The sequence below is a fragment of the uncultured Actinomyces sp. genome, from assembly GCF_963542285.1.
Lineage (GTDB): Bacteria > Actinomycetota > Actinomycetes > Actinomycetales > Actinomycetaceae > Pauljensenia.
On record NZ_CAUTWQ010000008.1, the window covers coordinates 1 to 89155 of the forward strand.

At 53.8% G+C, this 89155-nt stretch carries 79 protein-coding genes and 3 tRNA genes; 34 read left to right on the forward strand and 48 right to left on the reverse strand.

Translation table 11 applies throughout. The features are described 5' to 3' along the window. Positions 1-103: 103 nt before the first annotated feature. A tRNA-Val gene (locus tag RW023_RS04735) sits at positions 104-175 on the reverse strand. A 1-nt stretch (position 176) separates the two neighbouring features. Next, positions 177-249, reverse strand: a tRNA-Gly gene (locus RW023_RS04740). Between the two features lie 165 nt (positions 250-414). Between RW023_RS04740 and RW023_RS04745 the strand changes: the two genes are divergently transcribed. Further along, positions 415-960, forward strand: a complete 546-nt coding sequence (locus RW023_RS04745) for a DUF3000 domain-containing protein (protein WP_399499383.1) — start codon at positions 415-417, stop codon at positions 958-960. A gap of 3 nt (positions 961-963) precedes the next feature. Then, the gene (locus tag RW023_RS04750; protein ID WP_315580116.1) at positions 964-2202 is read left to right on the forward strand and encodes an HRDC domain-containing protein; all 1239 of its coding nucleotides are present in this window, start codon (positions 964-966) and stop codon (positions 2200-2202) included. Here RW023_RS04750 and dxs read toward each other — a convergent pair. Beyond that, positions 2188-4095, reverse strand: a complete 1908-nt coding sequence (dxs, locus tag RW023_RS04755) for a 1-deoxy-D-xylulose-5-phosphate synthase (protein ID WP_315580117.1) — start codon at positions 4093-4095, stop codon at positions 2188-2190. The two genes, RW023_RS04750 and dxs, sit on opposite strands and share 15 nt — an antisense overlap. Positions 4096-4246: 151 nt before the next feature. Between dxs and RW023_RS04760 the strand changes: the two genes are divergently transcribed. Continuing rightward, complete coding sequence (locus RW023_RS04760; protein WP_315580118.1) at positions 4247-6244, forward strand: prolyl oligopeptidase family serine peptidase; 1998 nt, start codon at positions 4247-4249, stop codon at positions 6242-6244. A gap of 107 nt (positions 6245-6351) precedes the next feature. Here RW023_RS04760 and RW023_RS04765 read toward each other — a convergent pair whose 3' ends face one another. Together RW023_RS04765 and RW023_RS04770 are read right to left on the reverse strand one after the other, a co-directional pair. Continuing rightward, positions 6352-7614, reverse strand: coding sequence for a TRAM domain-containing protein (locus RW023_RS04765; RefSeq protein ID WP_315580119.1), 1263 nt, complete (start codon positions 7612-7614; stop codon positions 6352-6354). A 14-nt stretch (positions 7615-7628) separates the two neighbouring features. Then, positions 7629-9617 (reverse strand): APC family permease, encoded by a 1989-nt coding sequence (locus tag RW023_RS04770; RefSeq protein ID WP_315580120.1) that lies wholly within the window; start codon positions 9615-9617, stop codon positions 7629-7631. Between the two features lie 122 nt (positions 9618-9739). On the opposite strand from RW023_RS04770, the gene RW023_RS04775 reads away from it, so the two are divergent. Both RW023_RS04775 and RW023_RS04780 read left to right on the forward strand, forming a co-directional pair. Continuing rightward, positions 9740-10390: a TrkA family potassium uptake protein gene (locus RW023_RS04775; protein WP_315580188.1), complete on the forward strand. Its 651-nt coding sequence runs from the start codon at positions 9740-9742 to the stop codon at positions 10388-10390. 3 nt (positions 10391-10393) lie between these two features. Next, a complete protein-coding gene (locus RW023_RS04780) occupies positions 10394-11077 on the forward strand; it encodes a TrkA family potassium uptake protein (RefSeq protein ID WP_315580121.1) in 684 nt (227 codons plus the stop codon). 7 nt (positions 11078-11084) lie between these two features. On the opposite strand, the gene RW023_RS04785 is transcribed toward RW023_RS04780, so the two are convergent. From RW023_RS04785 to RW023_RS04800, 4 genes are read right to left on the reverse strand one after another with little or no spacing between them, the layout of a single operon-like run. Continuing rightward, on the reverse strand, positions 11085-11756 hold the full coding sequence (locus tag RW023_RS04785) for a DUF3159 domain-containing protein (protein WP_315580122.1): 672 nt from the start codon (positions 11754-11756) through the stop codon (positions 11085-11087). Then, positions 11746-12123 carry a DNA-binding protein gene (locus tag RW023_RS04790; RefSeq protein WP_315580123.1) on the reverse strand — a complete coding sequence of 126 codons (378 nt, stop codon included), beginning with the start codon at positions 12121-12123 and terminating at the stop codon, positions 11746-11748. Before RW023_RS04790 ends, RW023_RS04785 begins: the two co-directional genes overlap by 11 nt. Continuing rightward, positions 12116-12760, reverse strand: coding sequence for a DUF3710 domain-containing protein (locus RW023_RS04795; protein ID WP_315580124.1), 645 nt, complete (start codon positions 12758-12760; stop codon positions 12116-12118). The genes RW023_RS04790 and RW023_RS04795 overlap by 8 nt, the downstream gene beginning before the upstream one ends. Before the next feature lie 18 nt (positions 12761-12778). Further along, positions 12779-13081 (reverse strand): DUF4193 domain-containing protein, encoded by a 303-nt coding sequence (locus RW023_RS04800; RefSeq protein ID WP_019126066.1) that lies wholly within the window; start codon positions 13079-13081, stop codon positions 12779-12781. 173 nt (positions 13082-13254) lie between these two features. Here RW023_RS04800 and sepH point away from each other — a divergent pair, with 173 nt between their 5' ends. After that, positions 13255-14220, forward strand: coding sequence for a septation protein SepH (sepH, locus tag RW023_RS04805; RefSeq protein ID WP_315580125.1), 966 nt, complete (start codon positions 13255-13257; stop codon positions 14218-14220). On the opposite strand, the gene RW023_RS04810 is transcribed toward sepH, so the two are convergent. After that, positions 14217-15359: an alkaline phosphatase family protein gene (locus tag RW023_RS04810; protein WP_315580126.1), complete on the reverse strand. Its 1143-nt coding sequence runs from the start codon at positions 15357-15359 to the stop codon at positions 14217-14219. The two genes, sepH and RW023_RS04810, sit on opposite strands and share 4 nt — an antisense overlap. Then, positions 15349-15882, reverse strand: coding sequence for a DUF5998 family protein (locus RW023_RS04815; RefSeq protein ID WP_315580127.1), 534 nt, complete (start codon positions 15880-15882; stop codon positions 15349-15351). The genes RW023_RS04810 and RW023_RS04815 overlap by 11 nt, the downstream gene beginning before the upstream one ends. 66 nt (positions 15883-15948) lie before the next feature. On the opposite strand from RW023_RS04815, the gene RW023_RS04820 reads away from it, so the two are divergent. Beyond that, a complete protein-coding gene (locus RW023_RS04820) occupies positions 15949-18414 on the forward strand; it encodes a DNA topoisomerase IV subunit A (RefSeq protein WP_315580128.1) in 2466 nt (821 codons plus the stop codon). A 29-nt stretch (positions 18415-18443) separates the two neighbouring features. Here RW023_RS04820 and RW023_RS04825 read toward each other — a convergent pair whose 3' ends face one another. Beyond that, a complete protein-coding gene (locus RW023_RS04825; protein ID WP_315580129.1) occupies positions 18444-20054 on the reverse strand; it encodes an ABC-F family ATP-binding cassette domain-containing protein in 1611 nt (536 codons plus the stop codon). Between the two features lie 93 nt (positions 20055-20147). On the opposite strand from RW023_RS04825, the gene RW023_RS04830 reads away from it, so the two are divergent. Genes RW023_RS04830 through RW023_RS04845 form a run of 4 tightly spaced genes read left to right on the forward strand, consistent with a single transcriptional unit; the run spans position 20148 to position 25264 of the window. Continuing rightward, positions 20148-20825 (forward strand): queuosine precursor transporter, encoded by a 678-nt coding sequence (locus tag RW023_RS04830; protein ID WP_315580130.1) that lies wholly within the window; start codon positions 20148-20150, stop codon positions 20823-20825. Further along, positions 20822-22141, forward strand: a complete 1320-nt coding sequence (tgt, locus tag RW023_RS04835; RefSeq protein ID WP_315580131.1) for a tRNA guanosine(34) transglycosylase Tgt — start codon at positions 20822-20824, stop codon at positions 22139-22141. The genes RW023_RS04830 and tgt overlap by 4 nt, the downstream gene beginning before the upstream one ends. Positions 22142-22173: 32 nt before the next feature. Next, positions 22174-23976 (forward strand): AMP-binding protein, encoded by a 1803-nt coding sequence (locus RW023_RS04840; protein WP_315580132.1) that lies wholly within the window; start codon positions 22174-22176, stop codon positions 23974-23976. Next, on the forward strand, positions 23969-25264 hold the full coding sequence (locus RW023_RS04845; RefSeq protein ID WP_315580133.1) for an AI-2E family transporter: 1296 nt from the start codon (positions 23969-23971) through the stop codon (positions 25262-25264). Before RW023_RS04840 ends, RW023_RS04845 begins: the two co-directional genes overlap by 8 nt. 9 nt (positions 25265-25273) lie before the next feature. On the opposite strand, the gene RW023_RS04850 is transcribed toward RW023_RS04845, so the two are convergent. The 4 genes from RW023_RS04850 to RW023_RS04865 form a co-directional block, all read right to left on the reverse strand. Then, positions 25274-28531 (reverse strand): error-prone DNA polymerase, encoded by a 3258-nt coding sequence (locus tag RW023_RS04850; RefSeq protein ID WP_315580134.1) that lies wholly within the window; start codon positions 28529-28531, stop codon positions 25274-25276. A gap of 62 nt (positions 28532-28593) precedes the next feature. After that, the gene (locus RW023_RS04855; protein WP_315580135.1) at positions 28594-31788 is read right to left on the reverse strand and encodes a DEAD/DEAH box helicase; all 3195 of its coding nucleotides are present in this window, start codon (positions 31786-31788) and stop codon (positions 28594-28596) included. An 8-nt stretch (positions 31789-31796) separates the two neighbouring features. Continuing rightward, positions 31797-33371, reverse strand: a complete 1575-nt coding sequence (locus RW023_RS04860) for a hypothetical protein (RefSeq protein WP_315580136.1) — start codon at positions 33369-33371, stop codon at positions 31797-31799. A 1-nt stretch (position 33372) separates the two neighbouring features. Further along, positions 33373-33843 (reverse strand): hypothetical protein, encoded by a 471-nt coding sequence (locus RW023_RS04865; protein WP_315580137.1) that lies wholly within the window; start codon positions 33841-33843, stop codon positions 33373-33375. A 98-nt stretch (positions 33844-33941) separates the two neighbouring features. On the opposite strand from RW023_RS04865, the gene RW023_RS04870 reads away from it, so the two are divergent. Beyond that, positions 33942-34481, forward strand: a complete 540-nt coding sequence (locus tag RW023_RS04870) for a YbhB/YbcL family Raf kinase inhibitor-like protein (protein ID WP_315580138.1) — start codon at positions 33942-33944, stop codon at positions 34479-34481. A 1-nt stretch (position 34482) separates the two neighbouring features. Then, positions 34483-34944 carry a tRNA (cytidine(34)-2'-O)-methyltransferase gene (locus RW023_RS04875; protein ID WP_315580139.1) on the forward strand — a complete coding sequence of 154 codons (462 nt, stop codon included), beginning with the start codon at positions 34483-34485 and terminating at the stop codon, positions 34942-34944. On the opposite strand, the gene RW023_RS04880 is transcribed toward RW023_RS04875, so the two are convergent. Beyond that, a complete protein-coding gene (locus RW023_RS04880) occupies positions 34941-35462 on the reverse strand; it encodes a hypothetical protein (RefSeq protein WP_315580140.1) in 522 nt (173 codons plus the stop codon). The genes RW023_RS04875 and RW023_RS04880 overlap by 4 nt on opposite strands. 191 nt (positions 35463-35653) lie before the next feature. On the opposite strand from RW023_RS04880, the gene lpdA reads away from it, so the two are divergent. The 7 genes from lpdA to RW023_RS04915 all read left to right on the forward strand — a co-directional run bounded on the left by lpdA (position 35654) and on the right by RW023_RS04915 (position 43160). Beyond that, entirely contained in the window at positions 35654-37027 is a 1374-nt protein-coding gene (gene lpdA, locus RW023_RS04885; RefSeq protein ID WP_315580141.1) for a dihydrolipoyl dehydrogenase, read from the forward strand. A gap of 25 nt (positions 37028-37052) precedes the next feature. Beyond that, the gene (gene sucB / locus RW023_RS04890) at positions 37053-38828 is read left to right on the forward strand and encodes a 2-oxoglutarate dehydrogenase, E2 component, dihydrolipoamide succinyltransferase (RefSeq protein WP_315580142.1); all 1776 of its coding nucleotides are present in this window, start codon (positions 37053-37055) and stop codon (positions 38826-38828) included. 194 nt (positions 38829-39022) lie between these two features. Next, positions 39023-39601 (forward strand): YagU family protein, encoded by a 579-nt coding sequence (locus RW023_RS04895; protein ID WP_315580143.1) that lies wholly within the window; start codon positions 39023-39025, stop codon positions 39599-39601. 95 nt (positions 39602-39696) lie between these two features. Next, positions 39697-40392: a DUF4191 domain-containing protein gene (locus tag RW023_RS04900; RefSeq protein WP_315580144.1), complete on the forward strand. Its 696-nt coding sequence runs from the start codon at positions 39697-39699 to the stop codon at positions 40390-40392. A gap of 133 nt (positions 40393-40525) precedes the next feature. Further along, positions 40526-41455: an ABC transporter substrate-binding protein gene (locus RW023_RS04905; RefSeq protein ID WP_315580145.1), complete on the forward strand. Its 930-nt coding sequence runs from the start codon at positions 40526-40528 to the stop codon at positions 41453-41455. Between the two features lie 35 nt (positions 41456-41490). Further along, a complete protein-coding gene (locus RW023_RS04910) occupies positions 41491-42387 on the forward strand; it encodes an amino acid ABC transporter permease (protein ID WP_315580146.1) in 897 nt (298 codons plus the stop codon). Continuing rightward, positions 42384-43160, forward strand: coding sequence for an amino acid ABC transporter ATP-binding protein (locus tag RW023_RS04915; protein ID WP_315580147.1), 777 nt, complete (start codon positions 42384-42386; stop codon positions 43158-43160). Before RW023_RS04910 ends, RW023_RS04915 begins: the two co-directional genes overlap by 4 nt. A gap of 37 nt (positions 43161-43197) precedes the next feature. Here RW023_RS04915 and RW023_RS04920 read toward each other — a convergent pair whose 3' ends face one another. Genes RW023_RS04920 through RW023_RS04930 form a run of 3 tightly spaced genes read right to left on the reverse strand, consistent with a single transcriptional unit; the run spans position 43198 to position 47431 of the window. Further along, positions 43198-44232, reverse strand: coding sequence for a GNAT family N-acetyltransferase (locus tag RW023_RS04920; protein WP_315580148.1), 1035 nt, complete (start codon positions 44230-44232; stop codon positions 43198-43200). Positions 44233-44247: 15 nt separating this feature from the next. Continuing rightward, positions 44248-45267, reverse strand: a complete 1020-nt coding sequence (locus tag RW023_RS04925) for a GNAT family N-acetyltransferase (protein WP_315580149.1) — start codon at positions 45265-45267, stop codon at positions 44248-44250. 55 nt (positions 45268-45322) lie between these two features. Continuing rightward, positions 45323-47431 (reverse strand): DNA topoisomerase IV subunit B, encoded by a 2109-nt coding sequence (locus tag RW023_RS04930; RefSeq protein ID WP_315580150.1) that lies wholly within the window; start codon positions 47429-47431, stop codon positions 45323-45325. A 150-nt stretch (positions 47432-47581) separates the two neighbouring features. Between RW023_RS04930 and RW023_RS04935 the strand changes: the two genes are divergently transcribed. From RW023_RS04935 to RW023_RS04945, 3 genes are read left to right on the forward strand one after another with little or no spacing between them, the layout of a single operon-like run. Beyond that, on the forward strand, positions 47582-47803 hold the full coding sequence (locus RW023_RS04935; RefSeq protein WP_315580151.1) for a hypothetical protein: 222 nt from the start codon (positions 47582-47584) through the stop codon (positions 47801-47803). A gap of 60 nt (positions 47804-47863) precedes the next feature. After that, positions 47864-48319 carry a YbjN domain-containing protein gene (locus RW023_RS04940; protein ID WP_009409333.1) on the forward strand — a complete coding sequence of 152 codons (456 nt, stop codon included), beginning with the start codon at positions 47864-47866 and terminating at the stop codon, positions 48317-48319. 16 nt (positions 48320-48335) lie between these two features. Further along, complete coding sequence (locus RW023_RS04945; protein WP_315580152.1) at positions 48336-48803, forward strand: YbjN domain-containing protein; 468 nt, start codon at positions 48336-48338, stop codon at positions 48801-48803. Positions 48804-48882: 79 nt separating this feature from the next. Here the strand turns inward: RW023_RS04945 and RW023_RS04950 are convergent, their stop codons facing one another. Next, positions 48883-50511, reverse strand: a complete 1629-nt coding sequence (locus RW023_RS04950; RefSeq protein ID WP_315580153.1) for an RNA polymerase sigma factor — start codon at positions 50509-50511, stop codon at positions 48883-48885. Positions 50512-50618: 107 nt separating this feature from the next. After that, a complete protein-coding gene (locus tag RW023_RS04955; RefSeq protein WP_315580154.1) occupies positions 50619-51020 on the reverse strand; it encodes a universal stress protein in 402 nt (133 codons plus the stop codon). Positions 51021-51094: 74 nt separating this feature from the next. Between RW023_RS04955 and RW023_RS04960 the strand changes: the two genes are divergently transcribed. Next, positions 51095-52186, forward strand: coding sequence for a polyprenyl synthetase family protein (locus RW023_RS04960; protein ID WP_315580155.1), 1092 nt, complete (start codon positions 51095-51097; stop codon positions 52184-52186). Between the two features lie 54 nt (positions 52187-52240). On the opposite strand, the gene RW023_RS04965 is transcribed toward RW023_RS04960, so the two are convergent. Beyond that, positions 52241-52591 (reverse strand): Rv2175c family DNA-binding protein, encoded by a 351-nt coding sequence (locus RW023_RS04965; protein ID WP_315580156.1) that lies wholly within the window; start codon positions 52589-52591, stop codon positions 52241-52243. Positions 52592-52687: 96 nt separating this feature from the next. Between RW023_RS04965 and pknB the strand changes: the two genes are divergently transcribed. Further along, entirely contained in the window at positions 52688-54670 is a 1983-nt protein-coding gene (pknB, locus tag RW023_RS04970) for a Stk1 family PASTA domain-containing Ser/Thr kinase (RefSeq protein ID WP_315580157.1), read from the forward strand. 127 nt (positions 54671-54797) lie between these two features. On the opposite strand, the gene RW023_RS04975 is transcribed toward pknB, so the two are convergent. The 3 genes from RW023_RS04975 to RW023_RS04985 all read right to left on the reverse strand — a co-directional run bounded on the left by RW023_RS04975 (position 54798) and on the right by RW023_RS04985 (position 58374). Further along, entirely contained in the window at positions 54798-56213 is a 1416-nt protein-coding gene (locus RW023_RS04975) for a class II 3-deoxy-7-phosphoheptulonate synthase (protein WP_315580158.1), read from the reverse strand. Between the two features lie 2 nt (positions 56214-56215). Next, the gene (locus RW023_RS04980) at positions 56216-57430 is read right to left on the reverse strand and encodes a pyrophosphate--fructose-6-phosphate 1-phosphotransferase (protein WP_315580159.1); all 1215 of its coding nucleotides are present in this window, start codon (positions 57428-57430) and stop codon (positions 56216-56218) included. A gap of 119 nt (positions 57431-57549) precedes the next feature. Next, positions 57550-58374, reverse strand: coding sequence for a lysophospholipid acyltransferase family protein (locus RW023_RS04985; RefSeq protein ID WP_315580160.1), 825 nt, complete (start codon positions 58372-58374; stop codon positions 57550-57552). A 37-nt stretch (positions 58375-58411) separates the two neighbouring features. Between RW023_RS04985 and RW023_RS04990 the strand changes: the two genes are divergently transcribed. Then, the gene (locus tag RW023_RS04990; RefSeq protein ID WP_315580161.1) at positions 58412-59053 is read left to right on the forward strand and encodes a 3'-5' exonuclease; all 642 of its coding nucleotides are present in this window, start codon (positions 58412-58414) and stop codon (positions 59051-59053) included. Positions 59054-59094: 41 nt separating this feature from the next. Here the strand turns inward: RW023_RS04990 and RW023_RS04995 are convergent, their stop codons facing one another. From RW023_RS04995 to RW023_RS05015, 5 genes are all read right to left on the reverse strand, one after another. Further along, positions 59095-59490, reverse strand: coding sequence for a hypothetical protein (locus RW023_RS04995; RefSeq protein ID WP_315580162.1), 396 nt, complete (start codon positions 59488-59490; stop codon positions 59095-59097). Positions 59491-59622: 132 nt separating this feature from the next. Continuing rightward, the gene (locus RW023_RS05000; protein WP_315580163.1) at positions 59623-60594 is read right to left on the reverse strand and encodes an FKBP-type peptidyl-prolyl cis-trans isomerase; all 972 of its coding nucleotides are present in this window, start codon (positions 60592-60594) and stop codon (positions 59623-59625) included. Positions 60595-60604: 10 nt separating this feature from the next. Further along, positions 60605-60958, reverse strand: coding sequence for an iron-sulfur cluster insertion protein ErpA (gene erpA, locus RW023_RS05005; RefSeq protein WP_009409320.1), 354 nt, complete (start codon positions 60956-60958; stop codon positions 60605-60607). 90 nt (positions 60959-61048) lie between these two features. Then, on the reverse strand, positions 61049-62005 hold the full coding sequence (locus tag RW023_RS05010) for a glycerate kinase (RefSeq protein WP_315580164.1): 957 nt from the start codon (positions 62003-62005) through the stop codon (positions 61049-61051). Continuing rightward, positions 62006-63358, reverse strand: a complete 1353-nt coding sequence (locus RW023_RS05015) for a M20/M25/M40 family metallo-hydrolase (protein WP_315580165.1) — start codon at positions 63356-63358, stop codon at positions 62006-62008. 100 nt (positions 63359-63458) lie between these two features. Here RW023_RS05015 and RW023_RS05020 point away from each other — a divergent pair, with 100 nt between their 5' ends. The 3 genes from RW023_RS05020 (at position 63459) to RW023_RS05030 (ending at position 65647) form a co-directional block, all read left to right on the forward strand. Further along, positions 63459-64076, forward strand: coding sequence for a DUF3043 domain-containing protein (locus tag RW023_RS05020; protein ID WP_315580166.1), 618 nt, complete (start codon positions 63459-63461; stop codon positions 64074-64076). 166 nt (positions 64077-64242) lie between these two features. Then, the gene (locus RW023_RS05025; RefSeq protein ID WP_315580167.1) at positions 64243-64755 is read left to right on the forward strand and encodes a hypothetical protein; all 513 of its coding nucleotides are present in this window, start codon (positions 64243-64245) and stop codon (positions 64753-64755) included. Positions 64756-64786: 31 nt separating this feature from the next. Further along, positions 64787-65647, forward strand: coding sequence for an RNA methyltransferase (locus RW023_RS05030; protein WP_315580168.1), 861 nt, complete (start codon positions 64787-64789; stop codon positions 65645-65647). On the opposite strand, the gene RW023_RS05035 is transcribed toward RW023_RS05030, so the two are convergent. From RW023_RS05035 to RW023_RS05075, 9 genes are all read right to left on the reverse strand, one after another. Further along, positions 65633-66391 carry an HAD-IIB family hydrolase gene (locus tag RW023_RS05035; protein ID WP_315580169.1) on the reverse strand — a complete coding sequence of 253 codons (759 nt, stop codon included), beginning with the start codon at positions 66389-66391 and terminating at the stop codon, positions 65633-65635. The two genes, RW023_RS05030 and RW023_RS05035, sit on opposite strands and share 15 nt — an antisense overlap. 8 nt (positions 66392-66399) lie before the next feature. After that, positions 66400-66558 carry a methionine/alanine import family NSS transporter small subunit gene (locus RW023_RS05040; protein ID WP_315580170.1) on the reverse strand — a complete coding sequence of 53 codons (159 nt, stop codon included), beginning with the start codon at positions 66556-66558 and terminating at the stop codon, positions 66400-66402. Next, positions 66555-68099: a sodium-dependent transporter gene (locus RW023_RS05045; RefSeq protein ID WP_315580171.1), complete on the reverse strand. Its 1545-nt coding sequence runs from the start codon at positions 68097-68099 to the stop codon at positions 66555-66557. Before RW023_RS05045 ends, RW023_RS05040 begins: the two co-directional genes overlap by 4 nt. Positions 68100-68168: 69 nt before the next feature. Next, the gene (locus tag RW023_RS05050) at positions 68169-69008 is read right to left on the reverse strand and encodes an anchored repeat-type ABC transporter permease subunit (RefSeq protein WP_315580172.1); all 840 of its coding nucleotides are present in this window, start codon (positions 69006-69008) and stop codon (positions 68169-68171) included. After that, positions 69009-69764: an anchored repeat-type ABC transporter ATP-binding subunit gene (locus tag RW023_RS05055; protein ID WP_315580173.1), complete on the reverse strand. Its 756-nt coding sequence runs from the start codon at positions 69762-69764 to the stop codon at positions 69009-69011. Further along, positions 69764-70732, reverse strand: a complete 969-nt coding sequence (locus tag RW023_RS05060) for a choice-of-anchor M domain-containing protein (protein ID WP_315580174.1) — start codon at positions 70730-70732, stop codon at positions 69764-69766. The genes RW023_RS05055 and RW023_RS05060 overlap by 1 nt, the downstream gene beginning before the upstream one ends. Then, entirely contained in the window at positions 70729-72354 is a 1626-nt protein-coding gene (locus RW023_RS05065) for an anchored repeat ABC transporter, substrate-binding protein (RefSeq protein WP_315580175.1), read from the reverse strand. Before RW023_RS05065 ends, RW023_RS05060 begins: the two co-directional genes overlap by 4 nt. Further along, on the reverse strand, positions 72351-74750 hold the full coding sequence (locus tag RW023_RS05070) for a TIGR03773 family transporter-associated surface protein (RefSeq protein WP_315580176.1): 2400 nt from the start codon (positions 74748-74750) through the stop codon (positions 72351-72353). The genes RW023_RS05065 and RW023_RS05070 overlap by 4 nt, the downstream gene beginning before the upstream one ends. 81 nt (positions 74751-74831) lie before the next feature. Continuing rightward, on the reverse strand, positions 74832-75839 hold the full coding sequence (locus RW023_RS05075) for a glycosyltransferase (RefSeq protein ID WP_315580177.1): 1008 nt from the start codon (positions 75837-75839) through the stop codon (positions 74832-74834). Between the two features lie 125 nt (positions 75840-75964). Here RW023_RS05075 and RW023_RS05080 point away from each other — a divergent pair, with 125 nt between their 5' ends. Then, positions 75965-76195, forward strand: a complete 231-nt coding sequence (locus RW023_RS05080) for a PTS transporter subunit EIIB (RefSeq protein WP_026066556.1) — start codon at positions 75965-75967, stop codon at positions 76193-76195. After that, positions 76192-76668 (forward strand): PTS glucose transporter subunit IIA, encoded by a 477-nt coding sequence (locus RW023_RS05085; protein ID WP_315580178.1) that lies wholly within the window; start codon positions 76192-76194, stop codon positions 76666-76668. Before RW023_RS05080 ends, RW023_RS05085 begins: the two co-directional genes overlap by 4 nt. A 3-nt stretch (positions 76669-76671) precedes the next feature. On the opposite strand, the gene malQ is transcribed toward RW023_RS05085, so the two are convergent. Continuing rightward, the gene (gene malQ / locus RW023_RS05090) at positions 76672-78795 is read right to left on the reverse strand and encodes a 4-alpha-glucanotransferase (protein ID WP_315580179.1); all 2124 of its coding nucleotides are present in this window, start codon (positions 78793-78795) and stop codon (positions 76672-76674) included. A 43-nt stretch (positions 78796-78838) separates the two neighbouring features. After that, a complete protein-coding gene (locus RW023_RS05095; protein WP_315580180.1) occupies positions 78839-79123 on the reverse strand; it encodes a PTS transporter subunit EIIB in 285 nt (94 codons plus the stop codon). 141 nt (positions 79124-79264) lie between these two features. Here RW023_RS05095 and RW023_RS05100 point away from each other — a divergent pair, with 141 nt between their 5' ends. Next, positions 79265-80221, forward strand: coding sequence for an acyl-CoA thioesterase domain-containing protein (locus RW023_RS05100; protein WP_315580181.1), 957 nt, complete (start codon positions 79265-79267; stop codon positions 80219-80221). Positions 80222-80362: 141 nt separating this feature from the next. Here RW023_RS05100 and ettA read toward each other — a convergent pair whose 3' ends face one another. The 3 genes from ettA to orn all read right to left on the reverse strand — a co-directional run bounded on the left by ettA (position 80363) and on the right by orn (position 83425). Then, positions 80363-82045 carry an energy-dependent translational throttle protein EttA gene (ettA, locus tag RW023_RS05105; protein WP_315580182.1) on the reverse strand — a complete coding sequence of 561 codons (1683 nt, stop codon included), beginning with the start codon at positions 82043-82045 and terminating at the stop codon, positions 80363-80365. A 94-nt stretch (positions 82046-82139) separates the two neighbouring features. Then, positions 82140-82679 carry a single-stranded DNA-binding protein gene (locus RW023_RS05110; RefSeq protein ID WP_315580183.1) on the reverse strand — a complete coding sequence of 180 codons (540 nt, stop codon included), beginning with the start codon at positions 82677-82679 and terminating at the stop codon, positions 82140-82142. Positions 82680-82813: 134 nt separating this feature from the next. Further along, positions 82814-83425 carry an oligoribonuclease gene (gene orn / locus RW023_RS05115; RefSeq protein ID WP_315580189.1) on the reverse strand — a complete coding sequence of 204 codons (612 nt, stop codon included), beginning with the start codon at positions 83423-83425 and terminating at the stop codon, positions 82814-82816. A 126-nt stretch (positions 83426-83551) separates the two neighbouring features. Between orn and ilvA the strand changes: the two genes are divergently transcribed. Further along, a complete protein-coding gene (gene ilvA / locus RW023_RS05120) occupies positions 83552-84838 on the forward strand; it encodes a threonine ammonia-lyase IlvA (protein ID WP_315580184.1) in 1287 nt (428 codons plus the stop codon). A gap of 59 nt (positions 84839-84897) precedes the next feature. Here ilvA and RW023_RS05125 read toward each other — a convergent pair whose 3' ends face one another. From RW023_RS05125 to RW023_RS05135, 3 genes are all read right to left on the reverse strand, one after another. Then, the gene (locus RW023_RS05125) at positions 84898-85317 is read right to left on the reverse strand and encodes a winged helix-turn-helix domain-containing protein (protein ID WP_315580185.1); all 420 of its coding nucleotides are present in this window, start codon (positions 85315-85317) and stop codon (positions 84898-84900) included. Positions 85318-85577: 260 nt separating this feature from the next. Then, positions 85578-87887: a 5-methyltetrahydropteroyltriglutamate--homocysteine S-methyltransferase gene (metE, locus tag RW023_RS05130; RefSeq protein ID WP_315580186.1), complete on the reverse strand. Its 2310-nt coding sequence runs from the start codon at positions 87885-87887 to the stop codon at positions 85578-85580. Between the two features lie 33 nt (positions 87888-87920). After that, complete coding sequence (locus tag RW023_RS05135) at positions 87921-88853, reverse strand: methylenetetrahydrofolate reductase (RefSeq protein ID WP_315580187.1); 933 nt, start codon at positions 88851-88853, stop codon at positions 87921-87923. 230 nt (positions 88854-89083) lie between these two features. Between RW023_RS05135 and RW023_RS05140 the strand changes: the two genes are divergently transcribed. Then, positions 89084-89155: transfer RNA gene (locus RW023_RS05140), tRNA-Arg, on the forward strand.

Consider the following 89155-nt stretch of genomic DNA (forward strand, 5'->3'; position numbering starts at 1 on the left):
ACCCGCGACCCTCACCTTGGCAAGGTGATGCTCTACCAACTGAGCCACATCCGCACTCAGTCCCTATCGGACTGGGGCCTTGTCCGTCGTTAGATAACGACAGTGGGCGATACTGGGTTCGAACCAGTGACCTCTTCCGTGTCAGGGAAGCGCGCTACCACTGCGCCAATCGCCCGAGCGGATGACGGGACTCGAACCCGCGACCCTCACCTTGGCAAGGTGATGCTCTACCAACTGAGCCACATCCGCGTTATCAAACCGCCAGAACGGTTTCGCAACGGATGAAAGGCTAACAGGGTTTGCACCTAGAACACAAATCAAGACGGCGTGTCCCCGCTCACACCTAATTTATTCAGCGCACGGCGGCGCGCCTTCCACTGCCATATCAGAGGGACTCATAAAGTCGAGGGCGTGATCGAAGTGGCACCACCCGAGGATTTTCGAACAGCACTCATGTCATTACGCAGTGCTGTTCATCCTCACGTCGAAATTGAGGAAGTTCCCGCACCGCGCGCACTTGCTCCTTTCACTGCTGCACTTGCACTTCGCACGACACAAACCGCCCACGACGAAGCCCTTGCGTTCGGCCGTTTTGTCATCCTTCATGATCCCAATGGACAAATGGGCTGGAATGGGCCATTCCGTCTTGTCGCACAGCTCCGTGCACAAATTGATGCTGATATGAGTTCGGATCCCCTTCTTTCTGAAGCACTGTGGAACTGGACTCACGACTGTCTTGAAGAGCGCGGCGCGGGCTTCCATGACCTTACGGGCACTGTGAGCAAAGAAGTGAGCGAATCTTTTGGAGGCCTGATCCTCATGGGGTCGACACTCGCTGTTGAGATTCGTGTTTCGCTCACACCAAATACCCCCTGGATTGGTGAGCACCTTCTGGCGTGGCAAGATCTCATGTGTCGCATCGCCGGTGTTGAAAATCAACGATTCCTTGAGAGGGCATAGAACGTGCTCATTGAAAATCCCTACGGCATCGCCGTGGGAGACAGCGAGGACCCCGAGCTCATCGCTTTCCCTCGCGACGGAATCCCAGAAATTATTGACACTCATAGTGCTTTGGAACGGGCTGCAAAAGACCTCTCGGCTTCTTCCCTTCCGCTTGCAGTGGACGTTGAGCGGGCTCAAGGCTTTCGCTATGGTTCTTCGCCCTATCTCCTCCAGCTGCGACGCGAGGACGTCGGCTCCTTCCTGATTGACACTGAGGCTCTCCCCCACCTTGAGTGCCTTCAAGTAAGTATGAACTCGACATGGATTCTGCACGACGCTTCTCAAGATCTCCCGAATCTACGTGAGCTCGGCCTGGAAATTCCGGCACTGTTTGATACGCAAGTCGCCTCACGCTTACTGGGGATGACTCACTTCGGGCTCTCTGCAGTTTGTGAGCAAGTCTTGGGACTGACACTTGTCAAAGACCACCAAGCCTCGAATTGGTCGGTACGACCCCTTCCAAAGGATTGGCTGCGATATGCGGTTCTTGATGTTGAGCTACTGACTGCTCTTAAAGATTCCCTTGAAAAGCGCTTGGACCACCTTGGCCGCCTCTCGTGGGCAGAGCAGGAGTTTTCGCACATTGCCGAGGCCGCCCCTCCTTCACCGAAAAAAGATCGTTGGCGCTCAATCTCCGGCATTGGCAAGTTGACCTCCAAACGAGCTCTAGCAATCGCACGTGAGCTTTGGATCGAACGTGATGCGATTGCGCGCGAGATCGACCTTGCTCCGGGACGCTTGGTACGAAGCAGCGGAATTATCCACGCCGCTCAACGTCCACCAAGGACACGCCACAATCTTCTTTCGATTGCCGAATTTCGTTCGCCTCAGGCACGACGTTACGCGCAGCGCTTCCTCGACGCCGTCAGTCGTGCACTAGCACTTCCAGAAAACCAACTTCCACCGCGGCATCGGACGGAAGACGACGGGCATACTCCCAGTGTCAGGCATTGGCAGCGTATCCATGCCGAAGCACATGAGCTTCTTCTTGAGGTGCGCGAGGCCGTTGCGAAGCAAGCAGAAACCTTAGAAATTAGTCCGGAAATCGTTCTTGAACCACGGGTTCAACGCGCATTGGCTTGGGAGCACACCCAACAGGGATTGGGAATGCCTGTCGATGACTTCCTTGCCGCGCAGGGTGCACGCCCCTGGCAGATCTCGTTGATGGCCATTCCCCTGACCGACCTACTCTCCCGCTAAAGCGTGACGAATCCTTTCGCTGAGGCCCTGAGCATTAAGACCAAGGGCCGTCACAATGCTGGCGCGGCTTGCCTGCTGAAGAAATTCCTTTGGGATACCGGCGGTGACGACTGGGATCGAACGCGTTGATGCATTCGAAGAAAGCAGATCACGCAGCGACCACCCAAATCCGCCATCAACTAATCCATCCTCAACGCTGAGCACAAGCTCAGCTTCTTCGACCAAGCCAACCAAGGCCTCGGGAACTGGAAGAGCCCAGCGGGGATCGATCACGCGTACGCTAGCCAAGCCATCATTCTCAAGAAGAGCGGCTGCTTCCATGGCAGCTGGGACCATCGAGCCTAAGGCAACGATGCAGACCTTTGAGGCTTCAGTGCCCTCATCCCAGTCTTTGAGGACATCACAGCCTCCCACACGATGAAGCTCAACAATGGGATCAGTCAAGGCCCCCTTCGGATAACGAAGGACTGTAGGCGCATCATCTACTGCTACGGCTTCGCGCAATTCTTCACGTAGCGTCGCCTCATCACGCGGGGCAGCAAGGCGTAATCCAGGAACGGAATTCAGCATCGAGATATCCCACATTCCGTTATGGGATGCTCCATCATCACCAGTAATTCCAGCTCGGTCAAGAACAAAAGTTACGCCGCAGTGGTGAAGCCCAACATCCATAAGGATTTGATCAAATGCTCGATTCAGGAAGGTTGCGTACACCGCAAAAACCGGGTGTGCTCCAGCGAAGGCCATCCCAGCGGCGGCAGCAACCGCATGCTGTTCTGCGATCCCCACATCAACCACCCGCGAAGGAAAATCATCCTTGAAGGGACCGAGGCCAACAGGCAGCATCATCGCAGCAGTTAGGCCGACAATATCTTCGCGTTCATGTGCGATCTGACGAATCTCGTCAGCAAACACACTGGTCCAGGCAAAACGTGCCGGCGCGATAGGAAGTCCGGTTTCCGGATGGATCTTCCCCACCGCGTGGAATCGATCTGCAATGTCTTCTTCCGCGGGGGTGTAGCCACGTCCCTTCTGCGTCATGACATGGATCAGGACGGGCTCATGCAAGGCTCGTGCACGATTAAAAATCTCTTCCATGGCGGCAATATCGTGACCGTTAACAGGTCCGAGGTACTTCAATCCGAGGTCCTCAAACATCGCCTGTGGGATGAGCGCGTCTTTAATACCGCTTTTGAGTCCGTGAAGAGCCCCGTAAGTTGCGCGTCCAGGTTCCCCAAAATTCATCAGAGTACGTTTACCCCATGACAGCGCCTTTTCGTAATTTCGCGAAGAACGTAGAAGATCAAGATGGCGAGCTACAGCACCAATAGTTGGTGCATAGGAGCGCCCGTTGTCGTTGACAATGATGATTGCACGTCGCGTGTGATCGGACGCGATATTGTTTAATGCTTCCCAAGCCATCCCGCCTGTCAGTGCACCATCACCAATGATGCCAATCGTCCATGTCGGATCACCGCGTCGAGATTTTTCGCGGGAAATACCATCAACCCACGATAGGGATGAAGATGCGTGTGAGCTTTCAAGAACATCGTGGACGGATTCTTCTCGACTGGGATATCCCGATAGACCGCCTTCTTGTCGAAGCTTCGAAAAGTCTTGGCGTCCTGTCAGCAATTTGTGAACGTAAGTCTGATGACCAGTATCAAAGACGATCGTATCTGCAGGTGAACGGAAAACGCGATGAAGAGCGATAGTCAATTCAACAACGCCCAAATTTGGCCCAAGGTGTCCGCCTGTCTTCGAGACATCTTCGATGAGCTTTGCGCGGATCTGCGCCGCCAAATCGTCCAATTCTGCCGCTGGGACACGCCTGAGGTCACTGGGCGAAGAAATCGTACTCAATAAAGAGGCCTGATTTTGGGCATGGGTCATGAGAGAGATTCTAGTGTGATGGTGACTCATGAGCCGAATGATGCGCGCTAAGAGGACGAGTGCGCAGTGTGCAATCGGACTTCAAAGCACGTTGTCAATGCAGGAATTAGAATGAAGGTACGACGACTTGACGTATAGAGAAGGAGGCACGATGAGCGTGCAACGTCCGTATGGACAGTGGGACTCTCCGGTCGAAGCCGATTCCTACACTCAGACATCAGTGCAGCTGTCACAGGTTCGCGTCGACAAAACCGATACCTACTGGGTTGAAGGCAACCCCCGCGATAACGGTCGAAATACTCTTCTGCGCGCGGATTCAATGGGGCAAATCTCCGAAGTTCTTCCGCTCATTGAGGGTATCCGTCTGCCTGACGTCCGCACTCGTGTCCATGAATACGGCGGACGAGCGTACGCAGTTTCTGATGGTTTCATCGTCTTTTCTGATGGCTTCGACGGTCGTGTCTATGCCTTTAACACCCACGATCCACGGCGTCAGTTGGTTCCGCTCACTCCTTTGAGCAAAGTCCGCTACGGTGACTTCGAAATCGCCGACGTTCGCGGTTTGGTTTATGCGGTAGCAGAGGATCATTCGAATCCCGGCGAACCAGTCAACTCCCTTGTCGCGGTTCCCCTCGATGGACGCGCAGCGCGCAATGCTTTCGAAATCATTCCGATTTTTGGTGGATCTGACTTTGTCTCATCCCCGACCTTGAGTCCCGATGGAACCAAGCTAGCTTGGCTTTCATGGAACCATCCCAACATGGCATGGACACGCTCCGCACTTCACGTTGGTTCACTGGATTTCGAGGGGAAGATCGCAGCCTCGTTGATTTTGGTTGATAAGCCAGATGTCTGCGTTTATGAACCACGTTGGACTCTGAACGGCGACCTGATCCATGTCGATGATTCCTCCGGTTGGGCGAACCTCTATCGCACAGAGGGGTTCCAGTGGAATGATGACGAAGATCAATTCGCCTGGATGACGCGTCTTCGTACACGCCCCTTGCACCCCAGTGCGCGTGCATTCTCGCATCCTCACTGGCAGCTTGGCCTTCATTCCTACGATAACTTCGACTACGAAAATCTCATTTGCTCATGGGCCGAGAACGGGACGTGGCATCTGGGCACTGTTCGTCTGGATAACGGTATGTGCGAGGAATGGCGTACGCCGTGGTGGCCGACTGGAAATGTTGCCTGCTACGAAGGCCGTGTTGTGACGCTCGCGGATTCTGCAACCCACGAGCCCGCAATCGTTGAGGTTTCTGGTGGAGCATCTCGACTGCTCCGTTCTTCCTCTCAAGAGCACCTGAGCGATGATCTGATTTCAGTTGCACAAGCGGTTTCATGGACCAGCAGCGACGGAGAGACTGTCCACGGTTTCTACTACGCGCCAAAGAACCCCGAGTTCGCGGCTCCTGAGGGTTCCCTTCCCCCGCTTCTCGTTAATGTGCATGGAGGGCCAACTTCCTCTGCTCGTCCAGGCTTGTCAATTGCCGTCCAATACTGGACCTCTCGTGGTTTTGCCTTCCTTGATGTCAATTACCGCGGGTCGACTGGCTACGGTCGGAAGTACCGTCAGCGCCTTAACGGGCACTGGGGTGTCCTTGATGTGCAAGATTGCGCCGAAGGAGCACAGTACTTGGTTTCCCAAGGACTCGCCGATCCTGAGCGCATCGCGATCAGGGGACGTTCCTCGGGTGGTTATACGGTTTTGTCAGCCCTTGCTGACAGCGATGTTTTCACCGCTGGTACCTCGCTCTTCGGTATTGGTGACCTGAAGCTGCTCGATGCAACGACCCATAAGTTCGAGTCGCACTACGACCAATGCCTCATTGGTTCGAATGATCTTTCAGATCCCGTGTGGGCCGAACGCTCGCCGATCAACAAGGTCGATCAGATCCATGCACCGCTGCTATTGCTGCAGGGCAGCGAGGATAAGGTCGTTCCCCCTTCTCAAGCAGAGTCCATGTTCGAGGCCCTTCGTGACAGCGGCCGTCCAGTGGCTTTACGTCTCTACCCAGGTGAAGGCCACGGATTCCGTTCAGCAGCAAACATTAAGGATTCCTGGGAAAGCGAACTCAGCTTCTACTCGCAGGTCTGGAAGCTTGACGCAAAGGTACCCGTGAGTCTTGATATCGAAAACCTCTAAAGCTCGTCCTAGACGAGATTGATGCAGTTGGGGGCAGGCACCGAGCCTGCCCCCAACTGCATTGAACTAATAGGTATATGTCCTCAGCCTAAGTTCAGCGAAGAACTCTAGATCTTCTCCAGTACCGTCATCACTTCGAAGTGGTGTGTGTAGGGAAAAAGATCCCAGGCACGCATATCGATGATCGTGTATCCCTCCTCAACAAGATCATGCAGGTCACGTGAAGCTGCGGCAGGATCACAGGACACAAGTAGAATATGCTCTGCCCCGGTACTGGCCATCGCACGACAGACATTTTTGCCGGCTCCGGATCTTGGAGGATCAGCGATGATAATCTCCGCACCCTCCAATTCGCTATTGAGTTCGTGCACCGCAGGAGCATCACAGTCGCCAACGAAAGCGTCAAGCGCATCACTGCCAACGTTTGCCACGGCATCTGCAACGGCGGCCTCGTCGACCTCAAGAGTGACCAAGCGCCCATCGCTGCCCAAAAGATGTGACAATGGCAGCGAAAAGAGTCCTGCCCCTGAGTAAAGTTCCATCATCCGGGAAGCACCGAGCGAGGCAACGATATCCTCAACATTTCGGGCCAAAACTTCAGCTCCACGACGATGCGTTTGCCAAAAACCTTGAGGGCGAACTCGATACAGATCCGCTCCATTTTCGCGGGAAACAGTCCACGTCACCGGCCCATGCCACGCATGTCCCAAAGCATCCCAAGATCCCTCATCCGTGCAAATCAGCGCTGGCTGACCGGGAGCAGCGATCAAACGGACTCGAGAGCCCTCGGGAAGGTGAGAAAAAATCTTATTCCCTTCCCAGACATCGAGTTCATTGATCTCCTTGGCAGCTAAAGGCATAGAATCCAGCACCTGAATCTCATGCGAGCGATAGCGGCGCATACCAAGTCGACCAGCTTTATTCACAACGCAGTCGATACGCGTGCGTCGTCCCAGAAGTTCATCACGATTCTCATCACCGGGTGCCGGCTGAACGCTTACTCCGCCGATGGCCTCGACCTGCTCGGCGACACGCTCACGACCAATACGTCGCAATTGGTCTTCTAGAACATCGGTTTTCCAGCGACGTCCCCCTTCGGGGCTGACGAAGGAAAGTTCTCCCCCACCTACGCCACCGGGGCCAGCTGCCGGCCACACGCTGGGAATTCGATCGGGGCTGGGCTCAAGAACCTCCACTGCCTCGGCCCACAGCATATGTTTATGTGAATCGATGACACGTGCGCGCACCTTCTCACCTGGAAGAGCGAATCGAACAAAAACAACGCGGCCAGAATCATCGCGTGCGACACAGGAACCGCCATGCGCAGGAGCGCCAATTGTGAGCTCAATCAGCTCGTCAGAATCGCTCATGTGTAGACCTCTCCTCACTGGCGTTTGAATGGATCATTGACGCTCTGGGTTCCATCGACCTGGATATCTTCGCCAAGCTTCCAAGGGACAATGGTGAGCACAACACCGGGGATCCGCAAAAGAGATCGAGATAAGCGCAACGCCATCTGGTTATGAAGAATATTCTCCCACCAGTGCTGAACCAAGAACTGTGGGATATAAACAACCAGCATTTCTTCTGGTGAACGCTGACGCCTTGAACGCACATACGAAATAACGATTTGCGTGATGTCTCTAAATGGTGAGGCGACTAGCGTCAAAGGAACGGGAAGACCTGATTCCTTCCATTCGCGACGAATATGCTTTTCTTCCTCGAGGTCAGAGACGACCGAAACAATTTCCAAATTGATAGGAGCCTGTGCGCGTGCCGTCGCAATGGCACGCATTGAAGGCTTCGATAAATTCGAGACCAAAACCAAAGCGCGAACGCGTGAAGGCAGCGCGCGGCGAGAATGCCAATCCTCCACCCGCAGCTGGCCACGAATGGTGTCATAGTGACGGCGAATTAAACGCTGGATGGTGAAGACCAGAGCAATGAGCAAAACGGTAATCCATGCACCGTGAGTAAACTTCGTGACCAGGACAACAGCAAGAACGAATCCGGTCATCATAAAGCCGATGATGTTGACGGAACGCGAGCGAAGTACTTTGCCGCGTTCACTGCCATTTTGCGGAAGACGCAGGCGTTTATTCCAGTGACGGATCATGCCCAGTTGGGAAAGCGTAAACGAAACGAAAACACCGACAACATAGAGCTGGATCAATCGGGTCACGCTTGCATCGAAAAGAATGACCAATGCCGAGGCGCCCACAGCAAGAGCCATGATGCCATTGGAGTACGAGAGGCGATCACCGCGCTTGTAAAGCTGACGAGGCAGGAAGGAGTCACGCGAAAGAACCGAGGCGAGGGTTGGGAAGCCGTTGAAAGCGGTGTTTGCCGCAAGGACCAAAATAAAGCCCGTCACTGCGGTTACGAAAATAAAGAGGAGTGAGCCGTCGCCAAAAATTGTCGAGGCCAATTGGCTGATAACCGGAGCAAAGTGCACATCAGGTTGGGCGCTGCCGTGGAGATAAACCATCGACGTATCGTCAACCATCTGCAGCCCCGTATAACGGGCTAATACGAGGATGGAAATCATCATTGAAGCAGCGATACCACCGAGCATCAGCAGGGTAATTCCTGCGTTGCGCGATTTAGGACGCTTAAAGTTCGGGACGCCGTTTGAAATGGCTTCGACACCCGTTAAAGCCGCACAGCCAGAAGAAAAAGCGCGCATCAGCAAGAAAACCCCACCCAAACCGGTGAGCCCATCGAGGTGTGAACTTGCTGCGTGGATGTCGTAAGCAGCGCTATCAGCCATGGGAAGATTCCCCATGAACAGTCGCACAAAGCCGACAATGATCATCACTGCAATAGCAATCATGTAGGCATAGGTTGGGATCGCAAACGCTGTCCCCGCTTCTCGCGTTCCTCGCAGGTTGACCAAAGTGAGGAAAATAATCAGTCCAACTGCAATAGGGACTTCTGAACCGCGCAGGCCTGGGAAGATCGTGGTCAGGTAGTTTGCGCCAGAAGAGATTGACACCGCAACCGTCAAAACATAATCGACGAGAAGCGCCGAGGCCACAAGAAGTCCCCAACTGGGGCCAAGATTCGTCGTAACAACCTCGTAGTCCCCGCCGCCTGAAGGGTAGGCATGAACGGTTTGCCGATAAGACAAAACAACGACAGCCAAAACGCAGGCAACAACCACCCCGACCCAGACCGACTTGATGAGAGCAAGAGAGCCTGCCAATGCAAGGGTCAGAAGAATTTCATCCGGTGCGTAAGCCACAGACGACAGCGCATCAGAAGCGTAGATCGGAAGAGCAAGTCTCTTTGGCAGAAGTTGACGGGCCGCAGCCTTGGAACGAATAGGACGTCCGATTAAGACGCGTTTTGCGGACTCAACGAATGATGACACCTCTTAAGCGTATCCTCTGGATGACAGAGCGTCACTTTTGGACGCGTGCATTGCGACTTTTAAGTCAAACAGATGCCATGAGAGCTTTGTGCGAGTAGCGTTGGAGTGTGCACTTTGTGATTATGGGATGCGGCCGAGTCGGCGCCAGTCTTGCCACTATTTTGGATGCGCAAGGACACTCAGTCGCAGTTATCGACTCTGATTCGAAGGCTTTTCAACGTCTTCCTCAGGACTTTTCGGGCCGCCGAGTCACTGGACTCGGCATGGATCGCGATGCTTTAAAACAAGCAGGAATTAAAGATGCCTACGCCTTTGCTGCGGTATCGAATGGCGATAATTCGAACATTATTGCTGCTCGTGTTGCACGCGAGACTTTCCATGTCGAGCGCGTCGTTGCTCGAATCTACGACCCAGAACGAGCCTTCGTATACGAGCGTCTGGGAATCCCCACCGTTGCCACAGTGAAACGAACGACGGAATCGGTGCTTCGCCGCCTGATGCCACCCGATGCCGCAGTGACATGGACGCACCCCTCCGGACTAGTTTCTTTGGTCACCGCCACTCCAATCGCGGATTGGTACGGACTTTCTTTCCCCACAGTCGAGACCTTGACGGGTGAGAGGATTGCCTTCGTTTCCCGCTTAGGAACGATTCTTCCCGCCCGCCCAGAATTGGTCATCCAGGAACATGACCAGTTATATTTCGCTATTTCTGGTGAAGATCCGCTCCCCCTGCGTGACATCTTGACACGCGCACCACGCCTTGAGGACTAAGAGATGAAGATTGTTATCGCCGGCGCCGGTTCCGTGGGGCGCTCGGTCGCCCTTGAACTACTCGATCACGGTCACGACGTGACATTAATCGATAAAAAACCCGACCAGCTGCGTGTGGCTTCAGTGGCTGATGCCGAATGGATTCTTGCCGATGCTTGCTCTCCCGAAGCCCTTTCGGAAGCGGGCGTGCGTGATGCCGATGTCGTCTTGGCAGCAACAGGAGATGACAAAGCAAATTTGGTGATTTCACTTCTTGCGAAGACTGAATTCGCTGTCCCACGTGTTGTTGCACGACAAAACAATCCGAAGAACGAATGGCTATTCGACGCCTCCTGGGGAGTGGACGTTCCCGTCTCGACACCGCGTATTATGACTGCTTTGGTCGAGGAAGCGATCTCCGTGGGAACCCCGGTGAAGCTCTTTGCCTTCCACTCTGCACAGGCTGCAATGTATGCCTTCGTCTTGCCAGACGACTCGCCAATCATTGGCAGGAGCATTGGCGACGTTGCATTCCCGCCTCGTGTCGTCTTAAGCGCGCTTTTGCGTGATGGTGCGCCTTTTGCACCTCACGCGGATGATTCCTATCAGGCTGGTGATGAACTCGTCCTGCTAATTTCAGACCGCGGAGGTCAGGTTCTCACCGCGCTGAACCGCATGTTGACGCAGGAAGTAGAAGCCGAGGCCTAGATAAGGGCTAGTCCTCTTCAGCATCCTGCGCAGATTCGGAAAGCGCATGATGCAGCCGGAAATCATCCTTCAAGAGCCACCAAGTCAGCCAGGCAACAGGAATAAAAAGCGGGATTCCCAACGCGATCTTCATTGCCGAAAGCCACGCGACTTGTTCGCTCAGCCACAGGGGCACTTGAACAGCCAAGCGAATGATAAAGACTGCAGACCATGCCAAGGTCAGCCACACGCATTTAACTGCGAGGTCGCGTGCGTCCGGCTCCTTCATCCAACGAATGGGACGCCCGGTTAACAGTCCGAAAAGTACCGAAACTAGTGGCCACCCAATAACCAAGCTGAACAGTAAGACCAATGCCCATGCCGCGTTTGTCACAAGGCCCCAGGTGAAGAAGTTAATTCCCTTCCCCGAGACCAGTGCCCACACCAATGCAATCCCAACACCAAGAAGTCCTGATAGAGATTGGACGATCGACTGGTGCTGGATGAGACGGATGATTGCAAATAGTACCGAGCACAACGCCGAGGCAATCGCGGACAGCAGCAGTGCACCGCTGAGCAAATAGCAGCCTAAGAATACGAGGCCGGGAACCACGGCCTCGGCAATACCACGCGCTCCCCCAAGTACGTCAGAGACCGAAAATTCATCGTGGGCAAGCCACGCGTATCGGTTATTCGACATTGTCCTCTGCAATCAGACGATAGAGCGGGTTCGTCATCACTTTTACCCCATTGCTGACACCAATTGTTCCCTCGACTTCGAGGTGAACCCCCGCATGCATACCGGGGATGTCACTGCGTCCAGGCCAACGAAGGACAATTGTCCCTGTTCCGTCAAAGAGAGTGGCATCAATCAGTGGACGAATATTTTCCGGATAGTAAGTGACCGACTGAATCGTGCCAAAGAGAACTGCTTTTTGGCGATCCTGAACGTCGGCGACAGCTAAACGCCCGCGTTCTTCCCGGCTCTGTTTCTCATCGTTAGCGTCGATGTCTTCACGACTCAGTGAAAGCATGTTCACTACGCGGTCGATGAGTTCCTTAAACATTGGGAACTCGCAACGCGTTCTGATCGGGAAGATTAAGTGGCAATAGATCCAGTCGTGGTCTGGGTTCGTCGCCACGTACGACAACAACGCGATCGATGAGTTCCTCGAAGTCATCAGCTTCTTGACCGCCCAATGCTGCAGGGCCGACCATATCGATTCGCGCGAACCAACGGTCACCCTCACGTCCGATAATTCGGGTCCGCGTGGTGCCCTTCTTCCCATCGGGAAGTGTCACTGCCTCATCAACTTCAAGCTCATCACCGTAGCGAGTGTGCTTTTCGCGAACTGTACTGCCGTTCTCTTCATAGGCGGCGCGAATCTGCGGACGAAGTTCATCCCAAGTTCCACCCGAGCGCGGCGCAGCGGCAATAGAGAACTGAAGTCCCGAAGAAGCGAGCACCAACATAATTCGAATGATGCTTTGGCCATCTTCACCAGCTTGTGCACGAATCTGCATGCCAGGTACGGCAGGAATTCGCAGTGAACCCAGGTCAACATAATCGACCGAGGTATCAACTTCGTATTCTTCGCGGGGGCCGGGGATCTGCCACAGTTCTGACTCGTCGTAGAGCTGGGGGCGTACTTCCTCTTCTACCTCTTCTTGAACAGTGTCTTCCTTGCGTGAACGTCCGAACATAACTGAATTATCTCACGCTCAGCCAGCACACTCAGTGCAGACGGGCTGTCCATTGTCATCGACGTAGGCAAGCTGAGAAGCGTGATGGACCAAGAAGCACATTGAGCAGGTGAATTCGTCATCTTGCTTGGGGACGACGTGAACCGTCAGCTCTTCCTTCGAAAGATCTGCACCGGGAAGCTCAAAATTCTCTGCGGCCTCATTTTCATCCTCGTCGACATTTGCCGAACCAGAATCATTGCGACGTGACTTCAGCTCCTCAATGGAGTCTTCTGCAACATCATCGTCATTCTTACGAGGTGCGTCGTAATCGGTGGCCATTTTGTCCTCCCTTTTCTCTCATCATGTATTGCGCTCACGCGTAACACATTCGCTGCGCTGCAGGGTAACACGTTGAAACTTTACGCGCTACTGAAAAGGACACGCGCCCCAGCAATCAAGGATTTTAACGCCATCTTTGAGAAAATTTGACCACGAAGCAAGGAGGAAAAGCGATGATCGATCTTGATCTTCTCGGAGTAGGTGCTGACGAGGAAACACTAGTTTTCACAGACAGTGAAGGCCGTCGTTACACCACCCCGATCACAGACGAACTGCGTGGTGCTGTTCGTCGCGATCGTCCGCGCATCGAGGCAATTACCGAAGATAAGCCCCTGCGTCCTCGTGAAATCCAAGCCTTGCTTCGTTCTGGCGCACGGGCCGTCGATATCGCACGCGAACACAATGTTGAGGTCTCGCAAATCACTCGCTTCGAAGCCCCCGTTCAGGCAGAGAAGGATTATGCACTTCAACGTGCTCTTTCCAGCCCTATTGGAAATCTTCCCGACTCCCCCGTTATGGGCGACTTGGTTGTTGACCGCTTGGCAGCCCGTGGAGTCTCTCCCGATTCCTTGCACTGGTCAGCATCGCGTCAAGCGGATTCCCCGTGGGTGATTCACTTGACCTTCGTCCAAGGTGCTGTTGAGCACGGTGCACAGTGGCGCTTACAGTCTTCCGGCCATCTCGAGGCCATTGATGAGGAAGCTCGTTGGCTGACCGAGACTGCCTCCCCGACTGGAGTCCAGAGTTTCACTTCACTCCCCCTTCCAGCCCCGGTTGTCTCTGCGGATCGTTCTGATATCGAAGAACGTGAAGCGCTGGTCGAGCAACTCAATGCCCAACGCGGTAAGCCTCAAGAAATTGAGTATGAGCTGGATGATGAGGAAGAGGAGACCTCAGAGGAGCGCCCCCACCTGCCTGCCGGGGTTGAATCTTTGGCAGCGCGTATCCATTCCTTGACCGAGGCACGAAAAGGCCCCTCAGAAGCAAAGGAATCTGCGGAAACAACAGAGGTTACTGAAGATCAGCCTCTGCCGCTTGAACAGCTTGAAGATATTCCTCAGGTTTCTGCTACTGCGAAAAAGTCGAAGAGGCGTTCCGTTCCTAGCTGGGACGAGATCGTTTTCGGCTCGCGTCCCTAAGCAAGCACCGCTAGCGGAATCAGCATCTCATCAGGTGTCAGGGAGCCATGGACGCCGATGAGAGTCATAGCTCCAGGGCTTTGGGTGCGACTATCGACTACCCCTCCACGGCCTCGTGAGAAGACAACGAAATCACCACTTTCGGCGAGACCCGGGCCCGTACCGATCAATTCTGATAGTTCATCGGCTCCCACTACCCATGCATGCTCGCCAAGGAATTCTTCCCAACGGTTGCGTACCTGCAGCTCGTTCACGCCCGGAAGACAGTGAACATGAACTGCTCGTGTTTCCCCAGCGACTGCGCGCACGCCCTGACTCAAAGGAGAAAGCTCAGCGACGTTATAGAGCTGATCAAAATCGATATTCACCATGCCGTGGTCGGCGGTGAGGACAACGCGAACGTCGTGTGGAAGAGAGCTGAGGAAACGCCCAAGTCCTGCATCGAAGTCTTCTAAGGCATCGCTCCATTGGCCCGATCCAACCCCGTGCGCATGACCGGAGGCATCAATGTCAGACCAATAGAGATAAACCAACTTCATCCCAGAGCGAATCTGGTCAATTGCCGCTTGGCAACGTTCTTCCCATGACGTAGCCGACACAAAACGAGCACCTCGAAGAGCGGCTGAAGTAAGTCCAGAGCCAGCAAACTTGGCTGGAAGGATGGTCGCGCACGGGAGCGAGGCGGCAGAAAGCTGTTCGAAGTAGGTCGGGCATTCTTGCCACTGCACTGGATCAATCCCGTCCGTAAAGGCAAGCAGGTTAAAGAGACGCTCGCCGTGAAAGACACTGTAACCAACCATACGGGTACGACCAGGAAGCAGACCTGTTCCGCAGGCGGTAATACCTGCGGCGGTCGTCGAGGGAACAACGGAATATGCAGTGCGGATCTGATCCCTAAATCCGCGAAGGTTACGTGCGTGCCCTAAGTGATCCATCAAAGGGATGAAGCCCAGGCCATCAACCAGAATGACGACTGCGGCTTTGGCGCGTTCTAGTCCCAAAGCAGAGGAAAGATCGGGGCGCGCGAGAGACAATTCGGGTTCGACTGCCCCCATCACTGCGGGGATCACCTGCGTCAGGCAAAAATCATCCGCGCTCGGTAAGGCTGCTCCTGTAGCGCGGAGATGATCAGTGAGCATTACGGATCACCTGCAGAAGAGCGTCGACTAAAACTTGAGCGTCCGTATACGTACGTGAACCATCTGCTAGCTGCGAGACTCGAAGAGAAATATCATCGGGATAGCTACGGGCCATGAAACCATGATCAGCTTGGCATGTCGGATCATCACAGCGCAGCTGTTCGATATCGCTGCGCTTTTGAGAGCCCATATCGATGCTGATCGTCATCTCAGACACTTCGTGTCCCTGAGTGGGATCAGCAATAACCTCTTGAACTGAAACTCCTGATATCGCACGAATAGGACGGGCAGCCGAAACGACAACAGCGCTGTGGTTATCCCCCTCATCAACGTGCACTTGAATGAAGCAACTCTGAGTGAGCACAAGAACTGTTAAGTGACGGAACATTGACCCGCGATCGAATGCCGCTTCAACCTGCACAAGCGACGCACGGACCTCTTCATTGCCAAGTAAGCGATGAACGGCTCGAATTGCAAGGTCAGGGAAGAAGCCAGCACGCTCGATATCGCGATCTAATTTCACCGTCTAATTCTATCAAGAGCGGCGTGTACTTGGCGGTTTTACGCCAATTTCGTAGAGAATCGACCCATGCGAACGAAGGACGAAAAGCTCAGCCTCCCCGATGCTGATCAGAACATCACCGAAATCGATGTCTCGACAGAAATGAGGGGCTCCTTCCTCGAATACGCCGTTTCTGTCATCCATGCACGAGCTCTTCCTGATGCACGCGATGGATTGAAGCCGGTTCAACGCCGCATTCTTTTCCAGATGGACCAAATGGGGCTCCGTCCCGATCGCGGTCACGTTAAGTCTCAGCGAGTTGTCGGCGAGGTTATGGGTAAGCTCCACCCTCACGGGGACTCAGCAATCTATGACGCACTGGTTCGATTGGCCCAGCCATTCAACCTTCGACTCCCTTTGGTTGACGGACACGGAAACTTCGGTTCTCCCGACGATGGTCCCGCTGCTGCGCGTTACACCGAGGCGCGGATGGCTCCAGCAGCTTTGGACCTGGTCGCCTCTCTTGATGAAGACACCGTCAACTTTGTCCCCAACTACGACAATCAATTCATGCAGCCGGAGGTCCTCCCAGCAGGCTTCCCTCAGCTTCTCGTCAATGGTGCTTCTGGTATCGCTGTGGGTATGGCGACGAATATCGCACCTCATAATCTTTCAGAAACAATTGCCGCGGCGCAGTATCTTCTCAAACATCCCGATGCTTCCGTTGCTGACCTCATGCGTTATGTACCCGGTCCAGACTTACCTGAAGGCGGCGTCATTGTTGGCCTTGAGGGTATCAAGGACGCCTACGAAACAGGACGTGGCGCATTCAAGACTCGCGCAAAGGTTCAGGTTGAACGTGTCACCGCTAGGAAAATGGGCCTTGTCGTCACTGAGCTTCCCTATATGGTTGGACCTGAGAAGGTCATTGAGAAGATCAAAGAAAATGTTTCTGCCGGTCGTTTGAAGGGAATTTCTGCGGTACAGAACCTCACTGACCGAATTCACGGCCTGCGATTAGTCATTGAGATCAAAAATGGCTTCAACCCAGAAGCAGTACTCCAACAGCTCTATGCTCGCACGCCTCTGGAAGATTCCTTCTCGATCAACGCAGTTGCATTGGTTGATGGTCAACCAAGGACACTGGGGCTCAAAGATATGCTCCGAGTTTTCCTTGACCATCGAATCGATGTTACGACTCGACGGTGTAACTTCCGCCTTGGAAAGTGTCGTGATCGATTGCATCTGGTTGAGGGCTTGCTCATCGCAGTTCTCGATATCGATGACGTCATTGCCATTATTCGCTCTTCCGATGACGTCGAAACCGCCCGCGAACGCCTCCAGACTGCTTTCGACCTCTCTGAAGTCCAGGCAAACCACATTCTTGAATTGCGCCTGCGTCGACTCACAAAGTTCTCTCGTATCGAACTCGAAACTGAGCGCGATGAACTCAACGCAAAAATCGCAGAGCTGGAAGAGATCTTGGCCTCTCAAGATCGTCTCTACGCGCTCATCAGCCAAGAACTTTCAGAGGTCGCAGCACGCTTGGGAACGCCTCGTCGTACCCTTCTCCTTTCAGCAACCGGCACCCAAGTTGACCAAGCGCAGCCCGGCGCTGCACTCGCTGCAATCCCCGCTGCAACTGGGAAAGCCACGACAATGTCGCTCGAAGTTCCCGATGATCCGTGTGTTGTTGTCCTCTCGGCGGCAGGATCGCTCGCCAGAGTAGAAGGTGAAGATCCGATCGAAGCTGGCCCCCGCGCATCACACGATGGAATCCGTGCACAGCTTTCGACCTCTGCTCGTTCACAGATCGCAGTCATCACCTCCGATGGCCTTGCCCACCGCATTGATGTCGTTGATCTTCCAGCGCTTCCGCGATTTGAAACTGGGTTGTCCTTCGCTGCTGCAACTCCCAGCCCCTTGCTGATCCATACCGATGCACCTGCAGTCGGTCTGCTTGATCCTGAAGCCGATACCGTCATGGCAATGGGCACACGTATGGGCGTCGTCAAGCGTTTGAAACCCGATGTACTTCAGCGCGACGAATGGGAAGTCATCTCACTTGAAAAGGGAGATGAACTGGTTGGATTTGGCCCCAGCAGCGACACCTCCGACCTTGTTTTTATCACCTCCGACGCTCAGCTTCTTCGCACTCCGGCCGAGAAGGTCCGTCCACAAGGACGCACGGCCTCGGGAATGGCAGGAATGAAGCTTTCAGATGAGGCAAATGTGCTGGGATTCTGGGCAGTGAGCAGTCCGGACGAGGCCCTAGTTGTGACCGTGGCCGGTGCTGCTGGAGCGCTCCCGGGGACGGGGCAAACAACCGCGAAGGTGACCCCCCTGGCCGCATATCCCTACAAGGGACGAGGCACCCAAGGCGTACGTGTCCAACGTTTCCTCCGTGGAGAAGATCGTTTGGATATTGCGTGGGTTGGGGATAACCCACGGGCAGCCTCGGCTGATGGAACTCCGGTGGAGCTTCCCGCGCTCGACGAGCGCCGCGACGCCTCGGGAACCCCAATTACACACGCAATCGCCACTATCGGTTGAGAGTGGCCTAACGCATGTTCTATCTGGACTTAGGTGAGTGTCACCAAGTCCAGATAGGAATCGTCCCAAAGGTCTTCATCGGCATCGGGAAGAACCAGTACGCGCTCGGGAGCAAGCGCTGTCACGGCACCCGGATCGTGGGTAACCAGAACAACGGCACCTTCATAGGAGTGGAGCGCGTGCAGAATTTCTTCACGCGACGCGGGGTCCAAGTTATTCGTGGGCTCATCCAAGAGAAGGACGTTTGCCCCCGACACAACCAAGGTTGCCAATGCAAGACGGGTTTTTTCTCCACCCGAAAGTACGTGTGTCGGTTTATCGACGTCATCTCCACTGAATAGGAACTGGCCCAAGACATTGCGCACATGAGTATCGTCGAATCCCGGGGCGCTATGAGCCATGTTTTCCTTAACAGTGGCATTCATATCCAAAGTGTCGTGTTCCTGAGCGTAGTAGCCAAGCTTGAGGCCGTGACCGTCTTCAACAACTCCGCTATCGGGTTCTTCAACGCGAGCAAGTAGGCGAAGAAGAGTTGTTTTACCCGCGCCGTTTAGACCCAAGACGACAACTTTCGAACCGCGGTCAATCGCAAGATCAACACCGGTAAAAACCTCCAAGGAGCCGTAGCTCTTCGACAGCCCCTGTGCGCTCAACGGCACTTTTCCACAGGGAAGCGGTTCGGGGAAACGCAGCCGCGCAACCTTTTCTTGGACCTCTTCGCTTCCAACAGAGGCGACCAACTCTTCGGCGCGACGAAGCATCTGTTGGGCAGCAACGGCTTTGGTGGCCTTTGCGCGCATTTTTTCACCCTGCGCGCGCAGTTGTTCAGCTTTCTTCAGCGCGACGGCTCGTTCTTTTCGGCGTCGCCTTTCATCTTCCTCACGCTGCTTGAGGTATGCAGCCCACCCCAAATGGTAAATATCGACATGTGCGCGATTGGCATCTAGGTAGAAGACCTGATTCACAGTGTCACCCAGAAGTTTGACGTCGTGGGAGATCACCAAAACCCCACCGGGGAAAGTCTTGATCCAGTCGCGGAGCCACAAAATTGAATCGTGATCAAGGTGGTTTGTCGGCTCATCAAGCAGCAGGGTATCTGCCCCCGAAAAAAGCACACGAGCGAGTTCAACCCGTCGACGCTGACCGCCAGAGAGGGTTGAGAGAGTCTGCCCCAATACGCGATCATCTAGGCCTAAGGAGTGAGCAATCTGTGCGGCCTCCGCATTCGCCGCCCACCCGCCTGCCTGGGTAAATTCATGGTCTAGACGAACGTAACGCTCCATAGCTTTTTGCTGGCGTGTACCTTCGGTCGTCGACATTTCTTGTTCTGCGCGCTTGATTTTCTTAATGATCGCATCGATACCGCGAATCGAAATGATTCGGTCGCGTGCCAGCTGGTCGGGATCACCTTCGCGCGGATCTTGGGGAAGGTACCCAACAGTTCCGTTACGTGTAATTGTGCCTTCATACTGGGCCGAACCATGGTCTTCTTCTCCGGCCAAGAGCCGCATCGTCGTTGTCTTACCCGCACCATTTCGACCAACTAATCCGATGCACATTCCCTTATCAATCCTGAAAGAGGCATCTGTAATGAGCTCGCGCGGACCGATCCGCAAGGAAAAGTGAGAAACGTTGATCACTCTGTCATTCTAACGGGGTGCCCAGCGCGCGTGCTCACGCACCAAGCAGGCACAATAGAAGGGTTAAATCACGCGCATAGAAAGTTGAGATTGATGACCGAGCACACTGAACGCAGCGCGCAGCCTCGTGTGTACGACATTGTTGCTGTTAGCTTCGTTGCTTTCCTTTTGATTTCGAATATCGCTGCAACGAAAGTCACGGCGCTTGATGCGGGTCCAATCCACTTGGTTTTCGATGGCGGTGCGGTGCTATTCCCGCTCACCTACATTCTTGGTGACGTTCTCTCCGAAGTTTACGGCTTTGCGCGGGCACGTAGGGTCATCATCATGGGCTTCGCTGCCTCTCTCTTGGCCTCGCTGACTTTCTGGATCGTACAGTCAATTCCAGCCGGCCCCGGCTACGAAAATCAGGATGCTTTTGTTGCAGTCCTCGGTTTTGTTCCTCGCATTGTTGCCGCATCGATCTTCGGATATTTGGTAGGCCAGCTCATGAACTCACTGGTTTTGGTGAAAATCAGGCAGCGTTGGGGCGCCAAGCATCTGTGGGCGCGCCTGATTGGTTCAACCTTGGTTGGCGAAGCTTTCGATACCGTCATCTTCTGCACGATTGCTTTTGCGGGAATTATCCCCGGTATGGAATTCGTGAACTACATTGTCACTGGCTATGTCTATAAGGTTGGTATTGAAGTTGTCTTCCTTCCCATCACTTACCGTGTGATTGCATTGGTGCGCCGCGTGGAGCACCTCAAGAGTGACGAGGTCTTAGCATGAGTGCTCCCTCCAATTGGCTGAGTAGACCAGCTGAGTTCATTGGGTCTTTCCCTACCTCGGATCGCGATCGTGGTTTTGATTGCCGAACGCGACTTGACCATGGCCCAGGCTTGGGACGAACCGGCACGATTCACACCGCACACGGCACTATTTCGACTCCTGCGTTCATCCCGGTTGGAACAAAAGCGAATGTCAAAGCCCTCATCCCCGAGATGGTGCGCGATTTGGGCGCACAGGCTGTACTTGCCAATGCATACCACCTTTATTTGCAACCGGGTTCTGACATTGTTGACGAGGCCGGTGGCGTAGGTTCCTTCATGAATTGGGGCGGCCCGACCTACACAGATTCCGGCGGCTTCCAGGTTCTTTCTCTGGGTGCCGGGTTTAAGAAAGTGCTTTCAGCCGAGTTCAGCGGTCAAGCAAGCTTCGATGACCCCAAACTCAATAAGCAGGCTGTCAAGGCTTCACGTGCAGTCGTCGATGACGAGGGGGTGATTTTCTCCAGTCACATCGATGGTTCAAAGCACCGCTTCTCTCCCGAAGTGTCAATGAGCATTCAGCACGAACTGGGCTCGGACATCATGTTCGCCTTCGATGAGCTGACTTCGCTGCTTCATCCTCGTTTCTATCAAGAAGAATCCCTTGAACGTACCCATGAATGGGCCCGTCAGTGTTTGACTATTCATCAGCGTCTTACCAACGAGCGCGTCGGAAAGCCCTACCAACAGCTCTGGGGCGTTGTGCAGGGAGCACAATACGAGGATCTTCGCCGACATGCCGCTCGTACCTTGGCTGAGATGGACGTTAACGGTCAGAGATTCGATGGCTTCGGCATCGGAGGTGCGCTGCAGAAGGAAAATCTGGGAACAATCGTCTCTTGGGTAAGTTCTGAGCTCCCCGAGGATCGTCCTCGTCATCTTCTGGGGATTTCCGAACCCGACGACCTTTTCCGTGGTGTCGAGGCCGGCGCGGACACCTTTGATTGCGTGAATCCTTCTCGCGTTGCGCGAAATGCCGCAATCTACTCCCCCGATGGTCGTTTCAATATTACAAACGCCCGTTTCAAGCGCGACTTCACTCCCTTGGTCGAGGGCTGCGGTTGCTATACCTGTACTCATTACACGCGCGCATACGTTCACCACCTGTTTAAGGCAAAGGAAATCTTGGCCTCAACACTGACCACGATTCACAACGAATGGTTCACCGTTCGTCTCGTCGATGCCATTCGTCACTCGATTGACAACGGTGAATATTCAGCCTTTAAAGAGGAAATGCTTGGGCGTTTTTCAGGCGCCACGCGCGCTAACCTACGCTAACGTAAGTAGTAGTTTTCCTACTAGGAGTGGACATGGTTTCAGACCTCACATTGCAATCCCGCAGGCAATACGATCCGGGAACGCCACTAGAGGTACCCGTGCCGGATACGTCGTTGATCACTCTTTTGGAGACCTCTGCGCGGCTCTACCCTGAACGCATTGCAGTCGACTACTTCGGCGCTACGCTGACTTACGCTCAGCTCTATGCTCAGGTGCTTCGCGCCGCACAAGTACTGATCGAGACCGGCCTGCGTCGTGGCGATGTCTGCGCCATCTGTCTTCCCAACTGCCCGCAGGCGCTAGTTGCGTTCTATGCATGCATGCGTATTGGTGTCGTCGCTGCTGAGCACAACCCACTGGCACCCGCCGAAGAAATTCACCAACAACTCGATCGCCACCGTGGAAAGGTCGCAATCGTCTGGGAAAAATCGGTTGACGCTTTCATCCGCGAGGGCGACAAGGCACTGGATACGATTTTCACTGTCGACATTTCGGCCGAGATGCCGCGCTCACAGCGCATGCTCTTAAGCCTTCCAATTGAACGAGCACGGCAGACGCGCGAACAAATGCGCGCCGCGCGACCTAAAGATGCTCACTCATGGGATCAGGCAGTTGCTCATGCACGATTGATTCATCCTGATACGCCCCAAGCAAGCGGCGATGACTTAGCCGTCATCCTTCATACCGGCGGCACAAATGGCGTCCCCAAGTCAGTTCCTCTCACCCACCGCAACATTGGAACTAATGTCAATCAATGTCGCATGTGGGTATGGAAGCTTTACGAAGGTGCTGAAACCTTCTACTCCCTATTGCCCTACTTCCACGCCTATGGATTGACTTTCTTCATGTGCGCAGCGGTTCGTCTTGCTGCGACGCAATTGCTTCTTCCAAAGTTCGATGTCGATTTGGCATTAGAAGCCCATAAGCGCCGACCTGTGACTTTCTTTGTCGGGGTTCCCCCGATGTTCGAACGCGTGATGAATCGTGCTGCTGAGAAGAACGTTTCTCTCAAGACTATTAAGTGGTCTATTTGTGGTGCAATGCCCCTCTCGAAGACATTGGCTCAGCAATGGGAAGAAGCAACCGATGGAATGATTATCGAGGGATACGGGATGTCCGAGACCTCTCCCGTTATCGCCGGTTCACCTCTTGCTGATAATCGGTACCACGGTGCTTTGGGCGTCGTTTTCCCCTCGACCGATGTTCGCTTGGTTGACCTTGAAGATCCCAGCATTGATGTTGAAGACGGCACTCCCGGTGAAATCATTGTTAAGGGTCCTCAGGTCTTTAGTGGCTACCTTGATGCCCCCGAAGAGACTGCTCGCGTTTTCACTGAAGACGGATGGCTACGTACCGGCGACGTCGCGATCAATAAGGACGGTTTCCTTGTGATGTCCGATCGCAAGAAAGAGCTGATCCTTTCGGGTGGCTTCAACGTCTACCCCTCGCAAGTTGAAGCAGCAATTCGCTCAATGCCCGGTGTCAAGGATGTCGCAGTGGTTGGGCTTCCCGCAGGAGAAGCGCGCGAAGAAGTCACGGCAGCGCTGATCCTAGAAGATGACGCGCCGATGATTACCTTGGCACAAGTGCGCGCATGGGCCGAGAAGTATGTCTCTCACTACGCGCTTCCGCGTCAGATTGCGATTATTACGGACCTTCCCCGCAACCCGCTGGGCAAAGTCATGCGCCGCAAAGTCAAGGAACAGCTTCTTGACCCCGCGAATCGAATGATTGAAAGTGCCCAAAAAGCGATTGGCGAGGCCGCGGCAGCAGTGAGCGAGCGTCTCTCCCCCAGCGATACTGCTTCAGAACAGAAGACCGACGACAATGAGTGAGAAACCTCAGCGCCAGACAACGCGCTTGATTCGTCATTCACAGGCACTTGTTACGTCGCTTTCCCAAGGAGCTCAACGACTAGGATCGCATACTACTGCACGTCTCAAGGCGCGTAGTGGAACTCAGCCGAAGCCTCGACACCATCAGGCTCCGCCAAGAGTCCAGTGGACTCCTCCCACGAGGAGAGCGTCGAGTAGCCGCCGCGTACTCAACGGTACGACCCGTAAGCCTCTTATTCCTCGCTGGCTTGCCCAGGCGGGAGTTGGATCATGGGCAATTATCGGCGTCATCATCCTCATCTCAGTAGATGTTTTCGCAATTGCTCAAGCCACCCCTGTCTTTGTGGCGATCTTTATTGCGCTTCTTCTGACCGCGATATTGAATCCCCTGACAAATTTCCTCAGCCGTTGGTTGAATCGATGGCTAGCTGTCTTTACCTCTCTTCTGGCTTTCATCGGCACTTTTGTCGCACTCATGACACTGGTGATTACCTCGATCGCTGGCCAATGGCCGAACCTTCTTGTCGAGGTCGAAAACGGGCTTGTTAAGGTCTCTTATCTGGTTTCCCATCTCAAGCTCCCTTTCCAAATTCCCATCAACGATCTCACTCATCTGAATGAAACCCTGATGAACCAAGGCAAGCAATTCCTCGCCTCTAACTGGTCGGGATTACTCAGCGAGACGATGGCGAATGTGTCGAATGCTGCGGTTGTCGCCTCGGTCCTCGCCCTTTCCTTCTTCATCACGATCTTCTTCTTGCACTCAGGCAGCCAGATGTGGGCGTGGTTTGTCGCCCTCCTTCCCTATCATCGGCGAGCGGTAACGAACCGTGCAGCGCAAGCCGGCTGGGCAACTTTCTCCAGCTATGCACGAGGAACCATGCTGGTGGCTGGAACAGATGGCCTATTTGCAGCCATCTTCTTACAGATACTGGGAGTCCCCGTAGCTCCTGCGCTGGGGATCTTGGTTTTCATTGGCGCTTTTATTCCGCTTATCGGTGCTCCAACAGCGATGATCCTTGCCATGATCGTCGCTCTTGCAGCCAAGGGCATTGTTACTGCAGCAATCGTCGGTTTGGGTATTGCGTTGATTGGTCAGATCGAAGGCCATATTCTTCAACCGCTCATCATGGGACACCAGGTATCTTTGCACCCCGTTGTCGTGGGTATCGGTGTCATGGTGGGAACTTTCACCGCTGGACTGCTGGGAGCAATCATTGCGATCCCGATTATTTCGGTGATTTGGTCAATCTTCTCTGAGCTCTACGTGCCTCGCGAGCGCGCATAACCACTGGTTTTAACGAAAATCACGTGAGCGCACGCATAGCTCTGTATTCATCGGATAGATCCGGAAGGCACGTACGCTTCGTGTCCCATACAGGTTTTCACAGTAACCGTCGACAATAACCGCCGGAGCCATGACCTCTTGGCGAAATTGCCGCCACGTGTTTTCGGTGACTGTCACGTTCACGCTTCCACTTTCATCTTCTACGCTCAAGAAAAGGACACCTCCGCCACTACTGGGACGCTGACGATGGGTAATAATTCCTCCCACTCTGATGCGAGCACGGTTCTCACACGCGGTGACCCGGCAGGCAGGCGTCACCCCCTGAGTGTTCATCTCGGGACGAAGAAGCACAAAAGGATGCTGTCTGGGCGACATCCCCATGGACTCATAGTCCAGATTAATTCGGGCAAACTCGTCCAAAGGCGGAAGCTCGGGAAGATGGTATTCCATGCCAAAACCATCGAGCATTGGTTGATATTCCTCAGAATCTCCTCCGTCTTGGCCTAAGCTACCACTTGCCCAGATTCCTTCACGTCGCTCATACCCCAAAGAATCTAGGGCTCCCGCCTGGGCGATCTTTTCCAAATCAACACTGCGGAGCCTAGCTCTGGATGCCAGCTGCTCAAAGCTCGTATACAAGCCGTCCCGGCGTTTGTTCACAATCCTCTGGATACAAGACCGGTCAAGCCCTTTAATGGCATCAAGCCCTATCACGATCCCCCACTGTGCGTGAGGATCTACCAATCCTTCTTTTCCGGGAACTACCTCTCCACGCGCCTCGGCAAGTGCCTGCGTACCAATGACACGCTCGATCTCCTCGGCGGGGAGAACCCGGGTTTTCTCAACCGAAAGGTTAACGTCAGGAGGGCACACAAGCAGGCCATGGCCTCGTGCATCATGAATCAGCGAGGAGGGCGAATAAAAGCCCATCGGTTGATGAGACAAAATCCCCGCATAGAAATGCTCGGGGTAGTGAACCTTCAGCCAGGCCGACGCGTACACAATGTAGGCGAAAGAAAAGGAATGCGATTCGGGAAAACCAAAATCGGCAAATCCTTGAACCTGCGTAAAAATTTCCTCGCAGACATTTTGAGGAATGCCGCGCTGGCGTAAACCCTTCATAAAAGGCTCACGAAGCTTCTGCATCTTTTGGATGCTGCGCGAAGAACCCATGGCACGCCTGAGTTCATCCGCCTGCGTAGCGCTAAAGCCTGCGACATCCATAGCGATATGCATCATCTGTTCTTGGAACAGGGGAACTCCCAAGGTCTTTTCCAAAGCAGGACGAAGAAGTGGATGAAGATAGCTCACTTTCTCTTCTCCCCGGCGACGACGCAGGTAGGGATGGACGGCCTCTCCTTGAATCGGCCCCGGACGAACCAAAGCAACCTCAATGACAATGTCATAAAAACAGCGAGGTCTAAGCCGCGGAAGCACATTCATCTGCGCCCGTGATTCCACTTGGAAAACCCCTACTGTATCGGCCGCACACAGGAGGTCATACACTCGAGGATCTTCATCTTCGAGTTCATATAAAGAAAGAACCTTCCCCTGAGAATTTCGCACGCCCGATTCTTGAAGGGAATCAAAGATGTCTCCGAGCGCCCCTAACATCCCCAGTCCTAAAAGATCAAACTTCACCAGTCCAGCATCGGCACAATCTTCTTTATCCCACTGAATGACGCTGCGTCCGCTTGTTCGGGCCCAACGGATAGGACATACCTCGCTCACTGGTTGCTTCGTCAAAATCATGCCCCCCGAATGAATACCCATATGACGCGGAAGACCGCTCAGAAGCTGCGCACAGGTTCCCAGCATTGCTTGCTTCGATGAATCGATACTTTGGGAATGCTCACGACGCTGAGCACGAGTAGGTACGCTATCAGGCGCGATCCCCAGCGCTCGTGCGGCATCCTTATAGGCCAGTTGTGAACGATAAGTAATCACTGTCGCGACCTGAGCGGCACGTCTTCGTCCATAACGGCGGTACACGTATTGAATGACCTCTTCGCGACGTGCGCTATCGATGTCAATATCGATATCGGGAGCCCCCGAGCGCCCCGGAGAAAGGAATCGTTCGAAAAGCATATGGTGCTTGATCGCATCAACAGCGGTGATGCCCAAGCAGTAGCAGACAGCAGAATTTGCAGCTGACCCTCTGCCCTGACACATGATCCCAGAGCGACGACAAAAATCGACAATGTCATGAACAATCAGGAAATATCCCGCAAAGTCTAGTTTTTCGATAATCGCAAGCTCATGATCGATGACCTGCCACGCCTGCGGATGAGCGCTGCGCTCACCGTAAATTTCCGCCGCCCGGCAATAGGTGAGTTCCCTAAGCCAGGAAATCGTCGTATGTCCCGGAGGAACTTCCGTATCAGGAAGGTCCAAGGAATCAAAAGATAAGGGGTAGTAGCACTCGCTTGCGCACTCGGAGGCATTGTTCACTGCCTGAGGCGCACTACGATGCAGGACCAGCATTTCTTCGGCACTTCGCAAGAAGGGATGCTGTGCTGGAAGTCGATACTGAAGATCATCAAGACTGCGTCCTTGCCTCAATGAGCACAAAAGATCCGCTCGATATTTCGATTGAGGATAAGCCATGACAGGAGCAGCACTTGCAACAAGAGTGAGACGATTCGCTTGTGCAAGTTCAGCGAGTTCGCGCCCAAGATCGTCTTGCCCAGGCATCAAGACGCTCTCAAGAAGAACACGTTCGCGCCCAAACAAAGCGATGAGATCTTTAAGGAAACGATCGGCCTGCGCGTGCCCCTGCGCATGCAAAATCCTTCGCAGAGGCCCCCTGCTTCCTCCCGTCAAAATACGGATATCCCCCATCTGAGCAAGATCGTCGAGGCCGTGAGCCGGGCTATCTTGTGCATCATGCGTCAGCGTGTACTCGCTCATAAGATGACACAGATCCCGATACCCTTTCACCGAGGTTGTAAGGACGGGAAGGCGAATTCCACGGTCTTCCCACCCCTTGGGTAATCCCCAGCCCTGAGTCGCTTCTCTTGGTGAGCTATATCGGGAGAACTGTCCTGCATCTAGAGTCAATTCACTGCCAATAAGAAGGGGAAAAGAAGATTCTTTCGCTGCCTGTAAGGCCCGAATAAGGGAGTACATTCCATCGACTTCCAGTAGAGCAAGGGCACTAAGATCCAGCTTTTGGGCTGAAGAAACATAGTCCTCTGGCGCATCTGCTCCCTCAAGAAAGGTGAAGTACGAATGCGCGTGTAGCTCAGCAAAGTGATGGGATCCCACCCAATCAGCATATCGAACATGTGTTCGACATGCAGTGAATTCCCCCTTAAGAAGAGATCGAGCTAAACGCGCTCATCCCGGTCTTCTTGAATGAGCTTAAGTAGCTGCTGAATATCAGCGGAACTACGCCCTTCTCCTAAGTTTTCTCCCATGACACTGTCGACAAGTAGCTGCTTGTGGGCCTGAAGCTGACACACCTTTTCTTCAATTGTGTCTTGAGCGACCAAGCGATAGACATTCACCCTGCGATCTTGACCAATACGGTGCGCACGATTAACCGCTTGCGCCTCAACTGAAGGATTCCACCAAGGGTCCATCATGTAGACATAATCTGCCTGAGTTAGGGTAAGCCCTACTCCCCCAGCCTTGAGGGAAATTAAGAACACCTGCACGTCTCCATGCTGGAACTCATCGATCAACGCAGGACGGTTACGTGTTTTTCCTTCAAGAAGAAGGCAGCGAATCCCACGTTGATCCAAGGAACGACGAATCCGTTCCAAGAAAGCAACAAATTGGCTAAAAACCAAGACTTTATGCCCCAGCGGGAGAATCTGCTCCAAGTGTTCACACAGCAGATCAATCTTTGCTGAGCCGACAGATTCGTACTGTTGATCAACCAGAGCAGGATCCAAAGACAATTGCCGAAGGCGCGTAAGCGCAGCCAAAACCTCAAATCGTTCACGAGTGTCATTTTCGAGCTCGAGATGAAGAAGACGTGCGCGCTCGCGGGTCAAATAGCGGTCATAAATTTGCCTTTGTTTACGACCGAGCGGCACAGGAAGAATGGTTTCAACGCGCTCAGGCAGCTCGGGTGCAACCTCTTCCTTCGTTCTCCGAAGAACAAACGGGGCGATCAGCGAATGCAGAAGATTGAGAAGATCAGGCGATCGTCCTGCTTCAATCGGACGCCGGAACTTCTCATTGAAAGAAGAATGGCTTGACAGGAGCCCCGGAACTGCTAAAGACATGAGTGACCAGAGATCTTCAAGAGAGTTTTCAATAGGAGTTCCACTGATGCACACTCGCCAGGCAACAGGTAAATCCTTCAGGTATCGATACAGCTGCGTGCGCGGGTTTTTGGCAGCTTGAGCTTCGTCGATAACAACGCCCGCCAACTCTCTATTTTTCCATTGCTCACAGTCGATACGAAAGAGCGTATGCGAGGTGACAACAACATCCGCGCGATCCAAGCTGTTCCATCCCTGTGGGTCACGCGCATAGGTTGACTGAATCAGGGAGATCCTCATTTGAGGGAAGCAACTATGAGCTTCATCCTGCCAGCTCGACATGACGCTGGTGGGAACGATAACCAGAACAGGGTGGCTTGTATAACCTCGAAACTTTTCAACCGCCCCCAGGATCTGCCTGGTCTTTCCAAGTCCCATATCATCGGCAAGAACACAACCGAAACCGGCCCGAATTCTATTGAGAACCCAACGTGAGCCAATCGCCTGATAAGGACGCATTCGCGGCTCATCCTCGATAGCTACATTTTCTTCTTCGACCAGCTCTCTGAGAGCGTCGATGCGCCTTCGCCATTGCCGATCTTCTTCACGCGTGTCGACGAACTCGCTCAGGTTTTCCCATAATCCAAATTGTGAGGTTGTCAGCGAAATATTATCGATCGAACGCGATCGGTGGAGTTGCGCCGCTTGTCTAAGAAGTAGGCGTAAGCGATCAATATCGACACCTTCAAGATGGAGCCAACGGCCATTATCGAGGCGAATGTAGTCTTGGTCCTCAGAGAGCGCGCCGAGCACTCGAGAGATCGGCAATTCTTCATTTCCGACGCGAACAGTAACACGCAAATTCCACCAGTCCGGAGAGTCCGTTGCCTGAATCTGTGCGTTAATCTGCACTTTCTCATCAACAATGCGAGTCTCTTCAAGATGCTGATCAATATCCCACCTTACTGAATCCACCGGCCAGCTATTTTTTAATGCACGAAGCAGCTCGGGGACTTGCGGAAGCGGGATCAGAAGTTCGTGCAGTGTTGGCGCCAGCGAGACAGCAGGAAAGTAAGCGCGTAATGCCGCGTGGGCAGCATCAAAGTCACGGGTAAGAGAGTCACTCAGATGACTAATTTTTGTCTGCGGGGGCAAATAAGAGCGGAACCGCTTCTTCTCTAAGCTGTAATCCACCGCCCAGCACACATAGGCATACTGCGAATTTCGCTCTCGCAGGCACAGTCGCAACTGTGGCAGGAGGTCATCAAATGAGAAAGTCCTCATTGAGGATATACATCGGTAGTGTGCACGAAGTGTGGCAAGTTCATTCCTAATGAAATCTCCAATTGCAGAGAATGGAATGCGAACACAAACCTCATTGAGAGGGGCAAGCTCTTGTTGATCGATGGGATCTGCAAGCGCACCTTCTCCTCCATTAATGAAGGTCAGTCCCATTTCATCAGCACGTCGCGGAAAAGGTAGCGTTGTACCCGCTCGGTCAATTTGTTCACGTTTATAGCAGAGTTCAAGTCCTTTTCTGCCGAGGTTCATATCAATCGCGACAGCAAAAGAATTCATCTGAAAGTCGAATCGATGGAGTTGTGGCGTCAGAAGTACAACCCCCGATTTTTGGAGTTCATAGAGCCAGATGGGCGCACTGCGCCCCAGCGATTCCAGTGAGACGTCATAGCTGCCCAGCGAATATTCACGCGACTTTCTACTGCTTTGATAGAGACGTCGCAAGGTCGTGAGATGATCCGGCGCAAGAGTATCTAGGAGACTATTCCACTGAGACTGCGCAAGTTCAGACCAGCTGAGACGGCGAGGCTCTTGATTGCGAACAAGAACCAACGGAGTCAGCCATACCGGTTGAGCAGGATCGTGAGCATCAACAATAAGCCCCATAGATTGAGCGCCATCTGTGGATAACAAGCTTTCAAACTCACTCATCCATACGGAGCCTGCCGGATTTTGAGTAGCAGAATCTTCACCACATTCACGCCGAGCGCGATGAAGCAAGGCAGCTGCATGAACGCAAGCACCTGCAAGATAACAAGAACAGGTTAAATGAAGATGCGTCTTTGAGGAATCTACGTAACGAATGAGGCTTCGATATATGACGCCCGGTGCACGGACGCGGGCCGAAACCTCGGTATCGCTCCAGGTTATTTCTTGAACATCACCGCGCGTATCCGCAAGTGCCGCCTGCGCCCATAATGCGCGTCCAAGAAGTGCGACTGCATCTTCTTCACCGCACGCGCGAAGAGCTTGACGAATCGGTGAGGTACCCATCTTTTCAGGATAACCCATATGAATGATTAGCCTTGATGATCTTCATACATTCCAGCAACACTCCAAGAACCGTGTTCCCACATCAGTAGAAGATCCGAGGAATTGTTACAACTCACCCTGAGGTAGTGCGTACAGGGAGCATGGCCGATAGCTTCGGCCGACTCTTGCCACCACGAGTGCGGCATGCTCCACGGGCCTTTCCAGGAAAGGACCCCGTAGCGGTGTTGTCGCCCCGAAATTATTGCAACGATTTCTTCGGGATTATGCGTGAGTGTAGAGCGATCACTAACTGCCACTTGTACATGCGTGTGCACAGAAGAATGAGCATAGAGAAAAGCCGGGAGAGGCATGGCATACACCTTCGAGGGAGCCTCTTCCACTGCGCCTTCGGGATAAAGAAGATCACTGGAGCTCGTCACAGCTTGATCAACACAGGCAAAGCCTGCTCTTTGCATGGGGGTATACCCCGGAACTAGGCATGGAACACGAACGGCATCTTCACCTTTATAGGAGCAAATTTTACGAAGGGCGGAATCACGTTTGGGTGAGTGATGCGTTTTCCACAGAGGGTTCGATCCCGCTGAAGGAATGCAATACAAAGCTTGGACACTGACGCGAATCAAGCCTTCCTCGGCGCTGGAAGCAGAAAGCCAAGCTACAAGCTGCCAGCGAATACGATCTGCGATTTCTTCTTCATCCCCATCGATTCCCCACCATTGCCTTTCGTAAGTTTCATAGCTTTGATCGTGTGCAGTGATCACGATGCTTGAGCAACGCAGCTGCGCTCTTTCAAGCCTTTCGCAGACTTGACGCGCTAAACGACGCGAACAGAAAGCAGCCTGCTCTTCATTCTCAATACTTTCCTCGCACTCCTCATCCACTTGTACTTCACGTACGGGAATTTCATGTTTCGGGATCCAAAGATCTTTCCCTCTAAATAATTCGTAGAGCTGCTGACCAATGTTCCCAAAACGTGTATACAGAGCCTTTTCTCCCATGCGCACCAATTCATGACCGCGCACCACTCCCACTGAGCGGCATGTATCAATGACCTGACGGAGCTGTTCATGCTGTTTTTGGGGAAATAATGGAAGACATTGCGCAAGGTCAATGCGGTCGAGAAACTCTTGAGTCCGCTCTTGGGGCACAATAATGCCACGCCTCGCCGCTGCGTAACTTGCAAGAGGCCCGGAGGCTATCCCCACATTGCTTTCCGATCCGCTCCATCGAGAAATCGAATCAACAATATTTTCGGCAAGACGTTCCTCACTTCCGCTCCATCGAGCCGCTCCAGCAGCAGGGGCCCACGCCAGCCCCGGACGCACACAGGCGATACCAGCAACCCATTGCTCACAAGCTTGAATAATTACTTCAAAAGAGTTCAATTCCCTACGCGGATCACTTTGAAGAATAAGGAGATCCGGACATAGATAACGTGCCATCGACACGCGCATCCCCTGTCGCACACCGCATTTCCACGCAGAAGGAGTCACCGTTTTGACATATCCACGCTCTTCAATTGCTCCATGAGCCCCCGGAGGAATATCGACTACCAAAGCATTAATTTCCCAATTAGGAATCCATACCATAAGACAGCGCATATCATCCCGCCTTTTGATAAACATCAAGCTCTTCTCCCCACGGGCGACTGAGCCCAACCCATGGGTACTTAGTCAACAAAATTGTTTCTTCTTTTCGCACCTGAGCACCCAAACGTCGCATATCGCGAAGCGATAACGCACAACGGTCCACATAGAGCAATCGACAATGCGGGAGAAGAAGCGAGATTACCTGTGCATCCGCACAGGAAGAAGGAACATAGAGGCAACGCGCCAGATTCAATCCCTGTTTAAAGGCATATTCCCAGCCCAAATCATCACTTCCAATGAAAGCGCAGCAACCCTCTTGGATATCAAGAGAGAGAATGGTATGAATCAACTGCGAGTAAGTCCCGTCGTATTCCCAGACCCCCACGCAGCGCGATGAAAGATCCGAAAAAGCCTGATTTTTCTCAAGTCCCAGGCGACTTTCGGTATCGCGCAGAACTTGACGAGCAAGGTCTAAACGCTTCATAGAACCACCTCAATCGAACAAATGTTCTATCAGTGTATGCACCTCTCCATCATTTGCGTCCACTTTGGTTCCTTCTGAAGAAGTGAAAGAATATGAGCATGCGCCTCTTTGATCGTCCTCTTGCTCCCAACCCATACGAAGGGCTTCCCCCCAGCGCAACATTTACCGTGGTGTCGCAAGATCTAAGCAACGGCCTCCCCATGCCAAGGCTGCACACAGCAGAAGGCGGCAACATCTCGCCGCACTTAGAGTGGAGCGGTTTCCCTGAGCAGACAGAAAGCTTCTTTGTTTCTTGCTTTGATCCAGATGCCCCCACACCATCAGGCTTTTGGCACTGGATGGTGATCGACATCCCCGTCGCATGTACATCTCTTGCGCGCGGAGCTGGCAGTTCCGATCTAGAACTTGATGGAAGCGCCTTCCACCTTCGAGGAGATCACGGCGATCATTCATACTTTGGCGCCGCGCCGCCAGCAGGTGATCGTCCCCACCGCTACATTTTTTCCGTTCACGCCCTAGATATTCCAACCCTAGGCTGCGATGACGACACCTCATTGGCGATGTATTCTTTCGAGGCCCTAGAACACACCATCGCCCGCGCAACCTTGACCGTAACGTACCAAACACCATCGAACTAACATGCTTCACATCATTTTTCTTGAACCCGAAATCCCAGGAAATAGCGGCGCCGCAATTCGCCTAGCTGCATGTACTGGCGCTTTTCTTCACCTGGTTGAACCGCTGGGGTTTGACATGTCCGACACCAAACTCAGGCGCGCAGGATTGGACTACCACGATCTGGCACACGTCAAGGTCCACTCCAATTTTGAAGACGCGCTAGCCGAAGTCCCAGGGCGCATCTGGGCATTTACCGGACACGCTTCAGATCATTACAGCGAGGTTCAGTATGCCGATGGAGATGGCCTACTCTTCGGCCGCGAATCGGTCGGTCTTCCCGAATGGGCAATGACTCACCCACGTATCACTCAATGCGTACGCATTCAGATGCTCCCGGGAGTACGTTCACTCAATCTCGCAAATTCCGCATCGATTGCTCTTTACGAGGCTTGGCGTCAGTTGGGGTTCCCGAACGGAATCTAGCCGCGGGCGACTTCCACTTCTCCTGAGGCCTCCGATTTTTTCGAGGCAAGAATCCCCTTACCGGGTCGCTCTACTTGCTCGGCAATTTCGACGATCCTGCGAGGATTAGAGAGCCACATCCATATGGCCCCGATAGCGGCAACGGCCAGTGGGAGATAGGCGAAGTCAGCGCCGAAAGCATTCCAGGCATTCGGCATCAGACTCATTGAAGACAAGGAAGCTCCAGCTACGCCGCATGCAAGAGGTCCGATAAGGCACAAAGCGATCATGCACCAGCCAAGGATGCGCATACGCCTTCCATTGTGCGTCAGGCTAATAGCAGCAACCACGTAAATTGCTCCAATAAGCACCGCAATGATGCGCGCCCACAACGGTATCTCTCGCAGATAATAGGAATCAGCAAGAGCTCGAAGAGTCACAGTGACGCTAAAAATCCAGTACAGGGCAATAACCAGTCGTCCCGATCCACGTGCGGGTGGGCGATTATCCTGAGATTGCTCGTGAACCGCTTCGCTCACCTTTCCTCCTTAATCCATTGCCATACTAGTTGCTCCGCACCGCTCCCCACGACTTTTTGCGCGAAAACATGTGTGCTGTCTAACCGCCAAGTAGACGATTTTGTGACGGACAAAAGTAGCGACTAGTGGAAGAATGGGACCTAAGTCGGACATTGAAGGTCCGTTCTCTTCATTATCAAGGAGTGGAACACGTGAGCGAGTCTGTATACGACCTCGTCATTCTGGGTGCGGGTTCAGGTGGCTATGCCGCGGCTTTACGCGCCTCCCAGCTGGGATTGAAAGTAGCCCTTATCGAAGGTGACAAGGTTGGTGGAACCTGCCTCCACCGTGGCTGCATCCCGACCAAGGCTTACCTGCACGCAGCAGAGACTGCTGACACCGTCCGCGAATCCGATACTTTCGGCATCCAGGCAAGCTTCCAGGGAATCGATATGACAAAGGTCGGTCAGTATCGCGATTCCATTATTAATAAGTTGTACCGAGGCGTACAGGGCCTGCTTTCGTCTCGCGGCGTAGACATCATCCAGGGATGGGGTCGCTTGGCTGCACCTGACACCATCGAGGTAGGCGGACAGCGCATCGTTGGCCGCAACATCATTCTTGCAACGGGTTCTTATTCTCGTTCAATTCCAGGTTTGGATATTTCGGGCCGCATCATCACCTCTGATCAGGCCCTCCAAATGGAATGGGTACCTCAGAAGGCTGTCGTATTGGGCGGCGGAGTCATTGGCCTAGAGTTTGCTTCCGTCTGGCGTTCTTTCGGCGCAGAAGTCACAATCATCGAGGCGCTCCCTCACCTTGCAAATAACGAAGACGAGGCAGTTTCCAAGCACCTCGAGCGTTCATTCCGCAAGCGCGGCATCGCTTTCCACACCAATACCCGTTTCGCCAGCGCAACTCAGGACGACTCCGGTGTTCACGTCGCAACAGAAGATGGCAAGACCTTCGATGCCGATGTTCTCCTGGTTGCAGTTGGACGCGGCCCTGTCACCGAAGGATTGGGATACGAAGAAGCCGGTATCAAGATGGAGCGTGGCTTTGTTCTCACCAATGAGCGACTGCACACCGGTGTGGGCAACATCTACGCAGTCGGAGATATCGTTCCCGGACTTCAACTTGCACATCGCGGCTTCCTGCAGGGCATTTTTGTGGCGGAAGAAATCGCCGGCCTCTCCCCCACGATGATGGACGAGTCCGGAATTCCACGAGTGACCTTCTGCGAACCCGAAATCGCTTCTGTCGGTCTGACTGAGAAGCAGGCACGCGAAAAGTACGGTGACAAGGTCCGCACGGTCGAATACAACCTTGCGGGCAACGGAAAGTCTAATATCCTTGGAGCAACGGGCTTCATTAAGCTTGTTTCCGTAGAAGATGGACCCATCGTCGGATTCCACGGTATTGGTACGCGCATTGGCGAGCAGGTTGGCGAAGGAGAGCTCATGGTCAACTGGGAAGCCTACCCAGAGGATCTTGCAGCACTCATCCACGCTCACCCGACACAAAATGAAGCTATCGGCGAGGCAGCCATGGCTTTGGCCGGCAAGCCTCTCCACGCACACAACTAACCTGTCACCGACAAGGAGATTGAACATGGCAACCGCAGTGATCATGCCCGCTCTGGGCGAGTCGGTGACCGAAGGCACCGTGACTACCTGGCTCAAGTCAGTGGGCGATACCGTCGCGCTCGATGAGCCCTTAGTCGAAGTTTCCACCGACAAGGTCGACTCTGAAGTCCCCTCCCCCGTGGCAGGCGTGCTTCTTCAGATTCTTGTTCCCGAAGACGAAACCGTTGAGGTCGGCACGCAGCTGGCCCTCATTGGTGATGCTTCCGAGGCCCCGCAAGACGCCCCTGCTCCAGCACAGGAAAGCGCACCTGCACCGGCGCCCGCTCCCGAGACGCAACCCGCGCCCGCTGCTCCTGCGCCGGCCTCGGCACCGGTAAGCGGAACCGAGGTCATCATGCCTGCGCTTGGTGAATCGGTAACAGAAGGAACCGTTACCACCTGGCTGAAGTCTGTTGGCGACGCGGTTGAAACCGATGAACCCCTGGTTGAAGTTTCGACCGATAAGGTGGACTCCGAAGTTCCCTCTCCCGCTTCAGGATTCCTCGCAGAAATTCGCGTACCGGAAGATGAGACCGTTGAAGTTGGCACTGTCCTTGCAGTGATTACTGCTCAGGCTCCTTCGGCTGTCCCCAGCGAGCCTGCGGCACCTGCTGCCCCTGCAGCAGCACCCGCGGCTCCGGCTCAGCAGGCACCTGTTTCCGCTTCCCCAGCACCTCAGGCTCCTGCACCGGCTCCCGCGGCACCGGTGAACCCCTTCCCGACTCCCGCATCCCTGGCTCAGACTGCAGAAACTGGTCAGCTGGCCCAGTCTTCTACGCCTACTCCCGCTCAGGTTTCCCAAACCGGTTATGTGACGCCTATCGTCCGCAAGCTTGCGCGCGAGGCAGGAATTGAGCTTGCAGAGGTGGCCGGCACCGGGATCGGCGGCCGAATTCGCCGCGAGGATGTCGAGGCAGCAATCAAGGCACGTCAGGCAGCGCAAGCTCCTGCAGCTCCCGCAGCAAGCGCAGCAAACGCAGCACCTCAGCCTGCCACCGCGGCAGCTCCTGGCGACAACGTCTTCTCCGGCCGCGAGGCATCACCGCTTCGCGGAACCACTGAGAAGATGTCGCGTTTGCGCCAGACCATCGCCCGTCGCATGGTCGAATCACTCGCAACCGCTGCCCAGCTCACCACCGTCATTGAAGTGGACGTTACAAAGATTGCCGCTCTGCGTGCACGCGCAAAGGACGCATTTGTTCAGCGCGAGAACACTAAGCTGACATTCCTCCCCTTCTTCGTCAAGGCTGCGACTGAAGCACTACGCTTCCACCCCAAGGTGAACGCAACGATTAATGACAAGGAAGTAACGTACTTCGATCACGAGAACATTGGCATCGCGGTAGACACGGAGCGCGGCCTGCTAGTCCCGGTCATCAAGAACGCCCAGGGAATGTCAATCGCCGATGTTTCGCGTTCAATCAACGATCTTGCTGCACGTACGCGTTCGGCTACGATCGGTGCTGACGAGCTTTCGGGTTCAACCTTCACCATCACGAACACCGGTTCGGGTGGCGCACTTTTCGATACTCCTGTGCTCAACATGCCGGAAACTGCAATCATGGGCGTGGGTACGATCGTCAAGCGCCCGGTGGTCGTCAAGGACGAACTCGGCAACGATTCGATCGCAATCCGTTCGATGGTTTATCTCTCGCTGTCCTACGATCACCGTCTGGTTGATGGTGCAGACGCCTCCCGTTTCCTCATGGACGTGAAGCGTCGACTCGAGGAAGCTGCATTCGAGTCAGAACTCGGCCTGTAGACTTCTCTGATCTCATTACTGTGGTGGGCAAGCCTCGGCTTGCCCACCACTTTTATTTCACCTTGTCACAAACCCAACGACAATCTGGCGATCTACGTTCAAAGGTGAGAGACTGTCAACCGATACACGAGGTCGTGTCGCCTCGCGACGTCCTCGGTATTCATACTCTGCAGTATCGACAGAAATGCCTGAAGATGTTCAAAAACCTTTTTAAAAAAACTGATCCCAAACGCCGTCGCATTGGCGCAGCTACAGTTGTCGGCGTGATTGGCGGCCTCTTTTCCGCAATCGTCAAGTTCGGATGGGAAGTTCCTTTCCCGCCTCGTACTCCCGAGCGCAACGCAACAAACCCGCCACAGATGCTCCTCGAGCAGCTCGGGATGACCTCCGACCAGGTTCACACAACAGTTTCTTTCAACGGAAACGATAACCTGCCGATTTATTCTTTTATCATCCACTTCTCCTTCGCGATCGTCTTTGCACTCTTCTACTGCATCGTCGCGGAATATTTCCCTGGAATTAAGCTCTGGCAAGGTGCCGCATTCGGTCTGCTTGTCTGGATCGGATTCCACCTCATCCTGATGCCTCTCATGGGTACAGTCCCACCCCCCTTCCCTTGGGTTGAAGGCGGACAGAGTTGGGCTGAGCACTTCTCAGAAGCACTGGGGCACATTGTGTGGATGTGGTCGATCGAAATCGTTCGCCGCGACCTGCGTAACCGCATCACGCATGAACCCGATGCAGAGGTCCCTTTGGCCGCTGCAACTCGCTGAGATTGCGGACCGAATCGGGGTGTGGAGATCAAATGATCCCCACACCCCCTTTCACATTCTGTGAGAGACGAAAAAACCGCTAAGATGGACCCGTTATGAGCGAAAACAGCACACCCCAGAAAAAACGGCGCTTCTATCACAATCTGATGGACGCTTACCGAATTGCCGCACGTACCTATCCTTGGATCGGCTGGCTGATGATCGGTGTTACGGTCATCGCAACTGCACTTGGAGTTCTAGCTGCGGCACTTATCCACGGTAGCTGGTTCTCACTCATTCTCTTGGGCCTGCTCATCGGTGTTTTGATCTCGACGATCATCTTGTCAACTCTTACCGACCGCGCAACGTACGCCCAGGTCGAAGGAACCGTTGGCCAGGTATACATGGTGATTAGCCGGATCCGCAGCGGCTGGATTGCCAGTCAACAGCCAATTGCTGCAAATCCCGAACAGGATCTTGTCTGGCGTCTTATCGGCCGGCCGGGCATTGTACTTATTTCCGAAGGCCCCAGTTCCCGCGTTCGCGCCCTACTCGACCAGGAGCGCAAGAAGGCGCAGCGAATCATGCGCAACGTCACCGTTACCACCATTCAGGTTGGTACTGAAGAGGGACAGGTTCGCTTAGCAAAGCTTCAACGCGAACTTCGCTCACTCAAAAAGACGCTTACTCGTGATGAAGTTCCGCTGGTCAACCAGCGCCTGAGCGCCCTGGACCGCACGTCTGCACCGATCCCCAAGGGAATTGATCCAACCCGGATGCGTCCCAACCGGCGCGCACTACGCGGACGCTGATCTTTCATTTGAGGCCTGTGAACCAAATTGTTCACAGGCCTCAATTTTTGTGCAAGGACTCACTCGCAACCAATTTATGCATAATATACATTCTGATGTATGCTTATTTCATCAGAACTCAAGGAGAGACGTCATGAACACAAAACTTATTGCAATTCCATCCATTCTGGTGCTGAGCGCAGCAGGTATCGCAGCTTGTTCAAACCCTGATGAAAAGCCGTCAGCAGATGGTTCAGCATCCAGCTCTCAGACAGCGGATCTCAGTTTCGATACCTCATCGATCCAAGCTGTCCCAGAAATTGAGGCATTGGTTCCTGAGTCCATCAAGAAAGCGGGAGTGCTGAAGAACGGTGCATCAATCGACTATGCACCGGCCGAGTTCTTCAAGTCGGATGGCACCACCCCCACCGGTTATGACGTCAATATGGCCGATGCGATCGCGCGTGTCATGGGTCTGAAAGGCGCAACCACAGAGCACGCAGAATTCGCAACAATTATTCCTTCGCTTGGTTCGAAGTTCGATATCGGTATTTCTGGCTTCACGATCACTGCTGACCGCGAGAAAGAAGTCAATATGGTCAGCTTTATCGAAACTGGTACTGCCTTCGCAGTTGCAAAGGGTAATCCCAAGAACTTCGATCCAGCGCACGTATGTGGAACAACTGTTGGTGTCCAGAATGGAACCTTCCAATTCGACTACATCACTCAGCTCTCTAATGACTGCACCGCTAAGGGTGAAAAGGCTGTGAAGATCATGCCTCACGACCTTCAAACTGACATTGCGGTACGTGTCGCAAGCGGCCAGTATGATGCAACCCTTGCTGACTCCCCCGTTATTGGCTACACCATTGAGCAATCTAATGGTTCCCTCGAACAGGTCGGAGACGTCGTTGAATCTGCACCACAGGGAATCATCGTCCCTAAGGATAACGAGCAACTCACGAAGGCCGTTCAGGCAGCTGTTCAGTACCTGATGGACAACGGATACGTTGAGAAGATCCTCGCAACCTACGGATCAAACCAAGGCGCACTCAAGACCGCAGAAATTAACCCTCAGGTCTGATATTTCCTCGCTAGTATCTTTAAGGAATTCACGTTATGTCCGAAAAGACCAAAGACGGGGTTGAGTTGATCCAGTCCCGACCTGTCTTCCACCTAGGTCGTTGGATCAGCGCATTTATCGTTGGACTCTTGGCATTGGGATTGGCCTACATCCTTATCACGAACCCTCAATTTAGGTGGGATGTGGTGTGGAAATGGCTCTTTTCAAAAATGATCATCACCGGCCTGATGATGACGATCGTCTTGACGGTTTTATCCATGGCGCTTGGTACGGTGCTTGCCATCACCATGGCGATCATGCGCCAGTCGATAAACCCTGTTTTGCGCGGTGTAGCTTCCGCCTATATTTGGTTCTTCCGCGGAACGCCTATTTATACGCAGCTGATTTTCTGGTCACTACTACCGACTCTCTACCGGACAATTAGCTTGGGAATTCCAGGAACAGAATTCGGCTTCTCCTTCGAGACGCGTGTGTGGTTCACTCCATTTTGGATGGCATTTATCGGTCTCGGCCTCAATGAAGGCGCCTACCTTGCCGAAATTATCCGTGCGGGGCTGCTCTCGGTGGATAAAGGGCAATGGGAAGCGGCAACAGCACTGGGAATGTCTCGCGGGAAGATTTTCCGTCGGATTATCTTGCCTCAAGCTATGAGAGTGATTGTCCCGCCCATTGGCAACGAGACGATCTCAATGCTCAAGACCACTTCTCTGGTCAGTGCAATCCCCTACACTCTTGAGCTAACCTTCGTCGCAAACCAAAAGGGACAAGAACTATTCCAGCCAATTCCTTTGCTTATTGCAGCTGCAATCTTGTACTTGGTTGTCACCAGTATCCTCATGTGGATCCAGAGCCACATCGAAGCTTACTTCGGCAAAGGATTTAATCCTGACACTCAGTCTGTAGATACGACTTTCATTGAGGTAACACCATGACAGATCAGTCTGCGCTCATTCAAATCCGCGGAGTCCATAAGTTTTTCGGTGACCTCCACGTCCTACGCGGGATAGATCTCGATATCGCCAACGGTGAGGTCTGCGTGATCATGGGTCCGTCAGGTTCAGGTAAGTCAACGCTGCTGCGTTGTCTTAACCAGCTAGAGACAATCTCTGCGGGCGAAATCTTCATTGATGGTGAGCTCTTGGGATACCGAAAAGACCCATCAACGGGGGTACTGCACGACCTAACGGACAAGCAAATCGCCAGTCAGCGCTCACAAATCGGTATGGTTTTCCAACGTTTCAACCTCTTCCCGCACATGACTGCTTTAGAGAATGTTATGGAAGGCCCGATTCAGGTCTTGGGGCGTCCTAAGGCGGAAGTTGCACGGGACGCCCAGGAGTACTTGGAATTAGTTGGTTTGGGAGAGCGCCTTAACCATTACCCCTCGCAGCTTTCTGGTGGCCAGCAGCAGCGAGTGGCAATTGCTCGTGCCTTAGCGATGAAACCCGAACTCATGCTCTTTGACGAACCCACTTCTGCCCTAGATCCCGAACTCGTCGGCGAAGTCCTGAGCGTCATGCAGGATCTCGCAAAGGCAGGAATGACGATGGTTGTCGTTACCCATGAGGTTGGTTTTGCGCGTGAGGTGGCTGATCACGTCGTCTTCATGGACGGTGGAACGATCGTCGAAGAAGGAAGCCCCGAGGACGTCATCGTGAACCCACAAAATCCCCGTACTCAGGAGTTCTTCTCAAAGGTCCTCTAACAATAGAGTTCTCAGTGATCCCGGATATCTCAAAGGTTCAGGCTAAAGAGATATCCGGGATATCTATTGCGTAAAGTCGCTGCTGACCAACGACTCGAAAACCCAGGTATTCAAAAACCGATAGCGTTGCAGAACCTTCAGTTTGAGCAATGCCCGTTGCGATAAGGTTCATCCCGTCTCGTGCCTGTGCGTGCATCGAGGAAACCACTAAGGCATCAAGAACCGGGGTATTCCTCCACTCGTCTCCGACGCCGATATGGTCGATATAGCCTTCTTTCCACCCCAGCGCAGGCCAATCTTGCTCGTACTTTGAAACAAGCGTAAAACCTGCGATCCGCGGGCGATCAGAGCGCCGATCCACCGCGATATAGGACCATTCGGGAGCAAAAGAGCTACGTCCCATCGCCCATTGCTCTTCAGTAAGAGCAGCTCGGCCTTGCTGTTGTGCGATAAGGTTTGCCGCGCGTCGCAACTCATCATCCCATGAAGGGCTCCACTGTTCGATCGTGATATACGAACCGAGTGAAGGTGCTTGCGGAAGCGGGTCGAGTTTTGCCCGTAGGTCGTAATAGGTACGTTCCCAATGGAAGCCCCGAGCCTTGAGCGCATTCTCAAGTTCGTCCTGCCAATTTTCGACAAAGCTCACGATCGCGCGCTGGCCATTATCTTCATTTCGCTCAAGCATTGAACGAGCAGCGGCAATTTGCCATTCAAGCAAAGAACTGCCTAAACCGATTCTGCGAAAATCGGGGTCAACTCCGCCTTGACAGACACATTCAATACGCTCAGAAAAGCGCAATCGTGTCTGAGCGAAGGCGACCATCCTTCCCTGCGCGATTCCTTTCGTCGCAAAAGCCGCAATCCCCCACCATGACGAGGCCGGTGAGAGCATTTCCTCAACTTCTACCAACGCTGTGCGATAGGGAGGATTATCCCTTGCCTCCATTCGCGCGAATAGGGCGCTCAGGGCATGAAAGTCACGAGGGTCCAGCTGACGCCAGACGATCCCGTGGTGTTCCTGAGGGAAAGGAGGATAGGCCTCGACTCCCCTATCTACTTGATACAAAGCCATTGATGAGTACGCGCCCTACTGATCAATACTGTAAAAGACACGTGTACGGTCGTTGAGGAATCCCAGGTGTTCATATACGGCTTGCGCATGTGTGGGGCTCTTAATATCCGCATCAATCCCAATACGGCTCATCCCGTCTTGGGCAGCAGCGTGCGTCGCGGCGGAGACCATTGCCGAGGCTACACCGTTTCCTCGATATGCTGGCGCAACACCAATGGTATTGATATAAGCCTCAAGACGACCGTGGGCAATCCAGCTTTCTGCGGGACGAGCAGACATGCAGTAGCCAGCAATTTCACCATCATCACTCAGAGCAACAAAAGACCAGCGATCTTCGTAATCTTCGAGTGCACGCTCCCACCAAAAATCTCTAGCTTCGGTGAGGGGGTGATCCGCAAAAACTTCGGAATGTACACGATGAAGCTTAGAGAAAGAAACCTCACTCATAGGCACAATATGTAGCCCCTCAGGTACCCCACCGCGGCTCTCTGAGCCCTCTAGATCGCGATACATCACTTGGAACATGTGCTTCGCATAAAAACCTGCAGCGATATACAAGCGACGACGATCGGTCATATGACCGTCGACCCAGTTTGCGATAGACGCTGGAAGTTCACAGTCCGCACCAAAATACTCAACAAGCATCTGGCGTGCACGCCCGTCCTGCCAGTGAAGCAGAGAACGGCCAACACCACGGCCTCGCCATGATGGGTGAATCACCGCGTTAACAATCGCTACCGCGGCCTCGGTTAGGCTGGCCAGAATCTTCACAGAACCAAGAGCGACAATACCTTGGTCCTGGGCAATCCCCACGATTACTTCGAGGGGTGCAGCACCGCACTGTCCTAATGCCAGGTCAGCGATTTCTTTCGACGAGGTCCTGAAAATCGCGTCATCTTCTTTCTCAACCTGACGAATCAGCTCAGCAACAGCCCCAAGATCCGAAGGGATCAGAGAGCGCCAACGCAGACCAAGATGAGAACCTGGATAAGAGACGAGCGCAGGCGGTTTTAAACGCTCCGCAAGTCCAGTCATGCACATATTCTACGGGATTACGGGCCTTCAGTCCCACTTGAGCGGATCGTTGACCCTATGCGTCAATGCGCTCGCGATCAATTCCTGCTGCTTCCTCAACAATAAAGTCGCGCCGAGGGCCAACGACTTGTCCCATAAGGAGTTCAAATACATCTTCAGCCTGACGCAAGGCAGCCTCATCAGCCAAAGTGATTCGGCGAAGTGCACGATGGGCTCGATCCATTGTCGTCTCAGCTAGCTGATCGGCATCCATTTCGCCGAGGCCCTTGTACCGCTGGATAGGTTCTTTCCAGGTTCGACCTGCCTTCCGAAGAGCGGCAAGCTGGCGGTGAAGTTCCTCTTCTGAATACGTATAAATAAACTCACGAGATTTGCGTCCTTTACCCGCTACCTCAATACGGTGCAAGGGAGGTACCGCAGCATAGACCCGACCAGCTTCAACCATCGGTCGCATATAGCGGAAGAACAAGGTAAGGAGCAGTGTGCGAATGTGCGCCCCATCCACGTCAGCATCAGTCATCAAGATAACCTTGCCATACCGTGCCTGTTCAATATCGAAGGTCCGTCCAGAACCCGCTCCGATCACCTGGATAATGTTCGCGCATTCCGCATTCGCCAACATATCCGCAGTTGATGCCTTCTGGACATTTAAAATCTTTCCTCGAATCGGGAAAAGAGCCTGATATTGCGAGTTTCTGGCAGCTTTTGCGGTGCCAAGAGCAGAATCGCCCTCCACAATAAAGAGTTCCGTCTGCTCAACATCCTCAGAACGGCAATCCGCAAGTTTTGCGGGGAGCGAAGATGTCTCAAGTGCATTCTTCCGCCGGGAAATTTCTTTGTGGATGCGCGCAGAGACGCGCGCCTTCATCTCACCGACAACCTTCTCAAGAAGTGCACTGGTCTGTTGCTTATCGTCACGCTTGGACGAAGCAAACTTACTCTCGAGCCAATCCCCCACAACACGCGCAACAACCGTGCGAATCTGCGGTGTGCCTAAGATCTCCTTGGTTTGGCCCTCGAATTGCGGCTCTGGAAAACGAACTGTCACAACCGCTGTCATCCCCGCAAGCACATCGTCCTTTTCAGGGCGTCCATCTTTTGCGCCGACCTTGAGCTTTCGCGCGTTTTTATCAACTTGGCTTCTCAGTACCTTCAAAACCGCCTGTTCAAAGCCCGCAACATGCGTTCCCCCCTTCGGGGTCGCAATGATATTAACGAAGGATTCCAGCTGCGCATCGTAGCCGATCCCCCAACGAAGGGCACAATCAACTTCACAGATACGCTCGGTTTCAACTGCACGAAGATGCCCGCTTTCGGGATCCAAGGCTTGAACAGTCTCAGTGAATGTTCCTTCACCCTGAATATGCCAGGTGTCAGTAACAGCACCGTCGTTAGAAAGCCAATCGACGAAGTCAACCACGCCACCATCAAAGCGGAATGATTCGTGGACGACTTCTTCCCCGCGCTCATCAAAGCAATTAATCGTTAGACCGGGCACCAAGAAAGCCGTCTGACGTGCACGCGCCAGCAAGGTTTCCCAGGTAAATCCCTCATCGGATGGGAAAATTTGGAAATCTGCCCAGAAACGTACGCGCGTACCAGTCTTCTTTTTCGCAACTTTCCCGACAGTCTTCAAACGAGATTCATCGGTAAAGGGGGTGAAAGGAGAATTTGGAGTGCGCTGGCGAGAATCGTCAAATTCGCCGGGTTCGCCACGCCTGAAACACATCTGCCAGGTCTTCCCACCACGATCGACCTCGACATCCATCCGGGCAGAAAGAGCATTGACAACAGAAGCGCCAACACCGTGAAGGCCACCTGATGCAGCATACGAACCGCTACCGAATTTTCCTCCAGCATGCAGCTTCGTGAAGACAACCTCAACACCCGATAAACCGACCCCCGGCACCTCATCGACGGGAATACCTCGACCGTTATCAGCAACCGAAGCCGAGTGATCAGGATGCAGTCGAACATCGATTGTGTCGCAGAAACCCTCAAGGGCCTCATCAACGGCATTATCAATAATTTCCCACAGGCAGTGCATGAGACCACGGTGGTCCGTCGAACCGATGTACATGCCAGGGCGTTTGCGGACAGCTTCCAGACCTTCAAGGACTGAGAGGTGGCGCGCAGAATAGTCTGAGGCTTGGGTTTCACTCACCCCGATAGTGTACGAAGGACAATCAATTAATCACGCATTTACGCACCGAAAGCGCAAAATTGTGACCCTTTCCAGCGAAAATTTCGGCCATTGGCAGAAAAGACGGAAAAACTTGGCGAAATACAGCAAGGGCATGGTCTTATAGATTCTATGAATACCGTAACTACTGAGAATTCACGCCAGACCCTTCCCCCTATCCTCACTGCTCAGGATCGCTGTGATCAATGCGGTGCTCGTGCGTGGGTTCGCGTGACTTTAGCTACGGGGACGCTCAACTTCTGTGCTCATCATGCGAACAAGCACCTCGAGGCAATTACCCCAAAGGCTCTGGACATCATTGATGAGCGTGAGTTTGCCACCCAGCAGAGCTGACTTTTAGATCACATTCGTTTACCATTGTGGTGAAATTTCCCTTCCAAGGAGGACATACACATGGGTCTGTTTTCACGGCCAAAACCGGAAGAGAGCGCTCCGCTGACTCCGGCGATCTCTCAGGAAAGGCTCATCGCTCTTTTCAAAGAACGCGGATGGCACTACTTCGTCGATTCGGATAACGATCTCGGCGGCACCTGGGATGATGACACCTACTACTTCATGCTTCGCGGCAAGGACCAGGAGATTCTGCACATTCAGTCCATGTGGCACCTCTCGATTCCGATCGAGCGTCTTGAGGAGGTCCGCGCGTTCATCCGCGAATGGCACCGCCAAAAGCTCTGGCCGAAGGCCTACCATCGCATCAATGACGAGGGTGAGATTCGCATTTTCTGCGAGAACTCGGTCGACTGGGAGCACGGTGCAACCGACGCACAGCTGAACCAACAGATCGCGTGCGCGCTGGGAACTGGCCAAGAGTTCTATAACGAACTTGCCAAGGCACTGGGACTCTGAGAGGAAGGACGTCACTATGGGTTGGTTTGATTCCGCTGAAACGGGCGACTCAGTACGCCCCATCTCCAAGGAACGTATCGAAAAGATCTTCGACGGCCAGGGTTGGTACTACGGCCGCGATGATGACGACGACGTTTGCGGCCGCTGGGACGGCGCACCGTTCTTCTTCCTCTTCATGGGGCAGGACCAGGAAATCTTGCAGGTTACCGCACGTATGGCCGAAGAGGTCCCCGCTGAACGCGAAGGTGAACTCGCAAGTGTCATCGAAGATTGGCACCGCGACCGCATCTGGCCGAAGGCATTTTATGCCCCCAGCGAAGCAGGTCCTCTTCGCATCATGACCGAGGTCAATGTTGATTACGAGCACGGCGCAACCGATGCGCAGCTTCTCCAGCATGTCAATTGCGCAATCGCAACATCGCTGTCGCTCTTCGATCACATTCGCGAGAACCTTGGTATTCCGAAGGAAAGCGACGAAGACTGATATTGAACATCAGTTGATATACATGTGAGTGTGGCCGGAAACCTGAAGGTTTTCGGCCACACTCACATGTATCTAGTTCTCAGTCGAGATAGTCACGCAGGACTTGCGAACGAGAGGGATGACGAAGCTTCGACATCGTCTTGGATTCAATCTGACGGATACGTTCACGCGTCACTCCGTAGACCTTGCCAATTTCATCAAGAGTCTTAGGCTGTCCATCTCCAAGACCGAAACGCATCGAAACGACGCCTGCTTCGCGTTCAGAGAGGGTGTCGAGAACTCGGTGCAGCTGCTCTTGAAGCAGAGTGAAAGACACAGCATCTGCAGGAACAATAGCTTCAGAATCCTCGATCAGATCTCCGAACTCGCTATCTCCATCCTCACCCAGAGGAGTATGCAGAGAAATCGGCTCACGTCCGTACTTTTGAACCTCGACAACCTTTTCAGGAGTCATGTCCAGTTCTTTAGCAAGCTCTTCAGGAGTGGGTTCACGACCGAGATCTTGAAGCATCTGACGCTGGACGCGAGCAAGCTTATTAATGACTTCGACCATGTGGACGGGGATACGAATAGTACGTGCTTGGTCTGCCATCGCACGCGTAATCGCCTGACGAATCCACCAGGTCGCGTAGGTCGAGAACTTATAGCCCTTCGTGTAGTCGAACTTTTCAACCGCACGAATAAGGCCCAGGTTGCCTTCCTGAATCAAATCCAAGAATTGCATTCCGCGTCCGGTGTAGCGCTTTGCCAGCGAGACAACAAGACGGAGATTCGCCTCGAGAAGGTGGTTCTTTGCCTGCTGTCCGTCCTGGGCAAGAATATGAAGCTCGCGCCGCTGGCGAGAACTCAAATCATTGGAGGTGGTCTTCAACAATTCTTCGGCATACAGACCAGCTTCGATTCGACGGGCAAGGTCAACTTCTTGTTCCGCGTTAAGAAGCGAAACCTTGCCGATCTGCTTGAGATAGTCTTTAACCGGGTCAGCCGTCGCACCCGCGACAGTAACCTGTTGAACCGGCTCATCGGTCTCATCAGAATCAGAGACCACGAAACCACCCTTTGAACGGACAGCCGCTACTGCCTGAGGCTTTGAATCCTGATCCTGTGACGAAGCATCATCAGAGTCCTTATCCTCAGAGTCATCTTCATCCGCATCATCGGTATCTACCTCAATGTCGTCGACATCGGTATCGATATCTTCGACATCTTCAAGCTGAGCTTCTTCAACGAGGTCCTCTTCAAGATCCTCGACCTGTTCAGAATGAGAATCTTGAGGAATCTCTTCGACCTTTTCAGCTTTCTTTTTCCGCGTCCGTTTCGCAGGCTGCGCAGCGGCTTCCTCTACAGGAGTGCTTTCTTCAGCTTTCTTTGCTGCCTTCCGCGTTGTCCGTGGCTTCTTTTCGGGTCCCACTTCAGCAGCGTCCTCATTCTTCGCGCTCTTTGAAGCAGTAGCCTTTTTGGCTGCCCGCTTTTTAACAGGAGCCTTCTCTTCCGTTGCAGAGGCAGAATCGGTGGCGGTCGATGCGGTCTTCTTAGTCTTCTTCGCCTTCGCAGCCTTCTTTGGCGCTTCGGCCTCTTCCGCTTGGGTTTCTACCGATGTAGTCTTTGACGAGCGACGCGTACGCGTTGCTTTCTTGACTTCAGGGGCTTCATCTTCAGTATCGCGGGCGCTGGTAGCGCGAGATGGAGACACTCGAATCCCTTTCATGGGTTGACAGATGAGCCGCCAATCCACTGGACGGCGACAGACTGCCTACAATTATAACTATCCCTTCGTCACTAGCGCAGCATGAAAGTGCGTAAATAAGGGTGAAACTAGGCGCTCGTATCCTCAAAACGCCACGACGATGTCATCACTGGACATGGAGCATCAAGCAAAATCTGAGTCGCTGTATTGCCGATCGTTGTACTCTTCGAGCCACCAGGTCGCAAACCAATGACGATCATATCCGCGTCGATCCTACGCGCCCAATCAAGTACGGTTTCGGCCATTGACATATCACGTCGGCAACGCATGACTTTAAAAGAAACCTCGGTTCCGTCTAAGCGTTCCCATAGATGCGCCTCAGCCGAATTCTCATCAGCGAAGGCACCCCCACACTCGTGAGATGCGACGACAATCATCAATGATGTCCGCATCCAGGATGCCAGACGTACTGCCTGATCCAGCGCGGCATCAGACTCGCGATTCCCGTAGTAGCTCAAAACAATTGTCACGAAACCTCCTTGATTGCATTTTCATCATAAGAGCAGGGAGCTAAAGACGTGAAATTGTTTTATAGACTGGTCACATGACTTCATTGAGCGAGCAGCTTCAGGCCTTAGCACCACGGATCGAGGAGCGCGCCCACGCCGTCCTCCAAGACCTTGCTGACACAATTGCACCAGCCGCTCAGATCTCACCGCTTCTTCAGGTAGCTCATTCAAGTCTTGAGGAAGGCAAACGTTTCCGAGCGTTCCTCGCATTTATCGGCGGTAGTATCGCGAATCATTCACCTCTGCAGACGCTCAATCTCGACAATCTTGGCGCAGCATTGGAGCTCTATCAGGCCAGCGCTCTGGTTCATGATGACATCATCGACCATGCGCCAACGCGTCGTGGTCGCCCCTCCGCACATGCCGCTTTCACAGCGCATCACCGTTCCACTTTGTCCCGAGGCGATAGTGAAGATTTCGGGATTAGTTCCGCAATCCTCGCTGGAGATTTCCTTTTTTCCGCAGCTGAACTTGCAATGATCCGCCAATGCGAGGCAATCCCCCACTACCGCGACGGCGTTATGGGGCTCTATGCGCAAATGCACGCCGAAGTCGCAATTGGACAATTCCTTGATATCGCGGCTGAACAGCGACCACTGGATGTTCATGACTCACAGGCAATTAACCCACAGACAGCACTGACAATCGTCTCTCACAAAGCCGCTAACTACTCGGTCGTCATTCCGGCAACCCTTGGGGCCGTCGCATTGGGCGCTTCCCGAGCAGATACCGATTCGTTGCGAATGATTCTTAGTCCGTGGGGACATGCTTTCCAGCTGCGTGACGATGACCTTGGAATCTTCGGCGATCCACGAGTTACAGGTAAGAGCGCGGGAGATGACTTACGCGAAGGAAAACGGACCTATCTCCTTGCCCTCACGTGGCAAGAAGCAAACGCAAGCGAACGGGAAAAGCTTGCCCACGGCCTCGGCAATCCTGACCTTAGCGAAAAAGAACTCGAGGAACTACGCGGGATCGTCGAGCGCCGGGGGCGTCGTCGCCATGAAGAAGTCATTTCGACTTTCGAGGCCGAGGGATTCCTTGCGTTGGAATCCAGCAGATTCAATGCCGACCAGCGCGAACTGTTAAGCGAGGTCGCAGCGATGCTTATCAAGCGCTCGAAGTAAGCGTACGAGCCAAGAGAAACTGTGTACCTCTAAGCGAAAACTCACCCTTAGAGATCAGAAACCTAAAACAGAGGCAATGCGATTCACACGGTGGTGACGACCGCCCAGAAGAGCAGACATTGGTGTCTCCCCGAGTTCTTCATGCTCGGTGTAAAGCCATCGTGCGGCCTCTTCGGGGCTAAAACCACCATCAGCAAGCAAAGTGAGCGTCCCCGGAAGATTGAATAGCGGTTCGTATCCGTTATCGGTTCTAATCAGGATTTCTTCGGGAATCCCAGAGTTTCCTGCTTCATCGGTATAGGTAAAGAGGATGTGGTCGCGGACTAATTGCTTCACTCGGCGAGGCTCAATACCAAGCCTGCGTGCAACCTCTTGAACGGACAGAAGGGAAACAGCTTCACTCATGGGACAATGATATAGCGTGGGAATGGATTCGCGCCCCAGCACGGCTCGCGGGCTTTCCTGCGCGCATCACCTGAAATCTCCAGTAAAATCCTAACGATGACTTCTGAGACAGAATTTGACCCCGAGGACCGCAGCGACGTCGAAAACGGCACTGACGGCCAGGGGTTGTCTGTGCCTTCTGACCCATTGATTGGCCTGCTCGTCGATGAGCGATACCGGATCCAAGCTCGCCTTGCACGCGGCGGAATGGCCACAGTCTACGTCGCGCACGATGAGCGTTTGGACCGTCCAGTTGCACTCAAGGTCATGCATCCACATCTGGCAGAATCTGCTGATTTTGTTGCACGTTTTAGGCGCGAGGCTCGTGCAGCCGCACGAATTGTTTCACCGGGAGTCGTTTCGGTCTTTGACCAGGGAGTGATTCACGGGCAAGGCTTCCTCGTGATGGAACTTATCGACGGAACCAACCTTCGCGCACTGTTGCAGGCGCAAGGCGCTTTCACCCTCGCTCAGTCCCTTCAGTACACACAGGATATTCTTGAAGCACTGCGTTCTGCGCATCGAGTCGGTGTAATCCACCGTGATATCAAGCCCGAAAATGTTTTAGTACCCAGTGAAGGCCCCGTACGGGTTACCGATTTCGGTCTTGCACGTGCAGCATCAGAAGTATCGATGTCAACCACCGGTTCGATGCTTGGAACCGTCGCATACATGGCGCCAGAGATCGCGACTACCGGAACCTGTGATGCGCGAAGTGACATCTACGCGCTTGGGATCATGCTTTATGAAATGCTCACGGGCTCAGTTCCGTGGCAGGGCGAAAATCCCATGCAAATGGCCTATCACCACGTGAACGACTCTGTTCCACTTCCTTCTGAAGTTGAGCCGTGGATCCCTCGCGAAATTGATGATCTTGTTGCATCGCTGGCAGCTAAAGACCCCGAGGATCGCCCCGTTGATGCTCAAGAAGCTCTTGATTTGGTGATGCGTGCTCGCACCTCACTGCCCGCAGAGCTCATGAATCGGCGTGCGGATATCGACAGTACTGACGACAACGAACAACGAACCACTGCACTGGGGCTTGTCGAGTTGACTTCTCCCCTTCCAGCGCAAAAACTCCCGGCCACCTCGCAAGCTATCGTTCATGTCTCCGGCGGGATTGCCCAAACCGCCCCACAGGCACGCACCCGGAAGCGTTTTGGCAAAGTTCTCGCTCTCATTGTTTCGTTGCTGATTGTTGGAGTCATCGGAGGCTTCTGGTGGTGGCATGAATACGGGCCGGGGTCCTACTTGACCATGCCCGTCACCGATGGACGCGCTGTTTCTGATGTTGAGAACGATCTGCGTTCACTGCATCTTAATTTCCAAGAACGTGAAGAATTCTCAGACACTGTTTCTCAAGGAATTATCATCTCTTCAACACCGGGAAGCGGCGAAGCTGTTCACAAACGCGCTGAGGTTCTTTTGGTCGTCTCAAAGGGCGTTGACATGCGTAATGCGCCAAATCTCGGTGGCATGGAAACAGAAGCAGCGAAGAATGCCCTGACAACCGCGGGACTTGCAGTCGGCGATGTTCGCGAAGACTGGTCCGAAGACATCGAAAAGGGCAAGGTCATCTCGCAATCTGTCCCAGCGGGAACATCGGTTCGCCACGATACAAAGGTTGATATTGTCGTATCTAAGGGCCGCGAGCCCTTAACGGTTCCCAACATTAAAGGCAAGAGTGCAGATGAAGTCCGTCAAACACTCGAATCGATGGGACTGAGCGCAGAGGAGACAGAGGCATTTTCATCGACAGTTGCTCAGGGAACCGTCATCTCTCAAGAAACCGCTGCGGGCACAACTCTTCATCGCGGAGATAAAGTCCAATACACGGTCTCCAAGGGCCCTGAAACGGTTGAGATCCCCACTGTTCAAGGACTCCAAGAAAGTCAGGCTCGTGCAGCCCTCGAAGGTGTCGGCCTTCAGGTCCGTGTTGAGCGCTTCATGGGTGGACTATTTGGAACTGTGCGTTCTTCTGACCCTGCAGCTGGAACGGTCGTTCCTCGAGGAACCACAGTGACACTAACGGTTGTCTAGTCCCTGAGTGGAGAGAAAGATCGAGGGTCTAGTTTTACCTATGGGTGAGGGGTGAAGAAGCAATGTTCTTCACCCCTCACCCATGATCTGTTTCCAGAAATTCAAGCGGTATACCGAACGAACTCAGCTACTCTTTCTTTAAGTACTCCGCGACTTGGAATGCCATCTCCAAAGACTGCTGGTGGTTTAAACGCGGATCCACTAGCGTCTCATAGCGATCACGCAAAGCCTCTTCATCAAGCTGCTCGGAGCCGCCAAGAACCTCCGTAACGTCGTCCCCTGTGAGTTCGACATGGATTCCACCGGGAACCGTTCCAGCCTCACGATGGGCCTCAAAGAAACCAGTAACCTCATCCATGATCGTCTCGAAGCGTCGTGTCTTGTAACCCGTCGACGATGTAATCGTATTTCCATGCATCGGATCGGTCACCCAGGTAACGGGGCGTCCGTCACGTGCTTGCGCTTCCAAGAGAGGGGGTAATGCATGGCGAATTTTATCCGCCCCCATACGCGTGATGAAGGTCAGGCGCCCTTCTTCACCATCCGGATTCAAACGGTCAACCAGACGGCGCATATCATCGATGGATGTCGTCGGTCCTAGTTTGACGCCAATTGGATTACGCACATGCGCAAGCAATTCAACATGTGCATCGTCAACGCCACGAGTACGTTCACCAATCCACAAGAAGTGACCGGAAGTGTTGTAAGGATCCCCAGTGCGTGAATCGATTCGGGTCATCGCGGACTCGTAATCCAGAAGCAGGGCCTCGTGAGAAGAGAAGAGATCGACGCTACGCATCTGGGCCGCACTTGACACACCTGCTGCCTCGAGGAACTTCACCGCACGGTGAATCTCCTCAGCAAGAGACTCATAACGCGCATAAGCCGGATTGGCAGTAAAACCACGATTCCAGTGATGCACCAGCCGCAAGTCGGCATAGCCACCTCGAGTGAAGGCACGAATCAAATTCAGCGTCGATGCGGCATGATGATACAAATCCAACAAGCGCGTGGGATCTGGAATGCGCGACTCGGGAGTGAATTCGAAGGAATTGACGGCGTCACCACGGTATGAGGGAAGCGTGACGTCTCCACGGGTCTCCATATCTGAAGAGCGCGGCTTCGCATACTGGCCAGCAATTCGCCCAATCTTAATCACAGGCAAAGACGCGCCATAGGTCAAGACAACGGCCATCTGGAGAAGAGTTTGGATCTTCAGACGCAAATGGTCAGCCGTCGCCTCAGCAAAAGTTTCAGCGCAATCACCACCCATGAGAACGAAGGCTTCACCGCGCGAGGCGGCAGCGAGGTTCGTTCGCAGATCGTCTACCTCACCAGCGAAAACCAAGGGAGGCTCACGACGCAACTCAGCCAATACGGAATCGAGTGCCTCGGGATCAGGGTAGCTCGGCTGTTGAAGCGCGCGCTTAGAGCGCCAGGCTTCCCAGGAAGCAGATTCTTCACAAGCGGCAGGAGCAAAGAGTTCAGGTGCGCCGGGGCGCAGCGAAGAATCGCCACGCCCCGGGAAAGAAGATGAAGCCATCGTCACTGCGCTGCAGACACAGGCTGGCCGATCTGTGAGAGCAGATCGGTGAACCACGGCTGCGTGATGTCGAAAGGTTTACCACCGGCGATACGCGGGAAGGCAATCGCAGAAAGCTGGTCGCCATTCTCTTCATCCTGGCCGATGACACCGCTTTCGCCGCGGAGTGCGCACTCAACGGCAAGATCGCACATCTGCTTGATCAGTGCTAGATCTTCTTCGTGTGCTGCCGCCGCGCGTGAGTAGTAACCGGACTTCTGAACCATCACCTTCTCGGCACCAATAAGCGCTGCAAACTTGCGCGCGAACCACTGGCCAGGGTTGATGGTGTCGAGCTTGACGTGGCCGAAGGGATCACGCTGGACCTCTTCACCATTGGCTTCCATCTCGGCAATGATTTCGGGAAGGCCAGCACCTTCTGAAAGGAAGATGTTGACGTTGCCCTGCTCGTCCATGATGGCCTTTAGGCGTTCAGCCTCACCGGCAATGTCAAGAGCGGCCTCGGGAACGTAAACGCCGTGGACATCCCAACGCTCGCGGGTCAAGCCCAAGGAAGGCGCCCAGCGCTTCGTCTGGAGCAGCTCGCGGTAGCGACGAGCGGTCTCTGCCGTGAGGTAGCCGCAGTTACGTCCCATGCACTCGTGAACAATGAGCATACGGGGGTTCGAGCGGTGTTCACCGATCACATTAAATGCAAAACGCGCACCTTCCTCCGCCGCGGTCCATGCGCCCAGAGACTGACGGATCGGAACAACGTCATTATCGATAGTCTTTGGAAGGCCAACCACGGTCAGTTCGTAGTTGTGCTCGTGCAGGTAGGCCGCGAGATCTGCTGCGGTCGTGTTTGTGTCGTCACCACCAATGGTGTGCAAAACATCAACACCATCCTTGCGGAGCTGCTCGGCAGCAAATGCAAGCGGATCGACGCCTTCTTCAACCAGGCCGCGATCGACGAGGTTCTTTGCATTGGTCAGCTTGACGCGAGAATTACCGATGGGTGAACCGCCAAACTCGCGAAGAATGCCTGCGTCACGGCGTCCTTCTTCGTCGACGACAACATAGTTACCCGTTAGAAGGCCATGGTAGCCGTACTGGTAAAGGATGATTTCTACTTCGGGAGCAACCTGGGTGTAGCGCTCGATGAGATCACCAACAGCAGCCGAAAGACAGGGGGCAAAGCCACCAGCGGTCAAGAGAGCAACACGACGAACCGTCATGAGTCAACCTTTCAGTTTTCTTCACGCGCAGCAAGAGAAGCGCGCCAGTAACTTATCTTATCGAGAGTGTAGGTCCTTCGCCGCCGGGGACCTTTTTCCGGGACACGACAATGTCACTATCAGTCTTCATCTCCAGGCTCGTCTGTTACTTCGGAGAGTTGTTCAACGTCTTCCTCGGGAGCAGTCGGAACCTGAACCTCAGGGGCCTCACGCCCACCAGGCGCGCTCTTCCCATTCGAGGGTACCGGGCCGTCAAAAGCGCCTTCCTCGGCAAGCTGCGCCTTCACATCAGCAGCATAAAGATCGACATACTCCTGACCAGAGAGGAGCATCAGGTTGTACATAATCTCATCGGTGATCGCGCGAAGAACGTAGCGGTCCTTATCCAGTCCCTTGTAGCGACTGAAATCCAAAGGCTCCCCGATCACCATACCGATATTGGTTCTCGAAGGAATTTTCTGCCCAATTGGCTGAGCCGCATGTGTGCCGATCATCGCCACAGGAATGACAGGAGCACCGGATAAAAGCGCGAGACGCGCCACACCCGTCTTCCCACGATACAGGCGCCCATCGGGACTACGAGTGCCCTCGGGGTAGATTCCAAAAAGTTCACCCTCAGCTAGGCGCTTAAGTCCAGCTTTCAATGCGGCTTCAGATGCACGACCACCACTGCGATCAACGGGAATTGTGCCAACAGCACGCATGAATTCCTTCGTCGCCCAGCCCTTAAGGCCGGTACCCGTGAAGTAATCGGCTTTACCCATAAACACAACTTCACGGTCAATCATCATGGGAAGAAAAACAGAGTCCCAGACAGCATTGTGGTTAGAAGCGAGGATCGCCGGACCGCTCTTAGGGATGTTTTCTTTCCCGCGGATCCACGGACGATATGCAGCCTTGAGAATCGGAGTGCCCGTCAGCTTCAGTGCTTGATACAGACCCATGTTTCCTCCACCCGGATCAACCGCTAGCATCGTGGTTATGACCAATGGTTCTACTGTACAGCCCAAGCGGCGAAAAACCGCAATGATCCCAGCTTGGAATCAAGCTAAATGGCTGGTAGTAGACCTAGAAACAACTGGACTTAGTTCCCGCGACACCATCATTGAAATCGGTGCAGCAGTCTACGAAAACCGTGAGCTTGTCGATAGTTTTTCAGCCCTCATCAACCCCGGAAGTCCGTTGCCTTCATTCATTACTACTTTGACGGGGCTCAACGATGAAACGCTCGCCCACGCCCCGGATCTTCACACTGTTTTTTCGAATTTTTGCCGGTGGGCAGAGCATGTGTGCGATCAGGGAGAGATTTCAGGCCTTATCGCACACAATGTCGCCTTTGATTGGGGGTTCCTTGAGCGAGCTCAACGGACCTGCGGTATCCAACTCCCCCAATTTCAGCCTATTGATACGCTGTCAATGGCTCGTGCCTTGCTTTCAACTGAGGTACCCAACCACAAGCTCACGACGCTGCGCGAACACTTCGAATTAGGTGGCGGCCAGCATCGGGCACTGGACGATGCGCTTGCCACAGGAATGTTGTTCTACAAATTGTGTGAATGTGCAGAAAGTCTTAAAAAAGATCCCCTTGCGTACTGCTCCCCTGCGTATCCTTTATCCTCATAATTCCCGAGGCCGCGTGTACTTCGCGTTGAAAAGCACGAGTTTCAGCGACGCTGACGCAGAAGTTCCGCGAGGGCTTCTTGAAGCTCCCGTGAATCAAATGGCGCGCTGACAATACGTTTTGCACCTGCCCATATTGCCAGCCATTCGTCTTGAGGACGAGCCGTGAGCATCAGGATTGGAGGAACATCCTGGTGAGTACCAGCGAGCTCCGTTGCGACGGACATACCGCCTTCCTTTTGAGTTTCTCCGTCAAGAACAAGGGCTGCAATATCCGAGTTATTGTCCACCAGCTCAAGAACACCGAACTTCGTAGCAGCTTGAAGCCATTCAATGGGAGCCGTATCTTTCGATGCTTTGAAACCGACACCTGTGATCACTGCCTGGCGTATGGACGAGTTATCACTGAAGACCAGAACTTTCACGGGTGTTTCACTCACGATGCGCTCCTCAACGTTAAGAGATCGTTACTTTGGGTATTCTAACCGCTTTTAGATACACGTGTGGGGAGCTGGAGGTCCAGCTCCCCACACGTGTTGTTTGCTCTACCGCCGATAGTTCAGATGACCAAACTACTTTTCAGGGATGACAGCAAGAATGTCAATGACAATCGCTTGCGGTGACTGACCTTGTGCCTCGTTGCCGGCAGCAACGAGCAGCACCCGCGAGCCCGCGGTGAAGCCGATAAGCTGATTACCGTCCGTCACGCTGACAACCTGGGCACCTTGTTGTCCCCATGTCGACTGTGTTTGAGCGTCGTTACCAAAAACAGTTCCGACGCCTTGATAAAGAATGGTTGAACCAACATCAACCTTGTCACCATGTCCCTCAGCGATGACAATCTTGGAGGTCTCTGTGGGCGCGCTCTGCCCCCACGTGATCGTGGGCTCACTACCGAGATCGCCACTAACAGTAATGCCTGCCGGAAGTTCATTTCCGGTCAGCGTTGCGCTTGTGAGCTGAGAGGTGTCGTTTGGGTTAACAGTTCCCAAAATATCGACAACGAAAACGAGGTCAGCATTTGCCGGGATTGAAGAACCCGAACCTTGAGCGCCATAGCCCCACTTTGATGGGATGACGAGCACAACGCGGTCGCCAACGTGCGCCTCCGCAAGACCGTACTTCCATCCCTTAATCACCTGGTTGAGGCTGAAAGCAATAGGAGTGCGACCGTCTTCGAATGAAGAATCAAAAACCTTGGCATCGCTGAAGAGCGCGCCTGCGTAGTTGACCTGAACAATGTCATCAAGGCCGACGCTTGCACCATCACCCTTGTGGAGGGTTTTCACCAAAATCGCATCACCTACGCTGCCCGATCCGGCTTTGATTTCAGGCTTCTCGCCGAAATCACCGCTTACCTCAGGGAAATTACCCTGACCGCTTCGATCGACCTGAGGTGTCTCTTCAGAGCTTGAAGCCGACTGGGTTGCGCTTGCCGAGGCCGAAGGTGATGTCGATTGAGAGTCCTTTGACTGGCCCGAGCAGGCGCTAAGAGCAAGAGTGCAGGTCAGCAGGATGGCACCAATAGCAGGTAGCTTCTTCACGATTCTCCGATCAGGCGAAAGACTCACCGCATGCACAGGTGTTCTGCGCATTGGGGTTATCGATCGTGAATCCCTGACGCTCAATGGTGTCAGAGAAGTCGATGGTTGCGCCTGCGAGGTAGGGAACGCTCATACGATCGACAACAACCTCAACGCCGTCGAAATCACGGACAGCGTCACCATCGAGCAAACGATCGTCGAAGTACAGCTGGTAAATCAGGCCAGAGCAGCCTCCGGGCTGAACGGCGACACGCAGACGAAGATCGTCGCGGCCTTCCTGCTCAAGAAGGCTCTTGACCTTCTGTGCTGCGACATCAGTGAGGATGACGTCGTGGGTTGCAGTCTCAGTCGTATTCTCAGACATGCTGCTCCTTCATTACTTTTCTTATAGGAATAACCTCTAGCCTAAGGCTACTCAGGCACGAGCGCCATCTTCAAAGCTGAGAGCGAATTGTCACTGCCTAGCCCATGTACGAGCAGCGCGGTAGCCCAGAGCATTAACGTTTCCGGTTTCATCAACGAGAATCCCATGAATCCCCCACTGCGCCCGCTCATGCGCCGATAGTGTGGAATGCACGCCAATAGCAAGAACGGGTATGGCTGATCTTGACGCGATTTCAGTTAATAGATCAAGGCTAGATTCAGCCAAGGCCGGTGAATGTAGTTCTGGTTCGCAAATAATCACCAGGTCAGATGCCTCGATAAAGCTTTTGCAGTCGGTGTGGTGGAGCAAGAAATCGCCATCGGAGACCAAACGGCCACCGAGAAGCCCAACAATCGCCGCAGCACCCCCACTAGCCCCCGAACCGGGAAGCCTTCCGGGTTCCACTACAGAGGCCGATTGCCCACTGACTGCAAGTTGCGGGCGCATAGTCTTGTGAAGCAGCTCCGCCCATCGTCGATTGAAGGCTGTATCCCCGGTGTCTCGAAGACTAAGGTCTGGTGCGAGAGCCAATGTTGAGGATGGGCCAAAAAGCGGCCGTGACGTCGAGTAGGCGGCATAAAATTCCTGACCCGATACAGCGTTTTGCGCACGCTCAATTGCGCGCCTAAACCATTCCTCGAGTGATTCATTTGCCCCTCGCATGGCTCCGGAAATACCTTCAAGAAAGCTCATCCCACCGTCAGTTGCTGTTAGGTGACCACCCTCAAGGACAGGAATTTTCCCTTCTGCGAGCACCTCACGAAAGCGCTGCCCGGCCTCGTGAAGGGAATCCCCATCCCCCACGCTAAGGACGCAAAAACGCTGATCACCCTCCATGGCCTCGGCAAAGGCCTGAGCGGGCCCAAAGGGTGAAGAGGAGACTTCCCACGAAGGCGCACCAGCCGAGAAGCTCTGAGCAAGCGTACGAAGCACGGGGGCAGGATCATTCTCCTGCCCCCAATGCCCCGTAATAAACGCGTGTCCCACTTACTTTTCAGCCAGGCGAGACAAGACCAGCGCCTCTGCTAGGACAGCGTTCTTCAGATCGGGAAGTGACTGAGATTCGTCCTCAGAGTGAGCATTCGTCAGCGGATCTTCAACGCCAGTGACGACGACCTGTGCGTGAGGGAAGGTCTCTTGGAACTCGGAAATGAAGGGAATAGAACCGCCAACACCGATATTGACTGCTTGAACACCCCATGCGTCAGTAAGCGCCTGCTTGACCACGTGCGAGACTGGGGAATCGACATCAGCAAGATATCCGGGTCCTAGGTCGCGATCAGAAATTTCGATACGTGCACCGAAGGGCGCGTGCTCACGAAGATGCTTCTCAATCGCATCCATTGCGTGACGCGGATCGACACCGGGAACCGTGCGCATCGACAGACGGAAACGAACGTGAGGAATGATCGTATTCGATGAATTCGCAACGCTGGTCGTATCAAATCCAATCAGTGATACGGAGGGCTTCGTCCAGGTACGCGCCGCGAGATCTCCGCTACCAGCAAGTCGAACCTGATCAAGCATTCCGCTTGCCGCGCGGAATTCGTCTTCGGGCCAATCAACCTCTGCGTGGTCTTCTCCGCCCAAACCTTCAACGACGATGTTGCCATCTTGATCGTAGAGCGAGGCAATCAGAAGAGCGGCGCAGGTGGGAGCATCGATCATCGGGCCGCCAAACATTCCTGAGTGAACAGCATGGTCGGCGATGGTGAGATCAACTGTGAAAGCACAGTTGCCACGCAAGCTTGTCGTAACCGCAGGCTCCCCCGGCTTCCAGTTATCCGAGTCAGTCACGATAATGACATCGGCCTCGAGCTGGTCGCGGTAGGTCTCAAGGAAGTGAGTGAAAGAGGGCGACCCGATTTCTTCTTCGCCTTCGATGTAGACAACAACATTCGCGCGGAGTTCCTTGCCCAGGAGGGACAAAGAGCCAAGGTGAACAATGACACCCGCACCATCATCAGAAGTTCCGCGTCCATAGATACGATCACCCTTAACAACGGTTGTCCAAGGGTCTGAGTGCCAACGTGCGAGGTCACCCGTGGGCTGGACATCGTGGTGAGCATAAAGAAGGACCGTCGGCGCGCCCTCAATATGAGGGGAACGAGCAAGGATTGCCGGCTTACCTTGAACTCCTTCAGGAGTCGTCACTGAGTGAATCTGAGCGTCTAGGCCAAGGGCCTCAAAGCGAGAACGAATATGCTCAGCGGAACGGTCAACATCCGCAGCGTGAGACGGATCCGAAGAGACGGAAGGAATGGCCACGAGCTGAGAAAGCTCATCAACCAATTGCGGGAAGAGAGCGTCAAGGCGCTCGCGAAGTTCATCGATATTCATAAGGCAAGAGTATCTCTTCTACGGGTATCTGCTTGCATGAATCCATTCTTAGCGGGTAAGAATGTGCCGATCGCGCTACCGATCTATTACCCTTAGAGACGTGTTGAGCTCAAAGAAGTCAGAACCCGAAGAAACTCCTCAGCCTCAGACGGCGAACGATCGTTCAAAGAGCGGTCCGACGCCTTCGCGTAAGCAAGCGCAAGCACGCAATGATCATTCCTTGATTGTTGCGGATCGTAAGGCTGCCAAGAAAGCCGCGCGTGAGCGCGCTCGCGCGATGCGTCTTGAACAAGACCGCCTCCAGCAAGAAGCGCTGATCACCGGAGACGAGCGCTATATGCCGCTACGCGACAAGGGCAAGGTGAGGCGCTTTACTCGCGACTGGCTCGATGCTCGTTGGTCCTTCTCAGAGTTCGTCTTCCCAGTGATGATTGTGTTCTTCGTCGTTTTCTTCGGTGTGTCTTTCTTCGCCTCCACCTCAGCTGCCGGTCAGCGCGCGCTCTTCATTGTCATGCTGATTATGTACGGCCTGTTCTTCATCGCAATAGTCGAGACCAGCATCGTATGGCAGCGCATCAAGCGTCAGGTCCGTAAGGTTTACCCGCGCGAGCCCATGCCTCGCCGCATGTGGTTCTACGCATTCTCGCGCGCAATCATGCTGCGTCCGTGGCGTTCGCCTCGTCCGCAGGTCGAGCGTGGACACTTCCCAAAGAGATAGTCCCACGATCTCATTTTGGAGGGGTACAGGCTATTCGCCTGCACCCCTCTTTTTATCCACAGGGCAGTCATCTATTCGGCGTTTTCCACATATTTCTTGAGGGCCACACTACGACTTCAGTGCAGAGGCAGACTCGTGATGCAAAAAACTTATGAAAGGAACACTCATGGTGCATCACTCTTCGGCCCTTGAAAGTATCCCTCCGCTCTACGGAGATTCTGGATGGGTTGAAAAATGCGGACTAGTTAAAATTCTCTGGCCGCTCACGGATACTCAGGTCACCTCTGATTTCTTCAGATTTTCTGGTTTAGATAGCCCGCGAATCGAAAAGATCCGTCCGCTTCTTCCTCCGGATAACCTTGCTGATCGCCAAAATAACGCTCCCCCGCTGGAGCTCTTCTTTACGGCGGCGCTTCGTAATCCGCGCGTTTCTTTGGGTGGCTACCTCGTTCTTGCACCGCGATGGGATGAGAGGATGAGTATCGATTCACTCTTCATTGAAGACGAATCAGCACTGAACTACCGCGAAAGCCCGTGGGCGCTGATTTATGAAGATGGAATCTGGGAAAAACTCCAGGAGCAACTGGGATTCGACGGCTATTGCAGGCCGGACGAATGCGAACCAATTGCATGTATGGACGAGGCTCACGGTCCAGGCTGGTGGCTTTGGTGGGACTGAGCACACGCCGTGGGAGTGGCACAATTAGGTAATGCTCATTCACCTGACATCCGCCTCGCTCGACGAGGACCCACGCCTGGCCGACTACACCTCAATGACCGATGTTCATCTTCGTAAGAGTCTGGAAGTCGAACGCGGCCTCTACATGGCGGAGTCAACGAATGTCATCATCCGCGCTCTCGAAGCCGGACATCACCCACGCTCGCTCATCATGGCTCCGCGTTGGCTTCCTGACCTCGAACCGCTCCTCGAGCGCTTCTTGGGAGCAACCGACGGCGGCGAGGTACCCGTCTTCATTGCTCCTGAACCAATTCTGGAAAGCATCACCGGATTCCATCTTCACCGCGGTGCACTCGCTTCAATGCAACGACCTGTTTTACCTTCGGTGGCAGATCTTCTGTCATCTTTAGGAGAAGGACCGAAGCGTATTCTGATCCTTGAAAATCTGGTCGACCATACGAATGTGGGCGCCGCATTCAGAAGTGCCGCCGCGCTCGGTGCGGATGCAGTTCTTGTCACTCCAGAATGTGCAGACCCTCTTTATCGACGCTCCGTTCGAGTCTCAATGGGAACGGTCTTCCAGGTCCCGTGGACCAGATTGGACGACTGGCCGGCAAACGATGACCTGCACGCTGCAGGATTTTCTCTGGCAGCTCTGGCTCTGAGTGATGATTCCGTTAGCCTTGATGAGTTCGTCACGATGCCTGTGATGACAGCCAAAGATTCACGCATTGCCTTGGTCATGGGAACGGAGGGCGATGGTCTGAGGAAGAGCACCCTGTCACGCACCGATTACGTCGTTCGTATCCCCATGATGGGTGGCGTTGATTCGCTCAACGTTGCTGCAGCAAGCGCGGTTGCCCTGTGGGCAACGCGACTACCTCGCGCGTAGTTCCTTCACGATATCCGCGATCACATCAACGCATTCTTCCCAACCACTCACAGCGAGGGTCGGGTATCCGGCAGCCTTCACTGGATAATCGTTACCGGCCTCGTCTAGCCGATCCCCAATGAAGAGCATATCTTCTGGTGCGATTCCAGTGATCTCGACGAGCTTGCCCATCCCATAGGCCTTATCGATTCCGTGACGAGTGATATCAACAGAAGTTGATCCTCCCCCACGAACTTCAAGATCTGGAAGATCCCCTGCGACCGCATCACGAAGAGCCCGCTTCTTATCACCTGTCGGGTCCCACGCGCGCTTCGCCTCTAGAGGAGCTTGCTGCCCCAGCGCTGAGAAAGTAATCTGCGAACCTCGGTCCTCAATGATTTCTCCCCAAGGATGCGCTTCCCATACTCCTTGCTCACGTGCATGGCGTTCGAGCGAGGCAATTGCGCGCTCACGCTGCTCTTCAGTCAGGTCATTGGCATAGACCTGTTCCCACTGAGCATCCAGCTCATCCCAACGGTAGTAGCGCGTCCCACAGGTGGGCATGAGATGCAAGTTCTTCAATTGAGAAGAAGAAGCCCCGAGGTTGTCCAGTAGCTGGGTGCGAAACTGCCCAAACTCTCCGCCAGAGATCACGCACACCGGGACACAGTCGAGCAGTGCACGAAGTTGATTGGCCATCGACTCCGGAAGTGCAGACTTCGACGGTGCCAGAGTGTCATCAAGATCAAAGGCGACGAGGCGCACATCTTCCCCTATCGTGTCGGAACTTCAGTCTTTTGCGAAGCAAGCGTTTCATGCTCCTCATCGCCATCCGGAGTTGGCAGGATTCTGAGCATAACCATGGATGCAACAAGCCCTCCCCATACCAGAAGGATCGTCACAATCATCATGATGATAGCAGCGGGGGTCATGCGATCTCCTTAGATGTTGACGAGGTGCTTGAGCGCTGAGGATGCGACCAGGGCATCAGGGTAACGATTGCGGATGCGAGGAGTGCGAAACCAACAGATCCCCACCCGAAGATGTTGACAAGATACCCGGCATAGCCGCCGTATCCTTCACTGATGCTTGAAATCACTGAGGTCACCAGCATGAACGCCAGCACCAGTGGAATAACGATACCAACGAGGTAGTCCCATACGGGAGGAATCGAAGGTGCCGAAACAGAGTTAAGGTGCTTGCGCAGACCCCGAAGCCTGGGGCGCACAAGTGCGGTGTAAAGCGCCATGGCAATCGCGCAACCAACAACTCCCACATTATTGATGAAGTTATCAACGATATCCAAGGTGTTCAGACCAGAACGTGTCGCAAAAAGCGCCAAAGAAATGATCGTTGTTGGAATTCCCACGACAAGGGAGGCCTTCGCTGGGGTCAAGGCGAACTTATCTTGGACTGCACCAGAAACCACTTGCAAGAGCGAGAGCAGAGAGGTGATGCCTGCGAGGACAAGCGATGAGAAGAACAGGACTCCGAAAAGCGGACCACCCGGCATCATCGAAATAATCTTCGGGAAGGTCACGAAGGAAAGAATCGGACCGGTCAGTCCCTTCAACTCAGAAACAGCGATTCCTTGCGAATGTGCCATGAAGCCCAGCGCTGAGAACACACCAATACCAGCAAGAATTTCGAAGGACGAATTAGCAAAGCCAGCGACCAAAGCAGTTCCGGTAACGTTCGACTTCTTGTGGAGGTACGAGGCGTAGGTCAGCATAATTCCAAAGCCAACCGAGAGCGAGAAGAAGATCTGAGCGAATGCGGCAAGCCACACCTTGGGTTGAGTAAGGGAACTCCAATCGGGTGTGAAGAACGCACTCAGGCCCTCCAGTGCACCGGGCAGAAAGAGCGCACGCACAACAAGAGCGAGGAAGAGGACAACCAGAAGAGGAAGGAAAATCTTATTGGCCTTTTCGACCCCTCGTGCGACACCAAAAGAGGCGATGAGCAAAATGCAGGCCCATACCAAGACAAGCGGGATAGCAACTGCCATTACCGGAGTCCACGAGAATTCATCAGAACCGACGGTTCCCAGGAAAGAGGAAAGGAAGAATGTCTGTGAATCCTCACCCCAGGCCTCGGTAATCGAATAGACGACGTAGCTTCCCGACCACGCAACAACTGCGGCGTAGTAGGTAATAATCACGAAGCAAATGAAGACGCACAACCAGCCAAGGAACTCTCCCTTGGCGTTCATGCGGCGGAAGGCCCAGGGAGGGGTTCCGCGGAACTTATGGCCGACGGCGTACTCGAGCCAAAGGATCGGGATACCGGCGAAAAGCAGAGCAACGAGATAGGGAACGAGGAATGCTCCCCCGCCATTGGTGTATGCGACACCTGGGAATCGCCAGATATTACCCAAGCCGATTGCGGAACCGATAGCCGCCATTAAAAAGCCAGTTTGGCTGGTCCATGTGTCGCGCGTGCGACGTTTCGCAGGAGATGCTGCCGTGCTCATGTAAACGTTTCCTTCCCTAATACAGGCCCAAACCTAGTGACGTCTCAGGAGCCGAGCAATACTTTTCCACTATGCGAAACGGGATCGCCAGGATCGATACACCCACGCAGCAATAAAAACGAGCGTAACAACGCAGACAATTGATGCTCCCGCCGGAAGATCCAAAGACCAGGAGAGGTAAATACCACACAGAGAACTCAGTACACCGATAACGAGAGCCGTTCCAATCATCGCTCCCAGTGAATTTGTCAGAAGCCGAGCACTTGCGGCGGGGGTAATGAGCAGGGCAAGAACCAAAATGTTGCCAATGATCTGGACGGAGATCACGACAGCACCGGCAACACTGATATAGACCAAAAGATCCAGAGCCATCACCGGCAATCCGGCGACTCGAGCGCTTTCTCGATCAAGACTCACCGCAACGACCTCTTTGTGAAAGAAGGCAAAGACCCCAACGATCAGTGCAGATGCAAGCAGCACGAAAGGTACCTCGGAAGCAGGGATGCCTGTCAGCGAGCCAAAAAGGAAGTCCTGAAGAGAACCAGCATATCCCGGTGCCCAAGAGATGATGACCAATCCCAAACCAAAGGCCCCAACGAAAAGAACACCAATGATTGAGTCTTCCTTCAAACGCCTATTTTGGGAAAGAAGTGCAACGAGCACAGCAGTACCCACACCAGCCAGCGTTCCTCCCAATACCAAAGATCCCGAACATACAAAAGCGATTGCAAGACCGGGGAAGACCGAGTGAGCGACGGCATCTCCAATGAAAGACATCCCGCGCAGGACAACATGACAGCCAACAACTGCGCATACGCAGGCTGCAACGCAGGTGACAAGAACGGCACGGGGTAAGAATGCCAATGCTGGATTCGTCAGATCGTGAAGAAAATCAATGATACTCAGCACTTAGATCACCCCAAGGACCTTGAGCAACGGATTCGACGGGCGAATATCAAAGGTGCGCATCCACACCTGAGGATCACGAATTTCTTCCGGCTTCCCCGAGGCGACAACGGTCGAGTTCAACAAGAAGAGTCGATCACAGGCATCAATAGCCCCAAGAATGTCGTGGGTTGTCATGAGGATGGCACAGCCACTGAGCGCAAGCCTTCGGAAGACATCCATCAGGCTCTCTTGAGTCGGCATATCCAGTCCAGTAAAGGGTTCATCCAATAGAAGCAATCGTGGACGTAAAGCAAGAGCCCTTGCGACCAGTACTCGCTGACGTTGACCGCCCGAAAGCTCCCCGATCACTCGATCTCCAAGCTGCGCCAGGCCAACCTGATGCAGCGCCTCTTCGACGGCGCGATGGTCGTCGATCTTAGCCCGACGCCCCCATCCGATCCGGCGAGCTCGCGCGCTCAGGACTGCTTGACGGATGCTGATAGGAAAATCCCAGGCAAACTCATGACGCTGCGGAACATAACCCACTGTTCGAGGCTGAAGCGGGAGGCCCATTGACGTGATGTGAGTCGAGCGAGAAGGAATCACGCCGAGTATTGCGCGTAAGAGAGTCGTCTTTCCAGCACCGTTGGGACCAATGAGCGCACAGAACTCACCGGGAGCAACAGAAAGCGAGACCGATTTGAGTACCTCACGCCCAGGGTAAGACACGTCCAAGTCACATATATCGAGTGCTGAAACCGAATTCTCAGTACCCATCAGACATCACTTTCCGACCCGAAGTCACGAAGAACATCCTCACGTGCTTCCTCAATCTGCTTTTTCGACTTCTTTGTTCGATGGAAAACAACGATAAAGGCAAGCACAGCCAAAGCCAGACAGATTACTCCATAGATCAAATACTCACTATTTCCGCTTTGTTCACGCGGCGCCTGCGGCTTGGCAGTGTCCATCCCCTTGTTCGACGAGGCCGCAAGCGCGTTTGGCGTGAGCGCGCGGGCTTCTTCAGTCTTTGCCCCATCGCCAACAACGAATCGGAGAGTATCCGAAACGCATTGCGGTGTCTCTTTGTCCCCAAAGCACCAGCGCACGCTCAGTGCGTAAGCTCCCGGAGCAGAAAACGCCCAATTTGCGTGAACGTGTGTATTGGCTTCAACCCAGATATCTGATTGAGAGGAAGTAGACGAGTCATACAAGACTGTAGGCGCCCCGAAAGCCCCGTCTTGCAGGAAAAGCCAGGCTTTACCGGGGCCCTGAAGGTTCCCCAGAGTCATCGTTGCACCACTGCCCATGACCTTAATAAGTTCCGGGTCTTGAGTGTTCCACCCCAGCCAAACAACGCGAGGGTTTTGAGTCTGGGGAATAACCCAGTATGACTCTCCCTCGTGTGCGTGCAGGAATGAATAGCTGGGGTCTGAGGGAACCTCAAGCTTGCCAGAATCGCTCACGCGAAATACAAGAGTGTGCAAAGGACGCCAGATCGGCGTTTCTCCCGAATCATCACGTGCCAGGATCTCCGGCTTTGAATCAACAATCTTTGGACCCAAGTCAACGTGACCGCGTTCGATGACTGCTTCTTCTCGAACGACCTGTTCTGAAGAGTCGACGTGTTGAGTGAGAGGATCGTCCGCGAGTGCTGGCATCGACACGCCAAAACTCAAACCGATGCCGAAAAGAATCGCCATTAAGCCCCGCATCGAACGCACGTGGCCCTTACTGTTCGTCATGAATGGTCCTTTCCTAAACACCACGACAGTGAGCGAGCATTCGCTTTCATCATGTCGATATACGTCGACGCATCCTCATCCAAAGTGTCGCCATACAGCCCGCAGACTCGAACACCGTTTTCTTCCGCAACTTGTGCGATCACAGGGTGACGCTTGCGCTTTTGCGGTTCCAAGAAAACCGCGGAAATTTTCATGTTCTTCAAGGTTTCAGCGATGCGTTTACGATCTGCAATCGATGCCTCGCTTCCGTCCTGAGCACTCAGGTAACCAGCGATTTCAAAGTCATAGGCGCGCGCAAGATAGGCATAGGCATCGTGTGTAGTGACTAGCTTCCGGTCAAGCGGATTAATGCCCGCGATCGTCTGCGAAACCTCGCGATCAGTCTCATCGAGTTTCGCGATATAGGCCGAGGCGTTGGCTGCGTATTGCGCGCTATGCTCAGGATCGCGTGTTGATAATGCGTTCTCGATAACTCGAACATAGGCCTGCGCATTATGAATGTCATGCCACGCATGTGGATCAATGTCACCGTGGACATGTTTACCCAGCACAGCCTGGGGCAGAACATAGGCCTGCCCATCACCTGAGCCTATAAACTCCCATCCCCGGCCTTTGGGAATCTCACGCAAAGTACGTGATGGAACATCAATCAGCACTCGCTCAATATCCATAGAGGCAAGAGTTGAGGGTAAGCCGCTGCTCTCCTCCACGCCTTCGCGTAGTGGTGCACCCTCAGGTACTCCACCGTCTTTTTCTCGGTCAACCATCAGGGTTAATGCGCGAGACTTCAGGTCCGCGGTAATGTCGCTGTGGCCTCGGCGCAAAAGAAAGAGACCGCGTTCCCGGGCAACTTTCTCTGAATCAATTCCCACTGCAAAAGTCACCTGCGAGTCAGGAAGCTCTATAGGTTCAGATCCGGGAGTAATACGCAGGCGAGCACGTAGATGCAGCGTGTAGACACCGGGCTGAGTAAAAACCCAGCTCATATGTTGGTGCGCTCCGACGGGCAGAATCGAAGTATCTGTCTGCCAATTATTAGCGGCGTTAAAGCCATCTCGAGAGGCAAAGGCAATCTCGGGACTTCCAAAACTTGTGGTGATGTAAGCGCATGCGTGCCCTGGCCCCTCAACATCAGTGACAGAGAGTTCAATCTGGGACGAGCGCTTTGCTCCACTCTGGCTGCCATCGCCGTAGACTCGTATTCCAAGCCAGGGCGTGTCCAAGGAGCGATCTTCGACAAGAGGAATCAAGCTACCGCCAAACTTTGCGCTTTCTTCCGCCAGTGACAGTGAAATAGCATCCTTGGGAAGATTCGCATCGAGCGCGCGAATCACCGAGTGGTCTTCGAGCATTAGGTAGTTCGTGACTGCGATATCCGCATAGGCAATATCGCGGATTCCCCTCAGGCTCAGCTCCCAAGAATGCGGATCTGCACCGTTGGGAATCAGCTGGTGAACATCGACATAATCACCACCGACATTTCGTGCTAAATCAGCCAAGATCCCCGTTGTCGCGACAATGCTCAGGCGCTGTGACGAGGCATCGAGATGCGGTGCGCAGCCTCCAGATACTGCAGCAAGTACGCATGTAAGGGCTACTCCTGCAATTCGTGCAATCTTCACTGCCTGCCCCGCATGCGAGTCGAGGCAAGGATGCACCCACATCCCATGAGGAGGGCCGCAAGGATCATGGGAGCAAGCTCTGTTGCGCCCGCACCCGTTGATGCCAGGTTGCACGGTTGTCCCGAGGCCGTGCGACCGACGATTGCGTAGACCAGAGGACGTCCGTGTTCCCCTGTTCCACCGGCCGCGATCAAGGATCCAGCCGTTCCACTCCCACTTCCGCGCAAGTCCTCACCACGAGGCGAAACATTCATAGCGATCGTCAGCTGGTAGGAGCCTGGCTCAGTAAAGACCCAGTTTTGGTGGGCATGGGTGTTGGCAGGCAGGGTATAGCTCGTTCCTGCGCCGTCAAATACGTGAGTTCCGATTCCTGCGCCCAGACTTCCCGACTCAAATACTGCGACATTTCCAGGGCCGTGAACATCAAGGAGAGAAAAACGGACCTGCCCGCTGGTTTCAGTGACGATTTCTTCGCGTTGCGAATTCATTCCAAGCCACGGGACCCCTCGAATCTGAGTAGCAGGAATCATCCACACATCTTGCCCGACAGCCGCGGCATAGCTCAGAGCTTCAGGAGCCTTGATCTTTGCCTGATTTCCCAGTGCAAAAGTCATTGATGCGGGATCTTTCCACACCGCAGGCACAGATCGGTCATCTTTAATTCGAGCAACTAACTGACCGTTTTCGATCGCCGGCCCCAGATCAAAGTGACCGTCAGTAATTCCGCCTTCGCTACCAACCTGAACGTTCAGGGTCGTAATTGCCTGATTTGGAGTTTCGCTATCGCTGCGGATACTCGAGACTTCATCCTCGTTTGCTTCGCGAGTAATCCGGGTGGGGATACAGCGCTCAGCACCTACGCGCTGGGGCGCATCACGCGTGAGCGATTCTTCTTCGTCACCTGCTGGGCTTTCTTCAACCGCTGGGGGAAGCACCCCACCGCTCTGGACAGCTGAGTTTTGCGGCCCCAAGACCCCTTGGGAGCCTCCTACCTCAATGAGGTACGTGGCTTTACGTGTCGTTTCAAAAGAACCGTCATTTCGATACGCACGCACTTGAACGCTCAGCTCATAGCTTCCTGCTTGAGAAAACACCCAATTTACATGCGTGTGTGAAAGATAATCTTGAGCAATTGTTGAGCCATGCGGATCTAGTTCAAATCCCCCCGAACGCAGTCGCGAACTACGACCCGAAAGGAAGTCTTCGGTCCACAGTGAAATACGTCCTCCGTTGGGATGGGTATAGCTGACATCAAATTCAACGCGCTCAAATCCTGCTGGCGCTAGAGAGAGAACATCCCATCCGGGCCACGGCAAAGTTGGATCCTGAGTTTGTGGAAGGAAATACCCGCTGCCACCTGCAACAATCTCTTGAGGAAGCGAGTGCGTAAGAGCCGAGGAAGGAATGCTCAGGCGAATTTCTTCAGCTTCGTGTTGGACTCCCGATCCGGTAACGTCTTCCATCACCTTCAATACGGGCTGTCCCGAATCATCAAGCGTCATGTAGAAGAGATCAATATGCCCGTGGTCAAGAACAAGACGGCGCTCGCCAAAGTTCGCGCGGGGAGTCGCTTGGGCATGCGCACTGACCGACGAGGCCACTGAAGCTTCGCGAGCCTCTTTAGCCTCTGGGAGCACCGCTGCCCCCTCACTTTGTGCGAGTTCTCGATTCTGGTCGTTCTTTGGGGTCGAGAGATCAGCGCTCTGCGTGGACTTTTCCATCTGGGTCTGGGAAGCTTCAATGCTCGCGCTAAACTCAGCCTCGGCCACGAGACGAGGCTCGTGCCCTGGGATCACTTCCTGAAGACGAAGGCGCAGTGAGCGAATACCTAGCTCAGCGAAACGCGCATGCAGGGCACCAGCTGCGAAGTCCTCTCCGGCGGCCTCGAGGACAAATCCCCGGAAGAATTCCTCGGTTCCGTCGGACTCTTCTTCAAACGCAGTTCCACGGTCGAGATGCTCGTGAGATGCAAAGCCAAGTGAGCGCGGAGCAATTTTTTCCAGATCCGCAGCGCCTGCTCGTGCACTTAATTCAACGGAATACCGCGCATCCGGCGTAAACACAGAAGGGTTGAGATTAATATCGAGTTCGTAACCCCCATCAAGTTCGCGATCAATGTCTGGAGCGACCGGGGTCGTTCGAAGTCGAAGCGCGTCATCATGAAGGGGAAATTCTTCCCCATTTTCTCCAGTAGTGCACAGAGACTTCAGTGTCTCGTTGTTATCCCCAATGCACGTCGAGACTTGAAGACCATCGCTTAACAGGTGCTCGTCTTGGGAGGAGGAACGAGCCTCCGCTTGAGTCGGGGCTGGAAGAAAAATCCACGCACTCATCACTGCAATAGTGATCAATAGCGAAAACAGGGCACGTGTTGTCCTGCGGCACAAAAATGACATGACCATCTCTCTAGAATGATAATCGTTCTCATTCCCATTAAAGAGGGTGGTCACACCTCAAGTCAAATGGACTGCCTGGCTCTAGTTAAATCCCAACACCCACTGAGAAATGTGATAACCAGCCATAATCACCGTACGTCCCGCCTTTGAGCGCATCGCAATCAAGCGTCCAAGCAGATCTTTACGTACTGCGTCATAGGCTTCCGGCTTCTTCGTTTGAAGCTGCTCCCAGAGTTCATCCTTACGGGCGGCATTCTCCTCAGTTCCCGAGCGCAAAAGCATCACTGTGCAGATGACACAGTTGATACGCAGATAGTGGACGAGATAGCGGTACAGATGAGGCGGAACCTCATCAGGAGCTGGAATGGCATCAACCATCGCCGCATTCACCCGCAGCAATTGATCAACACGCGAAATCATGACCTGCTCGTTGACCGATTGATCATCACGCCCAATGAAATAGCGGTAAAGATCAACATCGAGATACTCAAAAGTACGGACATCAATAACCGGAACAAAAGAGTAAATAAAATCAACATAGAAGGTGTGCTCAGGAAGCACCAGACCGGAGCGACGCACCAAATCTGTCCGCAAGATTAAGGCATGCATCATCAGATACTGGTCATACCGACAACGGCGAATCTGATCCCAAGAGATCACGCGATCCCTAGGTATCACATTTCCGTAGCGGATGACTGCTTTATGACTCTTCCCCTGCTTCTCATACACATAATTGGCAACCAAAAGATCCAAGGGTTCACCCTGAGCTTCGCGAAGCTCCAAGCGCTCAAGGGCACGCTTAAGTGCTATGCGATCCAACCAGTCATCTGCATCGAGAATTTTGAGGTAGCGCCCACGAGCACCCGAAATACCTGCATTAACAGCGCCGCCGTGGCCAGCATTCTCCTGATGAATGACACGGATATGATCTGGATCCGATTGGGCCAATCCATCAGCAATCGCAGCTGTGGCGTCGGTTGATCCATCATCAACGATGAGCACCTCAACCTGGTCAAATCCACGCACCGAAGAAACAGCACGATCAAGGTATTCCTGAGCGTTATACGAGGGAATGACAACGGTGAGCACAAAACTTGGTTCCACCTGTTGAATGATAGTGCATGAAGCGCTCTTTCTGAGCGAAATATTATGAAAACATGGCGCTTTTCGGGCTATCCTTGGTGAAAGGGCTAATTCGCAATGGGGAGGCAATTATGAGCCAAGCGCAAGAAATCCTGAATGCACTGGGGGGCTGGGATAACCTGACCGACCTTCAGCATTGCATCACCCGAATCCGCGTTGATTTTAAAGATGATTCGAAGATCGACGAGGCCGCGTTGCGTAAGGCAGGCGCCTTCGGTGTCGTAGTCGTCGGCTCGCACGCGCAGATCGTCATGGGGCCACAGGCAGAGGAAATCGCAGAGGAAATCAACACGCTGAAGTGAGTCTTCAGCTCCTCTCCCCTATCCCCGGAACCCTGCGAAACTTAGCCGAACTCTCAGATCCAGTTTTCGCCCAAGAGATCATGGGGCCAGGTTTCGCGATTTCCCCCGATGAGGTTGACACTCTTAACATACTCGCGCCTATAGATGGGACGCTCACTCATCAGCTTCCTCATGCCTGCGCGCTGACGACACCTGATGGCCTGAGCATTTTGATACATGCGGGGATCGACACAGTGCTGCTCAAAGGCGAAGGCTTTTCAGCCCCCCATCAACTAGGACAGCACGTTCATGCTGGAAGCCCGCTCATCACATGGGATCTTCGTCCAGCGCGCCAAGCGGGATACGACCTTGACGTTGTGGTGATTGCTATGCAACCGCCACAAACACTATGCGAGCTCTTAACCGTGCCCGGTTCACGCCTAGATACGATGATGCCCTGCGCAGTTGTACGCAGGGCACCACAAAGTAGCTAATTTCTAGCGAATGTAGCGATCCACACTGGTCAAGAATCGCTTAACACGCTCACAATGCACCATGTCATCAATCAAGACTTCTTTGCCATTAAACGCATGAAGTGGAATGCACCAATTCGGATACTCAGCGTTCGTACCCGGTAGGTTCTGCGGCAATTTCTCACCAACAACGTCCACCAAAGAAACAGCCAAAAGAAGTGCAGGAGACGCAGCAAGGTAGGCGTGCATCGCAAGAACAAGTTCTTCATCACTGGGGTGATCTTCGTGAATGAAGCCACCTTCTTTCAGGCGCGAGACCATTCTTTCACGCTCGATGCGATCCGCATCGCGAACCTGATCGAGGTCTTCGACCAAGAGTCCCAACTTATGGCGCAGTTCGGTGTGAGCACCTTCTAGATAGCCCAATGTAGGAGGTAAATCATGAGTTGTTACTGCCGCAAGGCACGATCGACGGTAGCGATCCGGCCAGAGGGGCCATCCACTGCCTTCCTTCTCAAACCACAGAACGGAAGTACCCAAGATTCCACGATCATTGAGATAACCGCGAACCCAAGGCTCAACGGTTCCCAAGTCTTCGCCAATGACAACCGCACCGGCCCGCTGAGCCTCGAGCAGCACAATGCCCACCATGGCCTCGTGATCATAGGACACGTAAGCACCGGCCTGTGCACCCATCCCTTCAGGGATCCACCACAAGCGGAAGAGACCAAGAATATGATCAATACGCACTGCACCCGCGTACGAGAGCACAGAGCGCAACATATCCCGAAGCGGGGCATAGCCCATCTGTGCGAGGGAGCGAGGTGACCACGGAGGCTGCGCCCAATTTTGTCCCTGCTGAGAGTACATATCCGGCGGCGCACCAACACTCATACCCGGAGCGAAGGCATCCGGCATCGACCAAATTTCCGAGCCTTTTGAGTGCACTCCCACCGCCAGGTCAGACATGATCCCCATATCCATTCCCAAACGGCGAGCAGCGTCTTGAGCGCGGATCAACTGGTCGAAAACGATCCACTGGCACCACTGCCAAAACTCGATTTCAGAGGCGAGACGCTGACGCGCTTGCTCGACACCCGGAGACTCAATCGAGGAGTAGCGCTGCGGAAGGTCAATATCGCCATTTTCAAAGACCAAAGCGGACCACAGTGCGAAATTCTCTAAAGACTCCCCGCCTTGAGCGCAAAAGCGTTCAAACTGCGCCTGACGACTAATCGATCGAGGGAGTTCGAAAATCTTACGCAGCGCTTTGAGCTTTGATTTCCATGAGAGGTCACGGTCGACAATATCCTCATGGCTACGGGACGCATGAGCGAAGCGTGTAATTACCCCTCGTTCCTTGCTGTCCATGTGCACATACTCATCGATGGCTTCAGGACGAATATAGAGGGGGCTGGCCCAGCGACGCGACACGGGAAGGTAGGGCGAATTCTCCTGCGGGAATCCGGGCTGCGGGGCATGCAGAGGATTGATTTGTAGGAAGTTTGCACCATTACGCGCAACAATCGCGACTAGATCCGCCAGGTCCTGCGTATCCCCGATTCCCCAGGAACCGCTTGAACGGGTCGAATACAGTTGAGCCGCAACTCCCCAACGCTTGTGACCATCATCGAGACGAGTGGAAAGTCGCTGCGGGACAACAACCAAGGTTGACGAGCATTCACTTCCATCTTCATGGCGTGCAACAATCCGATGCCATCCAAGAGGCAACCAATTCGGAATTTTAAACGTGGCACGCCCAATCAGATTTCCGTCGACCATCCGCGGCGGAATCCAACGGTCAAGCTGCTGAAGCTCATGATGCTGCCCATTTTCGGTCTCAACGTGGCACCAAACGCCCATCCCGTGAGGAACGTGAACAGGGATCTCCGCCTCGTTTCCCTGGCGACACACCGTAGTGGGAGGAAGGGGTGCCAACCAAACAAGATCTTCATTGTGACGAAAAGCGTCATCAATTTCGCTCTGCGAAGGTTCTGAAGAGAGCGAAAAACCCAATGAATTCAACACTGCGACGAGGGAGGCATCTTGAACGTGCTTCCAGTTTCCATACCAATCCCAGAAACCGGTAGAGACCCCCACGGTCTCAGCGAGTTCACGCAGGCGCTCTGTTACCGTCTGACTTGCCATAAGGTCCCCTCTGAAATACAGCAATGCTCTTCTATTTTATGGGCTAGAGAAGAGCAGGTGAGACTGATCTTTGTGTGCCAGCAGACACATCCTGCGGTAGACACAGGTGAAGCATCTGCAAGGCGATCTTCCCAGCCCCTGCTCCGAGAACAATTTGGATCACGTGTCCCGAACGTACAACTGCGAGAACTTCAGGAAGACGAAGGCCCATGTCATCAACCTTTTCAGGCGACCTCACTTCAATCCGAATACGCAGCATGCACGGTTCAATATCTTGGATATTTGATGTTCCCCCCAGAGACTGGAGAAGAAGCGCTGCCGTTTCCACGCCTAATCCCCTTTCAGAAACAAGTGACCTATCACTCACAATATATACGAGCGAAGCAATTTGGTGCAATACGTCACTTTCTGCAACTTGTGATACAGAAATGCACTGCTATTTATCTGCAAAATTGGAGACAATATAGCCATGACTACGCCGCTGCCTATTCCCACAATTTCGACTGAACCAGTCGCTTCAGTCTTAAGAATTCTCAGCCTGAAGGAAAACGGCGATGATTCGTTTATTGCACGTTCACTCCCCCAGGTACGCAGGGTTTACGGCGGCCAGGTTTTGGCCCAAGGACTGCTGGCCGCAAGTGCAACTGTCCCGATTGAGAGGCTGCCCCATTCTCTCCACGCTTATTTTGTCCGAGGTGGGGATCCTGAAAAGACGTTCAGTCTAGACGTCACACGCGTTCTTGATGGTCGTTCATTTTCCAACCGTTCCGTATCTTGCTTCCAAGACACTCGCGAAATTCTCACAATGAGTGTCTCATTCCAAGGCCCCGAAGCTGCGCCCTCTTATTCCCCCGATGCGCCTGAGGTACCTGCCGCGAGTGAATGTCGATCAGCGTTGGAGATCTTCCGTCTAATGGACCATCCCGTTGGCAAATTCCTTGGAAAAACTGCTGCCTTCGACGTACGTCATATTGGCCAGAGTCTCTACACAAAAGCGGACCCACTGAAACTACCAACGCAGAGACTCTGGATGAAGCCTCGCGCCGAGATTCCCTCCGAAACAATTCAGCACGTTCATCGCGCACTTCTTACCTATGTCGTTGACCAAGTCATGCTAGAGCCTGCGCTTCGTGTTCTGGGAATGTCATGGATGACCCCCGGATTGGTTGCAGCATCTTTAGACCATGCGATGTGGTTCCATCACGATGTTGACATCAATGACTGGCTTCTCTTCGACCAGCGCTGCACCCAAGTCGTGAACGGCCGAGTGCTTGTCGAATGCTCAATCTTCACCGAGACGGGGACCCTTGTCGCCCACGCTACTCAAGAGGCGATGCTCCGCGTTCCTAGTGAAGGGCACACATCAAGTCACTGGGGATTTGGGGTTGATCCCAAGACTGGCAAACCAATGAGTGGAATGGCATAGGGCTAATCCGTACGCAGGCACGAGCACCTGAACAAGTACAGCCAACGGCAGAAACTGCACGGATTTATTTATTGACTGACTTCAAAAACCGTGGGAGGGGGCAGCAAAGCCACCCCCTCCCATTGAGTTTGAATCCTAGGATCAGTCGCGAGTGAGCTTACGGTGCGTCACGCGGTGAGGCGCTGCTGCATCCAATCCCAAACGTTCGATCTTGTTCTTCTCATAGGACTCGAAGTTACCTTCAAACCAGTACCACGAGGCAGGGTTCTCTTCGGTTCCCTCCCAGGCAAGGATGTGGGTTGCCACGCGGTCAAGGAACCAACGATCGTGGGTGATGACCACCGCACAACCGGGGAATTCCAGAAGCGCATTTTCCAAAGAGGACAGAGTTTCAACATCGAGGTCGTTGGTCGGTTCGTCCAGCAGCAAGAGGTTTCCCCCCTGCTTCAAGGTGAGCGCGAGATTCAGTCGGTTACGCTCACCACCGGAAAGAACGCCCGCAGGCTTTTGCTGGTCGGCGCCCTTGAAACCAAAGGCAGAAACGTAAGCACGCGAGGGCATTTCGACATTGCCCACCTGAATGTAGTCCAAGCCGTCAGAAACAACTTCCCACAGACTCTTGTTGGGATCAATACCCGCGCGGTTCTGGTCGACATAGCTGAGCTTGACAGTTTCGCCGATGGTGAGCTCTCCCCCGTCAAGAGGTTCAAGACCAACAATGGTCTTGAACAAAGTGGTCTTACCCACGCCGTTAGGACCAATCACACCGACAATACCGTTTCGCGGCAGCGAGAACGACAGGCCATCGATCAAAATACGATCCCCAAAACCCTTCTTAAGGTTTGTCGCTTCGATGACGATGTTACCCAAGCGGGGCCCCGGCGGGATCTGGATCTCTTCGAAGTCAAGCTTTCGACTGCGTTCGGCCTCGGCAGCCATTTCTTCGTAGCGCTCCAGACGCGCCTTAGACTTTGCCTGGCGTCCCTTAGGACTGGTTCGAACCCATTCAAGTTCTTCCTTCAGGCGCTTAGCGAGCTTGGCATCCTTCTGGCCCTGAATCTGGAGACGCTTTTCCTTCGTCTCCAAGTAAGTCGAGTAGTTACCTTCGTAGGGGTACAGGTGACCGCGGTCAACCTCAGCAATCCACTGAGCGACATGGTCGAGGAAGTAGCGATCGTGGGTCACAGCGATCACTGCGCCCGGGTAGGTCGACAGATGCTTTTCCAACCAGAGCACTGACTCGGCATCGAGGTGGTTCGTCGGTTCGTCAAGAAGCAGAAGATCGGGAGCCTCAATAAGCAAACGACATAAAGCTACTCGGCGTCGTTCACCACCGGAAAGGACACTGACAGGCTGATCCGGCGGCGGGCATCGCAATGCATCCATCGCTTGCTCGAGTTGCGAATCGATATCCCACGCATTGAGAGCATCAATTTCTGTTTGAAGCTTGCCCATCTCTTCCATGAGGGCATCGAAATCTGCGTCAGGATTGGCCATTTCTTCAGAGATTTCATTGAAACGGGCGAGCTTGGCAAAGGTATCAGCCGCACCCATACGCACGTTCTCAAGAACGGTCTTGGAATCATCCAATTCGGGCTCCTGCATAAGGATTCCGACGGTGTACCCGGGGCTCAGGCGCGCCTCGCCATTACTGGGCTCATCCAAGCCAGCCATAATTTTGAGGATCGAGGATTTACCGGCACCGTTAGGTCCGACCATACCGATCTTCGCACCCGGGTAGAAAGCCATGGTGACATCGTCGAGGATGACTTTGTCACCAATGGCTTTACGAGCCTTAATCATTTGGTAGATGAACTCCGCCATGGATTCTCCGTTCAGGATCACGTGACATAACGCCGACTATGCGGCAGACCCCTTAATGCTAAGGCACGGCGCATGTTTTTGACATCTACGAGGACTATGCCGCATCACTTTCATCAGTTGATTGCGGACCGTTCTCCCAACGATCACGAGTCAGATCATCGTCTTGTGCCAGAATATGTTGACTTTCAGAAGAAACCTGCTCTGATTCTCCAGTATCCGCAGCGAACTCTTCTGCTGGAGCACTTGAAGACTCGGTGACATTGTTACTTGGATGTTGAGGTTTGAGAGCGACAGCCGGACCAAACACCAAATCGATTCCCATAAAACTGGCATTAATGACCAGTTCGCTTCGGACCTGCTGATCTGGGCCTAACCATCCGCGAGCACTGGGTCGCCCACACACAATCACGGGAGTCCCCTTCTGGACACTTCGCGCAATATTTTGCGCTAAACGATCCCATACACACACTGTGTACCACTTCGGCTCACGCTCTTCGTATTGGCCGGCATCCGTGATGCGCCACTGCGGAGCAGCCATCCGAAAGCGCAAACCTTTAGTTCCATTTTGCGCACTCATACTGCTCAGATCCGAGCCGACCCGACCGCGAAGAACAACGCTTCCTTGGTTATCCATTATTTGTCCTTTCTTTCTAGACCCCCAACATGGGGATGTACCCACTGTGCAGGGGAAGAGGACCTAAAGAAAGACCGGTAGCAGCGTCTGTAGAAAACGCCGATACCGGTACATTCTGTGGATAACTTTGGTGATTAGTTCTCTTCTTCGCCAATCTTTGGAATACCAAGTTCAACCACTTCACGCGCAACCTCACGGGCGTGTTCGCGAGTAATTGGCTCCCGCGGGAAAAGAACGCGGCGATAGTATTCAAGTTCTTGGATTGACTCAAGAATGTCTGCCAAGGCGCGGTGTCCGCCGTGCTTAACGGGCGCTTCCTCAAAAGCCTTGCGGTACCAGCGCTTAGCCAATTCCTTAATCGAGGAAACGTCAACCAGACGGTAGTGAAGGTGATCAATCACCAAGGGCATATTGGCCTCAAGGAACATCTTGTCTGTCCCCACTGAGTTTCCTGCAAGCAGCGCCTTTTTCGGGACGGGAACAAAACGTCGGATATAGTCAAGAACCTGCTGCTGAGCATCTTCCATGGTGGTTCCGGAAGGCAGCTCATCCAAGAGGCCAGATGACGTGTGCATCTGGCGAACAAAATCATTCATTCCCTCCAAGGCTTCAGCCGGAGGGGTAATCAAGACGTCAATACCGGGATCGACAATATTGAGATCCGCATCGGTGATCACAACCGCTACTTCGATCAAAGCATCACGAGTGACATCCAATCCAGTCATCTCGCAATCGATCCATACCAATGGTTCTTTCAAATCACTCACAGCTTTAAGTGTAAGCGCATGAATAGGATTTCACTGTCTGGCCTCTCAAAGTCCACGCCGGTTTGCTGAGCTACGATAAACCTGACTACGACACTAGGAGTACGCATGACAACGGACCAGTTCCCACTTTCTCCTGAACTCATCGCTCAGGCTTCAGACATTCTGAGTGAGGTCGTAGAGAAAACGCCGGTCATGCTCTCAGAGCGACTCAGTGACCTTATCGGCTTACCGGTCTATCTCAAGCGCGAGGATATGCAAAAGTGCCGTTCTTTTAAGGTACGCGGCGCCTATTTCCGAATGAGTACCCTGAGCGAAGAAGAACGTCGCAGAGGTGTTGTCTGTGCATCCGCAGGTAACCACGCGCAAGGCTTGGCCTATGCGTGCGCGCAGCTCAAGGTGCGAGGAACCATCTACCTTCCCTCGAACACACCCAAGCAGAAGCGCCAGCGCATTGAAACCATTGGTGGTGACTGGGTGGAACAAGTCATTGTCGATGGAACATTCGACCGTGCCAATGCGCAGGCTCAAGAGGCCGCGCGTCATTCGGGACGCACCTACGTCCATCCCTACGATGACCCCTGCACCATTGCCGGTCAGGGCACAATCGCTGTTGAATTGGAAGAGCAGGCACTTTCCGAGGCAGCGGCAGTTTTGGTCCCAGTCGGTGGCGGCGGCTTGCTCTCAGGTATCGCAACGTGGATCCGTTCGCGTTTCCCCGATATCAAGATCTATGGCGTTGAGCCCACGGGTGCCGCGTCTATGGCCGCAGCAATGGAAGCGGATCAGATTGTTTCATTGCCCACTGTTGATCCATTCGTCGACGGAACCGCCGTTGGGCGTGCTGGTGAGCTTCCCTACTCGATTGTTAAGGAGCTGGTCGACGACATTTTGGTTGTTCCCGAAGGGGCTGTCTGTACGGAAATGCTTGATCTGTACCATTCCGACGGCGTGATCGCGGAACCGGCAGGCGCATTGGCCTCTGCTGCGGCACGCATGTATTTCTCCGATGCAGAGCAACGCAATGAACTTTTGGGAGGAAAAGAAGGAGCGATTATCGCAATCGTTTCCGGTGGAAATAACGATATGACGCGCTACGCGGAAATCATGGAACGCTCACTGCGACATGAGGGCCTGCGTCACTACTTCCTCGTCACTTTCCCCCAACAGCCCGGTGCACTTCGCAGCTTCCTCGAAGATGTTTTGGGGCCTAGCGACGACATTGTTCACTTCGAGTACACGAAGAAAAACAACCGCGATTCGGGACCGGCATTGGTCGGGATCGACTTGGCTGATCGAGAAGATATTACAGGTCTGCGTGCACGCATGGAGGCGTCTCCCCTCCACGTTGAAGAGCTGCGTCCCGACTCTGAAATTTATCGTTTGGTGATCTAAGCACTTCACCCTCAACACCCGGCAGGATCTCAGGGAATTCCCCTCCTAGCCGGGTGTATTTATGCTGCAAGGGCATGGACTCGGGTATTGCTCACGCGGACGTTCGGAGTTGAGTTGAAGCGATAGCCCTGGCCTCGCAAGGTTGAGATGAGATCAGCTTCGGGAAGCTTAGCGCGAAGACGACGGATGTGCGCATCGATAGTGCGAGTTTGGGATTCAAGACCTTCGCCATACCATACCGATTCCAGCAGTTCTTCTCGGGAAACAATCTCATCGGCATGTCCTGCAAGGTAGGCCAAGAGTTCGTATTCCCTGTTGGAGAGCTTGACCGAATTCCCGTACACCTCTAGGCGACGGTGATCAAGATCGATATGCGTCGATGCCGGTGAGAGCTTCAGTCCGGCCAAAATATTGAGGAATTCTTCGAAAGAAGTAGAAACAGAAGAAGTGACGGTTTCAGGGGTGTAAACAAGAGCCATGATGTATCCAAACTATTTTGGTACCGCATACACCACAGTCAGCGTGGTTCCTTGAGCGGTAGCGATCGACGGGTTGAAAGGTCAATCACATACACATTCGCGAGCACATGGAGCCGCACATGGGGCGGCAGGTCATGGTCGCGTGAAAAGTCATGGCTTCAGTTTATCGAATGATACAGATGTGTCAAAACGAAAGAATGTGAGGGTGGAAACACGGGAATCAAACCCGCATTTCCACCCTCACACAAAGAGCGGACTACTCAGTTCGCAAGCTGTTCACGAACGATCCGAGTCGCCTCAACAAGGTTCTTCAAGGACTCTTCGGTCTCAGCATAGCCTCGGGTTTTCAGGCCACAGTCGGGGTTCGACCACAAGTTACGCAGCTCAATCGAGTCAGCAGCCAAGGTCAGAAGCTCGGTGAGTTCCTCAACCGAAGGGACACGTGGCGAGTGGATATCCCAGACACCGGGTCCAACGCCATGGCTGAAGCCTTGTTCTGCAAGCTCAGGAAGGACTTCCATGCGTGAGCGCGCAGCCTCGATTGAGGTCACATCCGCATCCAGTCCCAAGATCGCATCAAGAATCTGACCGAACTCCGAGTAGCACAGGTGGGTGTGAATCTGAGTATCGGGACGTACTCCGGCAGTTGCGAGACGGAACGAATCCACAGCCCACTTGAGGTAATCAGCGTGACGGGACTGATCCAAGGGAAGCAGCTCACGCAGTGCTGGTTCATCGACCTGGACAACAGCAATTCCGGCGTTCTGAAGATCGGTGACCTCGTCGCGCAGAGCCAGACCGATCTGATCAGCAACCTGAGCCAAAGGCAAATCATTACGCGGGAAGGACCAGGCGATGATGGTGACCGGACCAGTCAGCATGCCCTTAACCGGGTGATCAGTCAGCGACTGCGCGTAGCGCGCCCATTCAACAGTCATCGCGTGAGGACGGACAACATCCCCCCACAGGATCGACGGACGGGTGCATCGCGAACCATAAGACTGGACCCAACCGTTCTGCGTTGCGGCGAAACCTTCAAGCTGTTCAGCGAAGTACTGAACCATATCGTTACGCTCTGCTTCACCGTGGACCAGAACATCCAGCCCAAGATTTTCCTGAAGGCGAATCACTGATTCAATCTCTTCACGCATACGCTGCGCATAGTCTTCGTCAGAGAGCTCACCCTTGGCCCAAGCGGCACGGGCTCGACGAATTTCCTTCGTCTGGGGGAAGGAACCAATGGTAGTGGTCGGAATGAGGGGCAGACCAAGACGCTCGCGCTGAAGCTCATCGCGGACTGCAAAGTCTTCACGCTCACGATCGGCCTCGGTCAAGCGCGCGACGCGCTCACGCAGCTCGGGGCGAACCACGCCGGGTGCGGCAGCGCGCTGAGCCAGAACCTCTCGGGTCGCTTCAACGGCCTCGGAAATAGAATCCCAACCATTGTTCACGCCGCGAGCGAGGGTGACAATCTCCCCGACCTTCTGGTCTGCGAAGGCAAGCCATGCGTGAAGGTTCGCATCGAGTACAGGGTCATCCCACTTCTCCAGTGCGGTGTCATGGGGAACGTGCTGCAAAGAGGTCGAGGTCGAAACGGCAAGCGATGCGGGATTCAAGGCTTTTGCTGCATCAAGGCGAGCGATCGCGCTATCCAAATCAGTTCGCCAGATATTACGGCCGTCGACAACACCAGCAACTAGAGCGACCTTGGTCAGGTCAACTGAGCCGGCCTCGGGAAGAGAACCACGGCATAGATCCAGTCCCAGAGCCTCAATGCCGGTGGAGGCAAGAGAGGCTGCAGCCTGTGCGCCATCGCCATAACCGATTGCCGCGAAGATCGCGGGACGCTTCTCCAGCTTGGCAAGAGCAGCAAAAACACGAGTCGAGTACTCAATGAGGGTCGTGCGCTCAACGTGGAGGTTGTCGGAAGCAAGCGCGTGCTCATCGATCTGGACCCAAGGTGCTCCTGCCTCGGCAAGCTGGGCAAGAACCTCAGCGTAGGCTGCAACGACGTCGTCAAGGCGCTTGAAGGGGTTGTAATCCGGAGTTGCCTCATCAGCCTTTGCAACAGCAAGGAAGGTTACGGGGCCAACAAGAACCGGGCGAACGATGGTGCCCTCTTCCTTTGCAGAAAGGAAGCGATCGACGATGGTGTGATCAGCGAAAGAAATCGGCGTATCGGGGCCAATTTCAGGAACCAAGTGGTGGTAGTTCGTATCGAACCACTTGGTCATTTCCAGCGGCGCAACCTGCGCATTGCCGCGAGCCAGTGCGAAGTGCAGATCCAGTCCTTCGAAGGAGCGGTAGCGCTCGGGAACCGCGCCCAGAAGTGTGATCGCATCCAGAACCTGGTCGTAGAGAGCGAAAGTTTCAGGGATCGACGCATCATCTTTGCCGAGGCCGAGCTGGGCGAGGCGGTCATGAGTCGTCTTGCGGAGCTGGGCTTCCGTCGCGCGAAGCTCATCGGCGGAGATACGGCCCGCCCAGTAGGCTTCGAGCGCCTTCTTCAGCTCGCGGCCACGACCGATGCGCGGGTAACCCAGGATGGTCGCCGTAGGGAATTGAGTCATTTACTTATCCTTTGTCATCGTGAAATGGACGGGTCAACACTGGCTTGCAGAAACAAGGCCTGCAGCATCAAGCACATCGAGTGCAGGAGCCGCTTTATTGAAGGTATACATGTGGATTCCGGGAGCTCCCGAATCATGCAGGTCGCGAGCAAGACGACCTCCGATTTCCACTCCCATGGAATACATTTCTTGTGGTGAGGACGCTGATTCGAGCTTGCGTCGAAGGTATTCGGGGAATACAACTCCGGTCAGTTCGGTCATGCGGTTTACTCGCCGAATATCGGTTGGCGGCAAAATTCCCGGCACGATGGGAATCGTCACGCCATTGGAACGTGCCTTCTCAAGGAAGTTCACATAGGTGTCAACTTCCCAGAAAAGCTGAGTGATCGCAAAGGAAGCACCCGCAGATTGCTTCACTAGAAGGCGCTCAATCTCTTGGGTCGGCGAAGTTCCTACCGCGGGATTACCCGCGGGAAAAGTGGCAACTGCAATCGTCAAAGGCTTGAAGGCAGCGCGCAAAGCGGCACCGGGATACTGCGCACAACGAGCAGCCTCAATCGAACGAATCAAGGTCACAAGTTCAGTTGCCGAAGACACTCCCCCGGGAGAGGGCTGCCAATCTGGACGCCCCACCGGTGGATCGCCACGCAGGGCAAGAAAAGTTCGAACACCGGCGTTGAGATAATCGGTGACAACTTCGCTGACTTCACTGGGAGTCGTTCCCACGCAGGTGAGGTGAGCAATCGGTTGAACCGGGCTATCCTTCACGAGCTTACGAACAACCCCTCGTGCACTGTGACGATCCTGACCGGCGGCTCCATAGGTAACCGAAAGAAAATCGGGAGAAACAGACAGTAAGCGCTCGACGGTTTGCCAAAACGGCTTAACGAGGCTCTCTTTGCGAGGCGGCATAACCTCGAAAGACAGGGTGGTCAGATCAGAAGAACAGTCAGAAGGCTGAGACATACATTTCCTTGAAAGATCGGCGCTATACGCGCCACGGCAGCTGATTACGGTTCAGCTGCACATTCGTGAGCGAATTGACCCCACGGGGCCTCCAAGGCCAGACATTCTTTCAAGCATGAAGCCATTATCTAGTGTTTCCCACGTTTGCGCACACGCGGCCCACAACTTGGGAAAGTGTGACGGGCGACGACATGTACACTATGAAGGTCTGATCGCACTGCGGCAGGCGTGCCTCCGTAGCTCAATGGATAGAGCAAGGGCCTTCTAATCCCGAGGTTGCAGGTTCGAGTCCTGTCGGGGGC

Excerpts from the sequence above, each read along its gene's own strand:
- RW023_RS04910 (WP_315580146.1), top strand. The coding sequence starts at position 41,491 with ATGTCCGAAAAGACCAAAGACGGGGTTGAGTTGATCCAGTCCCGACCT.
- RW023_RS04895 (WP_315580143.1), top strand. The coding sequence starts at position 39,023 with ATGTTCAAAAACCTTTTTAAAAAAACTGATCCCAAACGCCGTCGCATT.
- RW023_RS04945 (WP_315580152.1), top strand. The coding sequence starts at position 48,336 with ATGGGTTGGTTTGATTCCGCTGAAACGGGCGACTCAGTACGCCCCATC.
- RW023_RS04795 (WP_315580124.1), bottom strand. The coding sequence starts at position 12,760 with ATGTTCGGACGTTCACGCAAGGAAGACACTGTTCAAGAAGAGGTAGAA.
- RW023_RS04975 (WP_315580158.1), bottom strand. The coding sequence starts at position 56,213 with ATGGCTTCATCTTCTTTCCCGGGGCGTGGCGATTCTTCGCTGCGCCCC.
- RW023_RS04855 (WP_315580135.1), bottom strand. The coding sequence starts at position 31,788 with ATGGGTTATCCTGAAAAGATGGGTACCTCACCGATTCGTCAAGCTCTT.
- RW023_RS04820 (WP_315580128.1), top strand. The coding sequence starts at position 15,949 with ATGCGAACGAAGGACGAAAAGCTCAGCCTCCCCGATGCTGATCAGAAC.
- dxs (WP_315580117.1), bottom strand. The coding sequence starts at position 4,095 with ATGACCCATGCCCAAAATCAGGCCTCTTTATTGAGTACGATTTCTTCG.
- metE (WP_315580186.1), bottom strand. The coding sequence starts at position 87,887 with ATGACTCAATTCCCTACGGCGACCATCCTGGGTTACCCGCGCATCGGT.
- RW023_RS04870 (WP_315580138.1), top strand. The coding sequence starts at position 33,942 with ATGCGCCTCTTTGATCGTCCTCTTGCTCCCAACCCATACGAAGGGCTT.
- RW023_RS04830 (WP_315580130.1), top strand. The coding sequence starts at position 20,148 with ATGACCGAGCACACTGAACGCAGCGCGCAGCCTCGTGTGTACGACATT.
- RW023_RS04940 (WP_009409333.1), top strand. The coding sequence starts at position 47,864 with ATGGGTCTGTTTTCACGGCCAAAACCGGAAGAGAGCGCTCCGCTGACT.
- ilvA (WP_315580184.1), top strand. The coding sequence starts at position 83,552 with ATGACAACGGACCAGTTCCCACTTTCTCCTGAACTCATCGCTCAGGCT.
- RW023_RS04840 (WP_315580132.1), top strand. The coding sequence starts at position 22,174 with ATGGTTTCAGACCTCACATTGCAATCCCGCAGGCAATACGATCCGGGA.
- RW023_RS04775 (WP_315580188.1), top strand. The coding sequence starts at position 9,740 with ATGGGATGCGGCCGAGTCGGCGCCAGTCTTGCCACTATTTTGGATGCG.
- RW023_RS04935 (WP_315580151.1), top strand. The coding sequence starts at position 47,582 with ATGAATACCGTAACTACTGAGAATTCACGCCAGACCCTTCCCCCTATC.
- pknB (WP_315580157.1), top strand. The coding sequence starts at position 52,688 with ATGACTTCTGAGACAGAATTTGACCCCGAGGACCGCAGCGACGTCGAA.
- tgt (WP_315580131.1), top strand. The coding sequence starts at position 20,822 with ATGAGTGCTCCCTCCAATTGGCTGAGTAGACCAGCTGAGTTCATTGGG.
- RW023_RS04980 (WP_315580159.1), bottom strand. The coding sequence starts at position 57,430 with ATGACGGTTCGTCGTGTTGCTCTCTTGACCGCTGGTGGCTTTGCCCCC.
- RW023_RS05070 (WP_315580176.1), bottom strand. The coding sequence starts at position 74,750 with ATGTCATTTTTGTGCCGCAGGACAACACGTGCCCTGTTTTCGCTATTG.
- RW023_RS05100 (WP_315580181.1), top strand. The coding sequence starts at position 79,265 with ATGACTACGCCGCTGCCTATTCCCACAATTTCGACTGAACCAGTCGCT.
- RW023_RS04785 (WP_315580122.1), bottom strand. The coding sequence starts at position 11,756 with ATGTCGAATAACCGATACGCGTGGCTTGCCCACGATGAATTTTCGGTC.
- RW023_RS04790 (WP_315580123.1), bottom strand. The coding sequence starts at position 12,123 with ATGTTTAAGGAACTCATCGACCGCGTAGTGAACATGCTTTCACTGAGT.
- RW023_RS04990 (WP_315580161.1), top strand. The coding sequence starts at position 58,412 with ATGACCAATGGTTCTACTGTACAGCCCAAGCGGCGAAAAACCGCAATG.
- RW023_RS04985 (WP_315580160.1), bottom strand. The coding sequence starts at position 58,374 with ATGGGTCTGTATCAAGCACTGAAGCTGACGGGCACTCCGATTCTCAAG.
- RW023_RS04800 (WP_019126066.1), bottom strand. The coding sequence starts at position 13,081 with ATGGCCACCGATTACGACGCACCTCGTAAGAATGACGATGATGTTGCA.
- RW023_RS05030 (WP_315580168.1), top strand. The coding sequence starts at position 64,787 with ATGCTCATTCACCTGACATCCGCCTCGCTCGACGAGGACCCACGCCTG.
- malQ (WP_315580179.1), bottom strand. The coding sequence starts at position 78,795 with ATGGCAAGTCAGACGGTAACAGAGCGCCTGCGTGAACTCGCTGAGACC.
- RW023_RS05025 (WP_315580167.1), top strand. The coding sequence starts at position 64,243 with ATGGTGCATCACTCTTCGGCCCTTGAAAGTATCCCTCCGCTCTACGGA.
- RW023_RS05060 (WP_315580174.1), bottom strand. The coding sequence starts at position 70,732 with ATGACGAACAGTAAGGGCCACGTGCGTTCGATGCGGGGCTTAATGGCG.
- erpA (WP_009409320.1), bottom strand. The coding sequence starts at position 60,958 with ATGTCTGAGAATACGACTGAGACTGCAACCCACGACGTCATCCTCACT.
- RW023_RS04965 (WP_315580156.1), bottom strand. The coding sequence starts at position 52,591 with ATGAGTGAAGCTGTTTCCCTTCTGTCCGTTCAAGAGGTTGCACGCAGG.
- RW023_RS04860 (WP_315580136.1), bottom strand. The coding sequence starts at position 33,371 with ATGCGCTGTCTTATGGTATGGATTCCTAATTGGGAAATTAATGCTTTG.
- sepH (WP_315580125.1), top strand. The coding sequence starts at position 13,255 with ATGATCGATCTTGATCTTCTCGGAGTAGGTGCTGACGAGGAAACACTA.
- RW023_RS05135 (WP_315580187.1), bottom strand. The coding sequence starts at position 88,853 with ATGTCTCAGCCTTCTGACTGTTCTTCTGATCTGACCACCCTGTCTTTC.
- RW023_RS04960 (WP_315580155.1), top strand. The coding sequence starts at position 51,095 with ATGACTTCATTGAGCGAGCAGCTTCAGGCCTTAGCACCACGGATCGAG.
- RW023_RS05125 (WP_315580185.1), bottom strand. The coding sequence starts at position 85,317 with ATGGCTCTTGTTTACACCCCTGAAACCGTCACTTCTTCTGTTTCTACT.
- RW023_RS05055 (WP_315580173.1), bottom strand. The coding sequence starts at position 69,764 with ATGGGTACTGAGAATTCGGTTTCAGCACTCGATATATGTGACTTGGAC.
- RW023_RS04920 (WP_315580148.1), bottom strand. The coding sequence starts at position 44,232 with ATGGCTTTGTATCAAGTAGATAGGGGAGTCGAGGCCTATCCTCCTTTC.
- RW023_RS04865 (WP_315580137.1), bottom strand. The coding sequence starts at position 33,843 with ATGAAGCGTTTAGACCTTGCTCGTCAAGTTCTGCGCGATACCGAAAGT.
- RW023_RS04875 (WP_315580139.1), top strand. The coding sequence starts at position 34,483 with ATGCTTCACATCATTTTTCTTGAACCCGAAATCCCAGGAAATAGCGGC.
- RW023_RS04760 (WP_315580118.1), top strand. The coding sequence starts at position 4,247 with ATGAGCGTGCAACGTCCGTATGGACAGTGGGACTCTCCGGTCGAAGCC.
- RW023_RS05045 (WP_315580171.1), bottom strand. The coding sequence starts at position 68,099 with ATGAGCACGGCAGCATCTCCTGCGAAACGTCGCACGCGCGACACATGG.
- RW023_RS05110 (WP_315580183.1), bottom strand. The coding sequence starts at position 82,679 with ATGGATAACCAAGGAAGCGTTGTTCTTCGCGGTCGGGTCGGCTCGGAT.
- RW023_RS04900 (WP_315580144.1), top strand. The coding sequence starts at position 39,697 with ATGAGCGAAAACAGCACACCCCAGAAAAAACGGCGCTTCTATCACAAT.
- RW023_RS04810 (WP_315580126.1), bottom strand. The coding sequence starts at position 15,359 with ATGCTCACTGATCATCTCCGCGCTACAGGAGCAGCCTTACCGAGCGCG.
- RW023_RS05080 (WP_026066556.1), top strand. The coding sequence starts at position 75,965 with ATGAGCCAAGCGCAAGAAATCCTGAATGCACTGGGGGGCTGGGATAAC.
- RW023_RS04845 (WP_315580133.1), top strand. The coding sequence starts at position 23,969 with ATGAGTGAGAAACCTCAGCGCCAGACAACGCGCTTGATTCGTCATTCA.
- RW023_RS05040 (WP_315580170.1), bottom strand. The coding sequence starts at position 66,558 with ATGACCCCCGCTGCTATCATCATGATGATTGTGACGATCCTTCTGGTA.
- RW023_RS04925 (WP_315580149.1), bottom strand. The coding sequence starts at position 45,267 with ATGACTGGACTTGCGGAGCGTTTAAAACCGCCTGCGCTCGTCTCTTAT.
- RW023_RS04915 (WP_315580147.1), top strand. The coding sequence starts at position 42,384 with ATGACAGATCAGTCTGCGCTCATTCAAATCCGCGGAGTCCATAAGTTT.
- ettA (WP_315580182.1), bottom strand. The coding sequence starts at position 82,045 with ATGGCGGAGTTCATCTACCAAATGATTAAGGCTCGTAAAGCCATTGGT.
- RW023_RS04765 (WP_315580119.1), bottom strand. The coding sequence starts at position 7,614 with ATGAGCGATTCTGACGAGCTGATTGAGCTCACAATTGGCGCTCCTGCG.
- sucB (WP_315580142.1), top strand. The coding sequence starts at position 37,053 with ATGGCAACCGCAGTGATCATGCCCGCTCTGGGCGAGTCGGTGACCGAA.
- RW023_RS04950 (WP_315580153.1), bottom strand. The coding sequence starts at position 50,511 with ATGAAAGGGATTCGAGTGTCTCCATCTCGCGCTACCAGCGCCCGCGAT.
- RW023_RS04905 (WP_315580145.1), top strand. The coding sequence starts at position 40,526 with ATGAACACAAAACTTATTGCAATTCCATCCATTCTGGTGCTGAGCGCA.
- RW023_RS05015 (WP_315580165.1), bottom strand. The coding sequence starts at position 63,358 with ATGAATATCGATGAACTTCGCGAGCGCCTTGACGCTCTCTTCCCGCAA.
- RW023_RS04780 (WP_315580121.1), top strand. The coding sequence starts at position 10,394 with ATGAAGATTGTTATCGCCGGCGCCGGTTCCGTGGGGCGCTCGGTCGCC.